Source organism: Streptomyces sp. GL_140 (assembly GCF_057834465.1).
Genome location: NZ_CM174404.1, coordinates 1,240,675 through 1,353,458, shown reverse-complemented (window position 1 = coordinate 1,353,458; position 112,784 = coordinate 1,240,675). Strand labels below are relative to the sequence as shown.

Below are 112,784 nucleotides of genomic sequence, written 5' to 3'. Positions count from 1 at the left end.
GAGCAGCAGCAGGATCGGGCTGAGCATGCTGATCACCATGTGCTGGACCATGTGCACGCTAAACATGACCATGCCGTAGTCGTTCAGCTTGGTGCACATCATCAGCATCACCGTCAGCACGCCGATGGTGAATGCCACCGTCCGGCCGACCGGCCAGGAGTCCCCGCGCCGCAGCAGCCGCACCACACCCCACCCGTACAGGGCGAGGCCCAGGAGCGAGCCGATCAGGAAGAAGGCGTCGAAGGAGAACTCCAGCCCGCGCCCGAGGGTGAAGGGTGGCAGGTCCATGTTCATATCCATGTCCATGCCGGCGTGCGCGAGGTAACTCAATCTCTTCACTCCCTTGACCCGTGGTGCCCCACCACAGTAATGCCGCCCCCGGAGGTGAAAGCCTCCGGGGGCGCGCATTACGGGAACAACAGGGAGAAGGGGGGAAAGATCACAGGACGTTCTGCGCCTCGGCGTACCGCTCGGCGGGAACCGTCTTGAGGGTCTGCACCGCGTCGTCGAGTCGCACCATCACGATGTCCGTGCCGCGCAGCGCCGTCAGCATCCCGAACTCGCCCCGGTGAGCCGCCTCCACGGCGTGCCAGCCGAAGCGGGTGGCCAGCACCCGGTCGTACGCGGTGGGCGTGCCGCCGCGCTGCACGTGGCCCAGGATGACCGGCCGGGCCTCCTTGCCGAGGCGGTCCTCCAGCTCGACGGCGAGCCGGTTGCCTATGCCGGCGAACCGCTCGTGCCCGTACATGTCGGTGCCGCCCTCCTCGAGCGCCATCGAGCTGCCCGCGGCGGGCTTGGCGCCCTCGGCGACCACGACGATCGCGAACCGCTTGCCCTGCGAGAAGCGATCGCCGACGATCGCGGTCAGCTCCTCGATGTCGAAGGGCCGCTCCGGCACGACGATCGCGTGCGCGCCGGCCGCCATGCCCGAGTGCAGGGCGATCCAGCCGGTGTGGCGGCCCATGACCTCCACGACCATCACGCGCTGGTGGGACTCGGCGGTGGTCTTCAGGCGGTCCAGCGCCTCGGTGGCGACCCCGACGGCCGTGTCGAAGCCGAAGGTGACGTCGGTGGAGGCGATGTCGTTGTCGATGGTCTTGGGGACGCCGACGATCGGCAGACCGCCCTGCGAGAGCAGGTTCGCGGCCTTGAGGGTGCCCTCGCCGCCGATCGGGATGATGGCGTCCAGGCCGAGGTCCGCCACGTGGCCGCGGGCCCGCTCCACGCCGTCGCGCAGATGGGCGGGCTGGACCCGGGAGGAGCCCAGAATCGTTCCGCCTCGGGCCAGGATGCCGCTGACGGCGTCCAGGTCGAGCTTGCGGTAGTCGCACTCCAGCAGACCGCGCCAGCCGTCGTGGAAGCCGATGACCTCGTCCCCGTGGTCGACGACGGCGCGGTGTACGACGGAGCGGATGACGGCATTGAGCCCGGGGCAGTCGCCTCCGGAAGTGAGCACACCAATGCGCATGGCAGGAAGGACCTTTGCAACGTGGGCCGACGACCGGACCACGTCGTCCGGTTGGAACTACCCTGCACCCTACAAGTCGATCCCCGGTGGACTGAACCATCCTCCACATGCTGGTCAGCCCAGTCGTACGAAAACACGTCGGCCCGGATCCCCCTGGGGGAATCCGGGCCGGACGGCAGGCGAACGCAAGGCCGCCGGGAGGCTACGCGGGCTGCGTGGCCGCCGAGATCCGCTCCGCGCGCAGGGCGTCGTACCAGCGGTCGTCGATGGGCGGCAGCGCGTTCACGTCGAGGGCCAGCTTCAGCAGCAGGTCCGCGATCTGCGGGTTGCGGGCCATCACGGGACCGTGCATGTAGGTGCCGAACACCGTGTCGTTGTACGCGCCCTCGGTGCCGTCCCCGGTGCCGTTGCCCCGGCCCATCGTGACCCGTGCGAACGGCCTCGCCGTCGGGCCGAGGTGGGTGACGCCCTGGTGGTTCTCGAACCCCGTCAGCTGCGGCAGGCCGAGCCGCGGGTCGATGTCCGCGAGGACGTCGCCGACGCACCGCTCGCCCTCGCCGCGCACGGTCACCACGTCCAGCAGGCCGAGGCCCTGCTGGCGCTCGCCGACGTCGTTGACGAACTCCTGGCCCAGGATCTGGTAGCCGGCGCAGACGGAGAAGACGATCGCCCCGTTCGAGACGGCCCGCTCCAGACCGCCGTCGCGCACCAGGCGCTCCGCGGCCAGCCGCTGCGGCCGGTCCTCGCCGCCGCCGATCAGGTAGATGTCGCCCGAGGTGGGGATCGGCTGGTCGCTGCGCACGTCCACGCGCTGCACGTCCAGTCCGCGCCGACGGGCCCGGCGCTCCACGACGAGGGCGTTGCCCTGGTCTCCGTACGTGCTGAGCAGGTCGGGGTAGACCCACACCAGACGCAGGCTGTTGTCGCTCATGCTCTTGTCCTTATGGGTACTAGTTGCCGACGCGGCGGCGCACGTCCTGGAAGGCGGTGTAGTTGGCGATCAGCTCGATCTGTCCGGGCGGCGCCAGCTGCACGGCCTCGTCGAGGGTCTCGCACACCCGGAAGTCCAGGCCCGCGACCTCCAGGCGGACCGCGAGGTCCAGCTTGCGGTCGCCGATCACGAAGATCGGGTGCCCGGCCAGGCGCGGGTAGTCCACGTCCCACAGCCACGAGGTGTCGGTGCCGTCCGCGCCGCGCGCGTTCACCGAAAGGATCACCGGGGTCGGCGGCGGGTCGATCAGCGAGAAGGTCTCCAGCCAGCCGGCCGGGTTCTTCGCGAGCAGGAGCCGCAGTTCGCGGCCCTGGAAGCTCACCACGTCGTAGCGTCCGGCGACGGCCTGCACCTGGTACATCCGCTCCAGCGCCACCTGCGGCGGGACGCCGAAGACGGCGGCCACGGCGGCGGAGGTGGCCGCGTTCGCCTTGTTGGCGCGGCCCGGCAGCTGGAGGTTGATCGGCCAGGCGCTGCCGTGCGGGTCGAGCACGTGGTCGCCGGAGAGCACCCAGCTCGGGGTGGGACGCCGGAAGCCGCACTCGCCGCAGTACCAGTCGTCGCCCGGACGCTGCATGACGCCACCGCAGGAGGGGCACGACCAGGCGTCGTCCTTCCACTCCTGGCCGGCGGCCACCCACACCACGTTCTGCGAGGACGAGGCCGCCCACACGATCAGGGGATCGTCCGCGTTGGCGATGACGACCGCCTTGGAGCCGGAGAGGCCCTCGCGCCACTTCTCCGCGAGCATCCGGGTCTCGGCGGCGCGGTCCAGCTGGTCGCGGGAGAGGTTGAGCAGGGCGATCACCTTGGGGGTGACGTCCCGGGCCACCCCGGCCAGGTACTTCTCGTCCACCTCGATGACGCCGTAACGGGCGTCCGAGCCGCCCGCCAGGGCGGAGGTGATGCCCGCGGGCATGTTCGCGCCCAGCGCGTTGGAGACGACCGGACCGCTGGCCCGCAGGGCCTCCGCGATCAGCCGGGTCGTCGTGGTCTTGCCGTTCGTCGCCGAGACGAGGACGACGTCGAGATGCTGCGCCAGCGCGCCGAGAAGATCGGGGTCGAGCTTGAGCGCGACCTTGCCTCCGATCACCGATCCGCTTCCGCGTCCCGCGGCCCGCGACACCGCCGCTGCGGCCTTGCCCGCCGTCACGGCCAGCTTGGCCCGCGGCGAAAGCGGCTCTGTGTTGCCTGCCATCGTCCCTTGTCCTCCTTGCGTCGGTCGCCCCCAGCCTATCCAGTACCTGCCCGCGCCCCGACCGCGGCGCCCCCGGTCCGCCGAAGATCTCCTCATATAGTCGCCCGTCGTACTCTTACGGCCATGCGACAGCGCCCCATCCCCGGTACCTCCGGCATCGTCCGCACCATGAGCCTGCTGGGCGACCCGGTGCTCCATTCCGCTTGCGCGGAGGTCACCGAATTCGGCCCGGCCCTCGACCGGCTCATCGAGGACATGTTCGCCACGATGTACGCGGCCCAGGGCGTGGGCCTGGCCGCGAACCAGATCGGCGTGGGGCAGCGGGTGTTCGTCTACGACTGCCCCGACGACGAGGACGTGCGCCACGTGGGGCACATCGTCAACCCGCGCCTGGTCTCGGTCGACGGGGGCGAGTTCCCGGGCCCCGAGGGCTGCCTGTCCCTGCCGGGGCTGGAGGCCTCCACGTCCCGCTTCGACGAGGCCGTCGTCGAGGGGGTCACCTCCGACGGTGCGCCGGTGCGGGTGTCGGGGACGGGGTTCTTCGCCCGGTGCCTCCAGCACGAGTGCGACCACCTGGCCGGCGGTGTGTACGCGGAGCGGGTCACGGGGCTGCGCGCGCGCAGGCTGCGCAAGCAGATCCGTAAGACCGACTGGGGCGCCGCCGGGATCCACGCGCTGGGGGAGTGAGCCCGGTGGGGCCGAACCGTCAGAAGCCGGGGCCGTCCTCGCGGTTGCCGGCCGTGGCCAGGCGGCCCCAGAGGAGGTCGGTGAGGCCGGTGACGAGCTCCGCGCGCTCGCACGGCCGCTCGCCGAGCCACCAGTCGCCCGCGGCGTGCATCATGCCGACGATCCCGTGACCCCACACCCGGGCCAGGCGTTCGCCGCCGGGACCGAGGTCCACGCGCTCGCCGATCACCTGCGCCAGCTCCTCGCCGAGGCGCCGCAGCAGCGGGGCCGAGTGCAGGCCCACGTCGAAGCCGCGCTCGGTGGCCTGGGAGTCCTCGGCCGGATGCATGAGGAAGCGGTAGACCTGCGGGCGGGCCTCGATGGCGGCGAGGTAGGTGTCGAGGGTGGCCTCCACCCGGCGGCGGCGCTCGGCGGGGGCGTCGAGCGCCGCCCTCAGCGAGTCGAGCAGGGCGTCCGTGTGCCGGACGGCGAGGGCCTGGTAGAGGCCCGCCTTGTCGCCGAAGTGCCGGTAGAGGATCGGCTTGGTGATGCCGGCCTCGGCGGCGATGGCGTTCATGGACGCCTTCGGCCCGTCCCTGAGGACGACCCTGTCGGCCGCCTCCAGCAGTTCCCGCCGCCGGCGCTCGGCCGTTCCCGGCTCGCCGGCCTGCTGTGTGCTCTCCATGACGTGTTCCACTCCCCGCCCTTGCGATGTCCTGACGCCCACGCAACGTAACACCCCGCACACCCTGGCGATCTCATCGGCGGTCCGCCATCGCTGCTGCTTGACAGTGCTTACCGGCCGGTAACAGACTGGACGCACAGTTGGGGTTACCGTTGGTAACCGCTTGTACGGCAGCGCGATACGAAAGCTGGAGGGGACATGGCGGAATTCACCATGGAGCTGAACGACGACCAGAAGCAGGTACGGGACTGGATCCACGGCTTCGCCGCCGACGTGATGCGCCCCGCCGCCGCGGAATGGGACGAGCGCGAAGAGACTCCGTGGCCCGTCATCCAGGAAGCCGCGAAGCTCGGCATCTACTCGCTCGACTTCTACGCCCAGCAGTTCTTCGACCCCACCGGCCTCGGCATCCCGATGGCCATGGAAGAGCTGTTCTGGGGCGACGCGGGCATCGCGCTGTCCATCGTCGGTACCGGGCTCGCCGCCATCGGCGTCGTCGCCAACGGCACCGAGGAGCAGATCGGCACCTGGATCCCGCAGATGTACGGCACCCCCGACGACGTGAAGGTCGCCGCCTTCTGCTCCTCCGAGCCGGACGCGGGCTCCGACGTCGGCGCGATGCGCACCCGCGCCGTCTACGACCAGGCGAAGGACGAGTGGGTGCTCAACGGCACCAAGACCTGGGCGACCAACGGCGGCATCGCCAACGTCCACATCGTCGTGGCCGTCGTCGACCCCGAGCTCGGCACCAAGGGCCACGCCTCCTTCATCGTGCCGCCGGGCACCCCCGGCCTCTCCCAGGGCCAGAAGTTCAAGAAGCACGGGATCCGCGCCTCGCACACCGCCGAGGTGGTCCTGGAGGACTGCCGGATCCCCGGCTCCTGCCTGCTGGGCGGCAAGGAGAAGCTGGACGAGCGCCTCGCGCGGGCCCACGAGCGGGCCAGGGCGGGCGGCGGCGAGCGGGTCAAGAACGCCGCGATGGCCACCTTCGAGGCCTCCCGGCCCGCCGTCGGAGCCATGGCCGTGGGCACGGCGCGCGCCGCGTACGAGGTCGCCCTCGACTACGCGAAGACCCGTACGCAGTTCGGCCGGCCGATCATCGACAACCAGGGCGTCGCCTTCCAGCTCGCCGACATGCGCACCTCCATCGACGCGGCCCGTCTGATGGTCTGGCGCGCCTCCTGGATGGCGGTCGCGGGCAAGCCGTTCACCTCGGCCGAGGGCTCGATGTCGAAGCTGTTCGCGAGCGAGGTCGCCAAGAAGGTCACCGCGCAGGCGGTCCAGATCCTGGGCGGCAACGGCTTCACCCGCGAGTACCCGGTGGAGCGCATGCACCGGGACAGCGCGATCTACACCATCTTCGAGGGCACCAGCGAGATCCAGCGGCTGGTGATCGCGCGCACGATCTCGGGCATGCCGATCCGCTAGCGCGGGGCAGGACACCCCCTGGCAGGGGCCTCGTCAGCGCAGGAGGCCCCGTAGGGCGCGGCCGAAGAGGAAGCGGGCCGCGGCGGCCGTCAGGGGGTCCAGGAGGCGCGGGAGGCCGCGCAGGCGCAGGTCCTCGCGCCACTCGGCCTCGCAGCCGCCGCCGGGCGCCGGGCGGATTTCGATCTCCGCCCAGCCGGTCACCGCGCTGCCGCGCTTGACGAGGCGGACCAGGCCCGGGGACGCGTCGCCGGGGGGCTCCCAGACGGTCACTTCCATCGGGTCGTCGAACGTGATGCTTCCCACGCCCGTGCGCGCCGTGAAGCGCGTTCCGACGTGCGTGGGAGGCGTCGTCTCGATGATCGTCCGGGTGAGCGGAACCTGCGATCCGTGGCGTTCCCAGTCGGTCAGCCGCCGCCACGCCTCCGCGGGTGCGAGACGAGTTCGGTGAATGATCCGGATAGCGGGCATGAGCGCATGGTAATCGGGCATACACACCCTGAACTGGACCGCCAATATGGGTTCCGTCCAGGGGTGGCGATCAGTAATACTCACCGCCACCGTGGATCGCGGATTCGACCGGGTGACCACCGGCCCTCCCGCCCCACTCTGCGAGGAGGTGCGCCATGTGCTCCCACCAGCCCCCCTGCCCGACCGCCGACAGCGCCGATCACGACGCCGCCCGCACCGTGGCCTTCCATCCCGAACAGGGCTGGAGTCTGCTCTGCAACGGCGCAGTGGTTTTCGACGACACAGGTGAACTGCTCCCCGACGGCCGCACGGTGGAACCCCGCCGCCCGGCCCTGGTCTGAGCGAGGAGGCAGCATGCGCCAGCAGCTGATCCGCAAGCCCGTCCCCAAGCCCGCCCCCCGAGACCTGGATCTGCGCACACCGTCGGGCAGACCCCTCCCGTACTGACGGGAGCCCCGGGATTACGCGGTGTCCACCGGCCGCAGCCTCAGCCGGTGGGCGCCGAAGCACCACCCAGGAAGGCGTTCTCGTACGCCTCGTCGCCGATCGCGGCCCTGGCCTGCCGCTCTCCCTGGTCGCGCAGCGCCGTCAGCGAGGGCGATCCCATCTGCGGCCGCCCGACGGTGCGCCACCACGCGTGCCCCGTGCCCAGCAGCCGCGCCGCCAGTTCGCCGTCGCCCATGGCCGCCACCGCCGCCGCGAGCAGGTCCAGGCCGAGCGCGATGCCGAAGCGGTCGCCCAGCAGCCGCTTGCCCGACAGCATCGCCCGTGCGTGCCGGGCCGCCTCCCCGTGGTGGCCGAGCCCCAGGGCCGCGACGGCCAGGACGTAGTCCGCGTACGCCCGCAGCCAGCGCTCGCCCAGCTCCGCGCAGGCCTCGCGCAGCCCTTCCGCCTCGTGCATGGCCTCCTCGAAGCGCCCGAGGTCGCACAGGGCGTAGGCGGTGGCCAGTCGGCACAGCAGCCACCCCGGGCCGCTGGTGCGGCCGCCGTGGCCCGCGCGGGCCCGGGGACCCGCCAGCGCCAGCGCCCGTACCGGATCGCCCGGCATCAGCACCGCGACCGCGAGCAGATAGGCCGCGCGCAGCTCCGGTTCCGGGTCGGCCAGCCCGGCCGCGGCCCGGATGCACTCCTCGCCGACCTGCTGGGCCGTCTCCAGGTCGCCCTGGAGCAGCGCCGTCAGCCCCAGCGCCCACAGGCCCTGGGTGTACGCCGCTCCGGTGTGCCGGGCCGCGGTCAGGGCCCGTTCCACGAAGGCCCGGCCCTCGTGGACGTGCCCGCAGGAGAACCAGAAGAACCACAGGGCTCCGGCCGTCTCCAGGGCCGCCGCGGGATCCGAGCCGATCAGATGCTCCAGGGCGGTACGCAGCTGCGCGTGCTCCGCGGTCATCCTGCGGTACCAGTCCACCTGGCCGGGGCCCAGCCATCCCCGGTCGGCGGCCTGTGAGAGCGCCGCGTACCAGTGGGCGTGCCGGTCGGCGAGGGTCCGCACCTCGCCGAGCTCCGCCAGCCAGTCCTGGCCGTACTCGCGGATCGTGTCGAGCATCCGGTAGCGGGCGCCCGCGCCCCGCTCCCGCACGAGCCGCACCACCGACTTCGCGACCAGGCCCGCCAGCACGCGCTCCACGTGCCCTGCGGGCAGCGGGCCGCCCGAGCAGACCGCCCGCGCGGCGGGCAGGTCGAAGCCCCCGGTGAACACCGAGAGCCGGGCCCACAGGAGCCGCTCCACCGGCTCGCACAGCTCGTGGCTCCAGCCGATGGTGGTCCGCATCGTCTGGTGCCGGGGGAGCCGGGCGGCGGAGATGTCGGACAGCAGGTCGAAGCGGACGCCGAGGCGCTCCGCCATCTGCTCCAGGGTCCACAGCCGCATCCGGGCGCCGGCCAGTTCGAGGGCGAGCGGGATCCCGTCCAGGCGGCGGCACACCTCCAGGGCCAGGGCCGCCCGCTCCGGATCGGCGAAGGCGGCCCCGGCCTGGGGGGTGGCGGCCAGGGCGCGGGCCCGGAAGAGGGCGAGGGCGTCGCTGTCGGGGCCGTCGCAGGGCAGCGGACTGACCTCGACCACCTTCTCGCCGGCGGAGCCGACCGGTTCGCGGGAGGTGATCAGCACCGTCAGTCCGGGTGCGGACTGCAGGAGTTCACTGACGAGGTGGCGGCACGCGGTCACCAGGTGCTCGCAGGTGTCGAGGACGAGCAGCAGCTCCTTGTCGGCCATCCACGCGCACAGTTCCTCGTCCAGCGGGCGCGGTGACTGGTTGGCGAGACCGAGGGTGTGCGCGATGGTGGCGGTGAGCAACTCGGCGTCGCGCAGGGGCGACAGCTCCACCCACCAGACGCCGTCACGACGGCGCTGGCGGGCATCCGCGGCGGCGCGCAGCGCGAGCCTGGACTTCCCCACGCCGCCGACGCCCGTGAGCGTGACCAGCCGCTGCGCGCGCAGCAGTTCGTACAGCAGGCCGAGTTCACGCTCGCGGCCCACGAAACTCGCCGTCTCCGGCGGGAGGTTTCCCGGCACGGCGCCAGAGTCTGGCTCAGGCGGGCCGCCCGCGGGATCTGGCTGATTGTTGTTGACCGAGTACTCACCGAACACGCATGTATTGTGCGCGATCTTCTTTCCCCGCAGTGCCGTTCGGGGCAGATCGGAGGGACGGAGTCTGGCTACGGGCCGACGAGCACGACCCGCCGTTCGACGGAGAAGGCCCCCCAGTTGCCGTCGGGCAGCCGGGCCCGCAGCTTCACCGTCCATACGGTGCCCGCCGGTTCGGTGACCGCGAGGCGGTGTTCCGCGTGGCCGGCCGGGACCGCGCCCTTGCCGAACTGGATGACGGTGGTGGGACGGCCGTTGACGTAGAGCTCGTACTCGCTGGTCTCCTTGCCGGTCGCAGGGGCGGTCCAGTCGAGGGCGACCGCGCCGGGTGAGGCGACCGCCGTGAACTCGGAGGGGGCGGTGTCGGGCTGCGCCCCCGCCCCGGCCGGAGTGGTCACGTCCACCGGCGGGCCGTCGGGGGAGGAGTTGTCGGCGCCGTCGCGGGCCCGGACCGTGAAGGTGTACGCGGTGCCGGGCTGGAGGTCCTCCAGGGTCGTCTCGATCGCGCCGGGGCCGACCGTGTGGATCCGGGAGGCGCCCTGGTAGATGTCGTACGCGGTGACCCCCGCGTCGTCGGAGGCAGGAGCCCAGGTCAGCAGCGCCGAGGTGGGCCCGAGCGCGCGGCCGGCCGTGCGGGGCGGGGCCGTCGGCGGCTGCCGGTCCTCTGCCTTGGCCGCGGGGGTGGTGGCGGAGGCGGAGGCGCTGGGCGGCGAGGTGTTCCCGGCGGCGTCCCGGGCCCGGACCGTGAACCCGTACGCGGTCTGCGGGCTGAGCCCGGTGATGTCCACCATCGTCTTGTCGGCGGGGAGCTCGCGGACCAGTTGGCCGGCCTGGAAGACCAGGAAGGAGGTCACCCCGTCGGCGGGGGCGGCCGACTGCCACATCACGTGGACCGAAGTGGCGCTGCCCGCCTGGGCGGTGAGCTCGGCGGGGGCGGGCGGGGGCGTGGTGTCGGCCGAGGTGCACGCCGTCAGGGCGGCCGCGGCGAGGGCCAGCGTCAGCGCCAGTGCCGGTGCGGGGGGCCGCGCCGGGGACGGGGGCCCTGCTGCGGTGCGTGGCGCGGGGTGGTGCACGGCGGCGGCCTCTTCCTCCGGCTCTTAAAGGTCTAGACATGTATGGCACGCCCCGCGGCGGCCGGGCAAGACCCGCGCGTTCGTCTTCTCCGGCCCCCGTCTGGCATTATTGCGATCTCTTTGCAATAAGTAGGATTTTTCATCAGATAGTGATCGAAAGCAGCAGGGAAGTGCACAGCATGACGGCCCGGACCATACGGGGATCGGCCGGCGCGACCGCGGCCGCCGCACTCATCACGGGCCTCGCCGCCTGTTCGGGCCCCACCGGAGGAACCGCGTCCGCGGGACCGGACTCGGCCGTGGTCGGCATAGCCAACGAGCCGGAGACCCTCAGCCCCCTGCTGGGCTACGGCAAGGACGGCAATTCTAAGATCTTCGACGGGCTGCTGGCCCACGACGCGGACATGAAGCTGAAGCCGGCCCTGGCCGAGGCCCTGCCGGAGGTCTCCGCGGACGGCCTCACCTACACCTACCGGCTCCGCCAGGGCGTGAAGTTCAGCGACGGTCATCCCTTCGGCGCGAAGGACGTCGTCTTCACCTACCGGACGATCCTCCACGAGAAGACCAACAACGCCTCCAAGTCCGAGCTCGACGCGATCGCCGGCGTCGAGGCGCGGGGGGAGGACGCCGTCGTCTTCCACCTGAAGTACCCCTACGCCCCGTTCGCCGACCGGACCGTCCTGCCGATCGCCCCCGAGCACATCGCCGGTGGGCAGGACGTCAACAGCGGGGACTTCGCCGCCAAGCCCGTGGGCACCGGACCGTACGTGCTCACCGCCTGGTCCAAGGGCGAGAAGCTCAGCTTCAAGGCCAACCCGTCCTACTGGGGCGGCGAGCCCACGGTGAAGAAGTTCACCATGGCCGTCATCAAGGACGACGACGTACGCGCCACCCGGCTGCGCTCGGGGGAACTGGACGGGGCGATCCTGCCGCCGAACCTGGCCCGGTCGTTCAAGGACGACGGCGGCCGCAAGACCTACACCGCCAAGACCTTCGACTACCGCAACGTCACCATGCCCACGCACAACGAGGTCACCGGCGACGTGGCGGTCCGCCGGGCCCTCGACCTCGCCGTGGACCGCGGCGCCATGGTCGACAAGCTCCTCGAAGGCGCCGGCAAGGCCGCCTACGGCCCCGTCCCCACCGGCAGCCCGTGGTTCACGGCCGGCACGGAGCGCCCGTACGACCTCGCCGCGGCCAAGAAGATCCTCGACGAGGCGGGCTGGGTGCCCGGCGACGACGGCATCCGCGCGAAGAAGGGCCTGCGGGCCACCTTCCCGCTGTGGCACACCTCCGGGGACAAGATCCGCCAGGACCACGCGCTCGCCTTCGCCTCCGACGCCCGGAAGGCCGGCATCGAGGTCAAGATCGAGTCCGGCAGCTGGGAGGTCATCGAGCCCCGGATGAGGACCGACGCCGTCCTCGCGGGCGGCGGCTCCCCGGCCGACCCGGACTTCGACCAGTACCTGACACTGAGCTCCTCGCTCGCGGGCGACGGCTTCAACAACATGGCCCGCTACGACAACAAGACCGTCGACCAGGCACTCCTCGACGGCCGCAGGAGCGGCGACCCGGCCGTGCGCAAGAGCGCGTACGACACGGTCCAGCGCGAGCTCGTCAAGAACCCCGGCTACGTCTACCTCACCCACATCGACCACCTCTACGTGGTCAACGACAAGTGGGACGGCCCCTCCACCCAGGTGGAGCCGCACGACCACGGCCTCGGCTCCGGCCCCTGGTGGAACATCGAGAACTGGAAGCCCAAGCAGAAATGAGCCGGGCCGAGTGAACACCCGTACCGTCCGCGTTCCCTGGCGGCCGATGACGCGCATGGCCGGGCGGCGGACCCTGTTCGCCGGACCCGTCCTGCTCGTCGTGACCTTCGGGGTCTTCGCCGTCGCCGAGCTGTCCCCCTTCGACCCCGTCAAGGCCTACGCCGGCACCGCCGGGCTCACCGCCTCGCAGGCCGAACTGGACCGGCTGCGGGCCAACCTCGGCGTCGACCAGCCCCTGGTCGAGCGCTGGTGGGAGTGGCTCACCTCGGCCCTCACCGGCGACCTCGGCACCTCCGCGGTGATGCGCCAGCCGGTGGCCGACGTCATCGGCGAACGGCTCGGCTGGTCGGCGCTGCTCGCCCTCGGCGCCTTCGCGGTGGCCCTGCTGCTGGGGACCGGGCTCGGGGTGCTGGCCGCGCGCAGGCAGGGCGGGCTCCTCGACCGGGCCGCCTCCTCGCTCGCGTACACCCTCGAAGCGGCCCCGGCCTTCTGGCTGGGCCTGCTCGCCGTCTGGTTCTTCTCCGTGCGACTGGGGGTCCTGCCGTCCGGCGGGCTGACCGACGCGGGCAGCGACGTGGTCACGGCCGGGCAGGTCGCCCGCCACCTGGTGCTCCCCGCGCTGGTCCTGGGCGTCTCGCAACTGCCTTGGTTCTTCCTGTACGTCAGGCAGGGCGTGGCCGACGCACTGGAGGAGGACCCCGTACGGGGCGCTCGTGCGCGGGGCGTGGGGGAGCGGCGGGTGCTGCTCGGGCACGGACTGCGCTCGGGAATGCTCCCGATGCTGACCCTGATCGGGTCGCGGGTCCCGGAGCTGATCACCGGCGCGCTGCTGGTGGAGACCGTCTTCAGCTGGCCCGGAATCGCGGCGGCCACCGTGCAGGCCGCGACCTCCGTGGACTTCCCGCTGCTGGCCGCGCTGACGGTCCTGGCCACCGCGGCGGTCCTGGCCGGGAACCTGCTGTCCGACCTGCTGTACGGGCTGGCGGACCCGAGGGTGGGCTTCGATGGCTGACACGGACGAGCTGACCTGGCGGTCCCGTGCACCGGACCGGCGCGGGGCGCGCACGATCCGGGTGCGGACCTCGGCGGCGTGCGCGGTGCTCCTCGCGCTGGCGGTCCTGCTGGTGCCGCCGCTGGTCCAACTCGACCAGCAGGCCGTCGACTTGTCGGCAAAGCTGCTGCCGCCCTCGTGGGCCCACCCCTTCGGCACCGACGACGTGGGCCGCGACCTGCTGCTGCGCTGCCTGTACGGGCTGCGGGTCTCGCTGCTCGTCGGACTGGTGGCGGCGCTGGCCGCCACCGTCATCGGCACGGCGGTGGGCGCGGCCGCCGGGGCGCTCGGCGGATGGACGGACCGGTTCGTCATGCGCGTGGTCGACGCCCTGTCCTCGATCCCGCACCTGCTGCTGGGCATCTTCATCGTGGCGATGTTCCGGCCGGGGGTGTGGCCGGTGGTCGTCTCCGTGGCGCTGACCCACTGGCTGTCCACCGCCCGCATCGTCCGGGCCGAGGTGCTCTCGCTGCGTTCGCGGCCCTTCGTGGACGCGGCCGTCTCGGGCGGCGCCTCCCGGCTGCGCGTCACCGTCCGCCACCTCGTGCCCGGTGTGCTGCCGCAGGCCGGGCTCGCGGCCGTGCTGATGATCCCGCACGCCATGTGGCACGAGTCGGCGCTGTCCTTCCTCGGCCTCGGACTGCCCGCCCACCAGGCGAGCCTGGGCAACCTCGTCCAGACGGCCCGCGGTTCCCTGCTCGCCGGCGACTGGTGGCCCACCCTCTTCCCCGGACTGGTCCTGATCGTCCCGACCCTGGCGATCGCGGTCCTCGCGGGCGCCTGGCGCGACCGCCTCAATCCCCGCCGCCGCTCGGAGCTGACACTGTGACGGACCACACCGCAGGCGGCCCCGCGGCGCCCGTCCTCACCCTGGAGCGGCTGTCCGTCCGCTTCCGGATGCGCGGCGACCACCACGTGCGGGCCGTCACGGACGCCACCCTGGCCCTGGCCGCCGGCGAGTGCCTGGCCCTCGTGGGCGAGAGCGGGTGCGGCAAGTCCGTCCTGGCCTCCGCACTCCTCGGGCTGCTCCCCGGCAACGCCGAGACCTCCGGGTCGGCATACCTCGCCGACGGCACCGACCTCCTCGCCCTCGACGAGCGGACCCTCGCCCGGACCGTCCGGGGCCGCCGGGTCGCACTGGTCCCGCAGAGCCCGGCCGCGCACCTCACCCCGGTCCGCACCATCCGCTCCCACCTGGAGGAGACGGTCCGCGAGCTGACCGCAGCCACCAAGGCCGAGCTCCGGGAAGCGGCCGAGGCGGCCGCCGAGCGGGCCGCCTTCCCCGCCACCCACCTGGACCGCCACCCCCACGAGCTCTCCGGCGGCCTCGCCCAGCGCGCGGCCACCGCCCTCGCCCTGATCGGCGACGCCCCCCTGCTGCTCGCCGACGAGCCGACGACCGGGCTCGACCGGGACCTCGTCCACCGCACCGTCGACGAGCTCAGCGCCCACACCCGGGAGGCCGGCCGCGCGCTGCTGATGATCACGCACGACCTCGCGGCGGCCCAGCGCATCGCCGACACCGTGGCCGTCATGTACGCAGGACGCATCGTGGAAACGGCCCCCGCCGCGGCCTTCTTCGGCGATCCCGGACCTCGCCACCCCTACGCCCGCGGGCTCCTCGACGCCCTCCCGGAGCGCGCCTTCACCCCGATCCCCGGCGCCCCGCCCGAGCTGGGCGCCCTTCCGCGCGGCTGCGCCTTCGCCGCCCGCTGCCCCCGGGCCGACGCCCGCTGCCGGGCCGAGCGGCCTGCGCTCACCGAAGGGGTGGCCTGCCACCATGCTTGAGCTCACTGGCATCACCGCCGGATACGACCGCCGCGCCCCCGTCGTGCGGGGCGCGCACCTGCGCCTGGCACCCGGCGAATCCCTCGGACTGCTCGGCCCCAGCGGCTGCGGCAAGTCCACCCTGGCCAGGGTCGCCGCCCTGCTGCACCGGCCCGACCGGGGCACCGTGGCCTTCGACGGCCGCGCCGTGACCGGCTTCCGGCACCGGGCGCCGCGCTCCCTGCGCGTCGGTGTCGGCGTGGTGTTCCAGCAGCCCCGGCTGTCGGCGGACCCCCGGCTCAGGCTGCACGACCTCGTCGCCGAACCCCTCCGCGCGACCGGGCGGCGCGGCGAAGTCGACTCCGTCGTCCACGAGTTGGCGGACCGAGTCGGGATCGGCGGCGACCTGCTCGCCCGACGGCCCCACGAGGTCAGCGACGGCCAGCTGCAACGGGCCTGTCTGGCACGCGCGTTGGTGCTCCGTCCCCGCTGGCTGGTGTGCGACGAGATGACCGCGATGCTCGACGCCTCCACCACCGCGGCCCTGGTCGGCGTGGTCGAGGAGTACCGTGCGCGGACCGGCGCCGGGCTGCTGGCGGTGGGCCACGACCCCGTACTGCTCGGGCGCTGGTGCGACCGGACGACCCGCTGGGAAGAGGTCGTCAAGGATTGAAACCCGGTCACGGACGGTCAACACCCGTTTGGCGGACACGGGTTTCGCTCTGAAGGCCCTCCTTCTGCGCCACCATGGCGCCGCACAAGGAGGTGTTCCGATGGTGATCTCCCTCTCCGTCGTCGTCCTGCTCCTCGTCCTCGCGTGGATCTTCCTGCGCGGTGGCGGCCTCAAGCTGTCGCACGCGCTCGTCTGCGTGCTGCTCGGCTTCTACCTCGCGAGCAGCAGCCTGGCGGCGACGATCCACAACGGGGTCTCGGCCACGGCGGACGTGGTCGGCGGCCTGAAGCCCTGACCGGCCCCGGGGGCCCGGACCGGCTGGAGTCCTGACCGGCCGGGTCCCCGACCGGCTTCTGGGGCCCTGGCAGCCCGCCGCGCGGCCGGGGTGGTGCGGGCATACGCTGGTGCCGTTGCCTGGGTCCTCGGACGACAGGAGCTGGTGCGGTGAAACCGACCCACATCCGGCTGCGCCGGGCCTGCGCGGCCGCGGCCGCCGCGGGTGTACTGATGACCCCGGCGGTGGCCGGCTCCGCCTACGGGGCGGGCACTGCGCCGCCCTCCGCCTCCGCCGCGGCCACCCCCTCCCCGGGGACCGGCACGCAGTTCGTGCAGCTCACACCGGCCGTGGCGGCGAAACTGGACGCGGCCGTGCGCGAGGTCATGCGGGAGGCGAAGGTGCCCGGCGTGACCGTGGGGCTGTGGGCCCCCGGCAAGGGGAGCTACGTCAAGACCTTCGGCGTGGCGGACAAGGCGACCGGGGCGCCCATGAGGACCGGGCTCCGCGTGCGGATCGGCAGCGAGACCAAGACGTTCACCGTCACCGCCCTCCTCCAGCAGGTCGACCGGGGCAAGGCCGCCCTGGACGACCCCATCGGCAAGTACGTCGCGGGCGTTCCGAACGGCGACCGCATCACCCTGCGCGAACTGGCGGGCATGCGCAGCGGGCTGTTCAACTACAGCCTGGACCCGGGCTTCATCAAGAAGCTCGAGGCCGACCCGGAACAGAGCCTCACACCACAGCAGTTGCTCGACTACTCCTTCAAGCACCCCGTGCAGTTCCAGCCGGGCGAGAAGTTCGACTACTGCAACACCAACCTGATCCTGCTCGGCCTGGTCGTCGAGAAGATCACCGGCAGACCGCTCCACGAGGTCATCGGGCAGGACGTGCTGGAGCCGGCCGGACTGCACCGGACGCTCATGCCCATCGGTACGGAGTTCCCCGACCCGCACGCACACGGCTACAGCGACCAGACGGCCTCGGGCAGGACCGAGGACGTGACCGACTGGAACCCCTCCTGGGCCTGGGCGGCCGGGGCTATGATCTCCGACCTCCAGGACCTGCGCAGCTGGGCGCGGACCCTGGCCACCGGAACACTGCTGAAGCCCGCGACCCAGGCCGAGCGGCTGAAGACCACACCGATGGACCTTCCCGGTACCGGCTACGGGCTGGGCATCTTCAACGTCCAGGGCTGGATAGGCCACAACGGATCACTGCCCGGCTACGAGGTCCTCCCGGTCTACCTGCCCGAGGCGCAGGCGACCATGGTCCTCCTCCTGAACACCGACTCCCTGACCGACGGGCAGGAGCCCAGCACCCTCCTCGGCCAGGCGATCACGAGCATCGTGTCCCCGGACCACGTGTATCCCACGGCGAAGCGGATCGGCCCGGAACCGGCCGGCGGCGGACGCTGAGCGGACCGGCTCGATCGGCCGGTGAGCGACTGGCGGGCGACCGGCTGTCGCCCGTACGTGAATCATCCGGTTCTTCCATGGACTCCTTCGGCAGCGCGACCTAGCGTCTGGCGCCGGCGCGACGTCAGACGCGGTGTCAGCAGAGCCGCAGACCATGGAGGAAGTCCGGATGTTCCGAAGAGCGCTGAACCGCGCGGTGCTGCCGGCCCTCGCCGCCTTCGCGGTGATCAGCGGCGGCTTCTCCCGGGCCGCCGCCGAGGGGATACCCCTGGCCCCCGGGCACCGCCTGGTCAGCCACTACGAAGGCAGTCCCGCCACCGCCGCTCCGCTGACCGGCCAGGCCCCGCCGCAACATCCCTTCCTCGCGCCCAACGGCCGCAGCGGCATGCACTCGGACGCGGCCGGCAGTGCCACCTCGCCCTGGTCCGGGCCGCTCGGCAGGAAGCCGGAGGTGACCAGTGAGAAGATCGCCGCCCTCGGCGGCGAATGCGCCACCGCCACCTTCGACTCGGCCGGCCGGCTGGTCACGGTGTGCGGCACCTTCAGCGGCTTCAAGGTCGAGCTGCTGGAGCCCCGTACGCTCGCCCCGCTCGCGGAGTACCAGCTCCCGCAGCGCTCCTCCACGGTCCGGGCGATCAGCACGCTCGACCTCTCGAAGATCTTCAAGGACACCTCGGGCGGCGCCTACTTCTACCTGGACAACGAGGACCGGGCGGTGCTGGCCGACTCCCGCCAGCACATCCTGCGGCTCTCCCACGTCCAGGGTCCGGACGGCACCTGGCGGTTCGAGGCCGACGACGACTGGGACCTCACCGGCCAGGTCCCGCACGACTGCGCGGACTGGAGCAACCTGCGGCCCACCGGCACCTGCGACCCCGTCACCTCCGTGATGCCCGACTGGAACGGCCGCATCTGGTGGGTCACCCGCCAGGGCCGGGTCGGCACCGTGGACCCGGCGACCTCGCGGATCCGGTCGATCCGGCTGCCGGGGGAGGAGATCCAGAACTCCTTCTCGGTGGCCGAGGACGGCGTATCCATCGTCACCGACCACGCCCTCTACAGCTTCCGCGCCGACGCCGACGGCACTCCCGTCGCGCAATGGCGCCAGACGTACGACCGGGGTACGGGGACCAAACCCGGCTCGGTGAACCAGGGCTCGGGCACCACCCCGGACCTCTTCGGCGACGGCTACGTCGCGATCACCGACAACGCCGACGACCGGATGAACGTCCTGGTCTTCAGGCGGGGTGCGGACGTGCCGGAGGGGCAGCGGCTGGTGTGCCGGGTCCCGGTCTTCGGGCCGGGCGCCTCGACCACCGACAATTCCCTCATCACGTGGGGCAACAGCATCGTCGTGGAGAACAACTACGGCTACGAGAACATCACCTCTCTGGTCCTCGGCAGGTCGGTCGTCGGCGGCGCCAGCCGCATCGACGTCAGGGCCGACGGCAGCGGCTGCGACACGGTCTGGCAGAGCGCGGTCCGCTCGCCCTCCGTCGTCCCGAAGCTCTCCACCGGGAACGGGCTGCTGTACTTCTACGAGAAGGAACCGAACATCTGGGGGATCGACGCCTGGTACCTGACGGCGGTGGACTTCCGCACCGGCGAGCGACGCTGGCGCCGGCTCACCGGCACGGGCCCGCTGTACGACAACAACTGGGCCCCGATCACCCTGGGCCCCGACGGCACGGCGTACGTGGGCGTCTTCAACGGCATCGTCGCCGTCCGAGACGGCGACTGACGCGCGACCGGGCGCCGCCTCAGCCGCCGACGCGTTCGATGGCCACCATCGCCGCGTCGTCCCCCAGCAGGCCGCCCGGTGCGTGGGCCAGGAGGTCCGCGCACAGGTGGCGCAGGAGGGCGTCCGGGCCGTCGCCGGGCCAGTCCGCGGCCCGCTCGGCGAGCGGGTAGAACACCCCCGAGGCGTCACGTGCCTCGATGACTCCGTCCGTGTACAGGAGCACCACGTCGCCCGGCTCGAAGGGGAAGGACTGGGCCGCGAAGCCGGTCTCGACGAACTCCGCGAGGCCCAGCGGCGGAGCCGGATGGTCCACCTGGAGGGGTACGACGCGGCCCCCGCGCAGCAGCAGCGGAGGCGGGTGGCCGCAGCTGACGACCCGCAGGAATGTTTCCCCGTCCGGGATGTCCAGGACGGCCGCGGTGGTGAACCCCTCCGACGGCTGCCCGGGGCCGTCCGCGTCCCGGTCGGGATCGGTGGCCACGGCGGCCTCCAGATGGGCGACGAGCCCCGGCAGATCGGCCTCCAGGTGTGCGGCGGCCCGGAACGCGCCGAGGACGATCGCGGCGTCCCCGACCGCTTCCAGGCCCTTGCCCCGGACGTCGCCGATGATCAGCCGGGTGCTCTCGGCGGTCCGCGCGGCCGCGTAGAGGTCGCCGCCGATCTGCGCCTCGGCCTCGGCGGCCAGGTACACGGAGGCGATCCGCAGCGGTCCCATCCGGTCGCGCAGCGGCCGCAGGACCACCTGCTGGGCGGCCACGGCCACGGAACGCAGCCGGGTGAGCTGCTCCTCGTGGACCTCGCGCAGGTGTGCGAAGAAGGTGACGAACGCCGAGATCAGCACCAGCGCGATGATCTGGAAGGTGTGGTTGAGGTCGGTGAGGGTGGTGCGGGCGATGGCGACCGCCACCTGCGCCGCCACCGCCACCGCCCCGACGAATCCGGTAGTCCGGGGTCCCGCGAAGGAGGCGGTCAGGGCCGGCGCGGCGACGAGGAACGGGCCCAGGTGGACGTCCGGCGGCGCCAGGACGTCGACCACCGTGACCACCGCGATCAGGATGAACGGCACCGACAGGAGCACCGCGCGCGATTCCCGGAACCGGCGTGTGCGGGGGTGCGGCGGCCGAGGATCCATGCCTCCTGCATACACCGCCGGGGCCCGTACCGCGAGGCACCGGCGCCCGGCCGGGCGGCACCCGCCCCGGCCGGTGGGCCGGGGCGGGTGCCGCCCGGGTCGTTCTCGGATCAGGGTGCCGCGGCGGGCGTCAGCTCACCTGGAGGGTGACGTCGTCCACGACGAAGGAGGTCTGCAGGGACGCGTCCTCCACCCCCTGGAACTTCAGGGTGACCGTCTGTCCGGCGAACCGGGAGACGTCGTAGGTCTTGAGCGTGTAGCCGGAGGACGCGTTCACGTTGGACAGGGTCTCCAGCGTCTGGCCGCCCACCGAGACCGTGAAGGTGTCGTAGACCGTGTTCTCGGTCTCGTCGGTGTCGATGTGCAGGTAGAAGCCGAGCTGGTACGCGGAGCAGCCCGACGGGATGGTCACGGACTGCGAGGCGCTGTCCGTGTGGGTCTGGCCGTAGCCGACCAGCCACGCCATGTACGAGCCCCCGTGCGGGGCCTGGCCGGCCTGGTTGGTGATGACGCCCGAGGTGCTGGTCCACGGGCTGGTGCCGCCCTCGAAGCCGCCGTTGGAGACGACCTGGCGCGGGGTGCAGGTGCTGGTGCCGTTGACGGTCAGCGTGTAGGTGGTGCTGTGGCTGACCGTGCCGGTGCCGGTGACGGTCAGGGTGTACGTGCCGGGCGCGGTGCTCGCTCCGACCGACACGGTCAGCGTCGAGGAGCTGCCGGACTGGACGGAGGTGGGGCTGAGCGTCGCGCTCACGCCGGCGGGGGCGCCGGTGACCGACAAGGAGACGTTCTGGGCGGCGCCGCTGACGGTGCCGGTGGTGACGGTGGAGGTCACGCTGGAGCCCGGGTTCGCGCTCCCCGCGGCCGGGGAGGTGCCGATCGAGAAGTCCTGCGCCGGGGCGGTCCCGCCGACGGCCTGGTTCCAGATCGTGTAGGCGACGCCGTCGGCGCTGCGGTCCAGGACCGTCGCGCTGATGTTGCTCGCGGTGTCGCAGGAGCTGTGGTAGCAGGAGTCGTACGCCGCGTTCGCGGTGCCGCCCCACTTCGTGGCCTGCGCGGAGGTCTTGCGGGCGCTGGCGCCGGCCGCGTAGCCGGAGGTGGCGATGCCGCCCTGCTGGAAGGAGTAGTCGTCACTGCGGCCCTGGCCCTCGGTGTTCTCCTCCGGGGCGAGGTTCAGCGAGGTCCAGTACGCCTTGAGCGGTGCGGCAGCGGTGGAGTTGAGGTTGTTGATGAAGTAGCCGCCGTTGGGCGAGCCGACCATGTCGAAGTTGTAGTAGGCCTTGATGGCCGACTTCTGGGTGCTGGTGAGCTGGCCCACGTAGAACTTCGAGCCGTTGAGACCCTGCTCCTCGTCGGTCCACCAGGCGAAGCGCACGTGCTTGGTCATCGTCGGGTTCTTCTGGGCGAGCGTCAGCGCGTTCTCCAGCAGGGTCGCGGAGCCCGAGCCGTTGTCGTTGATGCCCGGACCGGCCGAGACGCTGTCGAGGTGCGAGCCGAACATGACGGTCTGGTCGGCGGGGCCGCCGGGCCAGTCGGCGATCAGGTTGTTCGACGGGTAGGTGCAGGAGGTGCAGTTCTGCTCGGTGACCGTGTAACCGGCGGCCTGCAGCTTGCCCTTGATGTACGCCACGGACTGGGTGTAACCGGCGCTGCCCGCACGGCGGTTGCCGCCGTTCTGCGAGGCGATCGTGCCCAGCTGCGTCAGGTGCGCCTGGACGGCGGCCACGTCGATGTTCGGCGCGTCGGGACCGGGCGGCGTGGTGCCGCCGACCGTGAGCGCGTAGTCGACGGTGTGCGAGAGGCTGGTGCCCTGGCCCTTGACGACCACGGTGGAGGTCCCGGGGGCCGCGTTGGACGTCGCGGTCAGGGTCAGCGTCGAGGACTGGCCGGACTGCACGGTGGCCGGGCTGAAGGAGGCGCTCACCCCGGACGGCAGGCCGGACGCGGTGAGGGTCACCTGCTGGGCCGTGCCGGTGGAGATCGCGGTGGCCACGGTGGTGGTGGCCGAGGCGCCCTGCTGGACGGTGCCCGAGGAGGGGCTCAGCGAGAGCGAGAAGTCGCTGTTCTGGCCGCTCGGGGTGCAGGTGGTGTCACCGGACTGGGCGGGCACGCTGATGGCGTCCCAGGCGGCCTTGGTCTTGTTGAACAGGTCGCAGGTGGCGTCCAGCGACTTGGCGGAACTCAGCGTCGCCGTACGGTACTTCTTGTACGACATGCCGGAGGTCTTCAGCAGCATGCCGCCGTAGAAGATCTTGCCCGCGTTCTGCACGCCGACGCCGGTCAGCGTGGACTGGTTGCAGGTGCTGCTGCTCGGCTTGCCGCCACCCGGGCTGGTGCCCTCGGCGAGCAGGTAGAACCAGTGGTTCAGCGGGCCCGCCGCCGCGTGCACCTCGGTGTTGGGTATCGAGGAGCTGTAACAGTTCGGGTTGTTGTTGATGGCCGACGGGTTGTACATGTTGCGGATCGGACCGTTGCCCTGGAGGTTGATCATCTCGCCGACGGTGTAGTCCGGAGTGTCGTACGGCGAGGGCTCGTTGGCGTACGCCTCGGTCAGCGCGCCGAAGATGTCACCGGTGGCCTCGCCCAGACCGGCCTCCTGGCCGCTGGTGCCGCCGGGGGTGTTGGAGTCGATGGCGTGCCCGTACTCGTGGGCCACCACGTCCACGCCGGCGATCCACTCGTTGGCGCTGTTGTGCCCGATGGTGACCGAGCTGCCGTCCCAGTACGCGTTCAGGTCGCTCAGGCCGACCTTGCCCGGGAAGCTCTGGCCGTTGCCGCTGACGCCGTTGCGGCCCAGCCACTGGCCGAGCATGTCCCACTGCTTCTGCGCCGCGAACATCAGGTCCGTGCAGCCGGTCTCCTTGGAGGTGGCGTTGCCGGTGCCCCAGGAGTCCGAGGACTTCGAGAAGACGGTTCCGGTGCTGTAGTCGGCGCAGCTCAGACCGGGCCGGTTCGGGTCGCGCAGCGAGTACGTGGAGCCCGACGCGGTGGTGCTGATGGTCAGCGGGTTCGGGCCGTTCCACTTGCTGGTGCCGGTGCCCGCGACGACCTCGTCGAAGCGGTCGAGGACCTTGCCGGTGCGCGCGTCCACGAAGACGTGCAGCTTGCTGGGCGCGGTGGCGGTCCGCCCGATGAGCACCGTCTCCCAGGCCAGGACGGACTTGTCGTCCTTGAGCTTGACGACGAGCCGGCTGCTCTGGACCCGGTCGGTGGCGGCCTGCTCGCCGCGCGAGACGGCCTCGGCGGCCTTCGCGGTGACCGTCGGGGTGGTCGCCACGTCGACGACGGCCGAGGAGGCCGACTGGAGGGTGCGCACCCGGCCCTCGCCGTCGGCGAGGACGACCGCGTCGCCGCCGACGACCGGCAGGCCGCGGTAGCTGCGCTCGTAGGCGACGGAGTACAGGTCCTTCACCCAGGGGGTGACCAGGTGCCGTTCGTACTGCTGCTGGGGGGAGTTGACCAGGGTGTCGAGACCGCTGCGCACGGCCGCGTCCGCCGCGGCGACGGCCCGTTCGGCCTTGGTGGCACCGGGTGCGGGATCCGACGTCTGTGCGGCGGTGGCGGCGGTGGCCAGCGTGCCGGCGAGGCCCGCGGTCAGCACCATGGCCGCGGCTGCGGCCATCCATCTGGTGGGCTGCAAGAGTCCACTCCGTTCGTGTGTGGGGGGTGAGAATGGGATGAGAATTCGGCGTTCGCGGCCGAGTATGGGCGTGTCCATGACGAGATCGGGACATCTCTGCGTGCATAAGACCGGCGTTATGGTGCGGCCGGGTGACGCTGCGTAAGCTGCCGCCATGCAGCTGGAGTTGAGGCATCTGCAAGCCGTCTGTCAGATAGCGGAAACCGGCAGTCTCGGTGGAGCGGCACGGAGACTCGGCGTCTCCCAGCCCGCGCTCTCCGCCCAGCTGCGAAGGATCGAGCGGGTCACCGGCGGCGAACTCTTCGTCCGCGGCCGCCGCGGGGTGGAGCCCACCCCCCTCGGCCAGTTCGTCCTCGCCAAGGCCCGCCGGGTGCTCAGCGAAATGGACGCCCTCGGCGCCGAGACGCGGGCGAGGACTGCCGGGGCCCCGCTGCGCCTCGGCTGCATCCTGCTCGTGCTGATCGACGGCCTGATCGCGCAGCAGGACCTGGCCCTGGCCGGCCGGGAGATCACCGTGGACCTGGAGGACTCGGTGACGGCGCTGGTACGGATGCTCGGCGCGGGCCGCTACGACGTCATCGTGTACGGCGAGGTGAACGACCACGAGGTCCCGCTGCCCGGGGGAGTCCTGGCCCGGACCCTGGTCTCCAGGGAGCCGTTCTGCATCCGGCTGTCCGCACGGCACCCGCTGGCCCGGCTGGAGGCCCTCGACCTCGCCGACCTGGCCGAGGACCAGTGGATGACCCTGGTGGAGGACGACGACGGCGGCCCCGAGGCGCTCGTCGAGGCCTGCGCGAAGGCCGGGTTCGTCCCCTCGCTGCGCTACCGGATCACCGACCGCATGATGCAGTACGACCTGATCTCTGCGGGCCGCGCCGTCTCCCTCAGCCAGCCCACCGCCCCGGCCGTGGCGGGCACGGTGATGCGGCCCCTGATCGGCGCACCGGTCACGGGGCGCATCCGGCTCGCCTGGAACCGCTCGACGGTCTCGGTCCGGCAGGCGGAGCTCTTCTACCGCTCGGCGGCCCTGGCCTACCTGGCCAACGTGGACAACAACCCCTTCCACCGCATCTGGTGGGACCGCCACCCCGAGGTCCACCCGTCGCTGGAGTAGCGGCCCCTGGCGTCATTTCACACTCCGTACATGGAAAGGGCTTTCGGCTCCCTTTACGCTCTGGGGCATGGCAGTGGCCGCCACACCATTTCCCCTTCGAGCAGGAGGAAATACCGATGAGCGAGAGAGCCCGGACGCAGGTCAGCCGGAGAGGATTCCTCGCGGGCACGGCAGCGGCGGCAGCCGCGACCGCCGTGCCCGCGATCGGCCAGGCGGTGGCGGCGACGCCGGCGGCAGCGGCCGTCACGGCGTCCGCCGGCCGTCCGAACATTCTGCTGATCGTCACCGATGACCAGCCCAAACACACGGATTGGGCGATCCAGAAGACCATCGGCTGGATTGCCGGCCAGGGTGTGAAGTTCACCCACGGTCACGTCACCACCCCCCTGTGCGCGCCCTCGCGGTCCTCGGTCTTCTCCGGCCGCCACGCCCACAACCACGGTGTCCGCAACAATGCCTCGGCGGCGGCCCTGGACCAGAACACCACCGTCCAGCGCTATCTGAAGCAGGCCGGCTATCGCACCGGATTGTTCGGCAAATACCTGAATTCCTGGAAACTCGCGGATGCTCCGCCGCATTTCGAGGAATTCGCGCTGCTCCAGCCCGCGTACGTGAACGCCAACTGGAACGTCGACGGCACGGTCCAGACGATCGACGGCTACACCACGAACATCATCAAGAACCGGACGCTGGCCTTCCTGGACAAGGCGGCCACCGACGACCGCCCCTGGTTCGCCTACGTCACCCCGTACGCCTCGCACGGGCCCCGCACCCCCGAGCCCAAGTACGCGGGCACCGCCGTTCCCGAATGGAACGGGCGCCCCTCCGTCACCGAGGACGACCGCAGCGACAAGCCGCCCTACATCCAGAACGCCACCGGGACCCTCGCCGACGGCCGCCGCATCCGCGCCGAGCAGCTGCGCACGCTGCTGTCCGTGGACGACGCCGTCCAGGCCTTCAAGGACAAGCTGGCGGCGCTCGGCCAGCTGGAGAACACCCTCGTCATCTACATCGGCGACAACGGCTTCGGCTGGGCCGACCACGGCTGGACCGCCAAGTCGGTGCCCTACGCCCCCGCCCACGAGGTGCCGTTCTACCTCTCCTGGCCCGCCGGGGGACTGGGCGCGGGCACCGTGGACGACCGCATCGTCGCCAACATCGACATCGCTCCCACCATCCTCGACGCCGTCGGCATCACTCCCGACACCCCGCAGGACGGCCGGTCGCTGCTGACCTCGTACAGCCGGGACCACCTGCTCGTCGAATGGTGGAAGCAGGGCACCGGAACCGGCCACAACACCTGGTCCTCCTACGTCGCCAAGGACGAGCAGTACGTCGAGTACTACGCCCTGCACACCGACACCGACGGCACGGTGTCGGGCACCGGGCAGGTGAAGTTCCGCGAGTACTACGACCTCGCGGCCGACCCCTACCAGCTCACCAACAAGCTCTACCAGGCCACCCCGGCGCAGGAGCGGGACCTGGGAATCCCCGCCCTGGCGGCCCAGCTCGCCGCCGACCGCACCCGCTAGATCCGTACGTACTCACCGGAGCCACCGTGTCCTTGCCGCTCTCCTCCTGCTGCGCCCCGGGGCAGCACGCCCCGGCCGTCGCCCCGCTGCTCGCCGTGCCCGCGGTTCCCGCCGTTCCTTCGGGTCCGGCGGACGCCGCGGACTCGGCGGCGCCCGCGGCCCGCCGTGCCCGCGGGCTGCTGGATCTGCCGGGCGGCCGGTTCCTCATGGGTACCGAGGACGCGGACGGATTCCCGGCCGACGGTGAGGGCCCGGTCCGTGAAGTGGAAGTCAATCCCTTCCGGATCGGGCCGACCACGGTGACGAACGCCCAGTACGCCACCTTCGTCAAGGCCACCGGCCACGTCACCGAGGCCCAGGAGTTCGGCTTCTCCTTCGTCTTCGCCGGGCTGCTGGGGGAGGAGCTCGCCGCCGGAGCGCCTGCGGTGGCGGGCGTTCCCTGGTGGCGGGCGGTCTCCGGAGCCGACTGGAAGCACCCCGAAGGCCCCGGGTCCTCCATCGCCGCCCGGCAGAACCACCCCGTGGTGCACGTCTCCTGGAACGACGCCCAGGCGTACTGCTCCTGGTCGGGCACCCGGCTGCCGACCGAGGCCGAATGGGAGTACGCGGCCCGCGGCGGCCTGGAGCAGCGCCGCTACCCCTGGGGCGACGAACTCTCCCCGGGCACGGGCGCGATGCTGAACATCTGGCAGGGCGAGTTCCCCGACCGCCACATCGGGCCGCACCTGGGCACCGTGCCCGTGAAGTCCTACCGCCCCAACGGGCACGGGCTCTACAACACGGTCGGCAACGTGTGGGAGTGGTGCTCCGACTGGTTCGGAGCGGACCGCACCTCGCGCGCCATGCGCGGGGGATCGTTCCTGTGCCACGACTCGTACTGCAACCGCTACCGGGTCGCCGCCCGCAGCTCCAACACCCCCGACAGCTCCACGTCCAACATCGGCTTCCGGGTGGCCGGCTGAGTCGGCGTCATCTCTCGGCCGCGAGTCCGGCCACGTGGTCGGCGATCATGTCGAGGATCTCGGAGGCCGCCTTCTCGTCGCCGAGGGCGAGGAAGTTCAGGGTCACCCCGTCCGTCATGGCCGCCAGGTAGCGGGCCAGCACCGGCACCGGGACGATCAGCTCGAACGGGGTGGTCCGGCGCAGCTCCTCCAGGAGCTCCCCGTACGTCTCGCAGTACAACTCGTACTGTCTGCGCGCCAGATGCCCGAAGCCGGGCTGGCGCAGCGCGTACTGGGTGAGTTCGTAGGTGAGCATGTGCTCGCCAGGTCGGGCCGCCACGTGGTCCCAGTAGGCCTGGAAGCCGGCCCGGACGGTCTCGCGCAGGGTCGCCCGGGGCCGGATCGCTGCCTTGACGATCGTGACGTAGTGCCCGGTGATCGTCTCCATGACCGCTTCCAGCAGGGCCTGCTTGGAGTCGAAGCAGTAGTGGAAGACGCTCAGGGACACCCCCGCCTCTGCGGCGATCGACCGGGTCGTGGTCCGGGACACCCCGTCGCGGGTCATCGCGCGGATCGCGGCCTCCGTCAGCTGCGTGCGCCGGTCGGTCAGCGGCATCCGTGCCATGTGTGCGTCCCCCTCGTTCCGGTGGTGCTCCGCGGGCACGGCGTCCGGGGCCGAACCGCCCCCGGACGCCGCGCGCGCAGTCGTCAGCTGCTGTATACGCCGACTTCGTACAGGGAGTAACCCCACTGGGTGCCGCGTCCCGCTCCGTGGACGCGTACGTACCTGGCTGGGACCCCCGCGAACTGCACCGTGTCCAGACCGCCGTCACCGGTGGTGGTCGACCAGGCCGTCTGCCAGTTCGCCCCGTCCGCGGAGACCTCGATGCGGTACGACTTCCCGTACGCGGCCTCCCAGTCGAGGGTGACCCGCTTGACCAGGTTCGAGGACCCGAGGTCCACCTGGATCCACTGGTCGTCGCTCCATTCGCTTGCCCACCGGCTGCCCCGGTCGCCGTCCACGGCCTTGCCGGGCGCGAAGCTGACGAAGGGGTTCCACCACTCCGCCGAGCTGGCGGAGGCGGGCGCGCCCGCGGCCAGGTTCACTCCGGCCTTGTGCTGCTCGGAGGCGCCCCAGGTGCGCAGGTAGGACTCGGCGCCCGCGAACAGGTCGTCCACCACGCCCTGCCCGCCGACCAGCCGGATGTCCTCGATCCAGTCGGGCACCATGCCGTAGTGCGCGGCGCCGTCGGTGTTGAAGTCCCACGTGCGCTGGCCCGCGGTCTGCTTGTCGATGAGCGAGCCGCCGTCGGTGCTGCGGAACGGGTACGTGACCGGGGTGGGCGCGTCCGCACCGCGCGGGCCGGGCCAGCCGCCGACGCCGTTCATGTCGGTGCCGTAGCCGTAGCCGACGTGGTACTTCTCGCGCAGGGCGTCCGTGCGCCTGGCTTCCGCACTGAAGGCCTCGGAGCCGCTCATGTACTGGGCGACGAAACCGCCGAGCTTGTAGAGCCGCTCCATCCAGCCGAGGTCCATCCAGCTGTGGGAGGAGATCACGCCTGGGTACGACTCGGACTCCAGGATGTCGAAGGCCTGGCCCGCGGCCTTGACGCTCATGTGGTCGACTTCGAGCATCATCTTGCGTTTCATCATGCCGCGCACCGCGTAGTCACCGAGCGCGGTGAGGCCGCGGGTGTTGCACTGGGCGCCCGAGCCGTACGAGGGCACCGCCACCCCGGCGGGCAGTTCCTTCTGCGCGTTGGGTGCGGCCGCCAGTCCGATGGGGTTGTCGTGCTGCGGGCCCTTGCACTGCTCCGTCTGCCAGAAGGTGCCGGTCGACAGGAACTGCCCGACGTTGATGGCCGTTCCCAGGGCGCCCTCGTCGAAGCGGACCCCGCACAGGGCGTTGTCGAACTTGTGGCACAGGAACATGCTCCGCACGCCGAGCCCGTAGAGCTCGTCCAGGCCCTTGTCGATGTCCTGCTTGCTGCACTGCGCGATGTCCAGGATCTGCTTGCAGCCGAAGGGCTCGGAGGTCTCGACGCCGAGCACGACGGCGAGCTTCCCCTGCTTGACGACCTCGCGGGCCTGAGCGGAGTCGGTGACGATGCGGAACCACCCCTTGCCGGGGCCGCCGTACATCTTGTCGATGAAGGCCTGCATGTCGTAGCTCTTCTGCGCCTCCAGACGGATGGCGGTCATCTCGTCGCAGCCGCGGTCCTTGAAGAAGTAGATCGAGCAGATCACGCCGTTGGTGACTAGGTCGTTGACGAGCACGCGCTGGCCACCGCGCCAGGCCCGCTCGATCCAGGCGTAGTAGTTCTGCTGGTGGGTCAGCGAGTCGTGGGCGGGCCAGTCCTTGAAGGTCGGCCAGCCGTCGGGGTCGTGCTTGCCGTCACCGCCCTTGGTGACGAAGTCGAAGATCGCGAGACTGCCGTCCGGGTAGTGCTCGGGACAGTCCTTGAGCGCGTCGGCGACCCCGAGGTCGGAGAAGGGCTTGCCGCAGATCAGCCGGCCGCCGAAGCCCTCGTTGGACATGATGTGGTCGTGGGCGTCCACGAAGCCCCGTACGTTGCCCTGGGCGTCGGTGCCCTTGAAGGGCTCGCCGGTCACGTTGATCCCGGAATCGGGCGCGGGGCGTGCGGTCGGGTTCCACCAGCCCGCGTCGGCCGCGGCGCCCGGCACGGGGCCGAGCACCATGGCCAGCAGGCCGAGCAGCAGCGTCAGGACCGCGAGGGGTTTGCGTCTGGGGCGGGGGTGCGGGTGTCGGCTCATGGCCACTACTCACGTCCTCGGTCGGCGGAGGGCGCGGTCGAGGACACAGTTCACCGGGGGCATGACCACCCTGGCGCCTGATTGTCATGTCCCGCGCAAGCATTACGTCGAGAATCGCGACTGGGTCAACCAGAGTCAAGAGTCCGGGACAACTGACCTGATGAATCGTCACATGCATGGGATCCCGGGAGCGCGCTGAGCGTGCGCCCCCATCGCGCGTTCACATGTTCTCCACCCTCGCCGACCCCGCACCTCCGACTACGTCCAGGGCCGTTTCGGCTGACGGGGATCTCTTACGGGACAACCTCGCACCGTCATATGACGAAAAACGTCATGGACCTTGACGGCATCCCCCTCCATTCTTCGAAGGCACGACGATCACCGGGGAACGCGTCCGCGTGCGGCAGGCGCATCCGGGTCGTGCGAGGTCTGGCCGAGCGGGCGGTGGGGCGATGAGCGGGATAGTGATTCACCTGCCGGGGGGCGGCGGCGACTTCGGCGCGCCGGGCCGCGCCGATGCCGTGACCCTGCGGCTCGGCCCCGGCCAGTCGGCACGGTTCGGGCGGGGCTCCGAGAGGACCCCGGTCGAGCTCCGCCTCGACGATCCGGCGATCTCCCGGCTGGCCGGGGAGATCCGGGTGGCGGAGGACCACTGGCAGCTCAGCAACCACAGCACGACCCAGAGCTACCTGGTGGAGAACCCCGAGGGAGCGGGGGAGTACCTGAGGGTTCCGCCACGACGGGCCGGAGCACCCATCCCCTTCGAGTTCTCCCGCGTCGTGCTGCCCACCCGCGGCGGCGCCACCGTCGCCTTCCAGGTCTTCGCCCCGGACCACGTCTATCTGGATCCGGACAGCATGGGCGCCGGATGGGGGAGCCGCACCGTCACGGCGTACTCCCTGGACGAGACGGCCATGTACTTCCTGGTCCTGGTCGCGCTCTGCGAGCCGAGACTGCGCGACGAATCCCCGCTGGCGGTGCCGACCACCCCGCAGATCGTCGAGCGGCTGAAACCACTGGCCGCGGGCGCCGGGCTCACGGGCCGGGCGGTCAGCTCGCACATCGACTACCTGGCCCAGGAGAAGATGCGGCTGCGCGGACCGCAGGAGGGCGATTCCGGCCGGGGCGCCCGGCGCAACGGCAAGAGGGAGACCGTCGTCGGGATCGCGCTGCGGTTCGGCCTCGTGCGCGAGGAGCACCTCGGGCTGCTGCCGCCCCGGGCGGCCGCGGACATCCGCTAGCGGAGGGCCGGGGCGAAGGGGCGAAGGGGCGAAGAGGGCGGCGGCACGGAACGCGGGACGCGAAGCGCGCGAGGGGGAGAGCATGCACGGATCGGCCGGGGCATTGGGAAGCGACCGTACGGAACTGCCCCCGCGCGGCTACCGCGTGGCCCGCTGGGAGGTCGCCGAACTGATCGGGGCCGGCGGCTGGTCGACCGTCCATTCCGCACGGGCCGTCGACGGCGGGGACGAGGTCGCGCTGAAGTTCCTGCAGACCGCCGGACTCGCGCCGCGCCAGGCCCGCAAGGTCGCCGAATCCGCCCGGCGGGAGGCCGAACTCGGCCGCCGGGCCCGGCACCCGAGGCTGATCGGGCTACTGGACTCCGTCGTGCTCAGTGACCCGGACCGGCCGAGCCTGGACGGTGCGATCGTGCTGGTCATGGAGCGGGCCCGGTGCAGCCTGCGGGACCTGCTGGACACCGGGGTGACGGCGCGGGAGGCGGCGCGCCTGGTCGTCGGCATCTGCGAGGGGCTGGCCCATCTCCACAGCAGCGGCTGGGTGCACGGCGACCTCAAACCGGAGAACGTCCTGATCATGGCGGACGGGTCGGTCAGGCTCTCGGACTTCGGGCTCGCCACGGAGCTGACCGGCACCCGCGGAACCCACGGCTTCGCCCCGCCCATGGGGACCGCGGACTACCTGCCTCCGGAGCGCTGGAGGGCCCCGCTAGGGGAGAGGGGCGTCGAGATCCGGCCGAGCGTGGACATCTGGGCCCTGGGCGTCATGATCCACGAGGCGTTCGCCTCCGGGGCCCCGCCGTTCCCCGGTGCCACCCCGGTCTCGCGCGGCGCCGCCACACAGGAATACGCCGACGGCCGCGCCCGGTTGCGCCTCCACCACGAGCTGCCGCCCTTCTGGCGTGCGCTGGTCGCCGACTGTCTGGCCCCCACCCACGCCGCCCGCGCCCGGCACACCGCCGAGAGCCTGCTGGCGCGGATCGCCGCCGCGAGCGGCACGGACGCGGGGGCCGTGCCTGCGCAGGACCACCGCGCGAGTGGACCCCGTAGCGGCCCTGGAACCCGTACGCCCCCCGGCACCCGTACGACCCGGCGGAACCGCACGGCACTCGCCCTCCTCAAGGTGTGCGTGACGGCGGCGGTGCTCTGGTCGGTCGCCGTGGGCGACGGCGCGGCCGCCTCCGCGGGCGGACCGGCCGCGCCCGCCGCCCGGGTCCGGGTGTTCAACGCCGACGCGAAGTGCAGGCAGCACCCGGAGCGCGACGCGCCGTGCAGCCTCGGGCTGGCGATCGACCCCCTGCGGGCCTACACCGTCGAGAACGTCGTACCCACACGGGTGTGGCACGGCGATGTCCTGGACGTCGACTGCCGGTTGGCCGGGGGGACGCCCATCATCGACGAGACGGACGCCGCGTCCGACGAGTGGTACCGGGTCCACCTCCCGCCCGGTTCCGCGCGCTCCACCGCCTGGCTGCCCGCCGTCCGCACCCAGGACCGGCCCGCGCTCCCCGAGTGCCCGCGCTCTTCGTCCCGACCGTAGCCGGGGCGGGCCTTCGGCGTCACCCCGGATCGTTCCGGGTGTCCGGCCGCGCGCCCCGCGCCTAGGTTGACCGGCGGCGGAGTGCGGACCGCGCTCGCCCCCTGCCACGTCCCCGTGAGGGGGAGGGGCCGTTACCCGAGGCCGGCCGGACTCGGTTGGCCCGGGGGCAGCCCCGGCAGTCTTCGCGGATCCGCCCCCGCCGCCCACACCCACCGTTCCAGGAGGAACAGACCACCATGCCCTTCTCATCACAGCCGGAGCGCCCCGAGATCTCCCGCCGGTCGGTCCTGCGGACCGGCGCGGGACTGGCCGTCGGTGCCGGCGCCCTCGGGGCCACCGTGCTCGGGGCCACTCCCGCCGCCGCGGCCCAGCGCGGCACTCCCCTGTGCGAGCAGCCCGGGGACTCGGCGAGCCGCCAGGGCCTCGGCTCCAGCGACCTGTGCATCCCCTACTACCGGGAGCACGACGGGAGCTGGGGCTACGTCTTCGGCGACACCTGGGCCGGCCCCGGACAGTCCGGCACCATGATCGGTTCCCCGGTGATGCTCAACCAGGCGCGGTTCGACGCCTCCGGCGGGACCCCGATCTCCTTCACCTGGGCCATGCCCAGCGGCGGCCAGCCCCGCCAGCTCTTCGACTACCGGCGCGGGGAGGACAACGGGTACGGGGACACCGAGGTCACCCGCATCCCCAACGACTGCATCGAGTTCGGCGGCCGCACCTACATCCAGTACACCTCGGTGTTCACCTGGACCCCGCCCGCGGGCTGGGACGGTTCGCTGATGTCGGGGGTGGCCTACTCCGACGACCACGGAGTGACCTGGCACGACTACCCGTACCACTGGGCCGGTGACCGCACGGGCGGCAACCAGAGCATGTACGGGATGTGGTCCTTCGCGGGCATCGACCCCGACGGCTGGCTGTACATCTTCTCCAAGCGCTGGAACGGCACGCACATCAACACCGGGGACGGCGGCGCGATCCAGCTGTTCCGCATCCGGCCCGAGGACTTCCGCGCCGGGAACTTCGGCGCCCAGCAGAACTGGGCCTACCTCAGGGGTGCCTGGCAGTGGACCAACGAGGTCGGGCCGACGGTCATCCTGTCCGGGAACAAGATCGGTGAGTTCTCCGTCAAGCGCATCGGCAACCGCTACTGCATGAGCTACTTCGACGTGGACGAGTACGCGATCTGCACGCGCACCGCGTCCCGGCCCGATGCCGTGTGGTCGGCGCCCAAGATCCAGATCGTCGGCAACAACGCATGGCCGGCGAGCCATTGGGGCAAGCCGCAGGTTCCCACGCTCTACGGCGGATACATCCACCCCGGCAGCGCGAGCGCCACTTCCCTGACCGTCATCGTCTCGCAGTGGAACGGACAGCCGGGGCAGGCGCCCTACCGTGTGCTCCAGTACGACGGGATCAACCCGTAGGCGGAGCGCGACCGGCCGTACCCCTCCACCTCTCCGCCCCTCCGTCCCTCCACCTCCGACAGAAGAGAGACCGCCTTGACGTCCCCCCTGTCCGGCGTACGCTTGCGCACCGCCGCCCGGGCCCTCGGAGCCGCCGCCACGGCGGCGGTGACCCTTGTACTCGTGTCCGTCGTCGGTCCGGCGGCCCACGCCGACACCCCGGCGATCCCGGTCTTCACCGACGGCTACGGCCTGACCCGGGTCGCCGACGCCACCGAAGTGAGGTCCGCCACCGATTTCACGATCACGGTGACCACCCCGCAGCTCTCGGGCCGGCACAAGATCCGCGTCTTCCTGCCCGGCGGCTACGCGGCGGACCCCGGCAAGCGGTGGCCGGTGGCGTACTTCCTGCACGGCGGCGGCGGCACGGTGGACGACGCCGCTGCCGCCCCCGCCCTGCACTCCGACTCGATGATCACCGTGGTGCCGGACGCCGGGCTCAAGGGCTGGTTCGCCAACTGGCGCATGCAGAACACCGCGCTCGGCGCGGCGAACTGGGAGACCTTCCACCTCCAGCAGGTGGTCCCCTTCATCGACGCCAACCTGCGCACCGTGCCCGACCGCGCCCACCGGGCCGTCGCCGGACTCTCGATGGGCGGCTACGGGGCCCTGCGCTACGCCGAGGCCCGGCCCGACCTGTTCGGCCAGGTCGCCTCGCTGTCCGGCGGCATCGACTTCGGCATGGCCGAGATCCGCGGCGCGGTGCTGGCCACCGAGCTCAACCTCACGGGCGCGTGGTGCGCGGTCAGCACCTCCGGGACCGGCCAGTGCACGGGCTACGGCGCCTACGTCGACAGCGACGCGATCTTCGGCAGCCCCTACCCCTTCTTCAACGCGGACCACGTGTGGAACGAGGTCAACCCGGCCGCCACGGCCAACCTCGCCAGGCTCGCAGGCACCGGGGTCACGCTCTACACCGGCAACCAGGGCCCCATCGACGTGTACACCGAGATCGCGTCCAAGACCGTCAACGCCCGGCTGGGCGGGCTCGGGATCCCCACCCGCTTCGTCGACTACGGGAACGGATCGACGCTGTCCCCCACGTGCGACGGCGCCCACAACTACGGCTGCTGGGCCCCCGCGTTCGCGGACTACGTACCGCGTCTGGCGGCCGCTTTCGCCTCGGCGGGCTGAGGCCCCCGACGCACGGCATCAGCACACGGCGCGCCCGATCGCCGAACCGGCCGGACGGGCCCGGACCGATGGCATCGGTCCGGGCCCGTCCCCTTCATGCGCGCATCAGTTGGTGCTGACCGAGGTGTCGTCGATGACGAACGAGGTCTGCAGGCTGGAGTCCTCGGTGCCGGTGAACTTGAGCGTCACCGTCTGCCCCGCGAAGGAGGACAGGTCGAAGGTCTTCTGGACGTAGCCGGTGTTCTTGTTGAGGTTGGAGTACGAGGCCAGGGTGGTGGAGTTGGCCTGCACCGTCAGCTTGTCGTAGGCGGTGGTAGTGGTCGTCTCCGCGGTGTCGACGTGCAGGTAGTAGCTGAGGGTGGCGTGGCAGCCGTTCGGGATCGTCACCGACTGGGAGAGCGAGTCGGTGTGCGTGGAGCCGTAGCCGTTCAGCCAGGCCTTCCAGGAGCCGGAGTGGGCGGCCTCACCGCTGCCGTTGTCGACCACGCCGGTGGTGGCGGTCCAGGGGGCGGCGCTGCCGGTTTCGAAGCCCGGGTTGCCGAGGAGCTGCGTGGCGCCGCAGGTGCTGCCGGTCGGGGTGACGGTCCAGGTGAAGGAGGTGCTGCCGGCCGCGTTGGTGGTGTCCTTGGCGGTGACCGTGACGCCGTAGTTGCCCGCGGTGGTCGGGGTGCCGCTGATCAGGCCGGTCGAGGCGTTGATGGACAGGCCCGGCGGGAGTCCGGTGGCGCTGTAGGCGAGGGTCTGGCCGCTCGCGGAGTCGGTGGCCTGGACCTGGAGGGAGGCGGCGGTGTTGACGGTGGTGCTCCGGCTGCCGGGGTTGGTCACCGTCACGGTGTTCCCGCCGGTGGAGCCGCTCGTGAAGGCGGCGACGCCGTTGGGGGTGCCGAGGCCGGTCGGGCCGTCGTAGCCGGACTTGGCGGTGCAGAGGTAGCTGCTGCCGCAGGAGCCGTTGGCGCCGCTGGTCACGTCGTTGAGCGAGGAGGTGTGGGCGTACGGGAACGAGGACGGGTAGCTGCCCGCGGCCGGGGCGCCGGCGAGGGCGTAGACGGAGGCGATGATCGGCGCGGAGGCGCTGGTGCCGCCGTAGACGTTCCAGCCGCTGGCCTGGTAGCTGTCGTAGACGGCGAGGCCGGTGGCCGGGTCGGCGACCGCCGAGACGTCGGCGACGGTGCGCTTGGCGCAGCCGCTGTCGCTCTGCCAGGACGGCTTGGTGGTGAAGCCCGAGCAGCCGGAGCCCGCTCCGTTGCCGCCGGAGCTGGTGCCCCAGACGGATTCGGACCAGCCGCGCGTGGTGCCGCCGGCGCGGCTCAGCGAGGTGCCGCCCACGGAGGTGACGTACTGGGAGGCCGCGGGGTACTCGACCCCGTAGCCGCTGTCACCGGAACTGACGGTGATCGCGACGCCGGGGTGGTTGAAGTACGAGGCGTCGGAGCTCGCGTCGGTGGAGTCCTCGCCGCCGCCGTAGCTGTTGGAGACGTACTTGGCCCCCATGGTCACCGCGCGGTTGACGGCCGTGCCCAGGTCGGCCATGGACGGCTGGTCCGCCTCGACCAGCAGGATGTGGCACTGCGGGCAGACGGCGCTGACCATGTCCACGTCGAGGGAGATCTCACCCGCCCAACCGGAGTCGGCGGTCGGGTAGTTGGTGCCGCCGTTCTGGTCGACCTTCTTGAAGCAGCCGTTGGCGGTGGTGCAGGCCGGGAGGCCGTACTGGGAGCGGTAGGTCGCCAGGTCGGACTCGGCGTTCGGGTCGTCGTAGGCGTCGATGATGGCGACCGTCGCCCCGGCGCCGGCCGAGGCCGGAAGGGCGTACGCGCCCTGCAGATCGGTGGGGCCGTAGCCGGACGGCAGGATGTTCGGGGCGAGGGCGAGCTGCTGCTCGAGGTCGGTGCGGGCCAGCGCGTGGCAGGCCATGAAACCGGCCTTCGCGGGCTCCGAGCAGAGCCGCTGGGTGTGCACGGCGGCGGCGGCGGTGGCGGGCGCCGTCGAGGCCGACGACGGGGAGGCCACGGCGAGTAAGCCGCCGGATATCAGGGCCGCGGCCCCGAGTGCGGCCGTCGTGGCGCGACGCGTCAGGCTTCTGGCGCGGCTGGCGGGTTTCGATTGCAATGAACTGCCCTCCATGGGGGGTTGGATCACCGCGGCGTGGGATGTGGCCGGCGCGAAATGACATGGCGAAATGGCATGCGCATGACATGTCAAAACAGGCGGGACGCCGCGGACGACGAGTGGCGCGGGTTCATTGGTGCGACTGTCACCACGTTCAGTGGTGGCCATCGACGAAGGTAGTGAGGAGCAGGGCCAAGGGAATACCCGCCGAGTGCAAAGGATTGCTTTCGGTCAGTGAACTCCGGGTATAGCGTGTGCTGCCATGAAGTTGGACGACGCTGCGGTCAACGACCTTGTAGGGCTTGGTCTTTCGCGCTACGAGGCGCGGGTCTACCTCACCCTGGTGAGGCGGGAGTCGTACACCGCCGCGGAGGTCGCGCGCGCAGCGGACGTCCCGCGCCAGCGGGTGTACGACGTGCTCGACGCACTGGTGCGCAGGCGTCTGGCCATCCCGCGCCCCGGCCGGGTGGCGGCCTTCTCCGCCGTGGCACCAGACCTGGCCCTCACCCGGCTGATGGCCCTCCAGAGGGAGTCGCTGGAACGGCTGGACCGGACCTCGGCCGCCCTCGCGGCGGCGCTGACCCCGGTCTGGACCGCCGGGCGCACCCACACCGACCCGCTCGACTACATCGAAGTGCTGCGCGACCCCAAGGCGATCGCCGAACGGTTCGCGAGCATCCAGGAGCAGGCCACCCACGAGCTCCTCAGCTTCTGCAAGCCGCCCTTCGTCGCGCCCGCGGCCAACAGCGAGGGAGTCGAAGCGGTCCACCGGCTGCGTCGCTCCGGCGGCACGGCCCGCGCCGTCTACACCCACGACGCGCTCGGCGACGCGGAGGTGCTGGAGAACGTGCGCCGCTTCGGCGAAGCGGGCGAGGAGTCGCGCTTCGCCCCGGAACTCCCGATGAAGCTGATCGTCGCCGACGCTTCGCTCGTCCTGTGCGACATGCCCGACCCGATGGCCGAGACCGGGGCCACCACCGCCCTGTACATCGAACACCCGGCGCTCGCCGGCTGCCTGCGGCTGTCGTTCCTGACGGTCTGGGAGCAGTCCGTGGGGCTCCCCTCGTAGGCCGTCCCCTCCGGATCCCGCCGTGCGGGGTGTCCGGTGTCAGACCAGGTCGAGGAGCTGCTTGAAGGAGCCGCCGCAGCCGCGGTACGAGTCGACCAGACGGATCTCCAGGATCCAGTGGGCCCGCCATCCCCCTCCCACGGTGCGGCGCAGCGGCTGATCGTTGTCCGGGCCGATGAAGCACTCGGGCCGGATTCCGCAGGCGCCGCAGGTGCCCGAAGCCGGGGCCTGTCCGCTGAGGCGGCCGACGTGCCACGTGCCGAGCGTCCGGCCCGCCCGGGCGGCCAGGGACCGGACCTCCGCCTGCAGCTGTCTGCCGGTGATCCCGTCCTCCCCGAGGAACACCTCGCGGGCCGCCGCGCCCACCCCGGCCAGGTCCTCGACGAGCCGGTGCCGGCCCGGGTCGTCGCCGAGGACGACGGTACGGGCGAAGTCGGTCTCGTGCCCCGCCAGGAGCGGCCCGAAGTCCAGTACGACGGTCTCGTCCACGCCGATCACGCGATCCGGCGGCTCCTGCCCGTACGGGAGCACCGTGTGCGGGCCCGAGCGCACCATCCGTCCCGGCCGGCCCGCGCCGGGGCCGAAGACGCCCTCCGCCACCTCCCTGACCAGGGCGTCCACCTCGCGCTCGGTGCGGCCCGGTACGACGAGGCCACCCCGCTCCACCTGCGCGAACACGGCCTGGGCCATCCGCTGCGCCTCCACCAGCCGCAAGGCCCGTAGCCGCTCGTCCATCCGGTCGGGAACCGCCATGGTGCTCTCCCTCTTCCTGCCGCCGGTGCGCTCGACCTGTCGGGAGCCCCATCAGTCAACGCCGCCGCCCACCGGATGTGCAGTGGTTGCCCCACCAGTTCCCGAGCCCGGAACCCGGCCGTGACCTGGCGATACCTATGAACCACGCCCGGCGCGCCCCCGCCCCCGGAGGCGCGGATGCGGCCCCGGGAGGCGGTGTCGTACCGACCGGGCAGACGATGGATCTGTGGAGACCGGTGCCGGATGAACGAGCGCAGCCCCGTCGACGAGCTGATCAGCGGCGCCGCGCAGGCGGCCGGCGGCTGGCTCGGCGCGCTGCCGGTCGCGATGGTGGCCACCAGCGCCGACGGAACCATCGTGCGCTGGAACCAGGTCGCGCAGGAATTGCTCGGCTACGCCCCGCCGCAGATGCTGGGGCGCAACATCGCGGACCTCCTCCATCCGGGATCCGATCGCAGCCTGGGCCGCTCCCTGTGGGAAGCCGCGGCTGCCGGACGGGGCGTGATGGGCACGGTGACCGCCTGGCACCGCGACGGGCACCCCCTGGAGGTGGAGATCTGGGCCTCGCCGGTGTCCGACCGCCGGCACGGCGCGGCCACGGTGCTGGCCTTCGCCGCCGACGCCCACGCGGCACGCCGTATCCGGGGGTCGTCGGCGGTGTGGGACGGCCTGTTCGCCCGCTCCCCGGTCGGCATCGCGATCCTCGACTCGCAGCTGCGGTTCCTGCAGGTCAACGCCGCGCTCGAAGTCATGAACGGCCTGCCGGAATCGGCACACGTAGGACGTCGCCTGGCCCAGATCCTCCCGGAGGTGAACGCCCGCGAGATGGAGGAGGCCATGCTGCAGGTGCTGGAGACCGGGCGGCCGGTCCTGGACCGTCGCCGTACCGGACGGACCCCGGCGGAACCGGACCACGACCGTGTGTGGTCGTGCTCCTACGTCCGGGTGGAGGATCCCGCCGGCATGTCGATCGGCGTCATCGCCTCGCTCGTCGACATCACCGAGCAGCAGCGCGACCACCTCGAAGCCGAAGCCGCAAGGCGCCGGCTCGCCATGCTCAGCGAGGCCAGTATCCGCGTCGGCTCCAGCCTCGACCTGGAGCGCACCGCTCAGGAACTCGCCGATCTCGCCGTACCGCGCCTCGCCGACGCCGTCACCGTGGACGTCCTGGACGCGCTGGCGCGCGGGGACGAGCCCGGCATGGGGCTGACCGGCGGGGTCGCCCTGCGGCGCCTCGGCAAGGCCCCGTTGTCCGGATCCAAGGTGACCGACGTCCTCGCCCCCCTCGGCAGGACGCTCCTCTTCCCCGTCGCCGCCCCCTACACCCAGGCCCTCGTGGCCCGGCACCCCTTCCTGACCAGCCGTCTCGACGAACAGGCCGTCGCCCCCGCCGCCCGGTACTCAGCCGAGCCCGCACAGCTGGTCGCGGTGGGCGTGCACTCACTGGTCATGGTGCCCCTGGTGGCCCGGGACACGGTGCTCGGAGTCGCCACCTTCTACCGCACCCGCCCGGTCGGACCCTTCGGATCCGAGGACGTCACCCTCGCCGGTGAACTCGCCGCCCGCGCCGCGCTCAGCATCGACAACGCCCGGCTCTACCACCACGAGCACGACACAGCGGTCGTCCTCCAGCGCAGCATGCTCCCGCAGCACATCACCTCGCCGCCCGGCATCGCGGTCAGCCACCGCTACCTCCCCGCGAGCGACGTCAACGAGATCGGCGGGGACTGGTACGACGTCCTGCCCGTGTCCGGCGGCAAGGCCGCCCTGCTCATCGGCGACGTCATGGGGCACGGCATCGCCGCCGCCGCGGTCATGGGCCGGCTGTCCGCCTCCGTACGGGCCCTCGCGCGCCTGGACCTTTCGCCCGTACGGCTGCTGCACCAGCTGGAAGCCGTCCTCGGCGATCTGGCCGAGCCGATGCTGGCCACCTTCCTGTACGTCGTCTGCGACCCGGCCACCGGACAGTGCACCGTCACCCGGGCCGGACACCCGCCACCCGCACTCGTGCTCCCCGACGGCACGGTCCGGCTCCTGGACACCCCGCCCGGCGTCCCCCTGGGGGTCGGGGGCGTCGCCTTCACTCCCACCGAGATCACCGTGCCTCCCGGCAGCCTCCTGGTGCTCTACACCGACGGACTGATCGAAGCCCGGGGCAGTGACCTCGACGAGCGGCTCGCCGAGCTGACGCGACTGCTCGCGGATCCGCAGCGGCAGCTGGACCACCTGTGCGACTCGCTGATCACCCACCTGGTTCCGGCGGCGGCCGACGACGACGTCGCGCTCCTGGTCGCCTGCATTGGCGCGGTGGCGTGAGGCGGATGCCGCAGGCGTACGTCAGCGGGCGGTGCCCCGGGGGACGGCGAAGCGGGTCAACCGGGCCGAGCCCGGCGCGAGTTCCCGCCAGGGGCCGGGGCAGGCGAGCACCGCGATCGCGGACGTCGGGAACTTCTGGGACAGGCGCTCGAGCTCCTGGGCCTCCGTGGGGTCCGCGGCCTCCCCGGCGAGCCTGACGGCCAGATCCTCCAGGCCCGGGTTGTGGCCGACGAGCAGCAGCGTCCGTACCTCCTCCGGCACTTCGGACACCACCTCCAGCAGGTCCTCCGGCTCGGCGGCGTACACCCGCTCGTCGAAGCGCACCGGGACCTCGGCGCCCAGTTGCCCGGCCGCCAGCGCCCAGGTCTCGCGGGTCCGCCGGGCGGTGGAACAGATCACCAGCGCGGGCGCGCAGTCGGCGTCGCGCAGCCAGCGGCCCGCCGCGGGCGCGTCCCGCAGACCGCGCGGGCCCAGCGGCCGCTCGTGGTCCGCGACGTCGGGCCAGGCGGATTTGGCGTGGCGCAGCAGCACCAGGCGGGCGGCGGATCGGGTGCTCATGACCTCGGCCTCATGACCTCAGCCTCGCACGGTCCCCGCTCCCCGGTCCACGGTGTCGAGGGGCCCGGGTCACTGGCCCTGCCAGATGCTCCGGTACGCGTCCTGGTAGCCCCGGGGATCCCAGGACGTGGCCCCGCCGCTGTTCTCGGCCGTCACCACGTGAGCGGGTGCGACGTAGCCGCTGGCGGGCCGGCCGGCGAAGGCGCGGTTGAGCTCGTCGACGATCTGCCACCCCTGCTGCGCCAGCGGTTCGGGGATGGTGGCGGCCTGGAAGCGCCGGCTGTCGATGCGCTGGAAGGCGGAAGGATCGCCGTCGCCCGCGCCGATGTTGAAGGGCGGCCCCTCGCCGGGGCGTCCGGCGGCCTGCAGCGCGGGGGCGGCGTCGGCGAAGTAGAGGTCGTTGATCGCGACGGAGTGGGTCCATTGGTCCCGGAAGCGGGAAATCAGGGAGGAGACCTCCCTCGGGGTGCGCTGACTCGCGTCCGGGATCGGGATGTTCTCGGTCGTCAGCAGCGTCACTCCGGGGCAGGTGGCGAGCTGTCGTTTGATCAGCTCGGACTTGTTGCGGGCGAACGGGATGGAGTCGTCGGTGAAGAGGACGACCCCGGCGTTGCCCCCGGAGCGGGCGATGACCCAGTCCGCGGTCACCCTGGCGACCTCGTCCACCTTCGTGGTGATGTTGGTGAACAGCCGGGGATTCGTACTCGGTCCGGGGGAGTCGACCGCGTGCCAGCCGATCAACGGGATTCCCGCGGCCGCTGCCCGCGCGGTCTGCTCCGCGGTGAGCAGCGGATCGAAGCCGCCGATGACGATGCCCGAGGGCTTGAGGGTGACCGCCTGGCTGAGCGCGGCCTGGATACCCGCGGGGGTGCCGTCCCCGTCGATCACCCGGACCTGCCAGCCGATGGCCGCCGCGGCTTCCCGGACGCCCTTGGCGACTCCGGCTACACCGGGGTTGGTCATGGTCTGGGCGACATAGACGACGGTCTTGTCGGGAACCGCCCGGGGGCCGGTCGTAGGGCCGTCCCAGGCGAGGCCCGTACGCTCGGCCCGTTCGACGGCCTCCTTGGCCCGTCCGAGTGCGGCCGGGCAGCCGGCGGCCGGGGACGAGGCCGCCGCAGAGGTCCGCGACGAGTCGCCTCCGCAGCCCGCGACGAGAGTGGCGGCGGCCGCCCAGAGGGCCGCGGCCGCGAGGACGCCGGTGCGATTCGGGTACACGGTTCTCCTGATGGTCCTGACGCTCCTGACCGGGCGGTGACTGGTTCTACGGGGATCCGGCGGCCCGCGCCGCCGACGGCCCGGGAGGTTCCTCGGGCAGGGCAGGCTCGGTCGCGGCCCGTGTGCGCAGCCGCCTCCTGGCCGCGTAGCCGGCCAGGCCGACCGCCATCAGCAGCGTGCCCCCGTTGAACAGCGGCGTGGCCCAGAACTGGGCACCGAGCTGGCCGATCCCGGCGAGCCCGACGGCGAGCACACTGACGGCCACCAGCGTTCCGAGGGCGTTGGCGCGGCCGGGCCTGATCGTGGTGGAGCCGAGCAGCGCGCCGACGAAGGCGGGCAGCAGGTAGTCCAGGCCGACGCTTGGGTTGCCGATCTGCTGCTGCGCGGCGAGCAGGACCCCCGAGACGCCCACGACCAGGCCCGATCCGGCGAAGGCGTAGACCGAGTACCTGTGGGCGGGGATGCCGATGATGCCGGCGGCGCGGGGGTTGGAACCGACGACGTACAGGTACCGGCCGAAGGGCAGCCGTTCCAGCACCACCCAGAGGACGACGACGGCGGCGAGGACGTAGAAGGCGGGCACGGGCAGACCGAGGAAACGGGCGTCGTAGAGGCCGGTGAAGGAGGCCGGAAGGCCCTTCGGGCCGGGCACGATCCGGCTGCCGTCAGTGAGCCATCCGGTGAGCGCGTACATGATGCTGCCGGTGCCGAGCGTGGCGATGAAGGAGTCGATCCGGGCGAATTCGACGACGGCACCGTTCAGGGCGCCGACCAGCGCCCCGCCGAGGACGACGGCGAGAGCGGCGAGCGGCCAGGGCGTCCCCGCCTCGACGACGAGGTACATCACCAGCACGTGCGCCAGGCCCAGCCCGTACCCGATGGACAGGTCGAACTTGCCGGTCACGATGGGGATCGTCGCCCCGAGTGCGAGGAGGGCGGGGACCGACTGGTTGGAGAGGATCGAGGACACGTTCTCCCGGGTGGGGAAGGTGTCCGGAAGGACGATGGAGAAGACCAGGAAGAGCAGGACGGTCAGGGCCGGCAGGCCATAGGTTCCGATGACGTGTCCGCGCGGGGACCGGGGGGTCACAGGGCCTTCGTGCTTCCGGTGATCGCGGGCATGGCCGAGGCGGCACGGGTGAGTTCGGCGGGCGTCAGCGCGCCGCCCGAGAGCTCGGCCACCACCGAACCGCGTACGAAGACCAGGGCGCGGTGGCAGAGGTCCGCGACCTCCTCGAAGTCGCTGGACACCAGCAGGACCGCCAGCCCCTCGGAGGCCGCTTCGTCGAGGAAGCGGTGGATCGCCGCCTTGGCGCCGACGTCCACGCTCGCGGTCGGCTCCTCCAGGATCAGCAGCCGCAGCCGCCCGCGGAGCGCCCGGCCGAGCACCACCTTCTGCTGATGGCCGCCCGACAGGGTGGCGAAGGGCACCTCGCTGTCCGGGGGGCGCACCGAGAAGCGTTCGATCAGGGCCGCGGCCTCGCGCCGCTCGCGCCGCGGGCCGAGCCAGCGCCACGCCGGCACACCGGCCGCCCGCGGGTTGGCCAGGAAGTTCTCCCGGACCGTCAGATCGGGTGCGCAGCCCTCCTCCTGGCGGTTCGCACCCACGAAGCCGACCCCCCGGCCGAGTGCGGCGGCCACGGTGCGCGGGTGGTATGGGCGCCCGTCGAGCACCGCCCGCCCGCCGAGCAGGGGCAGCGCGCCGGCCAGGGCGCGGCCCAGGTGCATGTGGCCGGCGCCGGTCAGCCCGACCATGCCGAGGATCTCCCCGGGCGCCAGATCCAGGCTGACGGGCCGGGTCCGCCGCGTCGTCACGGAGTCGAGGCCCAGCCGGGGAGGACGGCCGGTGGGCACGGCTGCGGCGGGCCCGCGCCGGGCCGGTGAGCCGCCCGCGATGTCGTGGACCAGACGGGCGGGACCGTAACCGGCCAGCGGCCCCGCGCTGACGAGGCGGCCGTCGCGCAGAACGGCGAACGCGTCGGCGACCCGGTACACCTCGTCGAGCCGGTGGCTTACGTACAGGACGGCGTGCCCCCGGTCGCGCAGTGCGTGCAGGACGTCGAAGAGCCGGGCGCAGTCCGCGGCGGGCAGCGTGGCGGTCGGCTCGTCGAGGACGAAGAGCTCCGTCCGTCGCGCGAGGGCTCGGGCGATGGCCACCAGGGAACGCTCGGCAGGAGCCAGGTCCGCGATCCGGGCGTCGGCGTCCAGGTGTCCGGCGACGATCCGCAGGGCCTCGGCGCACTGCTCCCGGGTCCGCCGCCAGGAGATCAGGCCGTGGCGGCGCGGGTAGCCCGTCCCCAGGGCGATGTTCTCGGCGACGGTCATCCACTCGACCAGACCGAGGTCCTGGTGGATGAAGGACATCTTCCCGGAGGCGGCTACGGACCCGAGCGGGTGCCCGGCCACCGTCACCTCGCCCTCGTCGGCCCGGTGGACCCCGGCGAGCACCTTGATGAGCGTGGACTTTCCGGCGCCGTTGGGTCCTAGGAGGGCGAGCACGCTGCCGCGGTGGAGGTCAAGGCCGACCGCCTCCAGTGCGACGGTGCCGCCGAACCGCTTGCCGAGACCGCGTATCCGCACGAGCGGTTCCCCGCCGAAGTGACCGTGCGGGTGGCTCGTCGAGCTGTCGGAAGCGTCATGAGCGTCATGCACGGATGTCTCCGGGGCCGACCTCGGATCCCCCTCTCGGGAGGGCGGGACAGGGAGGATGCTAATCGGAGCCGGGGGCAATCACGTGCATGACGGTCATGACGCCGCGTCCAGCGCGCATTCGGCCCAGATGACCTTGCCGTGGGGGGTGTAGCGGGTGCCCCACGACCGGGCCAGCTGTGCGACGAGGAACAGGCCGCGCCCGCCCTCGTCCGTGTTGGTGGCCTGCCGCATGTGCGGGGCGGTGCTGCTGCCGTCGGAGACCTCGCAGATCAGGGCCCGGTCGTGGACCAGGCGCACCCGGATCGGCTCGGTCCCGTAGCGGATGGCATTGGTGACCAGCTCGCTGAGCAGCAGCTCGGTCGCGAACGCGAGCTCGTCCAGCCCCCAGTCGGCCAGCTGGCGGGTCACGGCGGCGCGGATGTCGGACACCCGCGCGGGATCGGCCGGCAGGTCCCAGGCCGCGATGCGGTCGGCCGGCAGGGTGCGGGTGCGGGCGACGAGCAGGGCGATGTCGTCCGAGGGATGCTCGGGCGCCATGGCGTCCATGACCGCCCGGCAGGTGTCCTCGGGGCTCCGGTCCGCGTGGGCCAGGGTCTGCCGCAGCCTCTCGAGGGCGACGTCGATGTCGCGGTGGCGGTCCTCGACGAGCCCGTCGGTGTAGAGGACGAGGGTGCTGCCCCGGGGCAGCTCGATCTCGGCCGTCTCGAAGGGGAGGCCGCCCAGGCCCAGCGGGGGTCCGGCGGGCAGGTCGGGGAAGCTCACGCTGCCGTCGGGATGGACGAGGGCCGGCGGAAGGTGGCCGGCCCGGGCCATGACGCACTGTCGCGAGGTGGGGTCGTAGACGGCGTACAGGCAGGTTGCGCCGACGATGCCGGTGCTGCCCCCGGTGGGGTCGTCGCACTCCTCCCGGTCCAGGCGCACCAGGAGGTTGTCCAGGTGGGTGAGGAGCTCGTCGGGGGCGAGTTCCAGCTCGGCGAAGTTGCGTGCGGCGGTCCGCAGCCGCCCCATCGTGGCGGCGGCGTGCAGCCCGTGGCCGACGACGTCGCCCACGAGCAGGGCTACGCGGGCCCCGGACAGGGGGATGACGTCGAACCAGTCGCCGCCCACTCCGGACTCGGCGGGCACGTAGCGGTGGGCGACCTCGACGGCGCTCTGCTCGGGCATCCCGCGCGGGAGCAGGCTGCGCTGGAGGGCCAGGGCCAGGGTGTGCTCGCGGGTGTAGCGGCGGGCGTTGTCGATGCACAGGGCGGCGCGGGCCGCGAGTTCCTGGGCCAGCCGGCTGTCGTCGTCACCGAAGGGGGCGGGGTCCTGCGCGCGGTAGAAGCTCGCGATGCCCAGCAGCACTCCGCGGGCCAGCAGCGGGACGGCGATCAGGGAGTGCACGCCGCGCGCCATGACCCGCCGGGCGCGCTCGGGGTCCTGGGCGATCCAGCCGGCCGCGGACCGCAGCTCGGGCTCCAGGAAGGCGTGCCCTTCGGTCAGGCAGCGCATGATGGGGTTCCCGGGGATGAGCTCCACCTGCTGTCCGGCCGGGTAGAAGGGGCAGTCGTCGCGGATGCCGTGGACCACCGTCCGGTACAGGCCGGTCCCGGCACCGGCGGGGTCGTCCCCGCGCAGCACCGCCTCGGGCAGGTCGACGGTGACGTAGTCGGCCAGGGCCGGGACCGCCATCTCCGCGAGCTCGCGGGCGGTTCGGCCGACGTCCAGGGTGGTGCCGATGCGGGTACTGGCCTCGGCCAGCAGTTCCAGGCGGCGCCGCGCCTCGATGGCGTACTTCCCTACTTCCGGCTCGCCCACCAGCACCAGGCCGCGGACCGTGGCGGGGCGGGGCTCGGCGGTGCCGGACGGCGGTCCGACGGTGTGGGGCGGCGGTCCGACGGTGCCGGACGGCGGTCCGACGTGGGAGAGGACGGCATGGGAGGGGGCGGGGTGGGAGAGGTCGGCGCGGGGCGAGACGGAGAGGTGGTGGACCGGCGGCGCGCTGCTCCTGAGCACGGCCTCGACGACCATTCCCTCCACCCCGGAGAGGCTCGTGACCGGGCGGCTCAGCAAGGTGGCCTCCCGGCCGTGCGGGAGCGCCACGTCGACGGCCGCCTGCCGGGACTCGGAGATCAGCTCGGTGGCCCTGTCCTTGAGGATCGCCTGATCGCGCGGGTCCAGCTCGGGACCGACCAGCTCGTCCAGTCCGTCCCATCCGTTCAGCCCGGCCGACTCGGCCGACCCGGCGAAGTGCCCGTCCCGGGCGCCCCTGCCCGGCAGGGTGCGCCGTTCGGCATCGAGGTACGCCCGCAGCAGCCCGCGCTCGCGCTCCGAACTCTGCTCCGTCAGCCGCCGCTCGATCGTCGCGGCGGCCCGGCGGAGCAGGAGGGCCAGGGCCGGGCGCTCGTAGGCGTGCGGGTAGCCGAAACAGAGCACGCCCGCGATGCGCCCGCTGATCTGATCGCGGATGGGGATGGCGCAGCAGGCGTTCGACTGGGCGCGTTCGGCGAAGTGTTCCGCGCCGTAGACCTGAATGGGTCCCCGTTCGGCCAGCGCGAGGCCGATGCCGTTGGTCCCGGCGAACCGTTCGGCGAAGACGAAGCCCGGGACGGTCTGGATGGGGGGAAGGCTCCGGGCCAGGGAGGGCTCGCCGAAGCGGCGTTGGAGCACCGTGCCGTTCGCGTCGGCGACGCAGATGTTCATCCGGCTGCCGGAGAACCGGGACTGCAGCTGGTCGAGGACGGGTCCGGAGGCACGTACGAGTCGGCTGTCCGGATCGAAGTCGTCCCGGTAGGGCAGCTCGGTCTGGTCCGGGGACAGCCCCAGCAGCCGGCAGCGCAGCCACGAGCTCAGGATCGGAGTCCTCACCCCGGTCGCGACCGATTCGCCCACCATGAACCGCTCACGGGAGCGTGCGGGACCGATCGGCTCTCCCGTGACCCCCATCTGCATCACTTCCCCTGGCCCGACGCGGGTCGGTGCTGGTCCGTGTAGTCCGTAGTAGTCCGTGCGATGAAAGTTGCATCAGTGCGTTTTGAGTATATTCCCGGCCATTTGCCCTTCACAGGAGAGCGACCGGATTGACCGGCGATCCCGTCCCGCCGGGGACGTTGAGGGGAGTCACGACGATCATGAACTCGTAGCGTCCCGCTTCGGCGCACGCGGCGGACAGCGCCTCCAGGTCCACGTTGTCCAGCAGGGGCACCCCCATGGCCGCGATGGCGAGGGCGTGGACGGGGGAGTGCAGGCCCTCGACCGGGGAGGGCCGGACGTCGCTGTCCCCGTCCGCGCCGAGCAGGCTGATCGCACGCTCGGCCAGCAGCGGCATCGCGTCCACGTGGAAGCCCGCGCTCGCCGCGTCCACGTCCCACGGGCCCAGCTCGCGACGGCGCCGGAACCGGCCGGAGCGCAGCAGCACCGCGCATCCGTCGTCGATCCGGACGCCGAGCGCCCGCTCGGCGGCGACGACGTCATCGGCGCGGACCGCGTGTCCGGGCTCCAGCCAGTCGGCCCCGAGGACGGCGGGCAGGTCGAGGAGGACACCCTTGGTGACGAGCGGGCCCAGCGCCGCCACCGAGCCGAAGCGGGCGCCGCCGGAGCCGATGACCTCGCGCGCCGGGTGGCCCCCGTAGAGCAGCCCCCGGTAGGCGATGTGTGACAGTGCGTCGACGTGGCTGACCGCCTTGCCGTGGTAGTCGACGCCGAGGAAGTCCTTGTGGGCGGCCGGTTCAGGGGGCTCCACATCGCCGAGGTCGGACATGTAGTGCAGGGCGGGCCTGGCGTTGTCGGGGCCGGGCCGGGTGTTCCAGGGCAGCCCCATGGACACCGTCGTACCGTCCCGGACGAGCGCGGCCGCCCGTCGTACGTGGTCCGGTCCGACCCGGTTCCAGGCCCCCCGGTCGGCCGGGGTCCAGCGGCCCCACGTACGGACCGAGGCGAAGAGGGCGTCGAACTCCCGACGGGAGATCCGGGGAGCCTGCGCGGGGTCGGTGCTCATGGGGTGTGCGGCGCTCCAGACTCGGCGGGGCGGGGCGGGGGCGGGTGCGGCCCGCCGGTTGCGCATCCCTACCCGCTACCGGCAGCGGCCGGACGTCCGCGGGGTCCGGTGAACCTGAGTGGCGGCCATGCCTCCGGGCGGGGCAGGCTGTACTCATGAGAGCGCCCTTGCGCTCGCCCCCGGGGGCCGGCGGCCGCCACCAGGTCCCTTTCACCCTCGCGGAGTGGGTGCCCTTCGCGATCGCCCTGCTGGTGCTCGTCATCGAGCTCACGCCCGCGCACGTCGTGTACACCGGCCCCCTGCTGGTGGCGACCCCCGCCCTGGCGGCGGTGACGATGGGTCCCAGGGGCACCCTCGCGGCGGCCGCGGTGGCCGTCGGCGTCAGTGTGATCAACGCCAGCCACAACCATGCCTGGGGCGGCCAGCAGGTCTACACGAACTTCTTCGCCCTGTTCCTGGTCACGGTGGCCAGCTTCATGACGAGCCGCGCCGCGCGCACGCGCCGGGAGATCGAGCTCAACCAGGTCCGCCGGATCGCCACGGCCGCCCAGGACGTCCTGCTGCGGCCCGTGCCGGCCCGGCTGGGCCCCGTACGGGCCGCCAGCATGTACCTGGCGGCCGAGTCGGGCGCGCAGATCGGCGGTGATCTGTACGACGCGGTCCAGACCCGGTACGGGGTCCGGATGATCGTCGGGGACGTCCGGGGCAAGGGACTGCCCGCCGTACGGGCCGCCGCGGTCGTGCTGGGCGCGTTCCGGGAGGCCGTGCACTACGAGGACGACCTGGTGGAGGTCATGAACCACTGCGGGGAGGCCCTGCGGCGGGACGCCGTCATGGCGGGCCGGGGCGGGGTCGGCGGCGACGTCGAGTGCCTGGAGGCATTCGTCACCGCGGTCGTGGCCCAGATCCCGGACAGCCACGACGTCGAGGTGATCAACCGGGGCCACCCGCCGCCACTGCTGCTGCGCGACGGTACGGTCCGCTCCCTGGTGCCCACGGCCCCGCTGCCGCCGCTGGGCCTCGAGGAATTCATCAGCGGTCCTCCCGGGCGGCCGGACAGCTATCCGTTCGCGCCGGGGGACCGGCTGCTGCTGCACACCGACGGGGTCATCGAGGCCCGCGACCGGGACAAGGCCTTCTTCGACCTGCCCGGGGCCATGACGGCCATGTGCGACCACACCCGCCAGGCGTTCCTGGAGGGCCTGCGCCAGTCCCTGCTCCGCCACACGCAGGGCCTCCTGGCGGACGACGTGGCGATCATCGTCGCCGACCGCCTCGAGGACGAGGCCAACCCGGCCGCCCCCGGCCTGCGGTGACCCTAGGGGGCGAGCCGGAAGAGGGCTTCGGTGGTGGGGGTGCCGGGAGCGGGTTGGTAGACGATGAGCTGTTGGCCCGGGGCGGCGCGGACGTCGAAGGACTGGTAGGTCACGGTCAGGGGGCCGACCGCCGGGTGGTGCAGGTGCTTGGTGTCCTGGGTCTTGCTCAGGACGTTGCTCCGCAAGGGCTCGTTGCGGCTGCTGCACGTGTGGAACATCCTGCAAGCCGTCGGCAATGTCGTGAGCCTTCTCGACGATGTCGAGGAAATCGTGGGCGAGCACGTCCACCACCTGAACGCAGTGGGGGACCAGATCCACGCGGAGTTCCCGAACCTGACGGTCCAGGTGGATGCCGAGAAGAGCGTGTCCGTGGCCGGTGTCCTGGTCGAGGCCTCGCGCCACGCGGACTTGATGGTGATGGGCGGCCGGCGGGCACCCAGCTACCTCGGACCCACCCTCGGGCGGGCGACGCACAGCCTGATCCACCACGCGCACTGCCCCGTGCAGCTCATCCCGCGCAGCAACCACGAGCACGGGACAGAGTCGTGACGGACCCGGGTAGACGTCATGAGATCGTCGTCGGAATCGCCCCGGTCAGGGACTGGCATCTGACGCTGGCCTGGGCGGTGGACGAGGCCCGGCGGTGCCGGCTTGGATTGCGGCTGGTCGCAGCCGTACCCCTGCGGCACCACATGCGGCACGTCGACGACACGCAGCGCACCATCGCCTTGCACCAGGCCGCCTCGGAGACTCTCACTGACGCTGCTGCCTGGAGCATGGAGCGCCACCCAGAGGTCGAACCGGTCGTGGATCTGGTCGAGGGGTATCCCGCTCCGTCGATAGGCCGGTTGTCCGGGCACAGGCCCGCATGGCCGTCCTCGGTTCACGTCGCCTGAGCCGTACGGAGGAGTTCTTCAGCGCCGGTTCCCTTGTCGTCCCCGTCACGGCGCAGGCGCACTGTCCGGTCGTTGTAGTGGGCGACGCCGAGCACGTGACACAGCAGCCACCCTACCTGGATCGGTCGTCCACGGGCTGCTGCACCGGGCACACTGCCCGGTGATCACGGTTCACACAACGCGAGGACCGTCGTGACGATGCCCGCCCCCGCAAGGACCACAGGGGCATGACGGAGGCAGAGGCGCCGTGCTGGCTCGCGGAACACGGCCGCGACGAGGCGGCGGCTGCACGACATCGCAGAGCAGCTCGACGACGAGCGTACGCACCGTGTCCCTGTCGATCCGGATGCTCTGATCAAGCAGCTGGAAGAGCTTGACGGCTGGGAACCTGGCTGGCATGTGGACTGCGGGCTGGGACGGCTCATGGCGTTGGCATGAGCTCAACCGCAACCTGCGACGCCGAGCCGAGCGGAAGCGGGTCCACACCGCATCCTGAGTCGCTGAGAGCCAAGGGGGCTCAGGTTCAGGGCCCTCTCCGCCGTAGAACTCATCGCCAGGGTCACCCGACTTACCGCTCCTCTTCGTCAACACCGGGGGTCAATTGATCACCGCGGGCAATGCATTTGGCCATCGACGGGACCGCGCAGCAGGCGGTCGCGCGCCTCTGAGCGTAGATCGCTCACGGCAGACGGCGACGGGCCCGGCAGGACTGGAACATCTCGCAGGTGCATGCCAATCTACGACCTCCCCGATCATCCCGCGTTCCAGGGTGCTCTGTATTGCGCCACCTCGTCGTCCAAGGAGTGCAGCTGCTTTGCGAATTCCGTTCGTCTGCTCAGGGGTGGCCCCGGGGCGGCCTAAGGGCTTGCAGATCATCAAGGTGTTGCTTCCCGACCTGGGGCTCGTTGGTCTGGTATGCGCATCCCGGACGAGCTCCGTGACCAACTCTCCGCGAAGTTCGCGGTGTTGTTCCCGCATCTAGACGAGCGGCAGCGACGGCTGTTGATGGGGGCCGAGGCCAGGCTTCTGGGGCATGGTGGAATCCGCGCTGTCGCTCGGGCGGCTCAGGTCAGTGAGACGACGGTCCGCGATGGCGTGTTCGAGCTGGAATCCGGCGACGAGCCGTTGGGGCGGGTCCGGCGTCCCGGCGGAGGACGCAAACGGGTCGCCGATCTAAACCCGGGGCTGCGGCCGGCACTGCTGGCGCTGGTCGAGCCCGAGGAGAGAGGCGACCCGATGTCGCCGCTGCGGTGGACTGTGAAATCGACCCGTACGATCGCGGCGGAGCTGGCCCGGGCCGGGCACCGGATCAGCGCCGATACCGTGGGCGACCTGCTGCGGGAGGAAGGCTTCAGCCTGCAGTCCAACGCGAAGACGCTCGAGGGTAACCAGCATCCTGACCGGGACACCCAGTTCCGCTACCTCAACGAGCAAGCCCGCGACCACCGGGACGCCGGCCAGCCGGTCATCAGCGTGGACACCAAGAAGAAGGAACTCGTCGGCGACTTCAAGAACAGCGGCCGCCAGTGGCGTCCCGCTGGCGAGCCCGTCCCGGTCAGCGTCCACGACTTCGCCGACCCGCAGCTGGGCAAAGCCGTCCCCTACGGGATCTACGATCTGACCGCGAACACCGGCTGGGTCAACGTCGGCACCGATCACGACACCGCCGCGTTCGCCGTGGAATCCATCCGCCGCTGGTGGCACGACCAGGGCCAGGCTGCCTACCCGCGAGCGACACGGCTCCTGATCACCGCCGACGCCGGCGGATCCAACGGCTACCGCACCCGGGCATGGAAGCTCGAGTTGGCTCAACTCGCCGCTGATGCCGGGCTGACGATCACCGTGTGCCACCTACCACCGGGCACTCAATGCCGTTGCTTGAACTCGTCAAGCAGTTTGCAGTGACGTAGGAGGACTGTGGTCGTTGGGCCCGGCATGCATCCGTGGGTGGGGTCTTCCGATCATGTGCGACTGGGCGTGGTGACCCGGTGGGTGACTCCGGAACTGGTGGCCGAGGTGCTGGAGCAGTGCGGGGTCAGGGACAAGAAGCCCTGCGCGCTTCCGGCCGGGTTCATGGTCTACTTCACGCTTGCCCTGGCGCTGTTCCAGCAGGACTCCTATGACGATGTGGCTGAGCAACTTGTCGGCAATATTGGGGAGTTGAGTGGGTGCATTCCAGACAAGTCCTCGTTCACGCGGGCGCGTCGGCGTCTGGGGCCGCTGGTCCTGGAGACCGTGTTCCGCGAGCTGGCCGCCCCGTTGGCCGCCGTCGGCCTGGAGGGTTCCTTCTACCGTGGGATGCGGCTGGCCGCGGTGGACGGGTTCGTGCTGGACGCGCCGGACACACCGGCCAATCGGACCGTGTTCGGTGGGCCGGTCAAGAACGCCCAGCCGGCGGGGTTTCCGCAGGTGCGGGTGGTGACGCTGACCGAGTGCGGCACACATGCCCAGATCGACGCGGCCGTGGGCGGCTTCAACGGCGGCGAGCGGGAGCTGGCGATCGCTCTGGCGGCCTCGGCGAGCAAGATGCTCGTCATCATGGACCGGGGCTTCCCCGGGGTCGAGTTGTGGAAGGCGTATCTCGGAGCCGGGGCCCATCTGCTGATCCGGGCCCGCTCGCCGGTGGCGCACCGGCCGGTCGAGCATCTGCCGGACGGAAGCTACCTGGGGCGGATGAGCCTGGCCGGCCAACGGGCCTCGCATCCTGGCGGGGTGCTGGTCCGAGTGATCGAGTACCGCGTCGACGGCGGCGAGGTGGTCAGACTGCTGACCGACCTGATAGACGTCGAGGCCTATCCGGCGGCGGAGTTGGCCCGGCTCTACCATGCGAGGTGGGAGGCGGAGTCTGCGTTCCGGCAGATCAAGACGTTCCAGCGAGGCCCGGCCGAGGTCCTTCGCTCGGGAGACCCGGATCTGGTGCGGCAGGAGGTCTGGGCGCACCTGGTCGTGCACCACTGCCTCACACGGGTCATCATGTCGCTGGCTGACGACAACGGCATCGACCCGGATCGGGTCTCGTTCGTCAAGGTCCTCAAGCACACGCGGCGCAGCGTGGTCCGCCAGTGCGCGGATACGCCCAAGAAGATCAAGAGGTTCCTGGCCACGCTGGCGACGAAGGTACACCGCAAGCTCGACAACGGCGCCAGGCGCCTGCGCGCGGCAGACCGGCACCTCAAGCGTCCGGACTCGAAGTACTCCTCAAAGCTCTCCTACCGAATCAACACCCGCGACCGGCAGCCGACACGACGGGTCGCACCCAAGGTCATCACCCTGAAGCCCGCGATAGTTCAGTGAGTCAAGCAACGGCATTGACCGGGCACTTCGAAGTGGAACAAGATCGAGCACCGGCTGTTCTCGCACATCACCATGAACTGGAGCGGCCGCCCGCTGACCAGCCACGAAGTCATCGTGCAGTCGATCGCCGCGACTACCACCCGCACCGGACTGCGCGTGAGGGCCGAACCCGACACCAACACCTACCCGACCGGAGTCCGTATCAAAGACGCGGAGATGGCCGCCCTGCCGCTGACCCGGCACGCGTTCCAGGGCGCCTGGAACTATGCACTGCACCCCCAGCCATCACCTGTCATCCCGGCGGCCGGGGCCCCGCAGACGCCGTATCCGGAGTGGAACCAGGCCGTGCTCTCCGATCCCGCACTGACCGGGATGACCCTCCAGCAACTGAGCGACCTCACCGAGATTCTGGCCCCGGATGGGGATATCCGGCGCGGCCGCCCGCCCCGGCTGGCCTTCCCCGACCAGGTCCTGGCCACCGTGCTCCACCTACGGGCCGCCCTGGCCGCGGAACCCCTCGCCGTGCTGTTCGGCACCAGCCGCACCGCAATGCACCGCACCCTCTTGAAGAACCGGCGACTGCTCGAGGCACAGGGCATCACCATCCCACCGGCGACAACCCCACCCACGGCCCTCGCCGCCCTTCAGGCCCGGGTCCAGGCACAGACCAGCGAGGACAACAAGATCAAGACGACGTGTTAATGATCTGCAAGCCCTTAGTGGTGACCAGCGGGAGTACCCGACGGCTCGTGTATGCGGCGCGTCCGGGCGATGCCGTCGGCGGAGGTGCGGAATATAGCGCACAATCACCGGTTTCCGAAACCGGGGATTGCGCGGACCATTGCCTCTGTTCGCGGCTGCTGCACTTGGCGGTGGGGCGAAGCCAACTCAGCTGTCCACCCGCCGTGGTGGTCCCATCGCAATGCGCTGTCCTGGCTTGCGATCGCGGCCGCCCTGATGTGCAGAGATGAGAGGAAGCATGGCTCGCCCGCCTGCCTTGAAGCTAGCGGAGGTCTTGGCGGAAATCCGCATGAGTCCGTCGGCGTTCTATCGGATGCGTGCACGGGGTAACGCGCCCAGCATGATCAAACTGCCAAATGGTGAACTCAGGTGTCGTCGCTCCGATCTGGATGCCTGGTGGGAGGCTTGCGAGAAGGATTCTGACACTTGGCGCTGAGTTACAACGTTCGCTTCTGGGACATACGTGAGCGCCCGGATCGGCGTAAGCCATTCATGGTGCGGTGGACGGTCAGCGGGCTCGAAAAATCAGAGTCGTTCATGACCTTCGGCCTTGCCGAGAGTCGGCGTTCGAAGATGATGACGGCAGCCCGCGAAGGCGAGGCATTCGACGAAGAGTCGGGACTGCCGGCGTCGGAGCTGCGAGCGCTTCGGCAAAAGAAGACTTGGTACGACCTCGCGCATGAGTACATCGAGCAGCGGTGGGCTCGGACGCCCGGGAACACGCGTCGAACCCTTGCGGACGCGTTTGCCACCGTTACCCCCGCCTTGGTTCGTCCGGGAACCGTATATCCGGAGCCGCGGGTGCTGCGGAGGGCGCTGTACTCCTACGCATTCAACAAGAAGGCGTGGGAGCAGGAGCCTCCCGAGGAGTGGAGGAAGGCGCTCGATTGGGTCAAGAGGAATTCCCTGCCCCTTGGTTCGCTGAATGAGGCCGTCGTCATGCGTCGAGCGCTGGACGCACTGTGCTTCAAGCTGGATGGGAAGCCTGCTGCGGCCAAGACCACGCGTCGCAAGCGGTCGGCGTTCAGCGAAGTGCTCAACATGGCCGTGGAGAACGGCTACTTCGTCGACAACCCCCTTGCGGGGATCAGGTGGAGTGCTCCGTCGGTCGAAGATGAGGTCGACCCGGCTTCTGTGCCCAACCCGCTCCAGGTTGGTCGTTTGCTTTCGGCGGTGGGGCAACAGCGGGGCCGTGGCCCCCATCTCGAGGCGTTCTTCGGCTGCATGTACTTCGCGGCGATGCGGCCGGCTGAGGTGATTCACCTCCGTCTCGAGCAGTGCCACTTGCCTGAGACAGGCTGGGGTTTGCTCAACCTGACGGGTGGCGTTGTAACGGCGGGCAAGGACTGGACGGACGACGGCGAGGTCTACGAAGTCCACTCGCTCAAGCGCCGTGCCGCGACGGCGACCCGACCTGTACCCATTCCGCCGCAGTTCGTCCGCGTCCTGCGTGCCCACGTGGAGCGCTTCGGTGTTGCCCCGGACGGGCGGCTGTTCCAGAACCAGGCGGGCAACTATGTGGAGGCGGCGGCGTACGGGATCACGTGGTCGAGGGCGCGGGAGTACGTCCTGACCCGCACGGAGCTCGCGGCCGGTCTGGCGAAGCGGCCCTACGACCTCCGGCATGCCGGGATCTCGTTCTGGCTCCACTCGGGTGTCGACCCTGCTGAGTGTGCTCGGCGGGCCGGTCACAGCATCCACGTCCTGTTCCGGTACTACGCCAAGTTCCTCGATGGCGTTCAGGAGCAGGCCAACCGTCTCATCGAGCAGTCCATGGAGGAGTGGGACCGCGTCAGCAAGGGCGTGCCACCCACCCCGTGAGCCGAGTTTGGTCCGTGACTGGTCCGGAACAGCCGGTCTGGAGTGGGAGACGGGTGGGAGGAACTGGGAGGAACAGGAAAAACTGAAATCCGCGTGGAGCGGGTCGCGCCAACGGCGCCTGACGGGCAAAAGCCCAGGTCAGGCGCCGTTTCTCGTGCTCCTAGAAGAAGCCGAGCTTCTTCGGCGAGTACGAGACGAGGAGATTCTTCGTCTGCTGGTAGTGCTCCAGCATCATCTTGTGGGTCTCGCGGCCGATGCCGGACTGCTTGTAGCCGCCGAAGGCCGCGTGGGCGGGGTAGGCGTGGTAGCAGTTGGTCCAGACGCGGCCCGCCTGGATCGCGCGGCCCGCCCGGTAGGCCGTGTTGATGTCGCGGGTCCAGACGCCGGCGCCCAGGCCGTACGCCGTGTCGTTCGCGATGCGCACGGCGTCGTCGAAGTCCTGGAAGGAGGTCACCGAGACGACCGGGCCGAAGATCTCCTCCTGGAAGATCCGCATGCGGTTGTCGCCCTCGAAGATGGTCGGCTGGACGTAGAAGCCCCCCGCCAGCTCGCCGCCGTGCTCCACGCGCTGACCGCCCGTCAAGATCTTCGCGCCCTCCTGCTGGCCGATCTCCACGTACGACAGGACCTTCTTCAGCTGCTCCTCCGACGCCTGCGCGCCGATCATCGTGTCCGTGTCCAACGGGTGCCCCGGCACGATCAGTTCCGTGCGCGCCACGGCCGCGTCGAGGAAGTCGCCGTAGCGGCCGCGCTCGATGAGCGCGCGCGAGGGGCTGGTACACACCTCGCCCTGGTTGAGGGCGAACATGGTGAAGCCCTCCAGGGCCTTGTCGCGCAGGTCGTCGTCCGTGGTCCAGATGTCGTCGAAGAAGAGGTTGGGGCTCTTGCCGCCCAGCTCCAGCGTGACCGGCTTCAGGTGCTCCGCCGCGTACTGCATGATCAGCCGTCCGGTGGAGGTTTCCCCGGTGAAGGCCACCTTCGCCACGCGCGGGCTGGAGGCCAGCGGCTTGCCGGCCTCCTCGCCGAAGCCGTTGACGATGTTCACCACGCCCGGCGGCAGCAGGTCGGCGATCAGGCTCATCCAATAGTGCACGGACACGGGGGTCTGCTCGGCCGGCTTGAGCACCACCGTGTTGCCGGCGGCGAGCGCCGGGGCCAGCTTCCAGACCGCCATCAGGATCGGGAAGTTCCACGGGATGATCTGCGCGACCACGCCCAGGGGTTCGTGGAAGTGGTAGGCGACCGTGTCCTCGTCGATCTGGCTCAACGCGCCCTCCTGGGCGCGCAGGGCCCCCGCGAAGTAGCGGAACTGGTCGATGGCGAGCGGCATGTCGGCGGCCAGCGTCTCGCGAATGGGCTTGCCGTTCTCCCAGGTCTCCGCGACCGCGAGGGCCTCCAGGTTCTGTTCCATCCGGTCCGCGATGCGCAGCAGCAGTGTGGAGCGCTCGGTGATCGAGGTGCGTCCCCACGCGGGCGCGGCGGCGTGCGCCGCGTCCAGTGCGCGCTCCACGTCCTCGGCCGTGCCGCGGGCGACCTCGGTGAAGGTCTCGCCGGTGACGGGGGAGGGGTTGGGGAACCAGCGGCCGAGGGCCGGTTCCACGTACTCGCCGCCGATGAAGTGGCCGTAGCGGGACGCGTACGTCATGAGCGCCCCTTCGGTTCCGGGCGCAGCGTAACGGGCCATGGTGGTCCTCCCCTTGCCGGGCGCCGGCCTCCGTCGGACGGCGCTCGCGGTGAGGCTAGGGGCGGACAGGTTGCGGGTACGTTGCACGGCCGCGCGGCAAGCCCCGCGAGGAGGAGGCGCGTTGGGCCCTGGGGGCGGCCTGCGGAGCGGGATCGGGCACGGACGCCCCGAGCACCGGGAGCGCCGGCTGCCCGAGTTCCGCGTCCAGGGCCCGTACGCGGTCCAGCGCGGCCGTCCGGTCGCCGGCCGGCAGCGCCGCCGCCAGGGCCCGCCACACCTCCGGGTCCTCCGAGCCCCACGGACTGCACACCCAGTCGGTCAGCAGCCCCGCGTCGGCCCGCGCGATCACGGCCGCCCGCGCCTGGTCCTCGATGCGCCGCCGCAACCGGACGATCCCCGGCGCGGTGGACGCGGGCAGCAGGGGGCCCGAGTAGCGGGCCAGCGCGGCCGAGACCGCCCCGGAGGCCAGGTGGCGGGTGACGGCGGTGAAATCGGCATCCAGCGGCGCGGCCGTGCGGTAGGGGCGGGAGAGCGGGGCCCCGGGCCCCAGCAGACCGCGCAGCCGTGACATTTCGGCGCGCAGGGTCACCGGGGACACCGACTCGTCCTCGTACAGGGCGATCGCCAGCTCGTCCCCCGACAGGCCCTCCGGATGGTGGGCGAGCAACGCCATGATCTCGCTGTGCCGCCGCCCGAGCCGGACCTCGCGGCCGTCGCCGACCAGCAGCGCCTCGTCCCGGCCGAGCGCGGTGAGGCTGTCCCCGGCGGCCGTCGGGACCGCGGGAGCCAGCAGCGCCAGCTGGGCCTCCGCCGCGCGCGCCACCGCCCGTACGAAGGCGAGGGAGTGCGGATGGGCCAGCCAGTCGCCGCCGGTCACGTCCACGGCGCCGAGCAGCCGGCCCGTGCGCGGGTCGCGGACCGGAGCCGCCGCACAGGTCCACGGATGCACCCGGCGGCTGAAGTGCTCGGCGCCGAAGACCTGGACCGGTTCCCCGACTGCCACCGCCGTGCCGGGCGCGTTCGTGCCCATGTCCGTCTCCGCCCAGCGGGCCCCCGGCACGAAGCCGAGGCCCTCGGCCCGCCGCATCGTGGCGGACGCGCCCTCCACCCAGAGCAGGCTGCCCTGCGCGTCGCAGACGGCCAGCAGGTGTTCCCCGTGCGCGGCGAAGGCCCCCACGAGGTCCCGGAACAGCGGCAGCACCCGGGCCAGAGGATGCTGTTCCCGGTACGCCCGCAGCTCCGCCCCCGCCAGCTCCACCCGGGGCGTGCACTCCGGGCTGACCCGGGCCCGGGCGCAGCGGCGCCAGGACCTCGCGATGACCGCCCGGACCGGAGCCTCGACCCGCCCGTCCAGGGTGAACGCCGCGTGGGCCCGTCGCAGTTCCCGCGCCCGCCGGACGGGATCGGCCCCGCCCGGCAGAGCCACCGAAGGATCGTCCATGTCGCCCTCCCGTGGAGCCGCGGTGCCCTGGTGCCCGGCGCGCCCCCATAGTCGTCCGGCTCCGCCGCCCCGACAAGCGGTACGTCGGCCACTGCGCCGACCAGTCCCCGCCGTGCCCGTGTCCAAGGGGAGCCCATGGCCGGGAACGCGGGAGCGGGGGTGAGCGTTGAGCGGAGTAGTGGCCGACGGAGGAAGAGGTGTCCGCAGATGTCCAAGAGCGGAAAGGTCGCGGTTGCCGGAGTCGCGGCAGCCATCGTGCTGTTCTGGGCGGTCGGGTTCTGGGCGGGACTGCTGGTCCTGATCGGTGTGCCGACGGCTGCCTACCTGCTGTTGGACTCCTCCCAGCGTCGTAGGCTGCGGGGTATCTCAAGAAAGCAGATCGGCCGCTGAGGGCGGCATAAGGGGGGCATGAGCATGGCAAAGGTGGCACAGGTCGCGGCGGTCAGCAGCAACGGTGTCTATTCGTTCACCAAGCCCACGCGCGAGAGCATCACGCTCCTCGAAGGGCTCGGGGTCGAAGGCGACGTCCATGCGGGGATCACGGTCAAGCACCGCTCCCGCGTGGCCCAGGACCCGACGCAGCCGAACCTCCGGCAGGTGCACCTGATCCACCGGGAGCTGTTCGAGGAAGTCGCCGAAGCGGGGTACGAGGTCGCTCCCGGCCAGCTCGGGGAGAACGTCACCACGGAGGGCATAGACCTCCTCGGCCTGCCGACCGGGACGCTGCTGCGCCTGGGCCCGGACGCGATGGTCGAGGTGACGGGCCTGCGCAATCCCTGCCTGCAGATCGACGCCTTCCAGCACGGGCTGCTCAAGCAGGTGGTGGGCCGCGACCAGGAGGGCAATCTGCTCCGCAAGGCCGGGATCATGGGCGTGGTCCACCGGGGTGGCACCATCCGTCCCGGCGACCCCATCGAGATCACGCTCCCGCCGGCCCCGCACGTCCCGCTCGAGCGCGTCTGAGCCGTAGGGGCCCGGTCCCGTGCGTTCACCGGGGACGCGTGGACCAGTACGAGTACCGGTACTGGTTACCAGTACCGGTGCCGGTACTTCGCGGTCCGTCCTCAGGTCGGCCGTACCGCGACGCGGTCCAGCGCCGCCAGCAGTTCCGACAGCTCCGGGATCTGCGCGTCTCCCCCGGAGGGCACCGACAGGACCTCGCCCGGCTCCTCGTCCAGCAGGACGAAGGCCGCCCCGCCCGTGCGGGCCACCAGCGACCACCCGGGCCCGTCCACCCGCAGGGTCCGGGTCTCCTCGCCCGCGAAGGACGACCGGACCCTGCCCGGAGGCGGCGGGCTCTGCGTGTACCCCAGCGCCTCCCTCAGCGCCCGCGCCAGCCCCGGGTGCGAGGCGGCGGCCGCCCCGCCGTCCGTGGCCACGCGCTCGCTCCAGTCGGTCCACTGCCGGGCGATCTGGTCGGCGCCCATCCGCCGCTGCGCCGCCCCCCAGGCCTCGGCCGACGGAGGTGCGAGCGGCACCCGCCCCGTGCCGTCCGCACCCTGCTCCGGATCGTGCGGTTCCGGTATCCCCGCGGCGGACACCGACAGTTCCAGCGGCCAGCCGGCCAGGGAGACCACGATGGAGCGCTCGTCGGGAGACAGGTCGTACTCCATCCCGCAGTCCCACGAGGCGATGGCCATGGCCACGAGGGAGACGTCGTCCACCACGACCGTCCAGCGCGCGCCCTCCTCGTCCTGCCCGAGCACCAGCCCGTATCCGGCCGCCGCCGGGGGTACGCCCAGCAGCGAGCAGGCCTCGGGGAAGTCGTCACCCAGGATGCTCGGGAACTGCGCGGGGGTCAGCAGTACGGCGGTCAGCACGTACAGCGAACCGCCCTCGTCCTCGTCGGACACGTGGCCTCCCGGTAGCTCTCTTGTCGGCGCACCCTAACCAGCGGGTAACCGCCGCGTCGAGAGCTTGCGGGAGGCGATTTCCAAGCCCACTACCTGCACGTAGAGTTGGCCACCCGCCACAGAAAGGGACCCCGGTGCAGCGTTACGACCGGCTGAGGGAGATCCTCCGGCTCGATCCGGACAAGGACTTCCTGGCCATCTACCGGCTCACCGCCACCTACGAGTTCCCCTGGGACTTCACCCGGGCCCTGGAACTGGCCCTCTTCCGGACCTACGCCGTCCCGAGCATCGGCCGGCTGCTCGCCGACACCGCCGAGTTCACCGAACGCTCCCAGAAGCGCTACGACGACACCGCGCTGCTCCTCGACGCCGTCGTCGAGCACGGCTTCGAGTCCGACACCGCGCGCACCGCGATCCGCCGCGTGAACCAGATGCACCGTGGCTTCGACATCACCAACGAGGACATGCGCTACGTCCTGTGCACGTTCGTGGTGATCCCCGCCCGCTGGCTCGACGCCTACGGCTGGCGCCCGCTGACCCACCACGAGCGGCGCGCCTGCGCGAACTACTACGCCACCCTCGGCCGCCACCTCGGCATCACGGACGTCCCGGGCTCCTACGAGGAGTTCGAAACGGCTCTGAACGCCTACGAGGAGGCCCACTTCGGCTGGGACGAGGGCGGCCGGCAGGTCGCCGACGCCACCCTCGAGCTGATGGCCTCCTGGTACCCGGCGCGCCTCGCGCCCGTCGTCCGCCGGGGCAGCCTCGCCCTCCTCGACGAGCAGCTGCTCAGCGCCTTCCGCTACGAGACTCCGCGCCCCGGGGTCCGCAGGCTGGTCCGGGGCGCCCTGCGGCTGCGCGGGTGCGCGGTGCGCCTGCTGCCCCCGCGCAGGGCCCCGCACTACGCCCGCCAGAACCCGGAGATCAGGAGTTACCCCGGGGGCTACGACGTGGGCGAGCTCGGCACGTTCCCCGTGCCCGGACCGGGCGGGTGCCCCGTGCCGCATCCGCGCCGCCCGGCCGGAGCGGAGGCCCAGCCTCCGGCCTGACCCGGACCTGCCTCCGCGGACCCCGGACACGTGGGCGACGTACGACTTCGGTCCGGTCCGCCGTTCAGGACGTGCGGACCGCCAGCGCGAGGAAGCGTGCGTCCTCGTCGGCGTACGAGGTCAGTCGCCAGCCCGAACCCGCCAGCAGGGGGCCGAGGTTGTGCTCGGCGCGCAGATCCCCGGGCGTCAGCGCGCGGCCGTGGCGCGCCGCGAGCGCCGCTCTCCCGATCGGGTGGAACAGCGCGAGCCGGCCGCCGGGACGGACCACGCGGGCGAGCTCGCGCAGGTTGGCCGCGGGCTCCGGCAGGTGGGCGATGAGGCCGGCGGCGAACACGGCGTCCAGCACCCCGTCGCGCAGCGGCAGCCGGACCACGTCCGCGAGCAGCAGCGTGCCCTCGGCGTCCCGGCCGGCGTCCCGCGCGGCGTCGAGCATCTGCGGGGTGACGTCGGCGCCGAGCACGGTTCCCGACGGGCCGACGGCCGCGCGCAGCGCGGTCAGCGCCCGCCCGGTGCCGCAGCCCGCGTCGAGCACCCGGTCCCCGGGCCGCAGTGCGAACTCGGCCACGGCGGCCGTGAAGGCCGGCCCGTCCCCGGGGAACTTGCGGTCCCAGTCGCCCGCGCGCGCTCCGAAGAACTCCTGGACGTGGTGCTGGTCCTGTGCACGCTCCTGCGTGCGGTCCTCGCTCATGTGCCCATGATCCCCCACCCGCGCGCTGGCACATGCCTGCGGAACGTGTGCAAGGTGGCACGCGGTGCGATCGAAGATGAACGTATCTCTGTCATATTCCAGCAGTTCCAGCAGCTTTCGAAATGCGCCCCTTGTTCGCGCCCTCACCCGGACTAGCGTCCCGTGGCCATGGGACACCTGGACCACGCCGCCTATGGCTGGCTTACCCCCGCGCTGTCATATGTGATGGCTTCGATCGGCGCTGCCCTCGGGCTGCGCTGCACCGTCCGCGCGCTCGACGCGACTACCGGAGCATCCCGCCGCAACTGGCTCCTCACAGCGGCCTCCGCCATCGGGACCGGCATCTGGACGATGCACTTCGTCGCGATGCTCGGCTTCCACGTCACCGGAACCGAGATCCACTACAACGTGCCGATGACCATCCTCAGCCTCCTCGTCGCCATGATCGTCGTCGGAGCCGGCGTCTTCGTCGTCGGCTACGGCAAGGAACGCGGCCGGTCCCTCGTCTTCGGCGGCCTCACCACCGGCCTCGGCGTCGCGAGCATGCACTACCTCGGCATGGCGGCCCTGCGCCTGCACGGCACCGTCTCCTACGCGCCGCTGACGGTCGGACTCTCCGTGGCCATCGCCGTGGTCGCCGCCACCGCGGCCCTGTGGGCCGCGCTCAACATCAAGTCCCCGATGGCCGTCGCCGTCGCCTCGCTCGTCATGGGCGCGGCCGTCAGCAGCATGCACTACACCGGCATGCTCGCCGTCTCCGTCGACGTCGTCCCCTCGGACGAGGCGCTGCCGGGGGCCACCGCCATGCAGTTCATCTTCCCGCTCGCCGTCGGCCTCGGCTCCTACCTCTTCATCACCTCCGCGTTCGTCGCACTGTCCCCGACCGCCGACGAGCGGCTGGCCTCCGCCGCGGCCTCCGCCGACCGGCGCCTCGGCGAGCAGGGCGCGCCCGCTTCCGTCCTCTGAGCCCGCTGCCACTCGGGCGTCGTCCGCGTCCGCCCTGCCCCGCCCCCGCCCCTGCCATCGCCCCCCATCGCCCCGCCACCGTCACATACGCTCGCACCGCCCGGAACGAGGAGCCCATGCGCAGATCCCGCAGATCACCGGAAGCAGCGGCGCCGCGGCCGCCCGCGCCTGCGGACGGGCGCGCCAAGGGGACGGGCCGCCGGGCGCACGCCGGACCGCCCGCCGAGGAGTCGGCGGACCGTGAGAGCCGCGCCCCGTTCCCGGTCATATCCGGCGGCGGTGGCGGTTCCGGCCGGGGCGGCGGTGCGAGACTGCGGCTGCGCCCCGCCACCGTCCGCGCGAAGATCGTCTCGCTGCTGATGGTGCCGGTGGTCTCGCTGCTCGCCCTCTGGGGCTTCGCCACCGTGGGCGCGGCCCAGGACATCGCCCGCCTCAGCCGTGCCCAGCAGGTCGACCGGGAGCTCAGGGCCCCGGTCGTGGCGGCCGTCACCGAGTTGCAGGCCGAACGCCGCGCCGCCGTCCGGCTGCTGGCCGAACCCACCGCCGGTCAGGCCGCGACCGCCCAGACCCCCGGCCAACCCGGCGCCCTGGACCAGCAGGCGGGCCGCACCGACGCGGCCGTACGGGCACTGCGGCTCGGTGACCGCAACACCGTGGCCGACTCCGGCGACTACCGGACCGACATCGTGATCCGGCTGCGCGCCTTCGTCGCCGCCGCCGAGGCGCTGGACCCGGCGCGCAAGGACATCGCCGAGCACCGTGCGACCCCGGACGCCGCCTACGAGACGTACACCGGCTTGATCGATTCGGCCCTGGAGGTCGCCGGAGCCCTCTCCGGCGGTGGCCGGGAGGCGGAACTCGGCTCCGACGCCCGGGTCCTGCTGGAGTTCGCGCGAGCAGGGGAGCAGCTGTCGCGGGAGGACGCGCTGCTGACCGTGCCGGGGCCGCGCAGTGCTGACACGCTTCGCCGTCTGACCGGCGCGGTCGAGACCCGCCGGGCCCTGACGGACGCCGCCGCCCGGGACCTGCCCGCGGCGCAGCAGGGCGCCTGGCAGTCGGTGGCCCGGAGCGCCGTCTACGCCGACCTCACCGGAGCCGAGGATCAGGCACTGGCGGTTCCGGCGGGCGGCGCGGCGAAGGACGGCTCTGCCAAGGACAACCGGGCCGGGGGCGCGTCCGGGGCTGCTTCCGGAGCCGTGGCCGCGACCGTACCCGTCGGCTGGGAGGCCGCGTACACCTCCGTCTCCACCTCCATGCAGGAGATCGGGAAGGCCGCCCACGCGGCCTCCGCGGACCGTGGCGACCCGGTCGGCACCGGGGTGCTCAGCGCCGCCGGAGTCGCCGTGGTGCTGGGCCTGGCCGCCGTGGCCGCCTCGCTCGTCATCTCGGTCCGCATCGGCCGGGCCCTCGTCGTCGAACTGGTCTCGCTGCGCAACACCGCCCTGGAGATCGCCCACCGCAAACTCCCGCACGCCATGGACCGGTTGCGCGCCGGCCAGGACATCGACGTGGCCGCCGAAACCCCGCCGGGCCCGGCCGCCGAGGACGAGATCGCCCAGGTCGGCGAGGCGCTGGCCACCGTCCACCGGGCCGCGCTCAGCGCCGCCGTCGAACGCGCCGAACTGGCCAGCGGCGTGAGCGGGGTCTTCGTCAACCTCGCCCGGCGCAGCCAGGTCCTGGTGCACAAGCAGCTCACCCTGCTCGACTCGATGGAACGGCGCGCCGACGACCCGAACGAGCTCGGCGACCTCTTCCGCCTCGACCACCTCACCACCCGGATGCGAAGGCACGCGGAAAGTCTGATCATCCTGTCGGGCGCCGCCCCGGGGCGCGCCTGGAGGATGCCGATCCCGCTGACCAACGTCGTACGGGCCGCGGTCTCCGAGATCGAGGACTACCCGCGCGTCGAGGTCCGCCAGCTCGCCGAGGCGGCCGTCATCGGCGGGGCCGTGGCCGACCTCACCCACCTGCTCGCCGAACTCATCGAGAACGCGACCCAGTTCTCCCCGCCCCACACCAAGGTCCGGGTCAGCGGCGAGCCCGTCGGCGCCGGCTACGTCCTGGAGGTCGAGGACCGGGGGCTCGGCATGGGCCGCGAGGCCCTCCAGGAGGCCAACCGGCGCATCGAGCAGTCCGAGGCGCTCGACCTCTTCGACAGCGACCGGCTCGGGCTCTTCGTGGTCAGCCGCCTCTCGGCCCGCCACGGTGTGAAGGTGCACCTGCGCACGTCGCCGTACGGCGGCACCACCGCCGTGGTGCTGCTCCCGAACTCCCTGCTCCAGGGGGCCCTCACGGCCGCCGCCCCGTCCCTCGGAGACCGGCCGCGGGCGCGCCGCCCCGAGCCCGAACCGGCCTCTGCCGAGGCACGGATCCCGGAGCCGGCCCCCGAGCGGGCTCCGGAGCCCTCCCCGGCGATGAGCGTCGTACGGGACGACGTGCGCGGGATCCCGGTCCCGGACCGGAGCCCCCTGCGGGAGGAGCCCCGATCCGCCCCGGTGGCCTCGCTGCGCCCGCTCGGCTCCGGTGGCGCGGGTCCCCGTACGCACGCCCCGGCGGTCGAGGCTGCGCCCACGACGACCTCCGCGGGGTCCGCGCCGTCCTCGGCGGGGCCGACGCCGGCCTCGTCCGTCCGGGCCGTTCCCCCGGGTCAGCCCGGGGCCACGGTGACCGAACTGCCGCGCCGGGTCCGCCAGGCCAGCCTCGTCCCGCAGCTGCGCGAGGCCCCCGCCGCCAAGGCTCCGTCCGCGGAGCACGGCAGGCAAGACCCTCCCGGGCGCAGCCCCGAGCAGGCGCGCGACCGGATGGCGGCGTACCGGGCCGGCTGGGTGCGCGGTACCCGGGCGAGCACCGGGGTGGACATCCATGAGAACTCCCCTCACGCAGGCAGCGAAGGCGAAGGAGCACGGTGATGATCGAACATCAGAGAATCGACCTCGAAGGCATCCGAAGGTCCGGCGAACTGGACTGGCTGCTGGACGACCTGGTGGTCCGGGTCCGCGAGGTCCGGCACGCGGTGGTCCTGTCCAACGACGGCCTGGCGGTGGGCGCCTCCAGCGCGCTCAGCCGGGAGGACGCCGAACACCTGGCGGCGGTGGCCTCCGGCTTCCACAGCCTCGCCAAGGGCGCGGGCCGGCATTTCCACGCCGGGGGCGTGCGCCAGACGATGGTGGAGATGGACGAGGGCTTCCTCTTCGTCGCGGCCGCCGGCGACGGCTCCTGCCTGGCCGTGCTCAGCGGGGCCGGTGCCGACATGGGGCTGATCGCCTACGAGATGGCCCGGCTGGTGAAGCGGGTCGGCGAGCACCTGTACACCCCGCCGCGGTTCTCGGCGCGCCCGCCGGCCGCCGGTTGAAGGCGGCGGTCCGGAGCATGAACGGCCAGTGGTACGACGCCGACGCGGGCCCGCTCGTCCGTCCGTACGCCATGACCGGCGGGCGTACGAAGCCGGGGCCGCACGGGATCCGGTTCGACCTGATCGCCCTGGTCGTCGTGGACCCGGCGGGGACGGACGAGGCGGCCGAGTCGCTCCTGGAACCCGAACACCGTGCGCTGCTCGGCCTGTGCCGGGACGAGACCCAGTCGGTGGCGGAGCTCGCGGCGGACGCGGACCTGCCCGTGGGCGTGGTGCGGGTGCTGCTCGGGGACCTGCTGGAGGCCGGACACGTCAAGGTCAGCCGGCCGGTGCCCCCGGCACAGCTGCCGGACGAGCGGATTCTGCGTGAAGTCATCGAGGGATTGCGAGCGCTGTGATGGGACTGCACGACAACGGGACCCCGGGAGCCGAGGACAGCGAGCTGGCCGCGCTCGCGCTGAAGATACTCGTGGCGGGCGGCTTCGGCGTGGGCAAGACCACCCTGGTCGGTTCCGTCAGCGAGATTCGGCCGCTGCGGACGGAGGAACTGCTCAGCGAGGCCGGGGAACTGGTGGACGACACGGGCGGGGTCGACCAGAAGACGACGACGACCGTGGCCATGGACTTCGGCCGGATCACCATCCGGTCGGGGCTCTCGCTGTACCTGTTCGGGACTCCGGGACAGGACCGGTTCTGGTTCCTCTGGGACGAGCTGTCGCAGGGCGCGCTGGGAGCGGTGGTGCTCGCCGACACGCGGAGGCTGGAGGACTGCTTCCCGGCGGTGGACTACTTCGAGCACCGGCGGATCCCGTTCGTGGTCGCCGTCAACTGCTTCACGAACGCCCGGCGGTACGCCTCGAACGAGGTGGCGCGGGCGCTGGACCTGGATCAGGGGACACCGGTGGTGCTGTGCGACGCGCGGGACAAGGATTCGGGGAAGGAAGTGCTGATCCGGCTGGTGGAGTACGCGGGGCGGGTGCACACGGCCCGGTTGCTGGATTCGGTGGAGCCGCAGGCCGATTCGGTGTGAAGCGGACCGGCCCGCGGATCCGTGCGTCAGTCGGTGATCCCGTTGACGGTGATCACCTTCTCGATGCCGACGCGGACGAGGAGCTCACCGGGAACGGCGTTGCGGCGGCCGAAGGTTTCGCCCTGCTCCTCTCCCATGTACCGGGCGCCGATTCGCGTCGCCCAGGGGAGCATCTCGTCGAGGTCCTCGCTGATCTCGGCGCGGCCCTGGAGGACGACGTAGGAGTACGGCGGCCGGTCGTCGTCCACGCAGAGCGCGACCCGGCCGTCGCGGGCCAGATTGCGCCCCTTGACGGTGTCCTTCCCGGTGTTGAAAACGAAGGAATCACCGTCGAGAACGAACCAGATGGGAGCGATGTGGGGGCTTCCGTCCGCGCGGACGGTGGACAGTTTTCCGGTGCGGGTGGAATGGGAGACGAACGCCCGCCATTCCTCTTGAGTCATCTTCTTCACCATGCGTCCATCCTCCTTGCCGGAAAGCCGCTGGTGGGGAAGGCTGGCGGCACGAGTACGCGGGGTGGGGCGCGGCCGGGCCGGGCGCGTCGACGGGGAGGGACTGAATATGGCTCTGGACAAGCAACTGGACTGGTTGCTCGATGATTTGACCCGCCGGGTCCAGCAGGTCCGGCACGCGGTGGTGCTCTCCAACGACGGCCTGGTGACGGGCGCGAGCGCGGGCCTTGCTTGGGAGGACGCGGAGCATCTGGCGGCCGTCGCGGCGGGGCTGCAGAGCCTGGCGAAGGGCTCGGGGCGGCACTTCCGGGCGGGCGAGGTGCGCCAGACGATGGTCGAGTACGACGAGGGGGTCCTCTTCGTGATGGCGGCGGGGGCGGGCAGCTGCCTGTGCGTCCTGAGCGCCGCCGAGGCCGACATCGGGCACGTCGCGTACGAGATGACGCTGCTGGTGAACCGGGTGGGCGAGCACCTGGGTGTCGCGGAGCGGCGGATCACCGGGGGCTGACCGCGGCCGGCCGCGACTGACCGGGGCGCTGACCAGGGCACTTACCGGGGCGCCGGCCTGGGATTTTCGGGATATCCACAGCCCCGGCGGGATGCCGTCGCGCTGAGTTACGTTCTTCACGCACAGTAATCACTTCTGGTGGGGAGAGCGTGATGACGAAGACGATCGTGCGCGGGGAAGCCGTCGAGGGACTCGTGGGTGGCGGGCAGGCCGCGGGGGAGCTGGGGCTGAGCCGGACCGAGTTCGCCCGCGCCGTACAGCTGGGCATCGTGCGTGCAGGTCCGCCGGGGCCCGGTGGGGCCACCCGCTTCACCCGGACCGAGCTCGGCCGGGTCAGGTCGGCCGAGGGGCCGCCGGACACCCTGCGGGAGCGCGTGGAGACGGTCGCGGGCGCGGAGGCGGCGGCTGCCGCACTGGGGGTCGGCCCGAGCAGGTTCACCCGGCTCGCGCGCTGCGGCCACGTCACCCCGGTGGGGTACAGGATCAACCGCTACCGGGCGGTGGTCTGGCTCTATCTGACCGCGGAGCTACGGGACTTCGCGGCCGCCCAGCCCGGCATGCTGCGCGGGAGCGCCCCGCCGGCGGACCGGGAGCTGATGGCGGCCAAAGCCGACCTGCGGCCCCGGAAATGGCGGGAGCGGCATGTCGGGCTGCTACTGAGAGGGACCGCCGACCCCTGGGAGAGGGCGGCCGTACTGGCCTCCGTGCTCCCGGACTCCGATGTGCGCGAGACCGTACCCGACCCGGCCGAGCGGATCCTGCTCGCGGGGCTCGCTCCACCCGCGCCCTACGGGCATCCGCAGCTCCCGGCGGCCGCCGCCGTGGCGTCCCGGCTGCTGGTGGCGGAGGCCTCGGACGAGATCCGCTGGTACCGCACCAGCCTGGACTTCGCGCTGACCGGAGCCCGGGGTCAGTCGAAGTCGACGGGGGAGAGGGGGCCGACGTAGACCCAGGCTCCGGCCTCGCGGGAGAAGGCGCTGTGCTCGTGTAGTGAGCCGGCGTGCCGGCCCTCGCGGTAGTGCGCCCGGAATTCCACCGAGCCCTCCGTCTCGAACATCCCGCCGCGCTCGGTGGCCAGGATCTCCAGTCGCTCCCAGCGCTGCCCGGGGTCCAGGTCGAGGCTGCCCGGTCGGGTCGAGGGATGCCAGGAGCGCAGCAGGTAGGCGGTGTCGCCGACGGCGAAGGCGCTGAAGCGGGAACGCATCAGCAGTTCGGCGGTGGGCGCCTGCCGCTCGCCGGAGTGGAAGCGGCCGCAGCACTCCGGGTAGGCGGCGGGCAGCCCGCAGGGGCAGGGGAGGGCCGGGGTGGGCATGGGTGCACTCAGTTCTGGGGGAGGGGCGGACTACTGGGGCGACACGGGCGGCTTGGAGGCCTTGGCGCCGTACGGGCGGAAGAGGCCTTCCTGGACCACCGAGACCAGCAGCCGGCCTTCGAGGTCGTAGATCCGGCCGCGGGCCAGGCCCCGGCCGCCGTGCGCGATGGGTGACTCCTGGTCGTACAGGAACCACTCGTCCGCCCGGAACGGGCGGTGGAACCACATGGCGTGGTCGAGCGAGGCCATGTCGAAACCGCGCATGCCCCACAGGGGTTCCACGGGGATGCGCACGGCGTCGAGGAGGGTCATGTCACTGGCGTAGGTGAGGGCGCAGGTGTGCACGAGCGGGTCGTCGCCCAGCGGGCCGACGGCGCGCATCCACACCGCGCTGCGCGGATCGGCTCCCTTGAGCTCCTCGGGGGCCCAGCGGAGCCGGTCCACGTACCGGATGTCGAAGGGCTGGCGGCGGGCCATCCGCTCCAGTGCCTCCGGCAGCGCGCCCAGGTGTTCGCGGATCTCGTCCACGACCTTCGGGAGCGTGTCCGGGTGCGGGAAGTCGAGGCGGGGAGGCAGCTGGTGCTCGATGCTGCCCTCCTCCGGGTGATGGAAGGAGGCGGTCAGATTGAAGATGGTCTTGCCCTGCTGGACCGCGGTGACCCGACGGGTGGTGAAGGAGCGCCCGTCGCGCACCCGCTCCACCTGGTACACGATCGGCACCCCGGGGATGCCGGGGCGCAGGAAGTACGAGTGGAGGGAGTGGACCGGCCGGTCGCCCTCGGTGGTACGGCCGGCCGCCACCAGGGCCTGTCCGGCGACCTGGCCGCCGAACACGCGCTGGAGGGACTCCTGGGGGCTCGCGCCCCGGAAGATGTTGACCTCGATCTGCTCCAGGTCGAGCAGATCGACCAGCCTCTCGGCGGGGTTCGTCATCAGAGGATCTCCACTGTCGGGGCCGGCGCCCGTGGTGGCGCCGGTTCGGTTGCGGTTGCGGGTCCCCCCGGACGGAACCCGGGGGAGGTCAGAGCTGGCCCAGCTCGCCGACCGAGGTGACGCGGATGACGGCCCGGCCCTCCTCGTCGGATGCCGCGAGGTCGACCTCGGCGCTGATGCCCCAGCCATGGTCCCCGTTGGGGTCGGCGAAGGTCTGGCGGACGCGCCACAGGCCGTGCGCCGGGTCCTCCTCGATCTGGAGCAGCTTGGGGCCGCGCGCGTCGGGGCCGGTACCGAGGTCGTCGTACTCGTCCCAGTAGCCGTCCAGGGCATCGCCCCAGGCGTCGGCGTCCCAGCCGGACTCGCCGTCCAGCTCGCCCAGCACGTTGACGTGGTCCAGGGCGGCCAGCTCCACCCGGCGGAACATGGCGTTGCGGACCAGGACGCGGAAGGCGCGGGAGTTCGCCGTGACCGGCTTGACCTGGTCGGCCTTCTCCTGGGCCTGCTCCGCCGTCTCCACCTCCGGGTTCGCCAGCTGCTCCCACTCGTCGAGCAGGCTGGAGTCGACCTGGCGGACCAGCTCGCCGAGCCATTCGATCAGGTCCTGGAGGTCCTCGGACTTGAGGTCGTCGGGGATGGTGTGGTCCAGCGCCTTGTACGCGCTCGCCAGATAGCGCAGCACGATGCCCTCGGTGCGGGCGAGTTCGTAGTACGAGGTGAACTCGGTGAAGGTCATCGCGCGTTCGTACATGTCGCGGATGATCGACTTCGGGGAGACCGGGTGGTCGCGGACCCACGGGTGGCTCTTGCTGTACACGCCGTAGGCGTGCAGGAGCAGCTCTTCGAGGGGCTTGGGATAGGTGATCTCCTGGAGCCGCTCCATGCGCTCCTCGTACTCGACCCCGTCGGCCTTCATCGCGCCCACGGCCATGCCGCGTTCCTTGTTCTGCTGGGCGGCGAGGATCTGGCGGGGATCGTCCAGCGTGGACTCGACGACCGAGACCATGTCCAGCGCGTAGGAAGGGGACTCCGGGTCCAGCAGGTCGAAGGAGGCCAGGGCGAAGGTGGACAGCGGCTGGTTGAGCGCGAAGTCCTGCTGGAGGTCGACGGTCAGCCGGATCGAGCGGCCCTCGGCGTCGGGGGTGTCGAGCTTCTCGACCACGCCGCCGTCGAGCAGCGAGCGGTAGATCGCGATGGCCCGGCGGATGTGCCGCAGCTGGGCCTTGCGCGGCTCGTGGTTGTCCTCCAGCAGGTGGCGCATCGCCTGGAAGGCGTCGCCGGGCCGGGCGATGACCGACAGGAGCATGATGTTGGTGACCTTGAAGCGCGAGGTCAGCGCCTCCGGGTCGGCGGCGATGAGCTTCTCGAAGGTCGTGTCCGACCAGGCGACGAAGCCTTCGGGGGCCTTCTTGCGGACTACCTTGCGGCGCTTCTTCGGGTCGTCGCCCGCTTTCGCCAGGGCCTTCTCGTTCTCGATGACGTGCTCGGGCGCCTGGGCCACCACATAGCCCGCCGTATCGAATCCGGCCCGCCCGGCGCGGCCGGCGATCTGGTGGAACTCGCGGGCGCGCAGCGTGCGGACCCGGGTGCCGTCGTACTTGGTCAGCGCGGTGAACAGCACCGTGCGGATCGGGACGTTGACGCCGACGCCGAGGGTGTCGGTACCGCAGATGACCTTCAGCAGACCGGCCTGGGCCAGCTTCTCCACCAGACGGCGGTACTTGGGCAGCATGCCCGCGTGGTGCACGCCGATGCCGTGGCGGACGTAACGGGAGAGGTTCTGGCCGAACTTGGTGGTGAAGCGGAAGTTGCCGATCAGATCGGCGATCTTGTCCTTCTCCTCGCGCGTGCACATGTTGATGCTCATCAGCGACTGCGCCCGCTCGACCGCCTGGGCCTGCGTGAAGTGCACGATGTACACCGGAGCCTGTCGGGTCTCCAGCAGCTCGGTGATGGTGTCGGTGATCGGCGTCGTGACGTACTCGTACGACAGCGGGACGGGCCGTGTCGCGGAGCGGACCACCGAGGTGGGACGGCCCGTGCGCCGGGTCAGGTCCTCCTCGAAGCGCTTCATGTCGCCGAGCGTCGCGGACATCAGGACGAACTGCGCCTGCGGCAGCTCCAGGATCGGGATCTGCCAGGCCCAGCCGCGGTCCTGCTCCGCGTAGAAGTGGAATTCGTCCATCACGACCTGGCCGATGTCCGCGTACTTGCCGTCGCGCAGCGCGATCGAGGCCAGCACCTCGGCGGTACAGCAGATCACCGGGGCGTCCGAGTTCACCGAGGCGTCGCCGGTCAGCATGCCGACGTTCTCGGTGCCGAACAGCTTGCACAGGTCGAAGAACTTCTCCGATACCAGGGCCTTGATCGGAGCGGTGTAGAAGGTGACCTTGTCCTGGGCCAGCGCCGTGAAGTGGGCGCCCGCCGCGACCAGGCTCTTGCCGGAGCCGGTCGGTGTGGAAAGGATCACGTTCGCGCCGGTGACCACCTCCATCAGCGCCTCCTCCTGAGCCGGGTACAGGGTGATGCCCTGGTCCTCCGCCCACGAGGAGAAAGCCTCGAAGAGGGCATCGGGGTCGGCGTTCGGCGGGAGCTGATCAATGAGGGTCACACCCCCCATCTTGCCTGTCTTCCCCCCGGATGAGGGAACCGGCGGACGGAAGGAAGATCATCGGCGGTACGCTGTGCCGTCGATACGGCCCGAGCGACACCGTCAACAGGGCCCGACCAGCACACAAACGGGGCGGGGAACGACCATGATGGGTCCGGCGCACTCACTGTCGGGGGCAGCGGCCTGGCTGGGGGTGGGCGCGGCGGCAGCCGCCGCCGGACACCCGATGCCCTGGCCCGTCCTCGTCGTCGGAGCCCTCATCTGCGCCGGAGCAGCGCTGGCCCCCGACCTCGACCACAAATCGGCGACGATCTCCCGCGCCTTCGGCCCGCTCTCCCGGGGCCTGTGCGAGGTGGTCGACAAGATCTCCTACGCGGTCTACAAAGCGACCCGGGCCCCGCGCGACGCCCGCCGCACCGGCGGCCACCGCACCCTGACCCACACATGGGTCTGGGCCGTCCTGATCGGCGCCGGCGCCTCCGCGCTCGCCGTCACCGCCGACCGCTGGGGCGTGCTCCTCCTCCTCTTCGTCCACCTGGTCCTTGCCGTCGAAGGCCTGCTGTGGCGGGCTGCCCGGATGTCCAGCGACGTCCTGGTCTGGCTGCTCGGCGCGACCAGCGCCTGGATACTGGCCGGAGTCCTCGACCAGCCCGGCAACGGCTCCGGCTGGCTCTTCACCGGCCCCGGCCAGGAGTACCTGTGGCTCGGCCTGCCGATCGTGCTCGGCGCCCTGGTCCACGACATCGGCGACGCCCTGACCGTCTCCGGCTGCCCGGTCCTGTGGCCCATCCCCATCGCGGGCAAGCGCTGGTACCCGATCGGCCCGCCGAAGATGATGCGCTTCCGCGCCGGCAGCTGGGTGGAGCTCAAGGTCCTCATGCCGGTCTTCATGCTCCTCGGCGGAGTCGGCGGCGCCTCGGCCCTCGGCTTCTTCTAGCCGACGCACCGATTGCACGTGAAGGGCTCCTGCTTCCGCAGATGCGGAAGCAGGAGCCCTTCACGTGCAATCGGTGCCGGACGCGTCAGCCGTGCCAGGACCGCCACAGGGCCGCGTACGGGCCGTCGGCCGCGACCAGGGCGTCGTGTGAACCCAGCTCGCTGATCCGGCCGTCCTCGACCACCGCGATCACGTCCGCGTCGTGGGCGGTGTGCAGCCGGTGCGCGATCGCGATCACCGTGCGGCCGTCCAGCACCCGGGCCAGCGAGCGCTCCAGGTGCCGGGCCGCGCGCGGGTCCAGCAGCGAGGTCGCCTCGTCCAGCACCAGCGTGTGCGGGTCCGCCAGCACCAGCCGGGCCAGCGCGATCTGCTGGGCCTGCGCCGGGGTCAGCGCCGTGCCGCCCGAACCGACCTCGGTGTCCAGACCGGCCTCCAGCGCCCGCGCCCACCCGTCCGCGTCCACCGAGCCGAGGGCCTCCCACAGTTCGGTGTCGGCGGCCCCGGTGCGTGCCAGGCGCAGGTTGTCGCGCAGCGAGCCCACGAAGACGTGGTGCTCCTGGTTGACCAGGGCCACGTGCTCGCGCACCCGCTCCGCCTGCATCCCCGACAGCCGCGCCCCGCCGAGGGTGATCTCGCCGGTCCGGGGCGCGTAGATGCCCGCGAGCAGCCGGCCCAGCGTGGACTTGCCCGCGCCCGAGGGCCCGACCAGGGCCATCCGGGTGCCCGGCGGCACCGACATCGACACCTGGTGCAGGACGTCGACGCCCTCGCGGTAGCCGAAGTGGACCCCGTCCGCGCGGACGTCCCGGCCGTCCGGGGAGACGGAAGCGTCGCCCGCGTCCGGCTCGATCTCCCGTACGCCCACCAGCCGGGCCAGTGAGACCTGGGCGATCTGCAACTCGTCGTACCAGCGCAGGATCAGGCCGATCGGGTCGACCATCATCTGCGCGAGCAGTGCGCCCGTGGTCAGCTGCCCCACCGACATCCAGCCCTGGATCACGCAGTACCCGCCGATCAGCAGCACCGCGCCGAGGATCGTCACGTACGTGACGTTGATGACGGGGAAGAGGACCGTCCGAAGGAACAGCGTGTACCGCTCCCAGGCCGTCCACTCCTTGATCCGCCGCTCCGACAGCTCGATCCGGCGCGCGCCGAGGCGGTGCGCCTCGATGGTGCGGCCCGCGTCCACCGTCTCGGTGAGCACGGCCGCGACCGCCGCGTACCCGGCCGCCTCCGAGCGGTAGGCCCGGGGCGCCCGCTTGAAGTACCAGCGGCAGCCGATCACCAGCACGGGCAGCGAGATCAGCGCGGCCAGTGCCAGCGGCGGCGCGGTCACGGCGAGCGCCCCGTAGAGCAGCCCCGCCCACACCACGCCGATGGCGAGCTGGGGCACGGCCTCGCGCATCGCGTTGGCCAGCCGGTCGATGTCGGTGGTGATCCGCGACAGCAGGTCGCCGGTTCCGGCGCGCTCCAGCACGCCCGGCGGCAGACCCACCGAGCGGACGAGGAAGTCCTCGCGCAGATCGGCCAGCATCTCCTCGCCGAGCATCGCCCCGCGCAGCCGGACCATCCGGACGAACAGGGTCTGGACGACCAGAGCCAGCGCGAACAGCAGTCCCACGCGCCCCAGATGCAGTTCGCGCGCCCCTGCCGTGAGCTGGTCCACCACCTGGCCCAGCAGGTACGGGCCCACCATGGAGGCGATCACCGCGACCGTGTTGACCGCCACCAGGACCACGAAGGCCCGCCGGTGGCGGCGGAACAGGCCGCGCACGTAGCCCCGTACGGTCGCCGACGTGCCCACGGGCAGCGTCGCGGCGGTTTCGGGGGCCGCCGGATCGTATTGCGGCGGCGCCACGCCGATCATGCGGATTCCTCGATCTCTGTGAGTACGGCGTCAGGCCGTCCGGCCTTCAGCTGCGAGAGCCGTTGCTCGTCCTCGGTCTCGCGGGTGACGACCGCGCGGTAGCGCGGTTCGCCGTGCAGCAGTTCGCGGTGCGTGCCGCTCGCCGCCACCGCGCCCTCGTGGATCAGGACGACCCGGTCGGCGTGGTCCAGCAGCAGCGGCGAGGAGGCCAGGACCACCGTCGTGCGCCCGGCGCGCAGCTTCGCGATCCCGTCAGCGATCCGTGCCTCGGTGTGCGAGTCGACCGCCGAGGTCGGCTCGTCCAGCACCAGCACCTCCGGATCGGTGACCAGCGACCGCGCCAGCGCGAGCCGCTGGCGCTGCCCGCCGGACAGGGACCGGCCGCGCTCGGTGATCCGGGCGTCCATCGGGTCGTCCACCCCGTCCGGGGCGGACTGCAGCAGCGCGTCCAGCACGTCCGTGCACTGGGCCGCCGCCAGCGCCGCGCGCGGCTCGACCGTCCCGGAAGCCGGTACGTCGAACAGTTCGCGCAGCGTTCCGGACAGCAGCACCGGATCCTTGTCCTGTACGAGGACCAGCGTGCGCGCGGTGTCCAGCGCGAGCTCGTTCAGCGCGACCCCGCCCAGCAGGACGGAGGGACCGCAGGCCTCGTCCATCGGGTGGCCGCCCAGGCGTTCGGCCAGACGGCCCGCCAGGTCGGGGTCCCCGCACACCACGGCGGTGAACCGGCCTGCCGGGGCCAGCAGCCCCGTCTCCGGGTCGTACAGGTCGCCACCGGCGGCGGGAGCCCGCACCTCGGTCCCGGCGTCGGTCCCGGCCTCGCTCTCGGCCTCCGTCCGGGTCAGCGACAGCACCCGGGCGGCCCGCTTGGCGGAGGGACGCGAGAAGGAGTACGCCATCGCGATCTCCTCGAAGTGCCGCAGCGGATAGAGCATGGTGGCCACCGCGCTGAAGGCCGCGACGAGTTCGCCGACCGCGAGCCGGTCGTCCAGCACGAGCGCGGAGCCGTACCAGACGACCGTGATCAGCAGGATGCCCGGCAGCAGCACCTGGACGGCGGAGATCAGGGCCCACATCCGGGCACTGCGCACCGCCGCCTTGCGGACCTCCTGCGAGGCCTCGCGGTAGCGGCTGAGGAACAGCTCCTCACCGCCGATGCCGCGCAGCACGCGCAGGCCCGCCACGGTGTCGGAGGCCAGCTCGGTGGCCTTGCCCGCCTTCTCCCGCTGCACGTCGGCGCGCTGGGTGGCGCGCGGCAGCAGCGGCAGGACGGCCAGGGCGAGCACCGGCATGCCGATCGCGACCACCACACCGATGGTGGGGGCGTAGAAGAGCAGCGCCACGCAGCCGATGAGGAGGGTGAGAGCGGCGGCGAGGAAGCGGGAGACCGCCTCGACGAACCACCCGATCTTCTCCACGTCACCCGTGGAAACCGCGACCACCTCGCCGGCCGCGACCCGCCGGGTCAGGGCCGCGCCCAGTTCGGCGGTCTTGCGCGCCAGCAGTTGCTGGACCCGCGCGGCGGCGGTGATCCAGTTGGTGACGGCGGTCCGGTGCAGCATGGAGTCGCCGAGCGCGATCGCGACGCCGAGCAGCGCGATCAGACCGCCGACCCACAGCAGCCGGGCGCCGTCACGGTCGACGACCGCGTCGACGCCCAGGCCCACCGCGTACGGAAGCCCGGCGACACCGCAGAAGTGGAGCATTCCCCAGCTCAGGCTTTTGGCCTGTCCGCCGAGTTGACCGCGCCCCAGCCACCAGAGGAACCGGGGGCCGGAGCGAGCGTCGGGTACCCCTGGGTCCGGATACGGTAGATCGCTGATCTGCATGACGCCCCATGACTGGTCGAGAGTTCCAAACCGTGCAAGGTTCGCGTTCCGGACCGGGTCGGGGCAATCGATTTTCCGTTGGCCAAAGCTTCGGACGGGGAGGGCTGCGGCCTCAAGGGCGAGTGGCGCGCTCCAGTTCCAGCAGGGCCGAGTAGTAGCTCCGGCCGGTGGCCCGGTCCATGCCCACCTCGCACATCCGGTTCGCCGACAGGTGCGCGTCGAACTCCCGCGCCGTCACCTCCGCGGCCTCGCGCGCCGTAGCCGATTCCGTCAGCTCCGGGTGCAGCATTCCGCGGTCGCCGGCGAAGGCGCAGCACCCCGCGTCGTACGGCACGACCACCTCGTCCGCGCAGGCCTCGGCCACCGCCCGCAGCTGCGCCTCGTCGTCCAAGTGCCGCATCGAACAGGTGGGGTGGAGCACCGCGGACCCGATCGTGCGCCGGATCTCCAGGTGCGGGAGCAGCTCCTCGGCCGCCCAGACGATGGAGTCGACGATCCGGAGCTCCGCGTGGAGCGCCCGGTTGTCGTCCGTGAGGTACGGGACCACCTCGTGCGAGATGCCCAGGGTGCAGGAGGACGCGTCGACCACGAGCGGCAGCCGGCCACCGGCCGTCCAGCCCCAGGCGGCCTCCACGATCCGGTTGGCCATCACCCGGTTGCCGGCCTCGTACCCCTTGGAGTGCCAGATCGTGGCGCAGCAGGTGCCGGTCACGTCCCGGGGGATCCAGACCGGCTTTCCGGCGCGCTCGGAGACCGCCACCACGGCCTCCGGGAGGGAGGGGCCGGGGCGGCCGTCGGGGCCGGCGAAGATCCGGTTGACGCAGGCCGGGTAGTACACGGCTGCGGCGCCGACCCGCCGGGTCGCGGGCAGTTTCCGGGCGGCGGCGCCGGGGATCTGCGGCAGCCACTCCGGGACCAGGTCGGGCCGTACGGCTCTGCGCGCGAGCCCCGTCACGGCCTCCAGCACCCGGTCCCCGACGGTGTCGGTGATCTTGTCGGCGGCGGCCACGGCCAGCCGGGCGGCTCCCTCCACCGTCCGGAACCGCCGGGCGGCCAGTTCGGCGGCGCGCTCCTCGCGCGGGCTGTGGCGGCGGTGGCGGAAGTCCTTCATCAGGGCGCCCGTGTCGATGCCCACGGGGCAGGCGAGTTTGCAGGTGGAGTCGCCGGCGCAGGTGTCCACGGCGTCGTAGCCGTAGGCGTCGAGCAGCCCTCCCAGGACGGGGGAGCCGGGCTGCTGGCGCATCATCTCCCGGCGCAGCACGATCCGCTGGCGCGGAGTGGTCGTCAGGTCCTCGCTGGGGCAGGTCGGTTCGCAGAACCCGCACTCGATGCAGGGGTCGGCCACGGCCTCCACCTGCGGGATCGTCTTCAGGCCGCGCAGGTGGGCCTTCGGGTCGCGGTCGAGGAGGATCCGCGGGGCGAGCACCAGGTCGGGGTCGAGCAACCGCTTGGTGCGCCACATCAGTTCGGTGGCCCGGGGTCCCCATTCCAGTTCCAGGAACGGGGCCATGTTGCGGCCGGTGGAGTGCTCGGCCTTCAGGGAGCCGTCGAAGCGTTCCACGGTGAGCCGGCAGAAGGCGTCCATGAAGGCGGCGTACCGCTCGACGTCGGCCGGTTTGGCGGCGTCGAAGGCGAGGAGGAAGTGGAGGTTGCCGTGGGCGGCGTGTCCGGCGACGGCGGCGTCGAAACCGTGCTCCGCCTGGAGTTCGAGCAGGGCCTCGCAGGCCTCGGCCAGCCGCGACGGGGGGACCGCGAAGTCCTCGGTGATCAGGGTGGTGCCGGAGGCGCGGGCGCTGCCGACGGCGGTGACGAAGGCCTTGCGGGCCTTCCAGTAGCCGGAGATGGTCTTCGCATCGCGGGTGAAGGCATTGGTCACCGAGGCCACCGGCGCGACCAGGTCCAGCCCGGCCACCACCGCGGCGGCGCGCCGTTCGTACTCGGCGCGGCCGGCTTCGTCCGCGGCGCGGAACTCCACGAGCAGGGCGGTGGTGTCCTTGGGCAGCCGGGCCCAGTCCGCGGGCACGCCCTCCACGGCCACCGAGGCGCGCAGGGTGTTGCCGTCCATGAGCTCGACGGCCAGCGCGCCGGCCTCGTTGAAGAGCGGTACGGCGGCGGCCGCGGCGGGCAGCGAGGGGAAGAACAGCAGCGCACTGGTGAGCTCGCGGTCCAGGGGCAGGGTGTCGAAGACGACCTCGGAGATGAAGCCCAGGGTGCCCTCGGAGCCGACCATCAGCCCGCGCAGGATCTCCACCGGCGTGGAGCCGTCGAGGTAGGCGTCGAGCCGGTAGCCGGTGGTGTTCTTGATCTCGTACTTGGCCCGGATGCGTGCGACGAGCTCCGGATCGGCCTCGATCTCCTTCTTGATCTCCATCAGCCCGCGGCAGAGGGCCGGCTCGGCGTGGGCGAGCTCCTCGTCGGCGATCGGATCGGCGGTGTCGACGACGGTGCCGGTCGGCAGGACGAAGGTGAGGGAGGCGAGGGTGCGGTACGAGTTCCTCGTGGTCCCCGCCGTCATGCCGGAGGCGTTGTTCGCGACGACCCCGCCGAGGGTGCACGCGATGGCGCTGGCCGGGTCGGGGCCGAGAATGCGGCCGTGCCGGGCGAGGGCGGCATTGGCCCGCAGGACGGTGGTGCCGGGCTGGATCCGGGCGCGGCGGCCCTCTTCCAGCACCTCGACGCCGGCCCAGTGGCGGCGGACGTCGACCAGGATGTCCTCGCCCTGGGCCTGGCCGTTGAGCGAGGTGCCCGCGGCGCGGAAGACGACCTCGCGCTGCTTGCCGTGCGCGTAGGACAGGACGGCGGATACGTCGTCGATGTCCTCGGCGACCACCACGACCTGCGGCACGAAGCGGTACGGGGAGGCGTCCGAGGCGTAGCGGACCAGGTCGGAGATCTTCCAGAGGACCTTGTCGGCGCCCAGCAGCTCGGTCAGCTCGTTGCGCAGCACCCCGGGGGTCCCGGTCGCCCGCCGGTCGGGCACCCGGTCGTGGGCGGGGGCGCTGAGGCTCCGCGGCCGCAGGGCCCCCGGCTTCGGTTCCAGCAGCGGCATGCGCAACCCCTCAACTCGCTCGGCTCACTCGTTCGGCGCAGTCGCGGCCTTCTCCCGGCCGGCCGCCGCCTGGTCAGCAGTGCAGCTCCGGCGGGGCGTCCGCCAGGGCGTTCAACAGTCCGCCGAGCACCTCGCGCTGATCGGCGGTCAATGGAGCCAGGATCTCCTCTGCGGCGTCGGTTCGCGCGTTGCGCAGCCGGCGCAGCGTGGCGCGGCCGTTGTCGGTGAGCTCGATCCTTATGACGCGGCGGTTCGAGGGGTCGGGCACGCGGCGCACGCGGTCGGCGGCCTCCAGACCGTCGACCAGCGTGGTCACGGCGCGGGGCACGACCTCCAGGCGGGCTGCGAGGTCCGCCATCCGGGGCGGCTGCCCGGCGGAGAGATGGGCGACCGTGCGCAGCAGCCGGGACTGCGCCGGGGTGATTCCGAGCGGCTCCAGATGGCGTTTCTGGATGCGGTGGAGCCGCCGGGTCAGGCGCAGGAGCTGCTCGGCGAGCACGCTGTCCGTGGAGTCGGCGCGGTCCGTGGGCTCGGTGGGGTCTGCCTCGTGCCCGCTCGGGTGCGCCGTCCCGGGCCCGGTCTCGACCCGGGTCCCGCGCTCGGTCTCGGAAGCGGTACTCATGCTGCGGTCCTCATAATGGGAACAGTATCAGGACCAGATTCATTGTGAGCATAGGTAACAATGAGCTATGCTCATTGGAGTCTGGTCAGCTGTCATGAAGGAGGCCCATGCGCCCCAAGGAACCCGAGTGGACGCCCTCGAAAGAATCCCTCGACCCCAGTGGTCCCGCCCCGGCCGAGCGGCCGCGCGAGCTGCGCCGCATCGCCGGCCTCTTCCGGCCCTACCGCGGCCGCCTCGGCGTCGTCGCCGTACTGGTCGGCGCATCCTCGCTGGTCGGCGTGGCTTCGCCGTTCCTGCTCAAGGCGATCCTCGACGTCGCGATCCCGCAGGGCCGCATCGGGCTGCTCAGCCTGCTCTCCCTCGGCATGATCGCCACCGCCGTGGTGACCAGCATCTTCGGCGTGCTGCAGACCCTGATATCCACGACGGTCGGCCAGCGGGTCATGCACGACCTGCGCACCGCCGTCTACGCGCAGCTCCAGCGGATGCCGCTGGCCTTCTTCACCCGAACGCGCACCGGCGAGGTGCAGTCCCGCATCGCCAATGACATCGGCGGCATGCAGGCCACGGTCACCTCCACGGCGACCTCCCTCGTCTCCAACGCCACGGCCGTCATAGCCTCCGTGGTCGCGATGCTCGCGCTCGACTGGCGGCTCACGCTCGTCTCGCTGCTCCTGCTGCCCGTCTTCGTGTGGATCAGCCGCCGTGTCGGCAGCGAGCGCAAGAAGATCACCGCGCAGCGCCAGAAGCAGATGGCCACGATGGCCGCGACGGTCACCGAGTCCCTGTCGGTGAGCGGCATCCTGCTCGGCCGCACGATGGGCCGGGCCGACTCGCTCACCACCTCCTTCGCGGAGGAGTCCGAGAAGCTCGTCGACCTCGAAGTGCGCTCCAGCATGGCCGGGCGCTGGCGGATGTCCACCATCGGCATCGTCATGGCCGCCATGCCCGCCCTCATCTACTGGGCGGCCGGCATAGCCCTGCAGACCGGTGCCCCCTCGCTCTCGGTCGGCACCCTCGTCGCCTTCGTCACCCTCCAGCAGGGCCTGTTCCGGCCCGCCGTGAGCCTGCTGTCGACCGGCGTCCAGATACAGACCTCCCTCGCGCTGTTCGCCCGCATCTTCGAGTACCTCGACCTGCCGGTGGACATCACCGAGCGCGAGGACCCCGTCCGCCTCGACCGCGCCAAGGGCGAGGTCCGGCTGGAGGACGTCCACTTCGAGTACGACGCCAAGAGCGGCCCGACGCTGACGGGCATCGACATCACCGTCCCGGCCGGCGGCTCCCTCGCCGTGGTCGGTCCGACCGGATCAGGCAAGAGCACGCTGAGCTATCTCGTGCCCCGGCTCTACGACGTCACCGGCGGCCGCGTCGCCCTCGACGGGGTCGACGTGCGCGACCTCGACTTCGACTCGCTGGCCCGCTCCATCGGCGTGGTCTCCCAGGAGACCTACCTCTTCCACGCCTCCGTCGCCGACAACCTGCGCTTCGCCAAGCCGGACGCCACCGACGAGGAGATCGCCGAGGCGGCCCGCGCGGCCCAGATCCACGAGCACATCGAGTCCCTGCCCGACGGGTACGACACCCTGGTGGGCGAGCGCGGGTACCGGTTCTCCGGCGGCGAGAAGCAGCGCCTGGCGATCGCCCGCACCATCCTGCGCGACCCGCCGGTGCTGATCCTCGACGAGGCCACCAGCGCCCTGGACACCCGCACCGAGCACGCCGTGCAGCGCGCCATCGACAACCTCTCGCAGGGCCGCACCACCATCACCATCGCCCACCGCCTCTCCACCGTCCGCGACGCCGACCAGATCGTGGTGCTCGACGCGGGGCGGATCGCCGAGCGGGGAACCCATGAGGAACTGCTCGCGGCCGACGGCCGGTACGCGGCGCTGGTCCGGCGGGACCGGGAGACCGCGCTCAAGCCGGAGACCCTCACCACGGAGACGCTCAAGCGCGGTGCGCTCAAGCCGGAGCCGCTGCGCGGGACCGAAGCAGCCCCGGTAAACGTGTGATCGTGTGACCGGACGCAGGCGAGATGTCATAAATATGACGCTTCGCGGGTTAGCGTTCCCGCATGCGTCAAGAGAACCGGCCGCCGTCGCCGCGCCGTTCCCGGCTGACCCGCCGAGGTCGGCTGGCGCTCATCCTCGCAACGCTCGTGGGGCTCGGGACGACTGTTCTGATCCCGCTGCTGCCCGGTGAGGAAGCGCCCGAGAAGCCGCGCCAGTTGCTGATCCCAGAGGGCTGGCGGGCCCCGCAGGTCTACGCCGCCATCGACCGCGAGCTGAAGCTCCCGGCCGGTTCCGCCCAGGCGGCCGCCGCGAAGACCGCGCTGCCCCTGCCCGCGGAGGCCAAGGGCAACCCGGAGGGATACCTCTTCCCGGCCACGTATCCGGTGACCTCCCGGTCCACCCCGGCCGCGCTGCTCACGTACATGGTCGAGACGGCCAACAAGAACCTCGCCACCAAGGCCGTCGCCGACGGCGGCAGGACCCACGGGATGACCCCGTACCAGACGGCCACCCTCGCCAGCATCCTCGAGGCGGAGGCCGACACCCGCCTGGACATGGGCAAGGTCGCCCGGGTGGTGCACAACCGGCTGGCGAAGTCGATGCCGCTCCAGATGGACTCCACCATCAATTACGCGCTGAACCGTGCCACGGTGGACACCAAGCTGAGCGAGACGAAGATCGACAGCCCCTTCAACACGTACCAGCGCCAGGGCCTGCCGCCCACGCCGATCGACAGCCCCGGCCTGGACGCCATGGCGGCCGCGGTCGCGCCGCCTCCGGGGGAGTGGCTGTACTTCGTCACCGTGAAGCCGGGCGACACCCGCTTCTCCAAGACGTACGAGGAGCACAAGCGCCACCTGGCCGAGTTCAACCGGCTCCGGTCGGCCTCCAGGAAGACCTGACCGGCGGGGGCTAGGTGACCTCGGCCGGGGTGCGCGTGAGCAGCCGGTGGATCTCGCGGACCGCGGAGCCGCCGGCCCGGTTGGCGCCGATGGTCGACGCCGAAGGCCCGTAGCCGACGAGGTGGATCCGCTCGTCGCGGACCGCGCGTGTGCCCTCGAGCCGGATTCCGCCGCCCGGTTCGCGCAGCCGCAGCGGTGCCAGGTGGTCGATGGCCGCGCGGAAGCCGGTGGCCCACAGGATCACGTCGGCCTCCACCCGCCGCCCGTCGGCCCAGGCGGCCCCCCGGGTCGTGAGGTGGTCGAACATGGGGCGCCGCTCCAGCACCCCCGAGGCCAGTCCGCCGCGGACCGCCTCGGTCAGCGCGAGTCCGGTGACGCTGACCACGCTCCGCGGAGGCAGTCCCTGCCTGACCCGGTCCTCGACCAGGGCAACCGCCGCGCGGCCCTCGGCCTCGCCGAAGTCTCCGTCGCGGAACACCGGAGGCCGCCGGGTGACCCAGGTGGTCTCCGCCGCCACCTCGGCGATCTCCAGCAGGTGCTGCACCGCCGAGGTGCCGCCGCCCACCACGATGACCCGGGCTCCGGCGAACTCGCCCGGCCCGGGATAGTTCGCCGTGTGCAGCTGGCGGCCGCGGAAGGTCTCCTGCCCCGGGTAGCGCGGCCAGAACGGCCGGTCCCAGGTCCCGGTGGCGTTGATCAGCGCCCGCGCCGACCAGGCGCCGGACCCGGTCTCCACGAGCAGCCGCCGGTCCGCCCCGTCGCGTACGGCCGTGACGTCCACGGGGCGGCGCACGTGGAGCCCGAAGCGCTCCTCGTACGCGGCGAAGTACTCGGGGATCACCTCGGAGGACGGACGCAGCGGATCGGCCCCGGCGAGCTCCATCCCCGGCAGCGCGTGCATCCCGTGGACCTTGCCGTAGGTGAGCGAGGGCCAGCGGAACTGCCAGGCGCCGCCCGGACGGGGCGCATGGTCCAGGACCACGTGCCCGATGCCCGCCCGCGCCAGGTGATAGGCACTGGACAGCCCCGCCTGCCCCGCACCGACCACCACGACGTCCACCGGTGCCGCGTCCCGCTCCCGCTCCTGCTCCCGCTCCTGCTCCCGCTCCAAGAAATCGTTCACGGTTCTACTAACTCGGCGCGGTGGCGGGAGCTTCCCGCGAGCTCCTTCCCGCCGCCGAACTCCGTCAGGCCCGGCTCGCGCGCAGTGTCGCCGGGACCGGGCCGACCGGCTGGAGGGTGAGGCCCGGGAGGACCTCGGCGCGGGCGGGGCCGCTGTCCAGGTGGAAGCGCTGGGCCAGGACGGCCAGAACGAGGGCGGCCTCGACCAGGGCGAAACGGGCGCCCAGGCAGGCGCGGGGGCCGCCGCCGAAGGGGAACCAGGCGTGCTCCGGGATCGGGTGCGGGGCGTCGGCGTCCCAGCGCTCGGGGCGGAACGCCTCCGGCTCCGGGAACCAGCGCGCGTCCCGGTGCATCGACCAGGGGCTCACCCAGACCGACAGCCCGGCCGGGACCGGTCGCCCGCCGAGCTTCGCGCCTTCCGTGGCCACCGCCGAGATCAGCCAGATCGGCGGATAGATCCGCAGTGCTTCCTTGACCACCTGCTGGGTCCAGGGCAGCCGCGCGTAGTCCTCGTGGGTCGGGAGACGGCCGCCGAGCACCCGGTCGAGCTCCTCCGTGAGGCGCTCGCGGGCCTCGGGCGCCCCCGACAGGAGCTGCCAGGCCCAGGTCAGGGTGGTCGAGGTGGTTTCGTGGCCGCCGATGTAGAGGGTGATCGACTCGTCGCGCAGCTCCGTGCGCGACAGCGGAGCGCCGTCCTCGTCCCGGGCGGCGAGGAGCCGGCTGAGCAGGTCGTCCCGTTCCTCGCCGGCCGCCGAGGCCGCCTCGTGTTCCCGTATGACGTGCTCGATCTCCCGGTCGAGGACGGCCACCGCCGCCCGCATCCGGCGGCGGCCCGGGGTCTGGATCCACGGTGGCAGGAACAGGGTCACCCCCCTGAACTCCGCGCTCAGTTCCCGCTGCGCGGTGGCCATGGCCGCGCTGATCGGCTCCTCCCGCCCGGCCGCGTCGCTCCCGAACAGGGTGCGCACCGCGATCCGTTGGGTGAGGCCGGCCATCTCCTTGTGCACGTCGATCCGTTCGCCCTCGCGCCAGCCGGAGGCCAGCGCGTCGGCGCACTCCACCATCGTGGCCGCGTACGAGCGCACCTGGCGGGGGCGCACCGAGGGCTGGACCAGCGCCCGCTTGCGCCGCCAGTCGTCGCCGGTGGCGACGACCACCCCATTGCCGAGCAACTGGCGGAATGCCCAGCCCAGTTCGGTCGGCCTGAAGGTGGACTCGACGGCCCCCAGCAGCTCGCCCGCGTGCTCGGGCCGCGAGACCAGCACATTGCGCTGGGGGCCGAGTGCCCAGGGCACCCAGTCGCCGTACTCGTCGCGCAGCGACTCGAAGAAGGCCAGCGGATCGCGGGCGAAGGCGGGGAGGTTCCCCACCAGGGGCCACCGGCGCGGTCCGCGCTCGGCGCCCGGAGGCAGCAGTGTGGCGCTCACCCCGGCATGGTGACAGCGCCGCCTCCAGGGCGCCAGAGGTCAGCGGACGCGGCAGGGTCCGAAAGGGACGGGCTCAGGAACGGATTCGGGCGGCGCGGCGGTCGGCGAGCCACGCGTAGGCGGTGTCCGCGCTGAACTCCCGCTGTCCGGAAGGGAAGAGCAGTCCGGCCCCCGCGAAGGCCGGGTCGTCCGCGGTGGCCGCCACGTACGGGATCGCCACGCACTCCATGCCCGCCGCCCGGGCGGCCAGGGCGCCCGGCGCCGCGTCCTCGAGGACCACGCAGTCGGCGGGCTCCGCGCCCAGACGCCGCGCCGCCTCCAGGAACACGTCCGGGGCGGGCTTGCCCTGCGCCACCTCCTCGGCGGAGACCACCGTGGTCAGCTGCGCGTCCAGCCCGGTACCGGCCAGGACCGCGTCGATCGCCTCGAGCGAGGACCCGGAGGCCACCGCCATCGGGACGCCGTCGGCGTGCAGCCGCTCCACGAAGGTGCGCATCTGCGGGTAGGCCTCGGTGCGCGTGCGGGCGAGCTCCAGGTAGGCGGCGTTCTGCTCGGCGAGCAGCTCCTCCACCGGGGTCCGGATCGCGTACCGGTCCCGGAGGATCTCCAGGGTCTCCAGCGTGCCGATTCCGATGTAGTGGGAGTGCTCCTCCCACGTGAAACCGGGGACGCCGTGCCGCTCCAGGGTGCGGCGCCCGGACTCGTAGTAGTTCGGCTCGCTGTCAACGAGGGTGCCGTCGAGATCGAATATGACGGAGATCATGCAGTGTGCCCGTCCTGCCTGTGCCTGTACGGTCCTGTGCCTGTCCCGACCATCTTGTCAGGATTTGCGCGCGGACCGGCCCACGGACTCGACCAGCGGCAGCAGCCGGTGCGGAACCCGCTCGCGCAGGGCCACCTCGGTCCGCGTGCGGACCACGCCGGGCAGGCGGATCAGCTGCTGGATCACGTCCTCCAGGTGCGCGTTGTCCCGGGCGGCCACCCGGGTCAGCAGGTCCCCGCCGCCGGTGATGGAGAACGCCTCGATGATCTCGGGTACGGAGGCCAGCGCGTCGCCGACCTCGTCCAGGTGCCCCTGGGTGACCTCGATGTGCACGAAGGCCAGGACCGGGTGCCCGAGCGCGGCGGGGGACAGGACGGGGCCGGTCCCGGTGATCACCCCGGTGCGCTCCAGCCGGTCGAGCCGGGCCTGGAGGGTGCCGCGCGCGACTCCCAGGATCCGGGCGTACTCGCGGATGCTGGTGCGCGGCTGCTCGATCAGCAGGCTCAGGATCCGTGTGTCGAGCTCGTCCACCGCCATGCCGCGACTGTACCAACGCGGCGCCCCGGACCCCGCCCGCGGCCGCGCCCCGAACCCCGCCTCAGACCCCTTGCGACCTGCGAGGTCGCCGGGGCGGCCGGGGCAGGAACCCGCTGGTCCGCGCCCGGTACTCCGGGTACCCGGGCCGGTCCGCCATGTGCCGCTCCAGCAGTCGCTTCCCGCTTCCGGCGACCAGCAGGTAGGACATCACCAGCGGGGAGACCACCGACACCGCCACCGCCCCGGCGGAGGTCCAGGCGGTCAGGGACAGGCCCCACCACACACAGAGGTCGCCGAAGTAGTTCGGGTGCCGGGTCCAGGCCCACAGTCCCCGGTCCATGATCCGCCCCGCGTTCGCCGGGTCCGCCTTGAAGCGGGCGAGCTGCCGGTCGCCCACCGCCTCGAAGAGCAGCCCGCACAGCCACAGCGCCGCGCCCGCCACCGCCACGGCGCCGGGGCGCCCGCCCGCGTACGCCGCCGCCTGGACGGGCAGCGACACCAGCCACACCAGGGCCGCCTGGAGCAGGTAGACCTTGCGCAGGGCGTACGCGCTCCGGCTTCCCGGAGCCTTGGAGAGCATCCGCTCGTAGCGCGGGTCCTCGCCGTGCCCGCGGCCGCGCCACGCGATGTGCCCGGCCAGCCGCAGCCCCCACACCACCGCCAGGGCGGCCGGCAGCGGATGCCGGCCGCCCGAGGCGGCGTACGTGGCCACCGAGACCGCGACGAAGCCCAGGCCCCAGGCCACGTCCACCACCCGGTGCATGCCGAGCCGGACCCCGACGGCGAAGGCGGCCAGCATGACGGCGAGCGCGGCCGCCGCCGAGACGGCGAGGTTCAGTGCGAAGGGGGCCCAGTTCACGGGGCACCTGCGGAGTCGGACCCATCGGACCCATTGGCCGCATTGGTCGTGTCGGCCGTCAGGAGGAACTGGTGGACGTCCAGGTAGCCCGAGGCGAAGCCGGCCTCGCAGTAGGCCAGGTAGAAGGTCCACATCCGCCGGAACGTCTCGTCGAAGCCCAGCGCCGCCACGCGGTCGGCCCGCTCGGCGAAGCGCTCCCGCCAGAGCCGGAGCGTCTGCGCGTAGTGGGCCCCGTACCCCTCGCACCGGGTCACCCGCAGTCCGGTGTGGCGGCGGGCCATCTCCTCCACCACCCGTACCGACGGCAGCATCCCGCCGGGGAAGATGTACTTGTGGATCCAGGTGTACGTGTCCCTCGTGGCCAGCATCCGCTCGTGCGGCATGGTGATGGCCTGGAGCGCGACCCGCCCGCCCGGGGCCAGCAGCCGGTCCAGCGTCGCGAAGTACACCGGCCAGTACTCGGCGCCGACCGCCTCGATCATTTCCACGCTCACGATGGCGTCGTAACTGCCCTCGGCCTCCCGGTAGTCGCACAGACGCACCTCGACGAGGTCGGTGAGCCCGGCGGCCCCGATCCGGCGCAGCGCCAGCTCCCGCTGCTCCCGCGACAGCGTCAGGGTGACCACCCGGGCTCCGCGCCGGGCGGCCAGGATCGCCAGTTCGCCCCAGCCCGTGCCGATCTCCAGCAGCCGGGTGCCGGGCCCCACGGCGGCCAGGTCCAGCAGCATGTCGATCTTGCGGTGCTGGGCCGCGGCGAGCTGGTCCGGCCCGGCCGGCAGGGCCCGGAACACCGCCGAGGAGTAGGTCATCGTGGGGTCGAGGAACTCCGCGAAGAGCTCGTTCGACAGGTCGTAGTGGCGTCGGATGTTGGTCCGGGAGCCGTCCGGGGTGTTGCGGTCGGCCGCCGGATGCCGGGCCTGCCACAGTCCGCGCAGCCGCTGGAGCGGGGCCGGGACCAGGGCCGTCACGTGCCCGGCGAGGACCGTCAGGACGGCGACCGGATCCCGGGCGTCCCACTCCCCGGCCAAGTAGGACTCGCCGAAGCCGATCAGGCCCTCGGCCGCGATCCGGCGTTCGAAGGCATCCGGGTCGTACACCGCCATCGCCGGGCCGCCCCGCCCCAGGGTCCCCTCGGGGCCCATCCGGACCTGGAGCGGCAGCCGGTCCAGGGCCCGGCGGATCAGCAGCCGCCCGACGGCGGCCCTGGTCCGGGAGCAGGGCGGTACGGCCGGAGCGGCCAGGGGGGCCTCGCCGGTCCGGCGGGCGGCACCGGTGCCGTGGGCGCCGTTGGTCCCGTTGGTCCCGTTGGTCCCGTTGGTCCCGTTGGTCGTGGTCGTCACTTCAGGCCCTCCTGGGGGACGTGTCGGGGGCGCGGGCGCACCGGCAGCCCGCGCAGCCACAGCCGGACGCCGTGGAACCGGATGCCGACCGTGACGGCGGCCGTGGACCAGGGGTGACGCAGCGCGGCGCGCAGCACCCCGAGGGCGCCGGCGGGACGGCGCTCGCCGCGGACGGTCGCGGTCAGGCGGGCGCCGTCGGTTCCGCCGGCCAGCCGGACGGCGAGCGCGAGGTGTTCGCCCGGCTCGGGCAGTCGCATCCGGTACTCGCCCTCCACCGCGAGGAAGGGCGAGACGTAGAACTCCTTGGGGGTGACGCAGACGCTCTCCGGGGCGAGCAGGTAGCAGTGCCGCTCGCCGTAGGTGTTGTGCACCTCGGCGACCACGTGGCGCAGGACGCCGTCCGGGCCGTGGCACCAGTACACGCTCAGCGGGTTGAAGACGTGGCCCAGGACGCGGGCGTGCGCGAGCATCGACACCCGGGAGCCGGGCGGCAGTCCGGCGCCGCGCGCGGCGAGGAACCCGTCCAGGGCGGCCCGGAGGGACGGCGCGCCGCCCCCGAAGTGGTCCCGCGGGTCGAAACGGGCGAGCAGTCCCAACGGTCTGGGCAGGCGGGGGAGTTCGTCGAGGTCCACCAGCCACAGGTACGTGCGGTGGCGGAGCCGGTAGTGGCTCCCGCCCGACCGGACGTGGCGGATCTCGGCCTCGTACAGGCAGGGCGTCGTGGCAGGCGCCGCCCTGGGCGTTGTCCCGGGTGCCACCCCGTGCACCGCCACGGGGTGGCGTGGCGGCTTCACCACTCCACCCCCAGCGCCGCGGCCGCCGCCACGCCCGACCGGCAGCCGTCCTCGTGGAAACCCCACCCGTGGTACGCGCCGGCGAAGGCCGTCACCGGCCCCGACAGGGCCGGCAGCAGCCGCTGCGCCGCCACCGACTCCACGGTGTGGACGGGGTGTTCGTACTCCATCTCGGCCAGCACCAGCTCCGGCCGCACCCGGTCGTCGGCGTTCAACGTGACCACGTACGGCTCCGGCCCGTCCAGCCCCTGCAGCCGGTTCATGTCGTAGCTGACCCGTACGTGCGCGTCGTCCGGCCGGCAGCCCGACAGCCGGTAGTTCCAGCACCCCCGGGCCCCCGCGGCGCGCGGCAGCACCGAGGTGTCCGTGTGCAGCACGGTCCGGTTGCGGGAGTAGCCGAAGGCGCCGAGCGCGGTGCGCTCCGCCTCCGTCGGATCGGCCAGCAGCTCCAGCGCCTGGTCGGCGTGGACGGCGACGACCACCGAGTCGTAGAGGGCCGTGGCCCCGCCCGCGGTGGTGACCGCCACGCCTCGCGGGGTGCGCGCGATCGCCCGTACCGGCGCGGCCGCGTACACGGTGTCCAGGCGGTCGCGGACCCGCTCCACGTAGCGCGCCGAGCCGCCCTCGACCGTACGCCAGCGCGGGGAACCCCCGACCGACAGCAGTCCGTGGTGCTCCAGGAACCGGAACAGGTACCGGGCCGGGTGCCCCAGCGCCGCGTCCGGCGGACACGACCACACCGAGGCCACCAGCGGGATCGCGAAGTGCGCGGTGAAGTAGGCCCCGAAGCGGCCCCGCTCCAGGAACTCGGCCAAGGTCCACTCGTACGGGGCTTCGTACGGGGCTTCGTGCGGTGCCCCGTGGGGTGCTTCGCGCGAGGCCAGCAGCCGCCGCGCCTGCCGGTGGAACAGCGGGATCCGCGCCAGCATCCGCAGGTAGGCCGGGTTCACGGCGGAGCGTGGCCGGGCGAACAGTCCGCGCGGCCCCCGCGCCCCCGCGTACTCCAGCCCGCACCCCTCGCAGTGGACCGACAGGCTCATCGTCGTCGGGCGGGTGGCCACCCCCAACTCGCCGAACAGCCGCGACAGGTTCGGGTAGGTGCGGTCGTTGTGGACGATGAACCCCGAATCCACCGCCCGCACCACCCCGTCCGGGCCCTTCAGCTCGTGGGTGTGGGCGTGCCCGCCCAGCCGGTCGGCCGCCTCGTACAGGGTCACCTCGTGGGAGCGGGCCAGCACGTAGGCCGCCGTCAGCCCCGAAACACCCCCGCCGACCACGGCCGTGCGCGGGCGTCCCCCACCCCGCGCCGGGTCCTGCTCCCGACCTCGTCCGGTCATCGTGTTCCTCCCTCCGTCACCGGTACTTCGGAGCCGAGGGGGGTCTTGGATGTGCCGTTCGGCGGAATCCCGCATCCGATGCGGCGCGCCCGGGGGAATCGATGGGGGGACCATGAAGAGCGCACGGTCGGGGCGGGAGGAGCGGAGACAGCCATGACGGGCGAGAACTGCCTGGTCACCGGGGCCACCGGCTACATCGGCGGTCGCCTGGTACCCGAACTCCTGGACGCCGGACACCACGTCCGGTGCCTCGCCCGCGACCCCGGGAAACTGCGCGACCACGCATGGGCCGGGCGCGCCGAGGTGGTCCGCGGCGACGTCACCGACCCGCGGAGCCTGGCGGCCGCGATGGCCGGCATCGACGTCGCCTACTACCTCGTGCACGCCCTCGGCACCGGATCAGGCTTCGAGGAACGCGACCGCGCGGCCGCCCGCACCTTCGCGGAACAGGCCCACGCCGCCGGAGTGCGCCGCATCGTCTACCTCGGCGGTCTCACCCCCGCCGACATCCCCGTCCGGGAGCTCTCCCCGCACCTGCGCTCCCGCGCCGAAGTCGGCGAGATCTTCCTCGCGGGCCCCGTCCCGGCGACCGTCCTGCGCGCCGCCGTCGTCATCGGCTCCGGCTCGGCCTCATTCGAGATGCTGCGCTACCTGACGGAGCGGCTGCCCGTCATGGTCACCCCGAGCTGGGTCGGCACCCGCTGCCAGCCCATCGCCGTCCGCGACGTCCTGCGCTACCTCGTCGGCAGCGCGGGCATGGCGCCCGAGGTCGACCGGGCCTTCGACATCGGCGGTCCCGACGTGCTCACGTACGAGCAGATGATGCGCCGCTACGCGGCCGTCGCGGGGCTGCCCACGCGCCTCATCCTGCGGGTTCCGATGCTGACCCCGAGGCTGTCCAGCCACTGGATCGGCCTCGTCACCCCGGTACCGCGCGCGCTGGCCCGGCCGCTCGCCGAATCCCTGCGCCACGAGGTGGTCTGCGCCGAGCACGACATCGCCGTCCACGTCCCCGACCCGCCGGGCACGCCCATCGGCTTCGACGAGGCCCTCGGGCTGGCGCTCCAGCGGATCCGAGAGGCCCGGGTCACCACCCGCTGGTCCTCGGCCGCGCTGCCCGGCGCCCCGAGCGACCCGCTGCCCACCGACCCCGACTGGGCGGGCGGCAGCCTCTACACCGACCGGCGGGAGCGGGCCGTCGACGCCTCGCCCGAGGCGCTGTGGCGGGTGGTGGAGGGGATCGGCGGGGAGAACGGCTGGTACTCCTTCCCTCTGGCCTGGGCCCTACGGGGCTGGCTGGACCGGCTCGTCGGCGGAGTCGGGATCCGCCGCGGCCGCCGCGACGCGGCCCGGCTGCGGGTGGGGGACTCCCTCGACTTCTGGCGGGTCGAGGAGATCGTCCCCGGCCGTCTGCTGCGACTGCGCGCGGAGATGCGGCTGCCCGGCCTGGCCTGGCTCGAACTCCACGCCGACGCGCCGCCGCCGGGCGCAGCCGGCCCCACCCGCTACCGGCAGCGGGCGCTGTTCCACCCGCACGGACTGCTCGGCCACCTGTACTGGTGGAGCGTGTCCCCCTTCCACGCCGTGGTCTTCGGCGGCATGGCCCGCAACATCGCCCGGGCGGCGGGGCGCCTGGAGCAGCGGGACCGCGAGCAGCGGGACCGGCGGGTCCCGGACGGGGCCTGAACAGCGGTGCCACCGCATCCGGCGGGCGGGCCCGCGCCGAAGTACCTCATGACAGGCCCCTCCCCGCCCCACCCACCCCACGCGGAGCCAACCCCATGAGCCTTGCGGTGGTCCTCTACACCTCCGACCTGCGGTTGCACGACCATCCACCGCTGCGCGCCGCCCTGTCCTCCTCGGGGCAGGTGGTCCCGCTCTTCGTCCGCGACCCCGCGATCGGCGCGCCGCCCAACCGGCTCTCCTTCCTCGCGGACTGCCTCGCCGACCTCGATTCGGGGCTGCGGGCCCGCGGCGGCCGCCTGGTCGTCCGTTCGGGGGACGTCGTGGCCGAGACCGTCTCCCTCGTGCGGGAGACCGACGCCGACGAGGTGCACATGGCGGGCGGCGTCAGCGCGTACGCGCACGCCCGCGAAGACCGGTTGCGCGCGGCCCTCGAAGCCGAGGGCCGGCGGCTCTACGTCCACGACTCCGTGATCACCGCCGTGGCCCCCGGGGCCGTGCTTCCCGCCGGATCCGACCACTTCGCCGTCTTCACCCCGTACCACCGCCGCTGGGCACAGATGCCGCTGCGCGCCGCCGCCCCCGCGCCCCGCGGCAGCGTCCGGGTTCCCGACGCCGTCCGCTCCGATCCGCTGCCGGAGCGTGCCGCCGTCACCGGCACCTCCCCGGGGCTGGCCCGCGGCGGCGAGGGCGAGGCCCGCAGGCTGTTCGCCCGCTGGCTGCGCTCCGGCCTCGACCGGTACCCGCAGACCCACGACGACCTGTCGGGCGACGCCACCTCCCGGCTCTCCCCGCACCTGCACTTCGGCACGCTCTCGCCCACCGAGGCCGTCCACCGGGCCCGCGCCGCCGGGGGCCCCGGCGCGGAGGACTTCGTACGGCAGCTGTGCTGGCGCGACTTCCACCACCAGGTGCTCGCCGCCCGGCCGGCGGCCGCCACCCGGGACTACCGTGCGCGCGGGGACGGCTGGCGCACCGGCCCCGCCGCCGAGGAGGAGATCCAGGCGTGGAAGGAGGGCCGGACCGGCTACCCGGTGGTCGACGCCGCCATGCGCCAACTGGCCCACGAGGGCTGGATGCACAACCGCGGCCGGCTCCTGACGGCGAGCTTCCTCGCCAAGACCCTGTACGTGGACTGGCGCGTCGGCGCCCGCCACTTCATGGACCTGCTCGTCGACGGGGACCTCGCCAACAACCAGCTGAACTGGCAGTGGGTGGCGGGCACGGGTACCGACACCCGCCCCAACCGGGTCCTCAACCCGGTCCGCCAGGGAATGCGTTACGACCCCACCGGCGGCTACGTGCACCGCTGGGTCCCCGAGCTCGCCGGGCTCCCCGCGCCGCGCGTGCACGAGCCGTGGCGGCTGCCCGGACTGGAGCGGGCCCGCTACGACTACCCCGACCCGCTGGTCGAACTCGCCGACGGGCTCGACCGCTTCCGCCGCGGCCGCGAAGAAGGCGCCGGGTGACGGCCCGCGGCCCGGCCGCCCCGTACGGTGGAGCGGTGGAGTCCGAACCCCCGCAGCCACCCCCCGCCGCGCTGGGCACCGGCGCCGTCGCCCGGCACCTGGGGGTCTCGCCGACCACGCTGCGCTCGTGGGAGCGCCGCTACGCCATCGGCCCGGCCCGCCGCGAGGACGGCCGCCACCGGCGCTGGACCCCCGGGGACATCGCCCGCCTGGAACTGATGTGCCGCCTCACCGCCCGGGGCGTACCCCCGTCCGAGGCGGCCCGGGTGGCCCGGACCACGGGCCCGGGGGCCTTCGCCGGTCCGCTGGAAGAGGCATCCGCAGGGGCATCGCAGGGGGCAGCGGAAGGGGCGGCAGCGGGAACCCCGGGCGGTCCCCGCGCGCTGCGCCTCGGGGACGTCCGGCCGGAGTGCAGGGGGCTCGCCAGGGCCGCCGTACGACTGGACGCGCAGGCGGTGGAGGAACTGCTCGCCGCCGTCCTCGCGGAGCTGGGCCTGATCACCGCGTGGGAGGAGGTCATCGCGCCGACCCTGCACGCGGTGGGCCGCAAGTGGGCCTCGGCGGGGGAGCGTTACGTCGAGGTGGAGCACCTGCTGTCCTGGTACGTCTCCTCGGCGCTGCGCCGGATCCGCCCCGCCCCCCAGCCACTGCCCGCGCCTCCCGTGCTCCTGGCCTGCGCGCCGGGGGAGCAGCACAGCCTGCCCATGGAGGCGTTGGCCGCGGCCCTCGGCGAACGGGCGCTGCCGGTGCGGATGTTCGGAGCGGACCTGCCCGCGGACGCCCTGCGCGAGGCGGTACGGCGGACGGGCCCGCGCGCCGTCGTCCTTTGGGCGCAGTCCCGTACGACCGCCGACGCCGCCCTGGTCAGATCGCTCGGCGGCATCGAGTGGGGCCAGCGCGGCGCCCGCGGGCACTCGGCGCTGCTGCTCGCCGGGCCGGGCTGGGGTCCCGGATCCGTCGCCCCCGCCGCAGCGCTGCCGCCCCCGTCCGCGCGCACCGAGCGGCTTTTCGGGCTCCGATCGGGGCTGGCGGTCATCGAGTCGGTTGCGGCAGGGCGGGTTCCAGCGATTGCCGCAGGACGTGCAGCGCCCGCCGCATATGGCTCTTGACGGTGCCGAGGGGCAGTCCGGTGCGGTCCGCGATCTGCGACTGGGTCAGGTCCGCGTAGAAGGCCAGGCGCAGCACCCGCTGCTGAGCCGACGGCAGCCGGGCCAGTTCGCCGAGCACCAGCACCCGTTCCACCGCCCGCTCGGGCCCCGGTTCCGGCTGCGGCCGGGCCCGGTCGCAGAGCAGGGCGGCGGCCTCGGCAAGCCGGGCCCGCCGGGTCCGTGCCGCCAGGGCGTCGGCCACCTTGTGCCGGGTGATGCCGGTCAGCCAGGCCCCGAAGCCGCCCGGCCCGGGTCGGTAGCCGCCGCGGCCCCGCCAGGCGGCGAGGAAGACCTGCTGGGTGACGTCCTCGGCCTCGCGCTCGTCGCCGAGCGCCCGGCGGGCGAGCGCGTGCACCAGGGGCCGCCAGCGCCGGTACACCGCTTCCACGCAGTCCTCGTAGCCCGCGACGAACCCTGCCGCGACGCGCGCGTCGTCCTCGCGGTCCTGGCAGCCCTCGCGGTCCTCGCGGTCCCGGCAGTGATCGTGGTCCACGTCGTCCGTGCCGGCCCGGCCGGCCTCGTCGTCCATGCCCCGAGCCTCGCGAGCACGGTTCCCCGGGCCAACTTGCATCGTTTGCGCATCGAATTGCCGTGCATCGCGCCGGCGCCCGCCCGTGCGTCCTGTGACGTCGGCCCGCCGCAGGGATTAGGGTCCTGAGCGTGAGTGATCTGCTGCTGGTGAGGCACGGCGAGACCGCGTGGAGCGTGAACGGGCGGCACACGGGACGCACCGACGTCCCGCTGACCGCGCACGGGGTGGAGGAGGCGATCTCGCTCGCCCCCTTCTTCCGGGACCGCCGGCCGGCCCTGGTGCTGACCAGCCCGCTGCGCCGGGCCGCCGCCACGGCGAACCTCGCAGGGCTGTCCGGAGGCATCGCCGACCCCGATCTGTACGAGTGGGACTACGGCGGCTACGAGGGCGTCACCACCGCCGAGATCCTGCGCGAACGCCCCGACTGGTCGCTGTGGACCGACGGGGTCCCGCCCGGCGACGCCGAGCACCCGGGCGAGAACGCGGCCCAGGTCGGCGCCCGCGCGGACCGGGTACTGGCCCGGGTGGCCGACGTACTGAGCGCGGACGGGGGCAATGTCGTCCTGGTGGCCCACGCACATCTGCTGCGCGTGCTGACCGCCCGCTACCTCGGACTGCCGCCCGAGGCCGGTCGCCTCTTCCTGCTCCGCACGGGCACCTTCAGCGTGCTGTCCAGGGAACACGGCCTCCCGGTCGTCGCCGGCTGGAACACCAGCCCCTGACGCCCGGCCCCTGAGCCCGATCCCTGAAGCCCGGCTTCCGGCGCCGAGCCCCCGGCTGCCCACCTCGCGCGCCGACCGGGTCTGAGTGACGATGCGTACATGGCCCACCAAGACGCGGGCGGCGGTACGGGAATCCCGGAAACGGACCCGGACGCGAGGCTCCAGGCCAACGCGATCGGATTCCTCGACGCGCTCGTCATCGGATTGAACTCGACCTCGCCCGCCTACTCCCTGGCCGCGGTCATCGGTCCGATCGTCGCGCTCGCCGGGATCTACGCGCCCGGCGTCATGCTGGCCTCCTTCGTCCCGATGCTGCTGATTGCCGCCGCCTTCTACTACCTCAACAAGGTCGACCAGGACTGCGGAACCACCTTCTCGTGGGTGACGCGGGCCATGGGCCCCTGGGCCGGCTGGCTCGGCGGCTGGGCCATCGCGATGACCGGCGTCCTCGTCATCGGCTCGCTCGCCGACGTGGCCGTCCACTTCGGGCTGCTCGCCGCCGGCCTCGACGGCTGGGCGGCGAACGAGACGATCCGCCAGGGCCTGACCGTCGTGGTGATCCTGGCCATGACGGCCGTCTGCGTCATCGGTACCGAGATGTCCGCCCGGCTCCAGGACGTCCTGATCCTCGCGCAGGTCTTCTTCCTGCTGGTCTTCGCGGTGGTCGCCATCTACCGGGTCTACGCGGGCACCAGCACCCTCGGCGGGATCAGACCCTCGGTGGACTGGCTCAACCCCTTCGGCGCGGGCGGCGCCGCCCTGACCGGCGGACTGCTGCTCGGCGTCTTCATCTACTGGGGCTGGGAATCCGCGGTCAACCTCACCGAGGAGGTCGAGGACTCCGCCACCGCTCCGGGCAAGGCCGGCATCTGGTCCACCGTGGTGCTCCTGGTGACCTACCTGTCCGTCGGCTACGCGGTCGTCGCCTACGCGGGCACGAAGTTCCTCTCCGAGAACGCGGGCGAGGAGGAGGCCGTCTTCGCCGTCCTCGCGCACGAGGTCATGGGCGGCTGGGACTGGATGGTCCTGCTCGCCGTCTGCACGTCCGCCCTCGCCTCCACCCAGACCACGATCATCCCCGCCTCCCGCACCGCCCTGTCCATGGCCCGCCGGCACGCGCTGCCGCCGCACCTCTCGCACATCCACCCGCGCTTCCACACCCCGGACGTGAGCACCTGGTGGGTGGCCGCCATCGCCATCGGCTGGTACCTCGTCGTCAACCAGATCAGCGAGAACGCCCTCCTGGACTCCCTGACGGCCCTCTCCCTGCTCATTTCCTTCTACTACGCGCTCACCGGCGTGGCCTGCGCCGTCTACTACCGCCGCCACCTGCTGGAGAGCGTGCACAACTTCCTGCTGATCGGCCTCGGCCCGGTCGTCGGCTCCGGCCTGCTGGCCTGGCTGCTGGTGAAGTCGGTGGCCAGCATGTCGAACCCTCAGAACTCCGCGAGCGGGGTCTCCTGGTTCGGGCTGGGACCGCCCCTGGTCATCGGGATCGGTATCGCCGTCGTGGGCGTGCTGGTCATGTGCTTCTGGCGGATCCGCGACGGCCGCTTCTGGCAGGAGCGGCGCGGCGTGGCCGACCCGGAACTCGTCCGCGGATTCAAGAAGCCCTGAGGAGCCCCGATGTCCGTAGTCCTCGGGTACGACGAGTCGCCCGGCGCGGAGCGCGCCCTGCGCGTGGCGCTGGAGGTGGCCACCGCCTTCGGCGAGCCCCTCGTCCTCGTCTACGGGGCGGCCGCCCCGGGCGCCACCGGTGAGGAGTACCGCGCGCACCGCGAAGCCGTCCGCGAGGCGGGCCGCAGCGCGCTCTCCCGCGCGGTGGAGGCCGCCGACGAGGCCGGGGTCCCTTCCACGGTCGAAGTGATGGACGAGAAACCGGCCCAGGCACTGCTCGACGCCGCGGAACGCCACCAGGCCCGGGTGATCATCGTGGGCAGCTGGGGGGACAGCCCGATCCGCGGCGCCCTCCTCGGTTCCACCCCGCACAAGCTCCTGCACCTCTCCCCGGTGCCGGTGCTCTGCGTCCCGACGGAGAGCGCCTCGTACCCCTAGGGGGTGTCTGACAATTCCCCGTGGCGTCGCGGCGTCCGGGCAACTTTCGTTGCACGTCCCGGGCCGATCGTTACTACTGCGCGCCGTTGCCGCTCCTCGAAGCTGGCCATGTGTATGACCTGCGAAAAGACCAAGCAAGCCTGGACGACACCGACCGGCCGCCCTCCGCGGTGCACCGAGGCGGGCGCAGGAAGGCGCCGGTGCTCTTCAAGGTCCTCGCGGCCGTGGCCGCCCTGGGCCTGCTCCTGCTCGGTGTGCTCAGCACCCCGGACCGTGCGCTGACCCGCTCGTCGGAGGTGATCGGGGAGCGGGAGATGGTCCGCATCAGCGGACCGAACGGCAAGACGGCCGATGTGCTCGCAATGATCGACACGGGTGCCTCCGCTTCCTCGATGGACACGGCGCTCGCCAAGGACCTCGGCTTCGACCTCGCCAAGGCCCCCCGGGTCACGGTCGGTTCAGCCCTCGGCCGCGAGGAACGCCCCGTGGTCGACTCCACGATGCACCTCGCCGGCCGGACGTTCACGGCCAAGACCAACGTCAACAACCGGTCCAAGCGCGAGACCCCGGTCCTCCTCGGCCGCCAGGACGTCCAGGGACTCCACGTGGCCGTGGGCAAGCGGCTGCTGACCCAGCCCGACGCGGCCACCGCGCCCTCCGCCCTGCGGATCCTGTTCACCAAGGCACCGGCGATCGACCCCGTCTCGATGATGGCGCTGCTGCCCCTGGCGGCCCTCCTGATCGTCCTGTTCCGCGTCGTCGTCGGACTCAACACCCTGGGCACCTTCAGCCCGGTCCTGCTGGCCCTCGCGTACGCGCAGTCCGGGCTGCTCCTGGGCGTGCCGCTGACCCTGGTGATGTTCGCCTTCGGCTTCTCGATGCAGCCGTTGCTGCGCCGGCTGCACCTGCCGCGCGTCGCCCGTCTCGGGGTGCTGATCGCCGTGGTCACCTCGGGCCTGATCGCCGCTCAGCTCACCCTGGGAGGCTTCGGGCTCTCCGACGCCTGGGGAATGTCCCTCCCGGTCGTCGTCACCGCGATCATCACCGAGCGGCTGTGGGAGCAGTGGGACCTCGACGGCATCCGGTCCGCCGCCGTCGGCGCCGCGCTGACCATGGGCACCGCCGTAGTCGTGGCGCTGCTCCTGCTCACCCCGCACGTGCGCCACCTCGCCGAGGCCGTACCGTTGCAGCTGGCACTGGTCTGCGCCGTGTGGACGGCGATCGTCGGAACCTACCGCGGTCTGCGGCTGAGCGAACTCTTCAGATTCGCACCGGCGGCCAAGGCCCAGGACGTCGCCTCGTGAAGCACTTCCGCGGCTGGGATCCGGTGATGGGCATGAACCTGCGCAACGCCCGGATCTCCGAACACAATCCGTCGGCCGCCATCCGGCTGGTCAACGACAAGTACGCCACCAAGGAGGTGCTGGAGTCCGTCGGCGCGCCCACCTCACCGACGCTGGCCCTGCTGCGCTCCCGCCGAGAGATCGCCGCGCTGGACTGGGACGCCCTGCCCGACTGCTGGGCGCTGAAGCCGAACCAGAGCCTGGGCGGCAACGGCATCCTGCTCGCCTTCGGCAGACGGCGCAGGCAATGGCACTCCTCCTCCGGCAAGCGCATCCCGCGGGCGGTGGTCGCCGAGCAGCTGCGCCGCATCCTGGACGGGGAGTTCTCCCCGCGCCCCACCGACTGGGCGATGTTCGAACCACTGATCCGGGCCCATCCGGACCTCGAGCGCCTCTCCCACCAGGGGCTCCCCGACATCCGGGTGATCTGCCACGGCGACCGGCCGCAACTGGCGATGCTGCGCCTGCCCACCCGCTTCAGCGGCGGCCGGGCCAACCTGCACCAGAAGGCCATCGGCGCCGCCGTCGACCTGGACACCGGCCGGATCACCCACGCCCTCGTCGGAAAGGAGCCGACCGAGACCCACCCCGACACCGGCGAACACCTGATCGGCAGGGCCGTGCCGCACTGGCCGCAGGTGCTCGACGCGGCACGCCGGTGCGCGAGTGCGACGGGCCTTCGCTACCTGGGCGCGGACATCGTCGTCGACGCCGACCGCGGGCCGCTCATCCTCGAGGTCAACGCCCGCCCTGGGCTCCAGATCCAGAACGTCACCGGGCACGGCCTGATGACGGCAACCACCCCCAACCCCAACCCCTTGAGGAGGCACTGATGCGCTGGACCGCGCTGGTGGCCAAGATCGTCGTCGCCGGGGCAGCCGGCGCGTTCCTGGCGGTGAGCGCCGCCGGGGCCCCGCCGCCGCGGCAGGCGCCCGGGCCCGAAGGAGCGGGCGAGACGCCGGCCGGTCGGCACCAGCCCACGCAAGGGCCGTCCGCCAGCCCCTCCGGGCGCTGACCCCTGGCGCTGCCCCCGGGCCCTGACCCGGGGTGCCGCCCCCCCGGGGGTGCTCCGCCCGCCTGTCCCACCTGAGGTCAACGGCCGGGTGCGAGCCCGGCGCCGTGGGCCAGGACGGCCGCCTGGACCCGGTTGGCGCAGCCGAGTTTGGTGAGCATCCGGCTCACATACGCCTTGATCGTGCCTTCTCCGAGGTGCAGTTGCTTGCCGATCTCCGCGTTGGACGCGCCGGTGGCCACCATGGCGAGCACTTCGAGTTCGCGGCCGGTGAGTTCGGCGATCAGGCCGAGCCGCGGGTCCGCCGGACCTTCGGGGGCGCCGAGGTACTGGTCGATGAGGTGCCGGGTGATCTGCGGGGACACGACCGGCGCACCGCCCGCGACCGTGCGGACGGCCTGGATGAGCTCCTGAGGGGTGCTGTCCTTGAGCAGGAACCCCGCCGCCCCGGCCCTCAACGCCCGCTCCACGTAGGCGTGCTCGCCGAAGGTGGTCAGCATGAGGACGCGGACCGAAGGGGCCCGCGCGGCGATCCGCTCCGCCGCGTCGAGGCCGTCGGTGCCCGGCATCTGGATGTCGAGCATCGCGACGTCGACCTGGTGCTCGACGGCCAGGCGCAGCGCCTCGTGCCCGTCCGAGGCCTCCGCCACCACCTCGATGTCGCCGGCGTGTTTGAGGACCAGTCTGATTCCGGCTCGGACCAGCTCCTGGTCGTCGGCAAGGAGAACGCGTATCACGGCAGGAACCTCGTGGTCTGTGGGGTCTGTGGGGTCGGTCGGAGCGAGACGGGCGGCCCGGCGTCCCCGTGGCGTGCGGCGTCCTCACGTGAGACGCCGCTCTGTTCGGGCTCCGGCGGCCCGTCCTCCGCCGGGTAGGGGACGAAGGCGAGGGTGACGAACTGCAGGGCGACGGCGCCCACGACCCCGAGTCCCATGGTCGCGGCCGTCGCGGTCCGGTTCAGCCAGGTCCGTGCGGCCGCCGTCAGCGCTTCCCGGCCCTGGGACACGGGCGGTTGCGGGAGCGCCGGGCCGCCGTCCAGGGGGATGCGGGCGCCGACGGCGAAGCCGCCGTCGGAGGTGGGTCCGGCCAGCAGCGAGCCGCCGAGCAGGCGGACCCGTTCGTCCAGGCCCACCAGCCCGAGGTCGCTGCCGGGCAGCCTGCGCACCGAACGGCCCTCGGGCTCGGGGCCGTTGCGGACTTCGACCCGAACGTGCCCGGAGCCGCTGCGCACCGACACCCCTACGGCCGCCCCCGCGGCGTGCTTGTGGACGTTGGTCAGGGCCTCGCGGATCACCCTGTGCACCGCGCGCCGGGTGGAAGGCGCCGCGCCGGTCAGGTCCCGGCCGGTCCACTCCAGCGTCACGGCGACTCCGGCCGCCCGGGACTCCTCGACCAGCGCGGCGACGTCCGCCCGGGTGCCCGTCGCGGCGGTCAGCGGCTCCGGCGTGCCCGTAGCCGGACCTTCGGCACGCAGCACTCCGAGCACTCCGCGCAGCTCGTGCATCGCCTGCCGCACGGTGCTGTGCACCAGCACCGCGCTGCGATGGACCTCCGGATCCTCCGCCTCACTGGCCAGTTCCAGCCCGCCGGAGTGCAGGGCGACGAGGCTCAGCCGGTGACCGAGCAGGTCGTGCATCTCGCCGGCGATCCGGGACCGCTCCCGCGACCTGGCCTGTTCCTCGGCCGAGCGCTGCGCCCGCTCCAGGTAGGCGTTGCGCTCCCGGAGCGCCTGGACCAGTCGCTCGCGCTGGCCCGCCAGCGCGCCGGCCAGACCGGGCAGGACCCCGCACACGATGCCGGAGACGAGCGCGACCATGACCTCGTACTCCAGCACCGCCGCCGGTTCCCCGGCCGAGACCACCGCGGTGACGGCCACCGGCAGTGCCAGGCAGACGGCCGCCAGCGCGATCCGGCTGCGGATGCCGGACCAGCGCAGCCCGGCCGTGCAGGACACCACGGCCAGGGCTGCGCTCGTCACCGGTTCGACCGCCACCAGGGCCGCGGCGCACACCACCGCGACCGCGGGCAGCCGCCGGCGGATCAGCACCGTCCCCACCGCGCAGCCGGCCGCGGCGAACCGACCCGCCGGGCCGAGCAGCGCGCCGCCGAGTCCCCAGCTGTCGTCCCACTCGGAGAAGAGCAGGACGGCCAGAGCCGTCACGCAGATCAGGGCGAGATCGGTGAGCCACTGGAAGAGGCGGTGCGACATCCTCCTTCCCCTCGTCCGTCCCGTTCTCAGGCGGTGGCGGGCACGGCGGGCTGGGACTGGGTGGAGCAGTGGATGCCGCCGCCTCCGGAGGCGATGTTGTCGATGTTGAGCTGGATGATGTCGCGGCCGGGGTACTGGGCCTGCAGGATCGTGTAGGCCATGCCGTCGGCGAAGACGTCGCCGAACTGGGGAACGAGGACGGCCCCGTTCACGGTGTAGTAGTTGGTGTAGCTGGACAGGAAGTCCTTGCCCCTGCCGCGGATCCGGCGGCGGTTGGGTCCGGGGAGTTCGGTGATGGCCAGCGGGCGGCCCTGGGCGTCGGTGGCGCCCTGCAGGATCCGCCGGGTCTCTTCGTAGACGGCGACCCACTTGCTGTCGGCGTCGGGTCCGGGCTGGTCCAGGATGACCCGGCCGGGCGAGGTGAAGCGGGCCAGGCAGTCGATGTGGCAGTCCGTGATGTCCTGGCCCGCCAGGCCGGGGACCCAGATGACCTTGTCGATCCCGAGCGAGGACTTCAGCGATTCCTCGACCTGCGCCTGGGTCTTGCCCGGGTTGCGGTTCTCGTTCACGAGCGAGCTGACGGTGGCCAGCAGGGTGCCCTGCCCGTCGGTCTCCAGGGAACCGCCCTCGCCCACGAACTGGGCCTGGACGCGGTTGACCCCGTACTGGGTGAGGAGGGCCGCCGCGGCCGCGGCGTCGTTCGCGAAGGGCTGGTAGTACGAGGTGCCGGTCTTGCCCCAGCCGTTGAAGTTCGTGTCCACTCCGGCGATGGCGCCGGGGCCGACGAGGAACGTCGGGCCGAAGTCACGTATCCACAGGTCGTCGTTGGGGATCTCGAGGACCTCGATGGGGTGAACGGCGCCGCCGCCGCAGGCGTACCTGGCATCGGCGGCCTGCCCGGGGCGGGCGATCATCACGACGGGCTCGAAGCGCGAGATCGCGTACGCGACGTCGGCGATGTCCCGGCGCACCCCGGAGAGCCGGCCGGCCCAGACCGAGGACAGTGCCGGCCAGGCCATGAAGGTGCGGGTGTGGGGGCCGCTCTCGTCGGGCATCCGCAGCACGGCCGCGGAGGCGGTGTCCGCCGCGTGCGCCGGCGCGGACAGGACCGAGCCGGCCGCCATCAGGGGCAGAGCCGCCGCACCGGCTTGGAGCAGGGTTCGACGGGACGGAACGGGCTGGGCCATGGGACTCCCTTGTGAGGGTGGGGGATGGCGATGTGCCCGCATCCTCTCCCTAACTGAAAATTCAGTCAATCCTTTGGACTGAGGGATTCCCCTTGTCTTCCGCGCCGTGCCGCGCCGTGCGTGGCGTGCCGACCCGGGCGGCCGGCCGAGGTGTGTCCCGATGTCGGCCCGTTGGTCCCCTGTGGTCGAAGATCGCGGCTCTCAACTGTGCCAATGGTCCAGTGTTGCGGAGCTCGGTTGAGCCATTGCCCCTGCAGGTGCTTATCTGTGTCGTATCCATGTACTTACGGCGCCGCGCAGCGCCGGACGGCAACGAGGCCGGATCCGGAGCGCGGCGCCTTCGCCGTGCCCGTACGCCGCCCACCACCCCCGGGCGGCCGCCGGGCCGGCGCGCACCACTGCAAGGGGGGCGGCACACCGCCGTGAAGAGGATGTTCGTGGCTCCGGACCCGGGGCGTGCAAGGCTCAGGAACTCGACCCGGGCCGTCGTCGGCGTCTCGCTCGCCGTGGCGGTGGCCGAACTGTGCGGGCTCTCGCTCGTCGCGTCGATCACCGGGGGACTGGCGGCTCTGCTCGTGCTCTTCACGGTGCTCGACTCGACCGTGCGCGCCCAGCAGGTGACCACCGCCCTGCTGCCGGTCGCCGGCTTCCCGGTGCTGACGCTCGCCACCACCCTGCACGGAGTCCCGCTCGCCCGCGACGCCGCCTTCCTCGCGGTGGTCTTCGCCGGGGTCTACGCCCGCCGCTTCGGCCCGCGCGGACACGCCCTGGGGATCTTCGGATTCATGATGTTCTTCGTCACCCAGTTCCTGCACGCGCAGCCCGCCCAGCTCCCCGAGCTGTACGCCGCCGTCGGGCTGGCGCTGCTGTCCGCCGGATCCGTCCGCTTCCTGTTCTGGCCCATCGAGCGCCGCACCCCGCCCGCCGCCGCGCCGCCCGGACTGCCCGGCACGGGGCTGGCCCGGCCCACCACCCGGCAGGCCTTCCAGGCCACCGCCGCCTGCGCCTTCGCGCTCGGCATCGGCCAGGTGCTGTCCGAGGACCGCTGGTACTGGGCCGTCGGCACCGCCTGGTGGATCTTCGTCAACACCGCCTCCCGGGGCGAGACCCTGGTCCGGGGCTTCCGCCGGGTCCTCGGCACGGTCGTCGGCATCGCCGCCGGACTGCTGATCGCGGTACCGCTGCACGGGGCCCCCGTACCCACGGCCGCACTGGTCGCCGTATGCGTCTTCGGGATCTTCTACACGGCCGCCCCGTCGTACTCCTGGATGATGTTCTTCGTCACCGTCATGGCGGGACTGCTCTACGGGCTCCTCGGCGTGCTCCATCCCGGCCTGCTGATCCTGCGCTTCGAGGAGACCGCCGTCGGCGCCCTCGGCGCCGCGCTCGCCGTCGTGCTCCTGCTGCCCGTCACCACGCACGCCGCCAACGACGCCTGGATCCAGCGCGCCCTGCACTGCGTACGGGCCTCCACCGCGGCCTCCCTCGACCGGCTCGCGGGGGACCCCGACGCCGATCCGGCCCCGCACGCCGCCGAGCTCGAACTCCTGCTGGCCCGGGTACGGATGGCACTCGCGCCCCTTGTCCACCCGCTGAGCCCGCTGCGCGCCCGCAAGGCACGGGCCCGACAGGTCCTCGGACTGCTCGACGACTGCGCCCGCGAGGTGCGCGGACTGGTGGCGGTCGCCGCCGACCCGCAGGCCTCGCACGATGCCCGGCTCGCCGCCGCCTGCTGGCGCGTGGAGGCGGCCGTGGAGATGCTGACCGCCCCGCACGGGGCCTCGGAACCGGCTGCCGCGCCCCTGCCGCGCCCGCACGGGGCGGAGCCGGCCCTGGCTCATCTGCACGGCCTGGAAAATGCGCTGGTCGCCCTGCACGTACCGCTGCGGACCCACCCGCGGGCCCCGCTGGTCATCAGCGCCTGATCAAGCGGAATTTCCGCGGATGGTACGCCGCACCATGCCGTGGCTGCAGGCCGATGGATGAAGATCACTCGGAGGAGTGTTCCGGGCGCTCCTCTCCCGCGGCGCTGACCTGCGACGTGTACAACGGGTGATTGTTCATTGCACATTCATCCGCCATGGCCGAATCGGTGCCGTGCAGGGTGGATCTGGTCGGACAGGGGGTAACCGCCCGGAATGGAAATACTTCAACAGCGCTCCACCACCGCTCAGGTGTGGGAAGCGGCCGAGGAGTTCATCCGTCTGTTCCACAGGGAGAACCCGGACGCCGGTGATCCGCGGGCGCGGCTCGCCGCCGTGCGGGCCGAACTCGCGGAGACGGGCACGTACCGGCACACTCCCGAGGAACTCGTGCACGGCGCCCGGGTGGCCTGGCGCAACAGCAACCGCTGCATAGGCAGGCTGTACTGGAACTCGCTGCGCGTCCGCGACCGCCGCGAGCTCACCGACGCCGACGCGATCGCCGCCGAGTGCTTCGAGCACCTGCGCGAGGCGACCAACGGCGGCCGGGTCCGGCCCACCATCACCGTTTTCGCCCCCGACGCTCCGGACCGCCCCGGCCCGTTGATCTGGAGCGAGCAGCTGATCCGGTACGCCGGCTACGGGGACCACCACTCCATAACCGTCGGCGACGCCCGCAACGCTCCGTTCACCAGCGCACTGCTCGCCCTCGGCTGGCCCCGCGGCCCCGGCACCCCCTTCGACCTCCTCCCGCTGGTCGTCCAGGGCGTCGACGACAAACCCCGCTGGTTCGACGTCCCCGCCGACGCCGTGCTGGAGGTGCCCATCGAGCACCCCGACGGAGCGCAGGGCGGCGACGGCTGGACGGACTGGGGCCTGCGCTGGCACGCGATACCCGCCATTTCCAACATGTGCCTGGAGATCGGCGGCATCCACTATCCGGCCGCCCCCTTCAACGGCTGGTACATGGGCACCGAGATCGGAGCCCGCAACCTCGCCGACGGCGACCGCTACAACCTCCTGCCCGCCGTCGCCCGCCGCATGGGCCTCGACACCGCCAGCGACCGCTCGCTCTGGAAGGACCGGGCGCTCGTCGAGCTCAACCGGGCGGTGCTGCACTCCTTCGACCGGGCCAAGGTCACCATCGCCGACCACCACACCGAGTCCCGGCGATTCCTGACCCACATGGAGAAGGAGGAGCGCAAGGGGCGGGACGTGGGCGCGGACTGGTCCTGGATCGTGCCGCCGATCTCCGGCTCGGCGACCCCCGTCTTCCACCGGACGTACGAGGACCGGCCGAGCTCGACCGCGTACGTCCATCATCCCGGCGCGCAGGAACGGGCCCAGGGGCGGGACTTGGTCTAGACCCTTCTGTTAACGTCGCTCCCAGGGGGCACCTCCCAGCGGTAGCTGGGGGAGGATCCGAAAGCAGCCGAGAGGGGTCTCCCGTGGGCGACGCGGACAGTGGTGTGGGCGGTACGGACGGTACGGTCCCGGGCGGCGGACACCGGGCCTGGATCGGCTCGTTCACCTCGGGGGGCGGCCGCGGCATCACCACCGCGACCGTGGATCCGGTCACCGGGGCGCTGACCGCGCTCTCGGCGACCAAGGCCGTCGCGGACCCCTCGTACCTCGCCCACGACCGCGGCACCGACGTGCTCTACGCGGTGAGCGAGACCGAGCGCGGTGCGGTGGGCGCCTTCCGGCCCACCGCCGAGGGGCTGAGCGCCCTCGG

The 112,784-nt window shown here is 72.2% G+C and carries 95 protein-coding genes and 2 pseudogenes (2 of these 97 only partly in view); 52 read left to right on the top strand and 45 right to left on the bottom strand.

Annotated features, from left to right (window positions below):
- The 4 genes from AC3IYJ_RS06225 to AC3IYJ_RS06210 all read right to left on the bottom strand — a co-directional run.
- A protein-coding gene (locus AC3IYJ_RS06225; RefSeq protein WP_489402711.1) for a cytochrome c oxidase assembly protein crosses the window boundary here: on the bottom strand, positions 1–294 show its beginning. Its footprint begins 636 nt before the window's first position; only the first 294 of its 930 coding nucleotides appear in the window; it begins with the start codon at positions 292–294; its stop codon lies beyond the left edge, outside the window.
- 145 nt (positions 295–439) lie between these two features.
- The gene (locus AC3IYJ_RS06220) at positions 440–1,468 is read right to left on the bottom strand and encodes a 6-phosphofructokinase (protein ID WP_489400340.1); all 1,029 of its coding nucleotides are present in this window, start codon (positions 1,466–1,468) and stop codon (positions 440–442) included.
- 202 nt (positions 1,469–1,670) lie between these two features.
- Entirely contained in the window at positions 1,671–2,399 is a 729-nt protein-coding gene (locus AC3IYJ_RS06215; protein WP_489400339.1) for a type 1 glutamine amidotransferase, read from the bottom strand.
- 19 nt (positions 2,400–2,418) lie between these two features.
- Entirely contained in the window at positions 2,419–3,657 is a 1,239-nt protein-coding gene (locus AC3IYJ_RS06210; protein WP_384655707.1) for a MurT ligase domain-containing protein, read from the bottom strand.
- 123 nt (positions 3,658–3,780) lie between these two features.
- On the opposite strand from AC3IYJ_RS06210, the gene def reads away from it, so the two are divergent.
- On the top strand, positions 3,781–4,344 hold the full coding sequence (gene def / locus AC3IYJ_RS06205) for a peptide deformylase (protein ID WP_489400338.1): 564 nt from the start codon (positions 3,781–3,783) through the stop codon (positions 4,342–4,344).
- A gap of 19 nt (positions 4,345–4,363) precedes the next feature.
- On the opposite strand, the gene AC3IYJ_RS06200 is transcribed toward def, so the two are convergent.
- Complete coding sequence (locus AC3IYJ_RS06200; protein ID WP_489400337.1) at positions 4,364–5,008, bottom strand: TetR/AcrR family transcriptional regulator; 645 nt, start codon at positions 5,006–5,008, stop codon at positions 4,364–4,366.
- A gap of 198 nt (positions 5,009–5,206) precedes the next feature.
- Between AC3IYJ_RS06200 and AC3IYJ_RS06195 the strand changes: the two genes are divergently transcribed.
- Positions 5,207–6,436 carry an acyl-CoA dehydrogenase family protein gene (locus AC3IYJ_RS06195; protein WP_489400336.1) on the top strand — a complete coding sequence of 410 codons (1,230 nt, stop codon included), beginning with the start codon at positions 5,207–5,209 and terminating at the stop codon, positions 6,434–6,436.
- Positions 6,437–6,469: 33 nt separating this feature from the next.
- On the opposite strand, the gene AC3IYJ_RS06190 is transcribed toward AC3IYJ_RS06195, so the two are convergent.
- Positions 6,470–6,904: an SRPBCC family protein gene (locus tag AC3IYJ_RS06190; protein WP_489400335.1), complete on the bottom strand. Its 435-nt coding sequence runs from the start codon at positions 6,902–6,904 to the stop codon at positions 6,470–6,472.
- 155 nt (positions 6,905–7,059) lie between these two features.
- Here AC3IYJ_RS06190 and AC3IYJ_RS06185 point away from each other — a divergent pair, with 155 nt between their 5' ends.
- Entirely contained in the window at positions 7,060–7,245 is a 186-nt protein-coding gene (locus AC3IYJ_RS06185) for a DUF5999 family protein (protein ID WP_468169641.1), read from the top strand.
- 146 nt (positions 7,246–7,391) lie between these two features.
- Here AC3IYJ_RS06185 and AC3IYJ_RS06180 read toward each other — a convergent pair whose 3' ends face one another.
- Positions 7,392–9,413, bottom strand: coding sequence for an ATP-binding protein (locus tag AC3IYJ_RS06180; RefSeq protein WP_489400334.1), 2,022 nt, complete (start codon positions 9,411–9,413; stop codon positions 7,392–7,394).
- 143 nt (positions 9,414–9,556) lie between these two features.
- The gene (locus AC3IYJ_RS06175; protein WP_489400333.1) at positions 9,557–10,558 is read right to left on the bottom strand and encodes a fibronectin type III domain-containing protein; all 1,002 of its coding nucleotides are present in this window, start codon (positions 10,556–10,558) and stop codon (positions 9,557–9,559) included.
- Between the two features lie 179 nt (positions 10,559–10,737).
- Between AC3IYJ_RS06175 and AC3IYJ_RS06170 the strand changes: the two genes are divergently transcribed.
- The 8 genes from AC3IYJ_RS06170 (at position 10,738) to AC3IYJ_RS06135 (ending at position 19,257) form a co-directional block, all read left to right on the top strand.
- A complete protein-coding gene (locus AC3IYJ_RS06170) occupies positions 10,738–12,333 on the top strand; it encodes an ABC transporter substrate-binding protein (RefSeq protein ID WP_489400332.1) in 1,596 nt (531 codons plus the stop codon).
- 46 nt (positions 12,334–12,379) lie between these two features.
- Positions 12,380–13,345 (top strand): ABC transporter permease, encoded by a 966-nt coding sequence (locus AC3IYJ_RS06165; RefSeq protein ID WP_489402710.1) that lies wholly within the window; start codon positions 12,380–12,382, stop codon positions 13,343–13,345.
- Entirely contained in the window at positions 13,338–14,213 is an 876-nt protein-coding gene (locus AC3IYJ_RS06160) for an ABC transporter permease (RefSeq protein WP_489400331.1), read from the top strand. Before AC3IYJ_RS06165 ends, AC3IYJ_RS06160 begins: the two co-directional genes overlap by 8 nt.
- Before the next feature lie 68 nt (positions 14,214–14,281).
- Complete coding sequence (locus AC3IYJ_RS06155; RefSeq protein WP_489402709.1) at positions 14,282–15,172, top strand: ABC transporter ATP-binding protein; 891 nt, start codon at positions 14,282–14,284, stop codon at positions 15,170–15,172.
- Positions 15,165–15,824 (top strand): ABC transporter ATP-binding protein, encoded by a 660-nt coding sequence (locus AC3IYJ_RS06150; RefSeq protein ID WP_489400330.1) that lies wholly within the window; start codon positions 15,165–15,167, stop codon positions 15,822–15,824. The genes AC3IYJ_RS06155 and AC3IYJ_RS06150 overlap by 8 nt, the downstream gene beginning before the upstream one ends.
- Positions 15,825–15,924: 100 nt before the next feature.
- The gene (locus AC3IYJ_RS06145) at positions 15,925–16,119 is read left to right on the top strand and encodes a hypothetical protein (protein ID WP_489400329.1); all 195 of its coding nucleotides are present in this window, start codon (positions 15,925–15,927) and stop codon (positions 16,117–16,119) included.
- 149 nt (positions 16,120–16,268) lie between these two features.
- On the top strand, positions 16,269–17,516 hold the full coding sequence (locus AC3IYJ_RS06140) for a serine hydrolase domain-containing protein (protein ID WP_489400328.1): 1,248 nt from the start codon (positions 16,269–16,271) through the stop codon (positions 17,514–17,516).
- A 169-nt stretch (positions 17,517–17,685) separates the two neighbouring features.
- Positions 17,686–19,257 (top strand): hypothetical protein, encoded by a 1,572-nt coding sequence (locus AC3IYJ_RS06135; protein ID WP_489400327.1) that lies wholly within the window; start codon positions 17,686–17,688, stop codon positions 19,255–19,257.
- Positions 19,258–19,276: 19 nt separating this feature from the next.
- Here the strand turns inward: AC3IYJ_RS06135 and AC3IYJ_RS06130 are convergent, their stop codons facing one another.
- Positions 19,277–20,389 (bottom strand): PP2C family protein-serine/threonine phosphatase, encoded by a 1,113-nt coding sequence (locus AC3IYJ_RS06130; RefSeq protein WP_489400326.1) that lies wholly within the window; start codon positions 20,387–20,389, stop codon positions 19,277–19,279.
- A 130-nt stretch (positions 20,390–20,519) separates the two neighbouring features.
- Positions 20,520–23,990: a M28 family peptidase gene (locus tag AC3IYJ_RS06125; protein WP_489402708.1), complete on the bottom strand. Its 3,471-nt coding sequence runs from the start codon at positions 23,988–23,990 to the stop codon at positions 20,520–20,522.
- A gap of 190 nt (positions 23,991–24,180) precedes the next feature.
- Here AC3IYJ_RS06125 and AC3IYJ_RS06120 point away from each other — a divergent pair, with 190 nt between their 5' ends.
- The 3 genes from AC3IYJ_RS06120 (at position 24,181) to AC3IYJ_RS06110 (ending at position 27,634) form a co-directional block, all read left to right on the top strand.
- A complete protein-coding gene (locus AC3IYJ_RS06120; protein WP_489400325.1) occupies positions 24,181–25,140 on the top strand; it encodes a LysR family transcriptional regulator in 960 nt (319 codons plus the stop codon).
- A 116-nt stretch (positions 25,141–25,256) separates the two neighbouring features.
- Positions 25,257–26,672, top strand: coding sequence for a sulfatase family protein (locus AC3IYJ_RS06115; RefSeq protein WP_489400324.1), 1,416 nt, complete (start codon positions 25,257–25,259; stop codon positions 26,670–26,672).
- 32 nt (positions 26,673–26,704) lie between these two features.
- A complete protein-coding gene (locus AC3IYJ_RS06110) occupies positions 26,705–27,634 on the top strand; it encodes a formylglycine-generating enzyme family protein (RefSeq protein WP_489402707.1) in 930 nt (309 codons plus the stop codon).
- Between the two features lie 7 nt (positions 27,635–27,641).
- Here the strand turns inward: AC3IYJ_RS06110 and AC3IYJ_RS06105 are convergent, their stop codons facing one another.
- Both AC3IYJ_RS06105 and AC3IYJ_RS06100 read right to left on the bottom strand, forming a co-directional pair.
- Positions 27,642–28,238, bottom strand: coding sequence for a TetR/AcrR family transcriptional regulator (locus AC3IYJ_RS06105; RefSeq protein WP_489400323.1), 597 nt, complete (start codon positions 28,236–28,238; stop codon positions 27,642–27,644).
- Positions 28,239–28,321: 83 nt separating this feature from the next.
- A complete protein-coding gene (locus tag AC3IYJ_RS06100) occupies positions 28,322–30,388 on the bottom strand; it encodes a galactose-binding domain-containing protein (RefSeq protein ID WP_489400322.1) in 2,067 nt (688 codons plus the stop codon).
- A gap of 452 nt (positions 30,389–30,840) precedes the next feature.
- Between AC3IYJ_RS06100 and AC3IYJ_RS06095 the strand changes: the two genes are divergently transcribed.
- The 4 genes from AC3IYJ_RS06095 (at position 30,841) to AC3IYJ_RS06080 (ending at position 35,769) form a co-directional block, all read left to right on the top strand.
- Positions 30,841–31,629 (top strand): serine/threonine protein kinase, encoded by a 789-nt coding sequence (locus AC3IYJ_RS06095; protein WP_489400321.1) that lies wholly within the window; start codon positions 30,841–30,843, stop codon positions 31,627–31,629.
- 82 nt (positions 31,630–31,711) lie between these two features.
- Positions 31,712–33,166: a serine/threonine-protein kinase gene (locus tag AC3IYJ_RS06090; RefSeq protein ID WP_489400320.1), complete on the top strand. Its 1,455-nt coding sequence runs from the start codon at positions 31,712–31,714 to the stop codon at positions 33,164–33,166.
- 236 nt (positions 33,167–33,402) lie between these two features.
- On the top strand, positions 33,403–34,596 hold the full coding sequence (locus AC3IYJ_RS06085) for a glycoside hydrolase family 183 protein (protein ID WP_489400319.1): 1,194 nt from the start codon (positions 33,403–33,405) through the stop codon (positions 34,594–34,596).
- 75 nt (positions 34,597–34,671) lie between these two features.
- Positions 34,672–35,769: an alpha/beta hydrolase gene (locus AC3IYJ_RS06080; RefSeq protein WP_489400318.1), complete on the top strand. Its 1,098-nt coding sequence runs from the start codon at positions 34,672–34,674 to the stop codon at positions 35,767–35,769.
- A gap of 105 nt (positions 35,770–35,874) precedes the next feature.
- On the opposite strand, the gene AC3IYJ_RS06075 is transcribed toward AC3IYJ_RS06080, so the two are convergent.
- Positions 35,875–37,893, bottom strand: a complete 2,019-nt coding sequence (locus AC3IYJ_RS06075; RefSeq protein WP_489400317.1) for a putative Ig domain-containing protein — start codon at positions 37,891–37,893, stop codon at positions 35,875–35,877.
- Between the two features lie 247 nt (positions 37,894–38,140).
- Here AC3IYJ_RS06075 and AC3IYJ_RS06070 point away from each other — a divergent pair, with 247 nt between their 5' ends.
- Complete coding sequence (locus tag AC3IYJ_RS06070; RefSeq protein WP_489400316.1) at positions 38,141–38,947, top strand: TrmB family transcriptional regulator; 807 nt, start codon at positions 38,141–38,143, stop codon at positions 38,945–38,947.
- 39 nt (positions 38,948–38,986) lie between these two features.
- On the opposite strand, the gene AC3IYJ_RS06065 is transcribed toward AC3IYJ_RS06070, so the two are convergent.
- Positions 38,987–39,700 (bottom strand): M24 family metallopeptidase, encoded by a 714-nt coding sequence (locus tag AC3IYJ_RS06065; RefSeq protein WP_489400315.1) that lies wholly within the window; start codon positions 39,698–39,700, stop codon positions 38,987–38,989.
- A 243-nt stretch (positions 39,701–39,943) separates the two neighbouring features.
- Here AC3IYJ_RS06065 and AC3IYJ_RS06060 point away from each other — a divergent pair, with 243 nt between their 5' ends.
- Complete coding sequence (locus AC3IYJ_RS06060; protein ID WP_489400314.1) at positions 39,944–42,016, top strand: SpoIIE family protein phosphatase; 2,073 nt, start codon at positions 39,944–39,946, stop codon at positions 42,014–42,016.
- Positions 42,017–42,037: 21 nt separating this feature from the next.
- Here the strand turns inward: AC3IYJ_RS06060 and AC3IYJ_RS06055 are convergent, their stop codons facing one another.
- The 6 genes from AC3IYJ_RS06055 to AC3IYJ_RS06030 form a co-directional block, all read right to left on the bottom strand.
- Positions 42,038–42,574: a SixA phosphatase family protein gene (locus AC3IYJ_RS06055; RefSeq protein WP_489400313.1), complete on the bottom strand. Its 537-nt coding sequence runs from the start codon at positions 42,572–42,574 to the stop codon at positions 42,038–42,040.
- A 69-nt stretch (positions 42,575–42,643) separates the two neighbouring features.
- A complete protein-coding gene (locus AC3IYJ_RS06050; protein WP_489400312.1) occupies positions 42,644–43,792 on the bottom strand; it encodes a substrate-binding domain-containing protein in 1,149 nt (382 codons plus the stop codon).
- 46 nt (positions 43,793–43,838) lie between these two features.
- Positions 43,839–44,882, bottom strand: a complete 1,044-nt coding sequence (locus AC3IYJ_RS06045; protein WP_489400311.1) for an ABC transporter permease — start codon at positions 44,880–44,882, stop codon at positions 43,839–43,841.
- Positions 44,879–46,444 carry a sugar ABC transporter ATP-binding protein gene (locus tag AC3IYJ_RS06040; RefSeq protein WP_489400310.1) on the bottom strand — a complete coding sequence of 522 codons (1,566 nt, stop codon included), beginning with the start codon at positions 46,442–46,444 and terminating at the stop codon, positions 44,879–44,881. Before AC3IYJ_RS06040 ends, AC3IYJ_RS06045 begins: the two co-directional genes overlap by 4 nt.
- Positions 46,445–46,537: 93 nt before the next feature.
- Positions 46,538–49,369 (bottom strand): SpoIIE family protein phosphatase, encoded by a 2,832-nt coding sequence (locus AC3IYJ_RS06035; protein ID WP_489402706.1) that lies wholly within the window; start codon positions 49,367–49,369, stop codon positions 46,538–46,540.
- A 115-nt stretch (positions 49,370–49,484) separates the two neighbouring features.
- On the bottom strand, positions 49,485–50,420 hold the full coding sequence (locus tag AC3IYJ_RS06030; protein WP_489400309.1) for a cyclase family protein: 936 nt from the start codon (positions 50,418–50,420) through the stop codon (positions 49,485–49,487).
- A gap of 155 nt (positions 50,421–50,575) precedes the next feature.
- On the opposite strand from AC3IYJ_RS06030, the gene AC3IYJ_RS06025 reads away from it, so the two are divergent.
- The gene (locus tag AC3IYJ_RS06025) at positions 50,576–51,736 is read left to right on the top strand and encodes a PP2C family protein-serine/threonine phosphatase (protein WP_489400308.1); all 1,161 of its coding nucleotides are present in this window, start codon (positions 50,576–50,578) and stop codon (positions 51,734–51,736) included.
- 2 nt (positions 51,737–51,738) lie between these two features.
- Here AC3IYJ_RS06025 and AC3IYJ_RS06020 read toward each other — a convergent pair whose 3' ends face one another.
- Positions 51,739–51,921, bottom strand: a complete 183-nt coding sequence (locus AC3IYJ_RS06020) for an MmyB family transcriptional regulator (protein ID WP_489400307.1) — start codon at positions 51,919–51,921, stop codon at positions 51,739–51,741.
- On the opposite strand from AC3IYJ_RS06020, the gene AC3IYJ_RS06015 reads away from it, so the two are divergent.
- The 6 genes and pseudogenes from AC3IYJ_RS06015 to AC3IYJ_RS05990 all read left to right on the top strand — a co-directional run bounded on the left by AC3IYJ_RS06015 (position 51,911) and on the right by AC3IYJ_RS05990 (position 58,488).
- Positions 51,911–52,285, top strand: coding sequence for a universal stress protein (locus AC3IYJ_RS06015; protein ID WP_489400306.1), 375 nt, complete (start codon positions 51,911–51,913; stop codon positions 52,283–52,285). The genes AC3IYJ_RS06020 and AC3IYJ_RS06015 overlap by 11 nt on opposite strands.
- Positions 52,286–53,547: 1,262 nt before the next feature.
- Positions 53,548–54,498: pseudogene (locus tag AC3IYJ_RS06010) on the top strand (ISAzo13 family transposase); the annotation flags it as partial.
- A gap of 69 nt (positions 54,499–54,567) precedes the next feature.
- Complete coding sequence (locus AC3IYJ_RS06005) at positions 54,568–55,926, top strand: IS4 family transposase (protein WP_489402705.1); 1,359 nt, start codon at positions 54,568–54,570, stop codon at positions 55,924–55,926.
- Between the two features lie 18 nt (positions 55,927–55,944).
- A pseudogene (locus tag AC3IYJ_RS06000) lies at positions 55,945–56,628 on the top strand (ISAzo13-like element transposase-related protein); the annotation flags it as partial.
- 277 nt (positions 56,629–56,905) lie between these two features.
- The gene (locus AC3IYJ_RS05995) at positions 56,906–57,103 is read left to right on the top strand and encodes a helix-turn-helix transcriptional regulator (RefSeq protein ID WP_078632552.1); all 198 of its coding nucleotides are present in this window, start codon (positions 56,906–56,908) and stop codon (positions 57,101–57,103) included.
- Complete coding sequence (locus AC3IYJ_RS05990; RefSeq protein ID WP_489400305.1) at positions 57,094–58,488, top strand: tyrosine-type recombinase/integrase; 1,395 nt, start codon at positions 57,094–57,096, stop codon at positions 58,486–58,488. Before AC3IYJ_RS05995 ends, AC3IYJ_RS05990 begins: the two co-directional genes overlap by 10 nt.
- A gap of 160 nt (positions 58,489–58,648) precedes the next feature.
- Here AC3IYJ_RS05990 and exaC read toward each other — a convergent pair whose 3' ends face one another.
- Both exaC and AC3IYJ_RS05980 read right to left on the bottom strand, forming a co-directional pair.
- Positions 58,649–60,172 (bottom strand): acetaldehyde dehydrogenase ExaC, encoded by a 1,524-nt coding sequence (gene exaC / locus AC3IYJ_RS05985; RefSeq protein WP_489400304.1) that lies wholly within the window; start codon positions 60,170–60,172, stop codon positions 58,649–58,651.
- A 55-nt stretch (positions 60,173–60,227) separates the two neighbouring features.
- Positions 60,228–61,613 carry a GAF domain-containing protein gene (locus AC3IYJ_RS05980; RefSeq protein WP_489400303.1) on the bottom strand — a complete coding sequence of 462 codons (1,386 nt, stop codon included), beginning with the start codon at positions 61,611–61,613 and terminating at the stop codon, positions 60,228–60,230.
- A 207-nt stretch (positions 61,614–61,820) separates the two neighbouring features.
- Between AC3IYJ_RS05980 and AC3IYJ_RS05975 the strand changes: the two genes are divergently transcribed.
- Both AC3IYJ_RS05975 and AC3IYJ_RS05970 read left to right on the top strand, forming a co-directional pair.
- Positions 61,821–62,003, top strand: a complete 183-nt coding sequence (locus tag AC3IYJ_RS05975; protein WP_330295122.1) for a hypothetical protein — start codon at positions 61,821–61,823, stop codon at positions 62,001–62,003.
- Between the two features lie 18 nt (positions 62,004–62,021).
- Complete coding sequence (locus AC3IYJ_RS05970) at positions 62,022–62,576, top strand: MOSC domain-containing protein (RefSeq protein ID WP_489400302.1); 555 nt, start codon at positions 62,022–62,024, stop codon at positions 62,574–62,576.
- A 101-nt stretch (positions 62,577–62,677) separates the two neighbouring features.
- Here the strand turns inward: AC3IYJ_RS05970 and AC3IYJ_RS05965 are convergent, their stop codons facing one another.
- The gene (locus AC3IYJ_RS05965) at positions 62,678–63,466 is read right to left on the bottom strand and encodes a hypothetical protein (protein ID WP_489400301.1); all 789 of its coding nucleotides are present in this window, start codon (positions 63,464–63,466) and stop codon (positions 62,678–62,680) included.
- A gap of 134 nt (positions 63,467–63,600) precedes the next feature.
- Here AC3IYJ_RS05965 and AC3IYJ_RS05960 point away from each other — a divergent pair, with 134 nt between their 5' ends.
- The gene (locus AC3IYJ_RS05960) at positions 63,601–64,515 is read left to right on the top strand and encodes an oxygenase MpaB family protein (RefSeq protein WP_489400300.1); all 915 of its coding nucleotides are present in this window, start codon (positions 63,601–63,603) and stop codon (positions 64,513–64,515) included.
- Positions 64,516–64,579: 64 nt separating this feature from the next.
- On the opposite strand, the gene AC3IYJ_RS05955 is transcribed toward AC3IYJ_RS05960, so the two are convergent.
- Positions 64,580–65,203 (bottom strand): class I SAM-dependent methyltransferase, encoded by a 624-nt coding sequence (locus tag AC3IYJ_RS05955; RefSeq protein WP_489400299.1) that lies wholly within the window; start codon positions 65,201–65,203, stop codon positions 64,580–64,582.
- A gap of 168 nt (positions 65,204–65,371) precedes the next feature.
- Between AC3IYJ_RS05955 and AC3IYJ_RS05950 the strand changes: the two genes are divergently transcribed.
- The 5 genes from AC3IYJ_RS05950 (at position 65,372) to AC3IYJ_RS05930 (ending at position 70,551) form a co-directional block, all read left to right on the top strand.
- On the top strand, positions 65,372–66,169 hold the full coding sequence (locus AC3IYJ_RS05950; protein ID WP_489400298.1) for an MHYT domain-containing protein: 798 nt from the start codon (positions 65,372–65,374) through the stop codon (positions 66,167–66,169).
- A 116-nt stretch (positions 66,170–66,285) separates the two neighbouring features.
- Positions 66,286–69,078: a sensor histidine kinase gene (locus AC3IYJ_RS05945; protein ID WP_489400297.1), complete on the top strand. Its 2,793-nt coding sequence runs from the start codon at positions 66,286–66,288 to the stop codon at positions 69,076–69,078.
- Entirely contained in the window at positions 69,078–69,521 is a 444-nt protein-coding gene (locus AC3IYJ_RS05940; RefSeq protein WP_371614671.1) for a roadblock/LC7 domain-containing protein, read from the top strand. The genes AC3IYJ_RS05945 and AC3IYJ_RS05940 overlap by 1 nt, the downstream gene beginning before the upstream one ends.
- Positions 69,522–69,538: 17 nt before the next feature.
- Positions 69,539–69,919, top strand: coding sequence for a DUF742 domain-containing protein (locus AC3IYJ_RS05935; protein WP_489400296.1), 381 nt, complete (start codon positions 69,539–69,541; stop codon positions 69,917–69,919).
- On the top strand, positions 69,919–70,551 hold the full coding sequence (locus AC3IYJ_RS05930) for a GTP-binding protein (protein ID WP_489400295.1): 633 nt from the start codon (positions 69,919–69,921) through the stop codon (positions 70,549–70,551). The genes AC3IYJ_RS05935 and AC3IYJ_RS05930 overlap by 1 nt, the downstream gene beginning before the upstream one ends.
- A 26-nt stretch (positions 70,552–70,577) precedes the next feature.
- On the opposite strand, the gene AC3IYJ_RS05925 is transcribed toward AC3IYJ_RS05930, so the two are convergent.
- Positions 70,578–71,006, bottom strand: coding sequence for a PPOX class F420-dependent oxidoreductase (locus AC3IYJ_RS05925; protein ID WP_489400294.1), 429 nt, complete (start codon positions 71,004–71,006; stop codon positions 70,578–70,580).
- Between the two features lie 106 nt (positions 71,007–71,112).
- Between AC3IYJ_RS05925 and AC3IYJ_RS05920 the strand changes: the two genes are divergently transcribed.
- Both AC3IYJ_RS05920 and AC3IYJ_RS05915 read left to right on the top strand, forming a co-directional pair.
- Positions 71,113–71,511, top strand: a complete 399-nt coding sequence (locus AC3IYJ_RS05920) for a roadblock/LC7 domain-containing protein (protein ID WP_489400293.1) — start codon at positions 71,113–71,115, stop codon at positions 71,509–71,511.
- A gap of 152 nt (positions 71,512–71,663) precedes the next feature.
- Complete coding sequence (locus AC3IYJ_RS05915) at positions 71,664–72,458, top strand: DUF6397 family protein (RefSeq protein WP_489400292.1); 795 nt, start codon at positions 71,664–71,666, stop codon at positions 72,456–72,458.
- On the opposite strand, the gene AC3IYJ_RS05910 is transcribed toward AC3IYJ_RS05915, so the two are convergent.
- From AC3IYJ_RS05910 to AC3IYJ_RS05900, 3 genes are all read right to left on the bottom strand, one after another.
- Entirely contained in the window at positions 72,422–72,823 is a 402-nt protein-coding gene (locus AC3IYJ_RS05910; protein WP_489400291.1) for a YchJ family protein, read from the bottom strand. The genes AC3IYJ_RS05915 and AC3IYJ_RS05910 overlap by 37 nt on opposite strands.
- Positions 72,824–72,853: 30 nt before the next feature.
- Positions 72,854–73,756, bottom strand: a complete 903-nt coding sequence (locus AC3IYJ_RS05905) for an acyl-CoA thioesterase (RefSeq protein WP_489400290.1) — start codon at positions 73,754–73,756, stop codon at positions 72,854–72,856.
- Positions 73,757–73,844: 88 nt separating this feature from the next.
- A complete protein-coding gene (locus AC3IYJ_RS05900) occupies positions 73,845–76,367 on the bottom strand; it encodes a DEAD/DEAH box helicase (protein WP_489400289.1) in 2,523 nt (840 codons plus the stop codon).
- A gap of 145 nt (positions 76,368–76,512) precedes the next feature.
- On the opposite strand from AC3IYJ_RS05900, the gene AC3IYJ_RS05895 reads away from it, so the two are divergent.
- Positions 76,513–77,304 (top strand): metal-dependent hydrolase, encoded by a 792-nt coding sequence (locus AC3IYJ_RS05895; protein WP_489400288.1) that lies wholly within the window; start codon positions 76,513–76,515, stop codon positions 77,302–77,304.
- Between the two features lie 85 nt (positions 77,305–77,389).
- Here AC3IYJ_RS05895 and AC3IYJ_RS05890 read toward each other — a convergent pair whose 3' ends face one another.
- The 4 genes from AC3IYJ_RS05890 to AC3IYJ_RS05875 form a co-directional block, all read right to left on the bottom strand.
- Positions 77,390–79,171, bottom strand: coding sequence for an ABC transporter ATP-binding protein (locus AC3IYJ_RS05890; protein WP_489400287.1), 1,782 nt, complete (start codon positions 79,169–79,171; stop codon positions 77,390–77,392).
- Positions 79,168–81,000 (bottom strand): ABC transporter ATP-binding protein, encoded by a 1,833-nt coding sequence (locus AC3IYJ_RS05885; protein ID WP_489400286.1) that lies wholly within the window; start codon positions 80,998–81,000, stop codon positions 79,168–79,170. Before AC3IYJ_RS05885 ends, AC3IYJ_RS05890 begins: the two co-directional genes overlap by 4 nt.
- Before the next feature lie 112 nt (positions 81,001–81,112).
- Positions 81,113–84,049, bottom strand: a complete 2,937-nt coding sequence (locus AC3IYJ_RS05880) for an FAD-binding and (Fe-S)-binding domain-containing protein (protein ID WP_489400285.1) — start codon at positions 84,047–84,049, stop codon at positions 81,113–81,115.
- Positions 84,050–84,122: 73 nt separating this feature from the next.
- Entirely contained in the window at positions 84,123–84,671 is a 549-nt protein-coding gene (locus tag AC3IYJ_RS05875; protein WP_489400284.1) for a MarR family winged helix-turn-helix transcriptional regulator, read from the bottom strand.
- 107 nt (positions 84,672–84,778) lie between these two features.
- Here AC3IYJ_RS05875 and AC3IYJ_RS05870 point away from each other — a divergent pair, with 107 nt between their 5' ends.
- On the top strand, positions 84,779–86,686 hold the full coding sequence (locus AC3IYJ_RS05870; RefSeq protein WP_489400283.1) for an ABC transporter ATP-binding protein: 1,908 nt from the start codon (positions 84,779–84,781) through the stop codon (positions 86,684–86,686).
- 62 nt (positions 86,687–86,748) lie between these two features.
- On the top strand, positions 86,749–87,588 hold the full coding sequence (mltG, locus tag AC3IYJ_RS05865; protein WP_489400282.1) for an endolytic transglycosylase MltG: 840 nt from the start codon (positions 86,749–86,751) through the stop codon (positions 87,586–87,588).
- A gap of 10 nt (positions 87,589–87,598) precedes the next feature.
- On the opposite strand, the gene AC3IYJ_RS05860 is transcribed toward mltG, so the two are convergent.
- The 8 genes from AC3IYJ_RS05860 to AC3IYJ_RS05825 form a co-directional block, all read right to left on the bottom strand.
- A complete protein-coding gene (locus AC3IYJ_RS05860; protein ID WP_489402704.1) occupies positions 87,599–88,648 on the bottom strand; it encodes an FAD-dependent oxidoreductase in 1,050 nt (349 codons plus the stop codon).
- 127 nt (positions 88,649–88,775) lie between these two features.
- The gene (locus tag AC3IYJ_RS05855) at positions 88,776–90,137 is read right to left on the bottom strand and encodes a cytochrome P450 (RefSeq protein ID WP_489400281.1); all 1,362 of its coding nucleotides are present in this window, start codon (positions 90,135–90,137) and stop codon (positions 88,776–88,778) included.
- A gap of 73 nt (positions 90,138–90,210) precedes the next feature.
- On the bottom strand, positions 90,211–90,900 hold the full coding sequence (locus tag AC3IYJ_RS05850; RefSeq protein ID WP_489400280.1) for an HAD family hydrolase: 690 nt from the start codon (positions 90,898–90,900) through the stop codon (positions 90,211–90,213).
- Between the two features lie 57 nt (positions 90,901–90,957).
- The gene (locus AC3IYJ_RS05845; RefSeq protein WP_489400279.1) at positions 90,958–91,437 is read right to left on the bottom strand and encodes an Lrp/AsnC family transcriptional regulator; all 480 of its coding nucleotides are present in this window, start codon (positions 91,435–91,437) and stop codon (positions 90,958–90,960) included.
- Between the two features lie 61 nt (positions 91,438–91,498).
- On the bottom strand, positions 91,499–92,236 hold the full coding sequence (locus AC3IYJ_RS05840) for a DUF1295 domain-containing protein (RefSeq protein ID WP_489402703.1): 738 nt from the start codon (positions 92,234–92,236) through the stop codon (positions 91,499–91,501).
- 56 nt (positions 92,237–92,292) lie between these two features.
- Positions 92,293–93,636 (bottom strand): class I SAM-dependent methyltransferase, encoded by a 1,344-nt coding sequence (locus AC3IYJ_RS05835; protein WP_489400278.1) that lies wholly within the window; start codon positions 93,634–93,636, stop codon positions 92,293–92,295.
- Positions 93,633–94,394 (bottom strand): DUF1365 domain-containing protein, encoded by a 762-nt coding sequence (locus AC3IYJ_RS05830; protein ID WP_489402702.1) that lies wholly within the window; start codon positions 94,392–94,394, stop codon positions 93,633–93,635. Before AC3IYJ_RS05830 ends, AC3IYJ_RS05835 begins: the two co-directional genes overlap by 4 nt.
- A gap of 32 nt (positions 94,395–94,426) precedes the next feature.
- Entirely contained in the window at positions 94,427–95,767 is a 1,341-nt protein-coding gene (locus AC3IYJ_RS05825; RefSeq protein ID WP_489400277.1) for an NAD(P)/FAD-dependent oxidoreductase, read from the bottom strand.
- 153 nt (positions 95,768–95,920) lie between these two features.
- On the opposite strand from AC3IYJ_RS05825, the gene AC3IYJ_RS05820 reads away from it, so the two are divergent.
- From AC3IYJ_RS05820 to AC3IYJ_RS05810, 3 genes are all read left to right on the top strand, one after another.
- Positions 95,921–97,453 (top strand): SDR family oxidoreductase, encoded by a 1,533-nt coding sequence (locus AC3IYJ_RS05820; protein ID WP_489400276.1) that lies wholly within the window; start codon positions 95,921–95,923, stop codon positions 97,451–97,453.
- A gap of 95 nt (positions 97,454–97,548) precedes the next feature.
- Positions 97,549–98,919: a cryptochrome/photolyase family protein gene (locus tag AC3IYJ_RS05815; RefSeq protein WP_489400275.1), complete on the top strand. Its 1,371-nt coding sequence runs from the start codon at positions 97,549–97,551 to the stop codon at positions 98,917–98,919.
- Between the two features lie 35 nt (positions 98,920–98,954).
- A complete protein-coding gene (locus tag AC3IYJ_RS05810; protein ID WP_489400274.1) occupies positions 98,955–100,028 on the top strand; it encodes a MerR family transcriptional regulator in 1,074 nt (357 codons plus the stop codon).
- Here the strand turns inward: AC3IYJ_RS05810 and AC3IYJ_RS05805 are convergent.
- Complete coding sequence (locus tag AC3IYJ_RS05805) at positions 99,952–100,596, bottom strand: RNA polymerase sigma factor (RefSeq protein ID WP_489400273.1); 645 nt, start codon at positions 100,594–100,596, stop codon at positions 99,952–99,954. The genes AC3IYJ_RS05810 and AC3IYJ_RS05805 overlap by 77 nt on opposite strands.
- Before the next feature lie 131 nt (positions 100,597–100,727).
- Between AC3IYJ_RS05805 and AC3IYJ_RS05800 the strand changes: the two genes are divergently transcribed.
- The 6 genes from AC3IYJ_RS05800 (at position 100,728) to AC3IYJ_RS05775 (ending at position 105,734) form a co-directional block, all read left to right on the top strand.
- Positions 100,728–101,321, top strand: a complete 594-nt coding sequence (locus tag AC3IYJ_RS05800; protein ID WP_489400272.1) for a histidine phosphatase family protein — start codon at positions 100,728–100,730, stop codon at positions 101,319–101,321.
- Positions 101,322–101,420: 99 nt separating this feature from the next.
- Positions 101,421–102,938: an APC family permease gene (locus AC3IYJ_RS05795; protein WP_489400271.1), complete on the top strand. Its 1,518-nt coding sequence runs from the start codon at positions 101,421–101,423 to the stop codon at positions 102,936–102,938.
- Positions 102,939–102,947: 9 nt separating this feature from the next.
- A complete protein-coding gene (locus tag AC3IYJ_RS05790) occupies positions 102,948–103,376 on the top strand; it encodes a universal stress protein (protein ID WP_489400270.1) in 429 nt (142 codons plus the stop codon).
- A 200-nt stretch (positions 103,377–103,576) separates the two neighbouring features.
- On the top strand, positions 103,577–104,680 hold the full coding sequence (locus AC3IYJ_RS05785; protein WP_489400269.1) for a 7TM domain-containing protein: 1,104 nt from the start codon (positions 103,577–103,579) through the stop codon (positions 104,678–104,680).
- Entirely contained in the window at positions 104,677–105,552 is an 876-nt protein-coding gene (locus tag AC3IYJ_RS05780) for a sugar-transfer associated ATP-grasp domain-containing protein (protein WP_489400268.1), read from the top strand. Before AC3IYJ_RS05785 ends, AC3IYJ_RS05780 begins: the two co-directional genes overlap by 4 nt.
- Entirely contained in the window at positions 105,552–105,734 is a 183-nt protein-coding gene (locus AC3IYJ_RS05775) for a hypothetical protein (RefSeq protein WP_489400267.1), read from the top strand. Before AC3IYJ_RS05780 ends, AC3IYJ_RS05775 begins: the two co-directional genes overlap by 1 nt.
- Positions 105,735–105,811: 77 nt before the next feature.
- Here AC3IYJ_RS05775 and AC3IYJ_RS05770 read toward each other — a convergent pair whose 3' ends face one another.
- Genes AC3IYJ_RS05770 through AC3IYJ_RS05760 form a run of 3 tightly spaced genes read right to left on the bottom strand, consistent with a single transcriptional unit; the run spans position 105,812 to position 109,127 of the window.
- Positions 105,812–106,468 (bottom strand): response regulator, encoded by a 657-nt coding sequence (locus AC3IYJ_RS05770; protein ID WP_489400266.1) that lies wholly within the window; start codon positions 106,466–106,468, stop codon positions 105,812–105,814.
- Entirely contained in the window at positions 106,465–107,940 is a 1,476-nt protein-coding gene (locus AC3IYJ_RS05765) for a sensor histidine kinase (protein WP_489400265.1), read from the bottom strand. Before AC3IYJ_RS05765 ends, AC3IYJ_RS05770 begins: the two co-directional genes overlap by 4 nt.
- Positions 107,941–107,966: 26 nt before the next feature.
- Entirely contained in the window at positions 107,967–109,127 is a 1,161-nt protein-coding gene (locus AC3IYJ_RS05760) for an agmatine deiminase family protein (RefSeq protein WP_489400264.1), read from the bottom strand.
- Positions 109,128–109,558: 431 nt separating this feature from the next.
- Between AC3IYJ_RS05760 and AC3IYJ_RS05755 the strand changes: the two genes are divergently transcribed.
- The 3 genes from AC3IYJ_RS05755 to AC3IYJ_RS05745 form a co-directional block, all read left to right on the top strand.
- Positions 109,559–111,052: an FUSC family protein gene (locus tag AC3IYJ_RS05755; RefSeq protein ID WP_489402701.1), complete on the top strand. Its 1,494-nt coding sequence runs from the start codon at positions 109,559–109,561 to the stop codon at positions 111,050–111,052.
- Between the two features lie 213 nt (positions 111,053–111,265).
- Positions 111,266–112,414 carry a nitric oxide synthase oxygenase gene (locus AC3IYJ_RS05750; RefSeq protein WP_489400263.1) on the top strand — a complete coding sequence of 383 codons (1,149 nt, stop codon included), beginning with the start codon at positions 111,266–111,268 and terminating at the stop codon, positions 112,412–112,414.
- An 83-nt stretch (positions 112,415–112,497) separates the two neighbouring features.
- Positions 112,498–112,784, top strand: the start of a protein-coding gene (locus tag AC3IYJ_RS05745) for a lactonase family protein (protein ID WP_489400262.1). The gene runs 808 nt beyond the window's last position; 287 of the gene's 1,095 nt are visible here — the first part of the coding sequence; its start codon is at positions 112,498–112,500; its stop codon lies off the right edge, out of view.

What these genes read in the sequence shown, in the direction of transcription:
- AC3IYJ_RS06220 (WP_489400340.1), bottom strand. Translation starts at nt 1,468, where the DNA reads ATGCGCATTGGTGTGCTCACTTCCGGAGGCGACTGCCCCGGGCTCAAT.
- AC3IYJ_RS06215 (WP_489400339.1), bottom strand. Translation starts at nt 2,399, where the DNA reads ATGAGCGACAACAGCCTGCGTCTGGTGTGGGTCTACCCCGACCTGCTC.
- AC3IYJ_RS06210 (WP_384655707.1), bottom strand. Translation starts at nt 3,657, where the DNA reads ATGGCAGGCAACACAGAGCCGCTTTCGCCGCGGGCCAAGCTGGCCGTG.
- def (WP_489400338.1), top strand. Translation starts at nt 3,781, where the DNA reads ATGCGACAGCGCCCCATCCCCGGTACCTCCGGCATCGTCCGCACCATG.
- AC3IYJ_RS06200 (WP_489400337.1), bottom strand. Translation starts at nt 5,008, where the DNA reads ATGGAGAGCACACAGCAGGCCGGCGAGCCGGGAACGGCCGAGCGCCGG.
- AC3IYJ_RS06195 (WP_489400336.1), top strand. Translation starts at nt 5,207, where the DNA reads ATGGCGGAATTCACCATGGAGCTGAACGACGACCAGAAGCAGGTACGG.
- AC3IYJ_RS06190 (WP_489400335.1), bottom strand. Translation starts at nt 6,904, where the DNA reads ATGCCCGCTATCCGGATCATTCACCGAACTCGTCTCGCACCCGCGGAG.
- AC3IYJ_RS06185 (WP_468169641.1), top strand. Translation starts at nt 7,060, where the DNA reads ATGTGCTCCCACCAGCCCCCCTGCCCGACCGCCGACAGCGCCGATCAC.
- AC3IYJ_RS06170 (WP_489400332.1), top strand. Translation starts at nt 10,738, where the DNA reads ATGACGGCCCGGACCATACGGGGATCGGCCGGCGCGACCGCGGCCGCC.
- AC3IYJ_RS06165 (WP_489402710.1), top strand. Translation starts at nt 12,380, where the DNA reads ATGACGCGCATGGCCGGGCGGCGGACCCTGTTCGCCGGACCCGTCCTG.
- AC3IYJ_RS06160 (WP_489400331.1), top strand. Translation starts at nt 13,338, where the DNA reads ATGGCTGACACGGACGAGCTGACCTGGCGGTCCCGTGCACCGGACCGG.
- AC3IYJ_RS06155 (WP_489402709.1), top strand. Translation starts at nt 14,282, where the DNA reads ATGCGCGGCGACCACCACGTGCGGGCCGTCACGGACGCCACCCTGGCC.
- AC3IYJ_RS06150 (WP_489400330.1), top strand. Translation starts at nt 15,165, where the DNA reads ATGCTTGAGCTCACTGGCATCACCGCCGGATACGACCGCCGCGCCCCC.
- AC3IYJ_RS06145 (WP_489400329.1), top strand. Translation starts at nt 15,925, where the DNA reads ATGGTGATCTCCCTCTCCGTCGTCGTCCTGCTCCTCGTCCTCGCGTGG.
- AC3IYJ_RS06135 (WP_489400327.1), top strand. Translation starts at nt 17,686, where the DNA reads ATGTTCCGAAGAGCGCTGAACCGCGCGGTGCTGCCGGCCCTCGCCGCC.
- AC3IYJ_RS06130 (WP_489400326.1), bottom strand. Translation starts at nt 20,389, where the DNA reads ATGGATCCTCGGCCGCCGCACCCCCGCACACGCCGGTTCCGGGAATCG.
- AC3IYJ_RS06125 (WP_489402708.1), bottom strand. Translation starts at nt 23,990, where the DNA reads ATGGTGCTGACCGCGGGCCTCGCCGGCACGCTGGCCACCGCCGCCACC.
- AC3IYJ_RS06120 (WP_489400325.1), top strand. Translation starts at nt 24,181, where the DNA reads ATGCAGCTGGAGTTGAGGCATCTGCAAGCCGTCTGTCAGATAGCGGAA.
- AC3IYJ_RS06115 (WP_489400324.1), top strand. Translation starts at nt 25,257, where the DNA reads ATGAGCGAGAGAGCCCGGACGCAGGTCAGCCGGAGAGGATTCCTCGCG.
- AC3IYJ_RS06105 (WP_489400323.1), bottom strand. Translation starts at nt 28,238, where the DNA reads ATGGCACGGATGCCGCTGACCGACCGGCGCACGCAGCTGACGGAGGCC.
- AC3IYJ_RS06100 (WP_489400322.1), bottom strand. Translation starts at nt 30,388, where the DNA reads ATGAGCCGACACCCGCACCCCCGCCCCAGACGCAAACCCCTCGCGGTC.
- AC3IYJ_RS06095 (WP_489400321.1), top strand. Translation starts at nt 30,841, where the DNA reads ATGAGCGGGATAGTGATTCACCTGCCGGGGGGCGGCGGCGACTTCGGC.
- AC3IYJ_RS06090 (WP_489400320.1), top strand. Translation starts at nt 31,712, where the DNA reads ATGCACGGATCGGCCGGGGCATTGGGAAGCGACCGTACGGAACTGCCC.
- AC3IYJ_RS06085 (WP_489400319.1), top strand. Translation starts at nt 33,403, where the DNA reads ATGCCCTTCTCATCACAGCCGGAGCGCCCCGAGATCTCCCGCCGGTCG.
- AC3IYJ_RS06075 (WP_489400317.1), bottom strand. Translation starts at nt 37,893, where the DNA reads ATGGAGGGCAGTTCATTGCAATCGAAACCCGCCAGCCGCGCCAGAAGC.
- AC3IYJ_RS06070 (WP_489400316.1), top strand. Translation starts at nt 38,141, where the DNA reads ATGAAGTTGGACGACGCTGCGGTCAACGACCTTGTAGGGCTTGGTCTT.
- AC3IYJ_RS06065 (WP_489400315.1), bottom strand. Translation starts at nt 39,700, where the DNA reads ATGGCGGTTCCCGACCGGATGGACGAGCGGCTACGGGCCTTGCGGCTG.
- AC3IYJ_RS06060 (WP_489400314.1), top strand. Translation starts at nt 39,944, where the DNA reads ATGAACGAGCGCAGCCCCGTCGACGAGCTGATCAGCGGCGCCGCGCAG.
- AC3IYJ_RS06055 (WP_489400313.1), bottom strand. Translation starts at nt 42,574, where the DNA reads ATGAGCACCCGATCCGCCGCCCGCCTGGTGCTGCTGCGCCACGCCAAA.
- AC3IYJ_RS06035 (WP_489402706.1), bottom strand. Translation starts at nt 49,369, where the DNA reads ATGGGGGTCACGGGAGAGCCGATCGGTCCCGCACGCTCCCGTGAGCGG.
- AC3IYJ_RS06030 (WP_489400309.1), bottom strand. Translation starts at nt 50,420, where the DNA reads ATGAGCACCGACCCCGCGCAGGCTCCCCGGATCTCCCGTCGGGAGTTC.
- AC3IYJ_RS06025 (WP_489400308.1), top strand. Translation starts at nt 50,576, where the DNA reads ATGAGAGCGCCCTTGCGCTCGCCCCCGGGGGCCGGCGGCCGCCACCAG.
- AC3IYJ_RS06005 (WP_489402705.1), top strand. Translation starts at nt 54,568, where the DNA reads ATGCATCCGTGGGTGGGGTCTTCCGATCATGTGCGACTGGGCGTGGTG.
- AC3IYJ_RS05995 (WP_078632552.1), top strand. Translation starts at nt 56,906, where the DNA reads ATGGCTCGCCCGCCTGCCTTGAAGCTAGCGGAGGTCTTGGCGGAAATC.
- exaC (WP_489400304.1), bottom strand. Translation starts at nt 60,172, where the DNA reads ATGGCCCGTTACGCTGCGCCCGGAACCGAAGGGGCGCTCATGACGTAC.
- AC3IYJ_RS05980 (WP_489400303.1), bottom strand. Translation starts at nt 61,613, where the DNA reads ATGGACGATCCTTCGGTGGCTCTGCCGGGCGGGGCCGATCCCGTCCGG.
- AC3IYJ_RS05975 (WP_330295122.1), top strand. Translation starts at nt 61,821, where the DNA reads ATGTCCAAGAGCGGAAAGGTCGCGGTTGCCGGAGTCGCGGCAGCCATC.
- AC3IYJ_RS05970 (WP_489400302.1), top strand. Translation starts at nt 62,022, where the DNA reads ATGAGCATGGCAAAGGTGGCACAGGTCGCGGCGGTCAGCAGCAACGGT.
- AC3IYJ_RS05955 (WP_489400299.1), bottom strand. Translation starts at nt 65,203, where the DNA reads ATGAGCGAGGACCGCACGCAGGAGCGTGCACAGGACCAGCACCACGTC.
- AC3IYJ_RS05950 (WP_489400298.1), top strand. Translation starts at nt 65,372, where the DNA reads ATGGGACACCTGGACCACGCCGCCTATGGCTGGCTTACCCCCGCGCTG.
- AC3IYJ_RS05945 (WP_489400297.1), top strand. Translation starts at nt 66,286, where the DNA reads ATGCGCAGATCCCGCAGATCACCGGAAGCAGCGGCGCCGCGGCCGCCC.
- AC3IYJ_RS05940 (WP_371614671.1), top strand. Translation starts at nt 69,078, where the DNA reads ATGATCGAACATCAGAGAATCGACCTCGAAGGCATCCGAAGGTCCGGC.
- AC3IYJ_RS05935 (WP_489400296.1), top strand. Translation starts at nt 69,539, where the DNA reads ATGAACGGCCAGTGGTACGACGCCGACGCGGGCCCGCTCGTCCGTCCG.
- AC3IYJ_RS05930 (WP_489400295.1), top strand. Translation starts at nt 69,919, where the DNA reads ATGGGACTGCACGACAACGGGACCCCGGGAGCCGAGGACAGCGAGCTG.
- AC3IYJ_RS05925 (WP_489400294.1), bottom strand. Translation starts at nt 71,006, where the DNA reads ATGGTGAAGAAGATGACTCAAGAGGAATGGCGGGCGTTCGTCTCCCAT.
- AC3IYJ_RS05920 (WP_489400293.1), top strand. Translation starts at nt 71,113, where the DNA reads ATGGCTCTGGACAAGCAACTGGACTGGTTGCTCGATGATTTGACCCGC.
- AC3IYJ_RS05915 (WP_489400292.1), top strand. Translation starts at nt 71,664, where the DNA reads ATGACGAAGACGATCGTGCGCGGGGAAGCCGTCGAGGGACTCGTGGGT.
- AC3IYJ_RS05910 (WP_489400291.1), bottom strand. Translation starts at nt 72,823, where the DNA reads ATGCCCACCCCGGCCCTCCCCTGCCCCTGCGGGCTGCCCGCCGCCTAC.
- AC3IYJ_RS05905 (WP_489400290.1), bottom strand. Translation starts at nt 73,756, where the DNA reads ATGACGAACCCCGCCGAGAGGCTGGTCGATCTGCTCGACCTGGAGCAG.
- AC3IYJ_RS05895 (WP_489400288.1), top strand. Translation starts at nt 76,513, where the DNA reads ATGATGGGTCCGGCGCACTCACTGTCGGGGGCAGCGGCCTGGCTGGGG.
- AC3IYJ_RS05890 (WP_489400287.1), bottom strand. Translation starts at nt 79,171, where the DNA reads ATGATCGGCGTGGCGCCGCCGCAATACGATCCGGCGGCCCCCGAAACC.
- AC3IYJ_RS05885 (WP_489400286.1), bottom strand. Translation starts at nt 81,000, where the DNA reads ATGCAGATCAGCGATCTACCGTATCCGGACCCAGGGGTACCCGACGCT.
- AC3IYJ_RS05880 (WP_489400285.1), bottom strand. Translation starts at nt 84,049, where the DNA reads ATGCCGCTGCTGGAACCGAAGCCGGGGGCCCTGCGGCCGCGGAGCCTC.
- AC3IYJ_RS05875 (WP_489400284.1), bottom strand. Translation starts at nt 84,671, where the DNA reads ATGAGTACCGCTTCCGAGACCGAGCGCGGGACCCGGGTCGAGACCGGG.
- AC3IYJ_RS05870 (WP_489400283.1), top strand. Translation starts at nt 84,779, where the DNA reads ATGCGCCCCAAGGAACCCGAGTGGACGCCCTCGAAAGAATCCCTCGAC.
- mltG (WP_489400282.1), top strand. Translation starts at nt 86,749, where the DNA reads ATGCGTCAAGAGAACCGGCCGCCGTCGCCGCGCCGTTCCCGGCTGACC.
- AC3IYJ_RS05850 (WP_489400280.1), bottom strand. Translation starts at nt 90,900, where the DNA reads ATGATCTCCGTCATATTCGATCTCGACGGCACCCTCGTTGACAGCGAG.
- AC3IYJ_RS05845 (WP_489400279.1), bottom strand. Translation starts at nt 91,437, where the DNA reads ATGGCGGTGGACGAGCTCGACACACGGATCCTGAGCCTGCTGATCGAG.
- AC3IYJ_RS05840 (WP_489402703.1), bottom strand. Translation starts at nt 92,236, where the DNA reads ATGCTGGCCGCCTTCGCCGTCGGGGTCCGGCTCGGCATGCACCGGGTG.
- AC3IYJ_RS05825 (WP_489400277.1), bottom strand. Translation starts at nt 95,767, where the DNA reads ATGACCGGACGAGGTCGGGAGCAGGACCCGGCGCGGGGTGGGGGACGC.
- AC3IYJ_RS05820 (WP_489400276.1), top strand. Translation starts at nt 95,921, where the DNA reads ATGACGGGCGAGAACTGCCTGGTCACCGGGGCCACCGGCTACATCGGC.
- AC3IYJ_RS05815 (WP_489400275.1), top strand. Translation starts at nt 97,549, where the DNA reads ATGAGCCTTGCGGTGGTCCTCTACACCTCCGACCTGCGGTTGCACGAC.
- AC3IYJ_RS05805 (WP_489400273.1), bottom strand. Translation starts at nt 100,596, where the DNA reads ATGGACGACGAGGCCGGCCGGGCCGGCACGGACGACGTGGACCACGAT.
- AC3IYJ_RS05795 (WP_489400271.1), top strand. Translation starts at nt 101,421, where the DNA reads ATGGCCCACCAAGACGCGGGCGGCGGTACGGGAATCCCGGAAACGGAC.
- AC3IYJ_RS05790 (WP_489400270.1), top strand. Translation starts at nt 102,948, where the DNA reads ATGTCCGTAGTCCTCGGGTACGACGAGTCGCCCGGCGCGGAGCGCGCC.
- AC3IYJ_RS05775 (WP_489400267.1), top strand. Translation starts at nt 105,552, where the DNA reads ATGCGCTGGACCGCGCTGGTGGCCAAGATCGTCGTCGCCGGGGCAGCC.
- AC3IYJ_RS05765 (WP_489400265.1), bottom strand. Translation starts at nt 107,940, where the DNA reads ATGTCGCACCGCCTCTTCCAGTGGCTCACCGATCTCGCCCTGATCTGC.
- AC3IYJ_RS05760 (WP_489400264.1), bottom strand. Translation starts at nt 109,127, where the DNA reads ATGGCCCAGCCCGTTCCGTCCCGTCGAACCCTGCTCCAAGCCGGTGCG.
- AC3IYJ_RS05755 (WP_489402701.1), top strand. Translation starts at nt 109,559, where the DNA reads ATGTTCGTGGCTCCGGACCCGGGGCGTGCAAGGCTCAGGAACTCGACC.
- AC3IYJ_RS05750 (WP_489400263.1), top strand. Translation starts at nt 111,266, where the DNA reads ATGGAAATACTTCAACAGCGCTCCACCACCGCTCAGGTGTGGGAAGCG.